The sequence below is a fragment of the Paenibacillus sp. CCS19 genome (genome assembly GCF_033239625.1).
Lineage (GTDB): Bacteria > Bacillota > Bacilli > Paenibacillales > Paenibacillaceae > Paenibacillus_T.
In genome coordinates this window covers 1-115,343 of record NZ_BTCK01000008.1, presented here as the reverse complement: position 1 = coordinate 115,343, position 115,343 = coordinate 1, and the positions used below count along the sequence as shown (strand labels likewise).

Annotated in this window: 88 protein-coding genes; 62 read left to right on the top strand and 26 right to left on the bottom strand. The window is 51.5% G+C overall.

What is annotated here, in order from left to right:
- Positions 1–39: 39 nt before the first annotated feature.
- The 3 genes from glnA to serC all read left to right on the top strand — a co-directional run bounded on the left by glnA (position 40) and on the right by serC (position 3,782).
- The gene (gene glnA, locus SBI19_RS08620; protein WP_317967044.1) at positions 40–1,464 is read left to right on the top strand and encodes a type I glutamate--ammonia ligase; all 1,425 of its coding nucleotides are present in this window, start codon (positions 40–42) and stop codon (positions 1,462–1,464) included.
- A gap of 611 nt (positions 1,465–2,075) precedes the next feature.
- A complete protein-coding gene (locus tag SBI19_RS08615; RefSeq protein WP_317967042.1) occupies positions 2,076–2,285 on the top strand; it encodes a hypothetical protein in 210 nt (69 codons plus the stop codon).
- A gap of 408 nt (positions 2,286–2,693) precedes the next feature.
- Positions 2,694–3,782: a 3-phosphoserine/phosphohydroxythreonine transaminase gene (gene serC, locus SBI19_RS08610; RefSeq protein WP_317967040.1), complete on the top strand. Its 1,089-nt coding sequence runs from the start codon at positions 2,694–2,696 to the stop codon at positions 3,780–3,782.
- 97 nt (positions 3,783–3,879) lie between these two features.
- On the opposite strand, the gene SBI19_RS08605 is transcribed toward serC, so the two are convergent.
- Positions 3,880–4,614, bottom strand: coding sequence for a response regulator transcription factor (locus tag SBI19_RS08605; RefSeq protein WP_317967038.1), 735 nt, complete (start codon positions 4,612–4,614; stop codon positions 3,880–3,882).
- Between the two features lie 180 nt (positions 4,615–4,794).
- Between SBI19_RS08605 and trmL the strand changes: the two genes are divergently transcribed.
- Positions 4,795–5,265, top strand: coding sequence for a tRNA (uridine(34)/cytosine(34)/5-carboxymethylaminomethyluridine(34)-2'-O)-methyltransferase TrmL (gene trmL, locus SBI19_RS08600; RefSeq protein WP_317967036.1), 471 nt, complete (start codon positions 4,795–4,797; stop codon positions 5,263–5,265).
- Positions 5,266–5,412: 147 nt separating this feature from the next.
- Positions 5,413–5,661, top strand: coding sequence for an AbrB/MazE/SpoVT family DNA-binding domain-containing protein (locus SBI19_RS08595; RefSeq protein WP_317967034.1), 249 nt, complete (start codon positions 5,413–5,415; stop codon positions 5,659–5,661).
- Between the two features lie 294 nt (positions 5,662–5,955).
- Here SBI19_RS08595 and SBI19_RS08590 read toward each other — a convergent pair whose 3' ends face one another.
- Positions 5,956–7,587: a helix-turn-helix domain-containing protein gene (locus SBI19_RS08590; RefSeq protein ID WP_317967032.1), complete on the bottom strand. Its 1,632-nt coding sequence runs from the start codon at positions 7,585–7,587 to the stop codon at positions 5,956–5,958.
- Entirely contained in the window at positions 7,584–9,404 is a 1,821-nt protein-coding gene (locus tag SBI19_RS08585) for a sensor histidine kinase (RefSeq protein WP_317967031.1), read from the bottom strand. The genes SBI19_RS08590 and SBI19_RS08585 overlap by 4 nt, the downstream gene beginning before the upstream one ends.
- Before the next feature lie 261 nt (positions 9,405–9,665).
- Here SBI19_RS08585 and SBI19_RS08580 point away from each other — a divergent pair, with 261 nt between their 5' ends.
- The 6 genes from SBI19_RS08580 (at position 9,666) to SBI19_RS08555 (ending at position 15,855) form a co-directional block, all read left to right on the top strand.
- Positions 9,666–10,547, top strand: a complete 882-nt coding sequence (locus tag SBI19_RS08580) for a carbohydrate ABC transporter permease (RefSeq protein ID WP_317967029.1) — start codon at positions 9,666–9,668, stop codon at positions 10,545–10,547.
- 1 nt (position 10,548) lies between these two features.
- Positions 10,549–11,388: a carbohydrate ABC transporter permease gene (locus tag SBI19_RS08575; protein ID WP_317967027.1), complete on the top strand. Its 840-nt coding sequence runs from the start codon at positions 10,549–10,551 to the stop codon at positions 11,386–11,388.
- A 188-nt stretch (positions 11,389–11,576) separates the two neighbouring features.
- Positions 11,577–12,911: an ABC transporter substrate-binding protein gene (locus SBI19_RS08570; RefSeq protein WP_317967025.1), complete on the top strand. Its 1,335-nt coding sequence runs from the start codon at positions 11,577–11,579 to the stop codon at positions 12,909–12,911.
- A 407-nt stretch (positions 12,912–13,318) separates the two neighbouring features.
- Positions 13,319–13,894 carry a matrixin family metalloprotease gene (locus SBI19_RS08565; protein WP_317967023.1) on the top strand — a complete coding sequence of 192 codons (576 nt, stop codon included), beginning with the start codon at positions 13,319–13,321 and terminating at the stop codon, positions 13,892–13,894.
- Between the two features lie 17 nt (positions 13,895–13,911).
- On the top strand, positions 13,912–14,484 hold the full coding sequence (locus SBI19_RS08560; RefSeq protein ID WP_317967021.1) for a hypothetical protein: 573 nt from the start codon (positions 13,912–13,914) through the stop codon (positions 14,482–14,484).
- A 120-nt stretch (positions 14,485–14,604) separates the two neighbouring features.
- Positions 14,605–15,855, top strand: coding sequence for an aminotransferase-like domain-containing protein (locus SBI19_RS08555; protein ID WP_317967019.1), 1,251 nt, complete (start codon positions 14,605–14,607; stop codon positions 15,853–15,855).
- Here the strand turns inward: SBI19_RS08555 and SBI19_RS08550 are convergent.
- Both SBI19_RS08550 and SBI19_RS08545 read right to left on the bottom strand, forming a co-directional pair.
- Entirely contained in the window at positions 15,833–16,003 is a 171-nt protein-coding gene (locus tag SBI19_RS08550; protein WP_317967017.1) for a hypothetical protein, read from the bottom strand. The two genes, SBI19_RS08555 and SBI19_RS08550, sit on opposite strands and share 23 nt — an antisense overlap.
- A 167-nt stretch (positions 16,004–16,170) precedes the next feature.
- Entirely contained in the window at positions 16,171–17,025 is an 855-nt protein-coding gene (locus SBI19_RS08545) for a DUF2161 domain-containing phosphodiesterase (protein WP_317967104.1), read from the bottom strand.
- A 265-nt stretch (positions 17,026–17,290) separates the two neighbouring features.
- Here SBI19_RS08545 and SBI19_RS08540 point away from each other — a divergent pair, with 265 nt between their 5' ends.
- The gene (locus SBI19_RS08540) at positions 17,291–19,186 is read left to right on the top strand and encodes a PrkA family serine protein kinase (RefSeq protein ID WP_317967015.1); all 1,896 of its coding nucleotides are present in this window, start codon (positions 17,291–17,293) and stop codon (positions 19,184–19,186) included.
- Between the two features lie 91 nt (positions 19,187–19,277).
- Here the strand turns inward: SBI19_RS08540 and SBI19_RS08535 are convergent, their stop codons facing one another.
- Entirely contained in the window at positions 19,278–19,823 is a 546-nt protein-coding gene (locus tag SBI19_RS08535) for a GNAT family N-acetyltransferase (protein ID WP_317967013.1), read from the bottom strand.
- 142 nt (positions 19,824–19,965) lie between these two features.
- Here SBI19_RS08535 and SBI19_RS08530 point away from each other — a divergent pair, with 142 nt between their 5' ends.
- The 10 genes from SBI19_RS08530 to SBI19_RS08485 all read left to right on the top strand — a co-directional run bounded on the left by SBI19_RS08530 (position 19,966) and on the right by SBI19_RS08485 (position 31,979).
- The gene (locus tag SBI19_RS08530; RefSeq protein WP_317967012.1) at positions 19,966–20,691 is read left to right on the top strand and encodes a hypothetical protein; all 726 of its coding nucleotides are present in this window, start codon (positions 19,966–19,968) and stop codon (positions 20,689–20,691) included.
- A gap of 67 nt (positions 20,692–20,758) precedes the next feature.
- Positions 20,759–23,086, top strand: a complete 2,328-nt coding sequence (locus SBI19_RS08525) for a glycoside hydrolase family 31 protein (RefSeq protein WP_317967011.1) — start codon at positions 20,759–20,761, stop codon at positions 23,084–23,086.
- Positions 23,087–23,349: 263 nt separating this feature from the next.
- Complete coding sequence (locus SBI19_RS08520) at positions 23,350–24,168, top strand: class I SAM-dependent methyltransferase (RefSeq protein WP_317967009.1); 819 nt, start codon at positions 23,350–23,352, stop codon at positions 24,166–24,168.
- 194 nt (positions 24,169–24,362) lie between these two features.
- Positions 24,363–25,706 (top strand): MATE family efflux transporter, encoded by a 1,344-nt coding sequence (locus SBI19_RS08515; RefSeq protein ID WP_317967007.1) that lies wholly within the window; start codon positions 24,363–24,365, stop codon positions 25,704–25,706.
- A 441-nt stretch (positions 25,707–26,147) separates the two neighbouring features.
- Entirely contained in the window at positions 26,148–27,605 is a 1,458-nt protein-coding gene (locus tag SBI19_RS08510; protein ID WP_317967005.1) for a circularly permuted type 2 ATP-grasp protein, read from the top strand.
- A gap of 124 nt (positions 27,606–27,729) precedes the next feature.
- Positions 27,730–28,713 (top strand): alpha-E domain-containing protein, encoded by a 984-nt coding sequence (locus tag SBI19_RS08505; RefSeq protein WP_317967003.1) that lies wholly within the window; start codon positions 27,730–27,732, stop codon positions 28,711–28,713.
- Positions 28,710–29,645, top strand: a complete 936-nt coding sequence (locus SBI19_RS08500) for a transglutaminase family protein (protein WP_317967001.1) — start codon at positions 28,710–28,712, stop codon at positions 29,643–29,645. Before SBI19_RS08505 ends, SBI19_RS08500 begins: the two co-directional genes overlap by 4 nt.
- A gap of 95 nt (positions 29,646–29,740) precedes the next feature.
- On the top strand, positions 29,741–30,097 hold the full coding sequence (locus SBI19_RS08495) for a YmaF family protein (RefSeq protein ID WP_317966999.1): 357 nt from the start codon (positions 29,741–29,743) through the stop codon (positions 30,095–30,097).
- A 134-nt stretch (positions 30,098–30,231) separates the two neighbouring features.
- Positions 30,232–31,044, top strand: coding sequence for a polysaccharide deacetylase family protein (locus SBI19_RS08490; RefSeq protein WP_317966997.1), 813 nt, complete (start codon positions 30,232–30,234; stop codon positions 31,042–31,044).
- Between the two features lie 44 nt (positions 31,045–31,088).
- Positions 31,089–31,979, top strand: a complete 891-nt coding sequence (locus tag SBI19_RS08485) for a YhcN/YlaJ family sporulation lipoprotein (protein ID WP_317966995.1) — start codon at positions 31,089–31,091, stop codon at positions 31,977–31,979.
- Positions 31,980–32,058: 79 nt separating this feature from the next.
- Here the strand turns inward: SBI19_RS08485 and SBI19_RS08480 are convergent, their stop codons facing one another.
- Positions 32,059–32,847 (bottom strand): AraC family transcriptional regulator, encoded by a 789-nt coding sequence (locus SBI19_RS08480; RefSeq protein WP_317966993.1) that lies wholly within the window; start codon positions 32,845–32,847, stop codon positions 32,059–32,061.
- Positions 32,848–32,989: 142 nt separating this feature from the next.
- On the opposite strand from SBI19_RS08480, the gene SBI19_RS08475 reads away from it, so the two are divergent.
- The 4 genes from SBI19_RS08475 to SBI19_RS08460 all read left to right on the top strand — a co-directional run bounded on the left by SBI19_RS08475 (position 32,990) and on the right by SBI19_RS08460 (position 38,377).
- Entirely contained in the window at positions 32,990–34,342 is a 1,353-nt protein-coding gene (locus SBI19_RS08475; protein ID WP_317966991.1) for a glycoside hydrolase family 30 protein, read from the top strand.
- Between the two features lie 15 nt (positions 34,343–34,357).
- Positions 34,358–36,562: a beta-glucosidase BglX gene (gene bglX, locus SBI19_RS08470; protein WP_317966989.1), complete on the top strand. Its 2,205-nt coding sequence runs from the start codon at positions 34,358–34,360 to the stop codon at positions 36,560–36,562.
- A gap of 73 nt (positions 36,563–36,635) precedes the next feature.
- Entirely contained in the window at positions 36,636–37,004 is a 369-nt protein-coding gene (locus SBI19_RS08465) for a helix-turn-helix domain-containing protein (protein ID WP_317966987.1), read from the top strand.
- Positions 37,005–37,138: 134 nt separating this feature from the next.
- Complete coding sequence (locus tag SBI19_RS08460; protein ID WP_317966985.1) at positions 37,139–38,377, top strand: MFS transporter; 1,239 nt, start codon at positions 37,139–37,141, stop codon at positions 38,375–38,377.
- Positions 38,378–38,769: 392 nt separating this feature from the next.
- Here the strand turns inward: SBI19_RS08460 and SBI19_RS08455 are convergent, their stop codons facing one another.
- Positions 38,770–40,314, bottom strand: a complete 1,545-nt coding sequence (locus SBI19_RS08455; RefSeq protein ID WP_317966983.1) for an FAD-dependent oxidoreductase — start codon at positions 40,312–40,314, stop codon at positions 38,770–38,772.
- A gap of 132 nt (positions 40,315–40,446) precedes the next feature.
- On the opposite strand from SBI19_RS08455, the gene SBI19_RS08450 reads away from it, so the two are divergent.
- Positions 40,447–41,580 carry a zinc-dependent alcohol dehydrogenase gene (locus SBI19_RS08450; protein WP_317966981.1) on the top strand — a complete coding sequence of 378 codons (1,134 nt, stop codon included), beginning with the start codon at positions 40,447–40,449 and terminating at the stop codon, positions 41,578–41,580.
- Positions 41,581–41,720: 140 nt separating this feature from the next.
- On the opposite strand, the gene SBI19_RS08445 is transcribed toward SBI19_RS08450, so the two are convergent.
- Positions 41,721–47,492 carry a carboxypeptidase regulatory-like domain-containing protein gene (locus tag SBI19_RS08445; RefSeq protein WP_317966979.1) on the bottom strand — a complete coding sequence of 1,924 codons (5,772 nt, stop codon included), beginning with the start codon at positions 47,490–47,492 and terminating at the stop codon, positions 41,721–41,723.
- Positions 47,493–47,685: 193 nt separating this feature from the next.
- Here SBI19_RS08445 and SBI19_RS08440 point away from each other — a divergent pair, with 193 nt between their 5' ends.
- The 4 genes from SBI19_RS08440 to SBI19_RS08425 all read left to right on the top strand — a co-directional run bounded on the left by SBI19_RS08440 (position 47,686) and on the right by SBI19_RS08425 (position 50,919).
- Positions 47,686–47,874: a hypothetical protein gene (locus SBI19_RS08440; protein WP_317966977.1), complete on the top strand. Its 189-nt coding sequence runs from the start codon at positions 47,686–47,688 to the stop codon at positions 47,872–47,874.
- Positions 47,875–48,021: 147 nt separating this feature from the next.
- Positions 48,022–48,936, top strand: a complete 915-nt coding sequence (locus SBI19_RS08435; RefSeq protein WP_317966975.1) for a helix-turn-helix transcriptional regulator — start codon at positions 48,022–48,024, stop codon at positions 48,934–48,936.
- A gap of 2 nt (positions 48,937–48,938) precedes the next feature.
- Positions 48,939–49,907: a cysteine peptidase family C39 domain-containing protein gene (locus SBI19_RS08430; RefSeq protein ID WP_317966973.1), complete on the top strand. Its 969-nt coding sequence runs from the start codon at positions 48,939–48,941 to the stop codon at positions 49,905–49,907.
- 22 nt (positions 49,908–49,929) lie between these two features.
- Complete coding sequence (locus SBI19_RS08425) at positions 49,930–50,919, top strand: hypothetical protein (protein ID WP_317966971.1); 990 nt, start codon at positions 49,930–49,932, stop codon at positions 50,917–50,919.
- A 17-nt stretch (positions 50,920–50,936) separates the two neighbouring features.
- On the opposite strand, the gene SBI19_RS08420 is transcribed toward SBI19_RS08425, so the two are convergent.
- Entirely contained in the window at positions 50,937–51,356 is a 420-nt protein-coding gene (locus tag SBI19_RS08420) for a hypothetical protein (protein ID WP_317966969.1), read from the bottom strand.
- 249 nt (positions 51,357–51,605) lie between these two features.
- Here SBI19_RS08420 and SBI19_RS08415 point away from each other — a divergent pair, with 249 nt between their 5' ends.
- The 5 genes from SBI19_RS08415 (at position 51,606) to SBI19_RS08395 (ending at position 55,872) form a co-directional block, all read left to right on the top strand.
- Positions 51,606–52,538 carry an ABC transporter ATP-binding protein gene (locus SBI19_RS08415; RefSeq protein WP_317966967.1) on the top strand — a complete coding sequence of 311 codons (933 nt, stop codon included), beginning with the start codon at positions 51,606–51,608 and terminating at the stop codon, positions 52,536–52,538.
- Between the two features lie 190 nt (positions 52,539–52,728).
- Positions 52,729–53,526 carry a tyrosine-protein phosphatase gene (locus tag SBI19_RS08410; protein WP_317966965.1) on the top strand — a complete coding sequence of 266 codons (798 nt, stop codon included), beginning with the start codon at positions 52,729–52,731 and terminating at the stop codon, positions 53,524–53,526.
- A gap of 207 nt (positions 53,527–53,733) precedes the next feature.
- On the top strand, positions 53,734–54,981 hold the full coding sequence (locus SBI19_RS08405; protein ID WP_317966963.1) for a TerD family protein: 1,248 nt from the start codon (positions 53,734–53,736) through the stop codon (positions 54,979–54,981).
- 40 nt (positions 54,982–55,021) lie between these two features.
- The gene (locus SBI19_RS08400) at positions 55,022–55,603 is read left to right on the top strand and encodes a hypothetical protein (RefSeq protein WP_317966961.1); all 582 of its coding nucleotides are present in this window, start codon (positions 55,022–55,024) and stop codon (positions 55,601–55,603) included.
- A 59-nt stretch (positions 55,604–55,662) separates the two neighbouring features.
- Entirely contained in the window at positions 55,663–55,872 is a 210-nt protein-coding gene (locus SBI19_RS08395; RefSeq protein WP_317966959.1) for a hypothetical protein, read from the top strand.
- A 137-nt stretch (positions 55,873–56,009) separates the two neighbouring features.
- Here the strand turns inward: SBI19_RS08395 and SBI19_RS08390 are convergent, their stop codons facing one another.
- Positions 56,010–56,870, bottom strand: a complete 861-nt coding sequence (locus tag SBI19_RS08390; RefSeq protein ID WP_317966957.1) for a helix-turn-helix transcriptional regulator — start codon at positions 56,868–56,870, stop codon at positions 56,010–56,012.
- 165 nt (positions 56,871–57,035) lie between these two features.
- On the opposite strand from SBI19_RS08390, the gene SBI19_RS08385 reads away from it, so the two are divergent.
- Positions 57,036–58,073 carry a glycoside hydrolase family 88/105 protein gene (locus tag SBI19_RS08385; protein WP_317966955.1) on the top strand — a complete coding sequence of 346 codons (1,038 nt, stop codon included), beginning with the start codon at positions 57,036–57,038 and terminating at the stop codon, positions 58,071–58,073.
- A 276-nt stretch (positions 58,074–58,349) separates the two neighbouring features.
- The gene (locus SBI19_RS08380; protein WP_317966953.1) at positions 58,350–60,914 is read left to right on the top strand and encodes an endo-1,4-beta-xylanase; all 2,565 of its coding nucleotides are present in this window, start codon (positions 58,350–58,352) and stop codon (positions 60,912–60,914) included.
- A gap of 88 nt (positions 60,915–61,002) precedes the next feature.
- Here SBI19_RS08380 and SBI19_RS08375 read toward each other — a convergent pair whose 3' ends face one another.
- The 10 genes from SBI19_RS08375 to SBI19_RS08330 all read right to left on the bottom strand — a co-directional run bounded on the left by SBI19_RS08375 (position 61,003) and on the right by SBI19_RS08330 (position 73,108).
- Entirely contained in the window at positions 61,003–61,602 is a 600-nt protein-coding gene (locus SBI19_RS08375) for a PadR family transcriptional regulator (RefSeq protein WP_317966951.1), read from the bottom strand.
- 6 nt (positions 61,603–61,608) lie between these two features.
- A complete protein-coding gene (locus SBI19_RS08370; RefSeq protein ID WP_317966949.1) occupies positions 61,609–63,210 on the bottom strand; it encodes an MDR family MFS transporter in 1,602 nt (533 codons plus the stop codon).
- A gap of 217 nt (positions 63,211–63,427) precedes the next feature.
- Positions 63,428–64,525: a peptidyl-prolyl cis-trans isomerase gene (locus tag SBI19_RS08365; protein ID WP_317966947.1), complete on the bottom strand. Its 1,098-nt coding sequence runs from the start codon at positions 64,523–64,525 to the stop codon at positions 63,428–63,430.
- A gap of 366 nt (positions 64,526–64,891) precedes the next feature.
- Positions 64,892–66,328, bottom strand: a complete 1,437-nt coding sequence (locus tag SBI19_RS08360) for a SpoVR family protein (RefSeq protein WP_317966945.1) — start codon at positions 66,326–66,328, stop codon at positions 64,892–64,894.
- Positions 66,329–66,574: 246 nt separating this feature from the next.
- Positions 66,575–68,179 carry a GMC oxidoreductase gene (locus SBI19_RS08355; RefSeq protein ID WP_317966943.1) on the bottom strand — a complete coding sequence of 535 codons (1,605 nt, stop codon included), beginning with the start codon at positions 68,177–68,179 and terminating at the stop codon, positions 66,575–66,577.
- A gap of 123 nt (positions 68,180–68,302) precedes the next feature.
- Entirely contained in the window at positions 68,303–69,409 is a 1,107-nt protein-coding gene (locus SBI19_RS08350; protein WP_317966941.1) for a GerAB/ArcD/ProY family transporter, read from the bottom strand.
- Entirely contained in the window at positions 69,406–69,651 is a 246-nt protein-coding gene (locus SBI19_RS08345) for a hypothetical protein (RefSeq protein ID WP_317966939.1), read from the bottom strand. Before SBI19_RS08345 ends, SBI19_RS08350 begins: the two co-directional genes overlap by 4 nt.
- Positions 69,652–69,666: 15 nt before the next feature.
- Positions 69,667–70,821: a Ger(x)C family spore germination protein gene (locus SBI19_RS08340; protein WP_317966937.1), complete on the bottom strand. Its 1,155-nt coding sequence runs from the start codon at positions 70,819–70,821 to the stop codon at positions 69,667–69,669.
- 34 nt (positions 70,822–70,855) lie between these two features.
- Positions 70,856–72,346 (bottom strand): spore germination protein, encoded by a 1,491-nt coding sequence (locus SBI19_RS08335; RefSeq protein WP_317966935.1) that lies wholly within the window; start codon positions 72,344–72,346, stop codon positions 70,856–70,858.
- A 99-nt stretch (positions 72,347–72,445) separates the two neighbouring features.
- Entirely contained in the window at positions 72,446–73,108 is a 663-nt protein-coding gene (locus tag SBI19_RS08330) for a ThuA domain-containing protein (protein ID WP_317966933.1), read from the bottom strand.
- Between the two features lie 216 nt (positions 73,109–73,324).
- On the opposite strand from SBI19_RS08330, the gene SBI19_RS08325 reads away from it, so the two are divergent.
- The 6 genes from SBI19_RS08325 to SBI19_RS08300 all read left to right on the top strand — a co-directional run bounded on the left by SBI19_RS08325 (position 73,325) and on the right by SBI19_RS08300 (position 86,330).
- A complete protein-coding gene (locus SBI19_RS08325; RefSeq protein ID WP_317966931.1) occupies positions 73,325–74,623 on the top strand; it encodes an NCS2 family permease in 1,299 nt (432 codons plus the stop codon).
- A gap of 434 nt (positions 74,624–75,057) precedes the next feature.
- Positions 75,058–76,098: a LacI family DNA-binding transcriptional regulator gene (locus SBI19_RS08320; protein ID WP_317966929.1), complete on the top strand. Its 1,041-nt coding sequence runs from the start codon at positions 75,058–75,060 to the stop codon at positions 76,096–76,098.
- A 111-nt stretch (positions 76,099–76,209) separates the two neighbouring features.
- The gene (locus SBI19_RS08315) at positions 76,210–78,171 is read left to right on the top strand and encodes a glycoside hydrolase family 127 protein (RefSeq protein ID WP_317966927.1); all 1,962 of its coding nucleotides are present in this window, start codon (positions 76,210–76,212) and stop codon (positions 78,169–78,171) included.
- Positions 78,172–78,542: 371 nt separating this feature from the next.
- A complete protein-coding gene (locus tag SBI19_RS08310; RefSeq protein WP_317966925.1) occupies positions 78,543–80,900 on the top strand; it encodes a CBM35 domain-containing protein in 2,358 nt (785 codons plus the stop codon).
- An 82-nt stretch (positions 80,901–80,982) separates the two neighbouring features.
- Positions 80,983–84,750, top strand: coding sequence for a DUF5695 domain-containing protein (locus SBI19_RS08305; protein WP_317967102.1), 3,768 nt, complete (start codon positions 80,983–80,985; stop codon positions 84,748–84,750).
- A gap of 293 nt (positions 84,751–85,043) precedes the next feature.
- Positions 85,044–86,330, top strand: coding sequence for an alpha-L-fucosidase (locus SBI19_RS08300; RefSeq protein ID WP_317966923.1), 1,287 nt, complete (start codon positions 85,044–85,046; stop codon positions 86,328–86,330).
- 91 nt (positions 86,331–86,421) lie between these two features.
- Here SBI19_RS08300 and SBI19_RS08295 read toward each other — a convergent pair whose 3' ends face one another.
- Complete coding sequence (locus SBI19_RS08295) at positions 86,422–86,694, bottom strand: helix-turn-helix domain-containing protein (protein WP_317966921.1); 273 nt, start codon at positions 86,692–86,694, stop codon at positions 86,422–86,424.
- Positions 86,657–87,487: an AraC family transcriptional regulator gene (locus SBI19_RS08290; protein WP_317966919.1), complete on the bottom strand. Its 831-nt coding sequence runs from the start codon at positions 87,485–87,487 to the stop codon at positions 86,657–86,659. Before SBI19_RS08290 ends, SBI19_RS08295 begins: the two co-directional genes overlap by 38 nt.
- Before the next feature lie 199 nt (positions 87,488–87,686).
- On the opposite strand from SBI19_RS08290, the gene melA reads away from it, so the two are divergent.
- On the top strand, positions 87,687–88,985 hold the full coding sequence (gene melA / locus SBI19_RS08285) for an alpha-glucosidase/alpha-galactosidase (protein ID WP_317966917.1): 1,299 nt from the start codon (positions 87,687–87,689) through the stop codon (positions 88,983–88,985).
- Between the two features lie 50 nt (positions 88,986–89,035).
- Here melA and SBI19_RS08280 read toward each other — a convergent pair whose 3' ends face one another.
- The 3 genes from SBI19_RS08280 to SBI19_RS08270 form a co-directional block, all read right to left on the bottom strand.
- On the bottom strand, positions 89,036–89,917 hold the full coding sequence (locus SBI19_RS08280; RefSeq protein ID WP_317966915.1) for an AraC family transcriptional regulator: 882 nt from the start codon (positions 89,915–89,917) through the stop codon (positions 89,036–89,038).
- A 98-nt stretch (positions 89,918–90,015) separates the two neighbouring features.
- Positions 90,016–91,473 (bottom strand): alpha-L-fucosidase, encoded by a 1,458-nt coding sequence (locus SBI19_RS08275; RefSeq protein WP_317966913.1) that lies wholly within the window; start codon positions 91,471–91,473, stop codon positions 90,016–90,018.
- A 205-nt stretch (positions 91,474–91,678) separates the two neighbouring features.
- The gene (locus SBI19_RS08270; protein ID WP_317966911.1) at positions 91,679–92,539 is read right to left on the bottom strand and encodes a helix-turn-helix domain-containing protein; all 861 of its coding nucleotides are present in this window, start codon (positions 92,537–92,539) and stop codon (positions 91,679–91,681) included.
- Between the two features lie 341 nt (positions 92,540–92,880).
- On the opposite strand from SBI19_RS08270, the gene SBI19_RS08265 reads away from it, so the two are divergent.
- From SBI19_RS08265 to SBI19_RS08185, 17 genes are all read left to right on the top strand, one after another.
- Positions 92,881–93,054 (top strand): beta-xylosidase family glycoside hydrolase, encoded by a 174-nt coding sequence (locus SBI19_RS08265; protein ID WP_317966909.1) that lies wholly within the window; start codon positions 92,881–92,883, stop codon positions 93,052–93,054.
- A gap of 31 nt (positions 93,055–93,085) precedes the next feature.
- Positions 93,086–94,474, top strand: coding sequence for an ABC transporter substrate-binding protein (locus tag SBI19_RS08260; protein ID WP_317966907.1), 1,389 nt, complete (start codon positions 93,086–93,088; stop codon positions 94,472–94,474).
- A gap of 368 nt (positions 94,475–94,842) precedes the next feature.
- Positions 94,843–96,258, top strand: coding sequence for a family 43 glycosylhydrolase (locus SBI19_RS08255; protein WP_317966905.1), 1,416 nt, complete (start codon positions 94,843–94,845; stop codon positions 96,256–96,258).
- 128 nt (positions 96,259–96,386) lie between these two features.
- A complete protein-coding gene (locus SBI19_RS08250; protein WP_317966903.1) occupies positions 96,387–97,778 on the top strand; it encodes an AraC family transcriptional regulator in 1,392 nt (463 codons plus the stop codon).
- A 162-nt stretch (positions 97,779–97,940) separates the two neighbouring features.
- Positions 97,941–99,521 (top strand): response regulator transcription factor, encoded by a 1,581-nt coding sequence (locus tag SBI19_RS08245; protein WP_317967100.1) that lies wholly within the window; start codon positions 97,941–97,943, stop codon positions 99,519–99,521.
- A 5-nt stretch (positions 99,522–99,526) separates the two neighbouring features.
- On the top strand, positions 99,527–101,323 hold the full coding sequence (locus tag SBI19_RS08240) for a sensor histidine kinase (RefSeq protein WP_317966901.1): 1,797 nt from the start codon (positions 99,527–99,529) through the stop codon (positions 101,321–101,323).
- Between the two features lie 2 nt (positions 101,324–101,325).
- Positions 101,326–102,867: a response regulator transcription factor gene (locus tag SBI19_RS08235; RefSeq protein WP_317966899.1), complete on the top strand. Its 1,542-nt coding sequence runs from the start codon at positions 101,326–101,328 to the stop codon at positions 102,865–102,867.
- A 127-nt stretch (positions 102,868–102,994) separates the two neighbouring features.
- Positions 102,995–104,722, top strand: coding sequence for an ABC transporter substrate-binding protein (locus SBI19_RS08230; protein ID WP_317966897.1), 1,728 nt, complete (start codon positions 102,995–102,997; stop codon positions 104,720–104,722).
- Positions 104,723–104,824: 102 nt separating this feature from the next.
- The gene (locus tag SBI19_RS08225; RefSeq protein ID WP_317966895.1) at positions 104,825–105,796 is read left to right on the top strand and encodes an ABC transporter permease; all 972 of its coding nucleotides are present in this window, start codon (positions 104,825–104,827) and stop codon (positions 105,794–105,796) included.
- A 13-nt stretch (positions 105,797–105,809) separates the two neighbouring features.
- Positions 105,810–106,709, top strand: coding sequence for a carbohydrate ABC transporter permease (locus tag SBI19_RS08220; RefSeq protein ID WP_317966893.1), 900 nt, complete (start codon positions 105,810–105,812; stop codon positions 106,707–106,709).
- A gap of 279 nt (positions 106,710–106,988) precedes the next feature.
- Entirely contained in the window at positions 106,989–109,265 is a 2,277-nt protein-coding gene (locus SBI19_RS08215) for a helix-turn-helix domain-containing protein (RefSeq protein WP_317966891.1), read from the top strand.
- Complete coding sequence (locus tag SBI19_RS08210) at positions 109,262–109,420, top strand: hypothetical protein (protein WP_317966889.1); 159 nt, start codon at positions 109,262–109,264, stop codon at positions 109,418–109,420. The genes SBI19_RS08215 and SBI19_RS08210 overlap by 4 nt, the downstream gene beginning before the upstream one ends.
- 41 nt (positions 109,421–109,461) lie before the next feature.
- On the top strand, positions 109,462–110,430 hold the full coding sequence (locus tag SBI19_RS08205) for an ABC transporter permease (RefSeq protein ID WP_317966887.1): 969 nt from the start codon (positions 109,462–109,464) through the stop codon (positions 110,428–110,430).
- Between the two features lie 15 nt (positions 110,431–110,445).
- Positions 110,446–111,360 (top strand): carbohydrate ABC transporter permease, encoded by a 915-nt coding sequence (locus tag SBI19_RS08200; protein WP_483312257.1) that lies wholly within the window; start codon positions 110,446–110,448, stop codon positions 111,358–111,360.
- A 93-nt stretch (positions 111,361–111,453) separates the two neighbouring features.
- Positions 111,454–113,124 carry a type 2 periplasmic-binding domain-containing protein gene (locus SBI19_RS08195; protein ID WP_317966883.1) on the top strand — a complete coding sequence of 557 codons (1,671 nt, stop codon included), beginning with the start codon at positions 111,454–111,456 and terminating at the stop codon, positions 113,122–113,124.
- A 302-nt stretch (positions 113,125–113,426) separates the two neighbouring features.
- Entirely contained in the window at positions 113,427–114,605 is a 1,179-nt protein-coding gene (locus tag SBI19_RS08190) for an exonuclease SbcCD subunit D (protein ID WP_317966881.1), read from the top strand.
- The coding region (locus SBI19_RS08185; RefSeq protein WP_317966879.1) for an AAA family ATPase at positions 114,602–115,343 on the top strand (742 nt) is incomplete at its 3' end. The genes SBI19_RS08190 and SBI19_RS08185, both read left to right, overlap by 4 nt.

Below are 115,343 nucleotides of genomic sequence, written 5' to 3'. Positions count from 1 at the left end.
TAGACCAACTTTAATGTTCGGAAATGGGAGGATTTTAACATGTCAGTTCAAAACGTATTGAACACGATTAAAGAAAACAACATCCAGTTCGTCGACTTCCGCTTCGTTGATCTCGCAGGCCGTGCGCACCACATCACGCTGCCTTCGACAGAGGTAGACGCTGATACTTTTGTAAATGGTGTAGCATTCGACGGTTCGTCGATCGTTGGTTTCCGTGGTATCGAGAATTCCGACATGGTTATGATGCCAGATCCAGAAACGACTTTCATCGATCCTTTCACTGATCACGCAACGCTGATCGTAATGAGCAACATCCACACGCCAGAAGGCGACCGTTACGACCGCGACCCACGTTCGATCGCTCAAAAAGCAGAAGAGTACCTTCAAACGACAGGAATCGGCACGACGGCATTCTTCGCTCCTGAATCCGAGTTCTTCATCTTCGACGATGTTCGCTACGAAAGCGGCATGAACAAATCGTACTTCGAAGTTGATTCGGAAGAAGCAGCTTGGAACACGGGCCGTAAAGAAGAAGGCGGCAACCTGGGCTTCAAAGTCGGCGTTAAAGGCGGCTATGTACCAGTACAGCCGGTTGACTCCCAACAAGACATCCGCAGCGAAATGGTTCGCGTTATGCAAGAAACGGGCCTTCGCGTAGAACGTCACCACCACGAAGTAGCAACGGCTGGTCAAGCAGAAATCAACTTCCGCTTCGACACGCTGACGAAAACAGCTGACAACCTGATGAAATACAAATATATCGTTCACAACGTAGCTCGCCAATACGGCAAAGTAGCAACGTTCATGCCGAAACCACTCTTCGGCGACAACGGCAGCGGCATGCACGTTCATATGTCGATCTTCAACGGCGACTCCCCGTTGTTCTACGAGAAAGGCGCTTATGCAAACCTGAGCCCTATCGCTATGAACTTCATGGGCGGCATTCTGTACCATGCACCAGCGCTGATCGCCCTGACGAACCCTTCGACGAACTCGTTCAAACGTCTGGTTCCAGGCTACGAAGCACCAGTTAACCTTGTATTCTCCAAAGGTAACCGTTCCGCAGCAGTTCGTATTCCAATCGCTGCTGTTACGCCTAAAGGCTGCCGCATCGAGTTCCGTACGCCGGACTCCACGGCTAACCCATACCTCGCATTCGCAGCAATGCTGCTCGCAGGTGTAGACGGCATCAAACGCAAAATCGATCCAGTCGCATTGGGCTATGGTCCATTCGACAAAAACATCTATGAGCTGGCGGACGAAGAGAAACGCGAAATCCGCAGCGTTCCAGGCACGCTGGACGAAGCGCTCAACGCTCTGGAAGCTGACTATGAGTTCTTGACAGAAGGCAATGTCTTCACGAAAGAATTCATCGACAACTACGTAGCGGTTAAACGCAACGAAGCTAAAGCAGTAGCAATCCGTATCCATCCACACGAGTACGGCCTCTACTTCGACTGCTAATCTCAACGCAATCATATGTTTATCCAAGCGGACCCGATCGGGTCCGCTTTTTTGTTGTACTGATACCGCCGCCAAACGGTTGACGGTTCTCGTAACTGTTGGTTCGGCTGCGACAAGGCGTAGTGTGGCGTAATGCGTAGTGCTAACCGTAGTGTAACGAACTGACGAATCACTATTCACGGAGTACTGCTCAATTTCTGAGGCTAACGAACCTAAGAGGCGCAATTGGCAGCATTTTGGAGCGGAATCAGTAAATTCGCAGCAAATAAAGTTTCTCTGGTTCGTTAAAAGTAAATCAGGTGAACCAAACACGAATAGCGATAGATGGATTCCTTATATCAGGAAGACCATACAGGGGCGCATCTCTAAGAACGCGGTAACTTATGTCCGAACAAAAGCTGTGATTCAATGGCTCAGAGCGGCTCCTTGCATGCAAAATCTAACACACATCGAAGTACCACCTAGTCCCACGCGAACAAAAGTTGTGACCCAAAGGGTCACGCGACTCCTAGCACGCCAAACCTAATATGCGCCGAAGTTCCGCTTTAGTTCCGCTCGAACAAAAGTTGTGACCCAAAGGGTCACGCGGCTCTTAGCACGCAGAACCTAACATGAGCTATCGTTTTGGCATAGGGTTTGAGTGGTTATATAACCAAATGATGCAGCATATCGATGTCCCATCAATGGGCGGTGACAGGCGCGCAGGATCGAACAAAGTAAGCAGACGTGCGAACGTAACTAGATACAGTAATCCAGAAGCTTTGCCGCTGGGCGGCAAGAGCGGGCGCACCGTCCATCCAACCAAGACACCGTCCTTGTGAGGAGTCCAGAGGTAAAGGTTTCCGCAAGGAAACCACATCGGGAGCGTACCCTTAGGACCTTTGGGGCCCTCCCTTGCAGGGAGGGTTTGGGTGGGTAGAAAAATTGGTTTTAAATGTGTTCATAAGAAATGTAAAAAGTGTTGAAATGATTATTTAATAAATGAGAAATCGGGGTCATAGGGGCAGAGCCCCTGAAAGTCCTCCCTTGAGGGAGGATTTAGACGGGTAGAAACTCAAAACACGAATATTTTTTCTGAAATAATATAGTTTGTTCGACTTTTAGACACTTGATGCGTGAGCTTAAACTTGCTATCATAACCATATCCAAACGGAAACGGACTTGCTTCATCTCGGATAGAAACAGGGAGAGGCTTTCATTTCTGAAATCGATGATCAGGGGTGTGTACGGTGACGAAACGCGCATTTAACTTTAACGCTGGACCAGCAGCATTGCCGCTTGAGGTACTGCAGCAGGCGCAGGAGCAATTCGTAGATTACCATGGAGCAGGCATGTCCATTATGGAGATGTCCCACCGCGGCGCGCTGTACGAGCAAGTGAACAATGAGGCGCAATCGCTGCTTCGCGAATTGTTCAATATTCCGAACAATTATAAAGTGCTGCTGCTTCAAGGCGGAGCAAGCACGCAATTCGCTTCCATACCAATGAACTTCCTTCGTCCAGGCACGACTGGCGCATACGTGGCGACTGGCAGCTGGGCTGAAAAAGCATATAAAGAAGCAAAACTGTTCGGTGAAACGGCAATCGTTGCATCGTCGGAAGCGGACAAGTTCAACCGTATTCCAGACGTATCCTCCATCGTACTGCCTGAGAACGCAGCATACCTGCACGTAACGTCGAACGAAACGATCGAAGGTACGCAATATCAGCAATATCCGGATTCGGGCAATGTGCCGCTGATCGCGGATATGTCGAGTGACATCCTGTGCCGTCCGGTAGACGTGTCGAAATTCGGCATGATCTATGCAGGCGCTCAGAAAAACCTCGGTCCGTCGGGCGTAACAATCGTTATCCTTCGCGAAGACCTCGCACAAGACAGCCCGAAGACGATCCCTACGATGCTGCGTTACGACACGCATGCGAAGAACGATTCGCTGTACAACACGCCGCCATCTTTCTCGGTATACATGGTGAGCCTCGTACTGAAATGGCTGAAGGAAAAAGGCGGCGTTGCTGCTATGGAGCAGTACAACCGCGACAAAACGAACCTGATCTACAACGCAATCGACAACAGCGGCGGCTTCTACCGCGGATTCGCACAACCAGAGAGCCGTTCGATCATGAACCTTACGTTCCGTCTCCAATCGGAAGAACTCGAGAAGCTGTTCGCGAAGGAATCGGAAGCAGAAGGCTTCGTTGGTCTTAAAGGACACCGCAGCGTAGGCGGTCTCCGCGCTTCGACATACAACGCGGTTCCGCTCGAAAGCTGCCAAGCGCTCGTGCAATTCATGGCTGAATTCCAGAAGCGGCACGGCTAAGCCGACAAGCTTCTCTCATAACGACAATAACCGCCCTTTTCTTCCTGTCGGGAGAAGAGGGCGGTCTTCTGTCATGCATATGCTATTGGTTTGTGTGTTATACCGTTGCTTGTGACGGGGAAGGCGGCTCGGCAGCTTGAGGTCCGGTCAGCTTATAGCCGACATTGCGGATTGTAATGATATATTCAGGACTGCGTGCGTTACGCTCGATTTTGTCCCGCAGATGGCTGACATGCACGTCGACGATACGCGTATCGCCAAGGAAATGATAATCCCATACGCCATGCAGAAGCTGTTGACGGCTCAGCACCTTGCCGCGGTGGCGGCACAGGAACAGCAGCAGCTCGAACTCCTTCGGCGTCAGCTCGATCGGTTTGCCGTCGATGCGCACTTCGCGCTGCTCCGGCAGTACAGTCAGCCGGCCGTACTCGTAGACGACAGGCTCGCCTGCGCCTGGCAGCGACTGCGTACGGCGGAAGATCGCCTGAATGCGAGAGATGAGCTCTTGCGGGCTGAACGGCTTCGTCATATAATCATCCGCGCCGTTATCAAGGCCGGCGATTTTGTCCGTAACGTCCTGCAGGGCAGTGAGCATAATGATGGGAACTGCGTTATTTTGACGACGAAGCTCCCGGCATACTTGAATGCCATCCATCTTCGGCAGCATCAGGTCAAGGACGATGAGGTCAGGGCGGAAAGGCTTAAGCAGTTCAAACACCGCTTCTCCATCGTGAACGCAACGTACATCGTAACCTGCGAGCTTCAGATTGAACTCAATAAGCATCGAGATGGATGGTTCGTCATCGACGATCAATATTTTCTTCTTGGTCATCGGCTTGGACTCCTTCACTTACAGTTATATTGGGTTTAGTAGGTCAATTGTTAATGAAAACTTCGGTTATGTTGCTTCATTATGAAGCAGTACCATACTCGCAGCATTATGATAACGTAAACCGTATGTAAAAATGTTACTCACAAATTGTAAACGAACCGTGAAAGGGGACAACTCCCAATGCCATTCCATATCGTATTAGTTGAACCAGAGATTCCGGCAAATACCGGCAATATCGCAAGAACATGCGCTGCGACGGGCACGCATCTGCATCTCGTTCGTCCGCTTGGCTTCCGCACAGACGATGCAACGCTCAAACGGGCGGGGCTCGATTATTGGTATGCGGTCAATTTGACGTACTACGACAGCTTCGACGAAGTGAAGGAGCGGTTCCAAGGCCACCGGTTCTTCATGGCAAGCACGCGTGCAACTCATCGTTATAGCGATTTCGAATATAAGGATGGCGATCTGTTCGTATTCGGCAAAGAAACGAAAGGGCTTCCGCAGCAGCTGCTCGACGATCATCCCGACACGTTGATTCGGATGCCGATGACGGATAAGGTGCGCTCGCTGAACTTGGCTAACTCTGCGGCCATCGTCGTATACGAAGCGCTCCGGCAAAATGATTTTCCGGGATTGTTCGATAAATAGGTTTCGAAAACGCTAGATTATAATAATTATTGCAGGATTTTAAGAAATAACGGATGTGGGAAGGAAAAGCTCGAAAACCATCGAAAGTTAATAAAGCATAGGTTTCTCAAAGCTGGTTGCGAATGAAGACATTAGGGGTGAGTGAACATGAAACCGGCAGGTGTTGTTCGGAAGGTTGACCAATTGGGCCGTATTGTACTGCCTAAATCGCTGCGTAAACGGTATTCGATGAACGAGGGAGATCCTGTCGAAATTTTGGTGCAGGGTGACCATATCATTTTGGAGCGTTACCGTCCAAGATGCGTATTCTGCGGCAGCATGGAAGAAGTACGTGAGTTCAAGGACCGTTATCTGTGTGCAGAGTGTACGACAGAGATGAGTCAGCTTCGCCGATAATAAAGAGAACGTTGTTACTCGGGGATAGGGAAATGCAAAATAGCGGTGCAGGAAGCCTGGGCTTCTTGCACCGCTATTTTGCGTGTAATACCTTATGAAAGCATTCGGAAGGCCGAATTACAAGCCTTTCGTTTTATCGTCATTGTAAGACGCTGTCAGGATCGCTACGACGAACAGTACCATGACAGTCATTACGATAAGGAATTTAATCGACATCACGCACACCTCCAATTATTGCTTTTATTATAACCAACCTATTGGCAAAAGAAAACGATTATAATTGTGAACAACTTGTTACGAATCCGATTTGCGATATTGCTGCGGCGATAATCCGGTATGTTTCTTGAACACTTTGCTAAAATACTTCTCATCCGTGTAACCGACGAGCTCCGCAATGTCTGCGACTTTGTAAGTGCGGTTCGCCAGCAGCTTCGTCGCATGCTCCATTCGATGCCGCTCGACATATTCGGACAATGTGACACCGGTTTCCTGACGGAACCTTCTGGAGACGTATTCCCGGCTTAAGAAAAACCGTGCCGCGAGCTGCTGCAGCGACAAATCCTCCTGCAGATGCCGCTCAATATAATCGATCATATCGGCAATGACGCTTCGTTCCTGCCGCTGCAGCCGTGCCATCGCTTCGGCATGCTCAAGCAGCCGCTCGAGCCAATGCTGCTTCGTTCGTTCCAGCGACAATGCGCCGCTGTCCTCATAGAGGAAGCGAAGCGAGAACGGCTGGGCGAGCGTATTTCCCTGCTCTTCATTCTCCCGATGCTGCCAGCGCAGCGCTGCGATGTCCAGCTGCTTCTGCCAGCGTTCTACATGGAGCGGCGTGATGACAGCAAGTTTGCTCGCTGCCATGAACCAAGGCTCCAGCGCCGCGCGAAGCGAAGGATCGTCCCTCCCAAGCAGCGCAAGGCGAATGGGCTCGGCAAGTGCCGCAAGGTCTGGCAGTGAAGAAGCGTCCTGCGGTTGCGCAAGAGCGGCTGCTTCACTCCAGACCGATTCGCTTCCTGCGGCCAATAGGTTTCGGCTGAGGCAGCCTCGACGTGCCGATTCGACAGCGTTCGCCGCTTCCTGTGGGAAGGGCATCACACGGCTTAAGCCGGCGTAGAACGGCAGATCAAACATGGTGCGAAGCGCCGAGACCAGCTGCTCGGTTCGCGACGTACAGTTTTGGTCGTCGCTGGCTTGCTGCCAGAAGAGCACAATAAGCTCTTCTGGATCCGTGGGGGAGCGGAAGGCGCAGCCGATGCGCCAGTCGTTCACAATAAAATCGTTCAATACGTTCTGCAGCGCGAAGACGGCTAGATCGCGGTCGCCGCCGAATCGACGGAGCAAGCGAGGCATGACGGCATGAAGCGGGAACAGCGCTGCACGGCATTGGTCTGCGCCTGCAATGCTCGGAAACTGCTCAGCAAGCTGCCGAATCATCGGCTCGGTCTCGCTATGCTGAGGCGCAATGAGCTGGCCGAAGAGATAGTCGCGATATACAGGCTTGTACTGATTCATCGTAATGCCTTGCTCGATCTGCTTGATACGATCCTGCTCTTCCTGCTGCCGCATCTCAATGGCGCGATGGACCGCGCTTAGCAGCTGCGCAGGATCAATCGGTTTAAGCAAATAGTCGATGCCGCCATGCTTTAGTGTATGACGGACATACTTGAAATCATTATAGCCGCTAATGACGATCAGCTTGGCTTCCGGCTCGTTGCTGTCCAGCCATTCGATCAACTGCATGCCATCCGTTAATGGCATATGCATATCCGTTACAATAATAGACGGATGTTTCCGGGTTATGATCTCCTGCGCTTCCGCGCCGTTCTCTGCCTCTAATAATTCGGTTACGCCAAGCTGCTCCCATGGGACAAGCAGCTTCGCAGCTTCGCGTGCATGCTGCTCGTCGTCAACGATCAGGACGATCATAGCTGCACCTCCTCTTCTGATTCCTGCGGAATCGGCACATGCAGCGTGACGCGCAGTCCGCCGTTCGTGCCGCCCTCGAGCGTCATGCTGGCTTCTTCTCCGCAATTAAGCCGCAGCCGAGACAGCACATTGGACAGACCGATATGCTCCTGGTCGCTTCGTTCTGATTGCTGATGAATCAGGCTGCGAAGCTCATCCAATCGGCTCTCCGAGATCGGAGGGCCGTCATTCTCGACGCTGATGAGCAGCTGCTCATCACGGCGCAATGCTTGAACGATAACGCGCATGACACCGCCTGCTGGATCGAAGGCGTGCTTAAACACATTTTCTGCGAGTGGCTGTAAAATCATGCGTGGAACGGGAAGCATCCCGGTATCCGGCGCCATATCAATCCCATACTGCAGCTTGTCGCCGAAACGCTGCTGCTGCAGCTCGAGATAGGCTGTCGTATGCTCGATCTCTTGCGCGAGCGCCACGGGCTTGTTCGAGCCGCTCATGGAATAGCGCATCAGCTTGCCGAGCAGCATAACGAGCTGGTAGACGCCGGGAGCGCCGCTCTGAAGCGCGGACGTACCGATCATCTGCAGGGCATTATATAGGAAGTGCGGCTGAACCTGCGCCTGCAGCGCCTTCAGCTCATTGGTCTTATTCGCGATTTCAAGCCGGTATTCGCGCAGGACAAGATTGTTGATCGTCTCCATCATGAGGCGGAAACGGCGCGCAAGTGCACCAATCTCGTCGGTACGATTGAGTCGTATGTCAATGTCGAGTTCACCGGATTGAATGCGGTTCGCATATTCGGTCAGCTTGCGAATAGGCGATGTAATCCAGAAGGAGATGAACACCGCAACGATAGCTACAATAATGCCGGATACGGTGAGCACAACCGTATTGACCATCGTAACTTGGCGCGTGCCTGCTTGGAGCGTCGAATTCGGAATGAGCTTGACGATCGTCCAGTCCAGTCCATTCAGCTCCAGTTGATCGTATACATAGACGCCGCGGAACGTATCGCTGTTCGAGACGGAGGACCCGCTGCCGCTGACCCTCTGCAGCAGCGCTGTGCCTTCTGTATCATGCCAGCTTAAGCCGATTTCGGCGGAGTTCGGGCCATATACAACAGTACCGTCCTTCGATAGAAGGTACAGCTGCTCCTTCGTGTTGTCATAGAGCTGCTCGCAGATGGCGTCGATGACGGATGTATTAATATCGATGGACAATGTTCCGATCTGTTCGTCGGACGGTATCGCAATGACTTTGCGATGGATCGAAACGACGCGTTTGCTGACGGAATAGGGAGGCAGCAGAATGCCGTAATCGCCGCTCTTGTGGGTTGGCTCGTAGACGGCAGCGACGCTGACATCCTTCAGAAGCTCCGCGTTGCTGGGCTGCGGCTGATCGGTTTTCTTTTTGTTGCCGCCAACGATGACATATCCACGCTCGGCTTTCGCTGCATGCAAGTAGACCTGATGCACTTCCTTCACAGCGAAGGCAATCGATTGGAGGCTTGTATAAATTTCCTGCTCAGACAAGTAGTCCTCGCGTCCCCGCTCTAGGATGCGATACAACGTATCGCCGCCGGATGTACCGTTGTACACGAGCAGCGAAGCCTGCGTCACCGTCGTCAAGTAGTGCTCGAGATTGGTCTTGCCCTGATAGAGCAGATTGGCTGCGGTTTTCACCTTGTCATCCGTTACGATGGAGGATGTTCGCATGTTCGTAATGATAATGGATGCAGTCAGCGGCAAGGTAATGGCAAGCAGCAGGAAAATGACAAGCTTGGCGCGCAGGCTGCGTCTTAAGGCGTGTAACCGCATTCAACTGACCCCTTCGTATACGTAATGATGTAGACCGATTAGGACATGAGTAGGAATATTGGCTATTATAGAGGAAGCTCAAAAAGTCCGCTCCAACCTTCTCGGTGCTGAAAACCGTACCTTTTGAACAGGGACTATTATAGAGTTTGTCCATTCAGATATCAATATGTTCCACCTTTGAAGTCATTGTCGTCGGTGTGCACGTTGTTGCACATTCCCTATACTAAGCTTACTAAGTAAGCGATAGGGGGACTCAACCTAATGACGAGAAAATGGTGGTTATCCAGTTGGCTGCAGCAGCTTGTGTTCACAGGCCCTGCGACTGCGGCTTTTGCACTTATAGTGCTGCTTCCGTTCTTCCTGGGCATGTATTATGCCTTCACGGATTGGAATGGCGTAGCCGATACCGCTTCCTTCGTCGGCTTCGATAACTTCAAGGCGGCGGTGCAGGATGAGGGCTTCCGGCATTCCTTCCTGTTTACGGCCAAGCTGACGGCGGCGGCTGTTGTATTGACGAACGTGCTTGCTTTCCTGCTGGCGCTGCTGCTGACGCAGCCGCTTCGGATGCGCGGGGCGCTTCGAACCGTATTTTTCCTGCCGAACGTAATCGGGGGACTTCTGCTCGGGTTCATCTGGCAGTTTATCTTTATCAAAGGCTTCGCGGCAATCGGCAGCGCAACGAACTGGCATCTGTTCAATCTGCCGTGGCTCGGAGATGAATCGACCTCCTTCTGGGCGATCGTCATCGTGAGCATGTGGAGCGGCGCCGGTTATCTGATGGTCATCTACATTGCGGCGATGATCAACGTGCCGAAGGAGCTGAACGAAGCGGCGTCCATCGATGGAGCGAACGCGTTGACGAGACTGCGTCACATTACGCTTCCGCTGGTCATGCCAGCCGTTACGATCGGTTTGTTCTTATCGCTCTCCTGGTCGTTCAAGGCGTTCGACGTTATTCTGTCGCTCACGAAGGGCGGACCGTTCAACTCCACGGAGTCGGTGGCGCTTAACATCTATGCAGAGGCATTCCAGAACAACCGTTATGGACTCGGCACGGCGAAGGCGCTCATCTTCTTCCTTATTGTCGCTGCAATAACGACCGTTCAAGTGCAGCTGACGAAGAAGCGGGAGGTGCAGGCTTAAGATGAAGACCGTTAATCGCGCACTGCGTGCACGTACTTGGACGTTAGAGGGAGCGGCTGTGCTGCTCGCGCTCGTATTCTTGGTTCCGTTCTATTTCCTGCTTGTCAACTCGGTCAAGCCATACGCCGATATATTGCTGGATGCGGCTGCGCTGCCGAAGGCGCTGAACTGGGATAACTATTCGAAGGCGTTCGATGTGATGAACTTCCCTCGAGCGTTCCGCAATTCATTCGTTATTACGGTTAGCAGTATTCTTGGGTTGACATTGTTCGGCTCCATGGCCGCTTACCGGATGGTTCGCAAGCCAAGCTTGTACAACCGCATTTTGTTCGCAGTATTCGTTGCGGCGATGGTTATTCCGTTCCAGTCGATCATGATTCCGCTGATGAAAGTCGGCAGCTGGTTCCACCTCGTGAACAGCATTCCAGGCATCTGGGTATGCTATATCGGCTTCGGTTCGTCCATGACGATCTTCCTCTACCACGGCTTCGTGAAATCGATCCCGCTGGAGATTGAAGAGGCAGCTGTTGTAGACGGCTGCTCGCCATACGGTGTGTTCTGGCGTATCGTGTTCCCGCTGCTGAAGCCGATGACGATGACAATTGTGATCCTCAACAGCTTATGGATCTGGAATGACTTCCTGCTTCCTCAGCTGATGCTCAGCCGTGCAGGGCTGCGGACGATTCCGCTGTCGACGTTCTCGTTCTTTGGGCAATATACGAAACAATGGGATCTTGCGCTGGCTGGACTTGTAATGGGCGTACTGCCGATCGTTCTCTTCTTCCTTTTCCTGCAGAAGCACATCATCGAGGGAATTACGGCAGGATCGGTTAAGGGATAGTCGGATCAAATATCAACAAATTCCACCTTTTTGTTCAATGTGGTCGGTGTGACCGAAGAAACCGGTTCGCTATACTGAGGATGTTCGAACAAACATAACTCGCGCACTTCATTCCGTAGAAATCCAAGCTCTTGAATAAGGTGAACACTTATACGTCTTGGATTTAAGAAAAAAGGGAGGCTCTTTCTATGAGAAAATCAATGCTTATCCTGATGTCCTGCGTACTGGCTGGTGCTTTGGCTGCATGTGGCGATTCATCCAAGAAGACGGATTCGAGCACAGATGCAAGCAACGGCGCAGCAACGAATCAAACAGAGAACCAAGAGAACAAAGAAGCAACCGGTGAACCTGTTACGATTCATATGTTCCAATTCAAGGTCGAGATCGCGGAAGCGCTTAATCGTTTGAAGGATGAATATGAGAAGTCTCACCCGAACGTCAAGCTCGAGATCGAGACGGTCGGCGGCGGTGCAGACTATGGTGCGGCGCTTAAAGCGAAGTTCGCTTCCGGCGAAGAGCCGGATATTTTCAACAACGGCGGCTTTAATGAAATGGAAACGTGGCTGAGCCATCTGGAAGACCTGTCCGATCAACCTTGGGTATCCGACGCAGTGGATGTTGCGAAAGAACCAATGACGAAGGATGGCAAAATCTACGGCATGCCGATGAATCTCGAGGGCTATGGCTTCGTCTATAACAAAGATCTGTTCAAGCAGGCGGGTATCACGACGGTTCCGAAGACGATCACGGAACTGGCTGATGCAGCTAAGAAGCTGAAAGATGCGGGCATTACGCCTTTTGCTAACGGCTATCAAGAATGGTGGATTCTTGGCATTCACAACTTCAACGTCGGGGTTGCGAACCAAGATGATCCGAAGGGCTTCGTAGATGCATTGAATGCAGGCACGGGCAAAGTTGCAGGCAACCAAGTATTCGATCAATGGACGAACCTGCTTGATCTGACGCTTGAATACAGCAACCCGAACCCGCTGACGACGGACTACAACACGCAAGTGACGCTGTTCGCTTCCGGCAAAGCGGCGATCATGCAGCAAGGCAACTGGACGCAAGTGCAAATCGACGGCATCAATCCGAACCTGAACCTGGGTCTCATGCCAATGCCGATCAACGATGATGCAGCGAAGAACGATAACCTGTATGTAGGCGTTCCGAACAACTGGGTTATCAATAACAACTCGAAGGTGAAAGCGGAAGCGAAGGAATTCCTGAACTGGCTCGCGACATCGGATATCGGCAAAAAGTATACGGTTGAAGAATTCAAGTTCATCCCTGCGTTCAAGTCGGTTGAAGTGAAAGACCCAGCCATTCTCGGCGACATTGCCAATGACGTCATTGCCTACAGCAAAGAAGGCAAAACGAAGAGCTGGAACTGGTTCCGCTACCCAGAAGGCGTGACGCAGGAGCTTGGCTCCGCGATGCAGGCGTACATTGCGAAGAAGCTGGACAAAGCGGCGTTCTTCGAAGCAGTCGATAAGAGCTGGAGCAATCTGGCGAAGAAATAAATAAGGTTTCTGATGGGGACGTTCCGTTGCCGCATATGATGCGGTGACGGGACGTTTTTTTGTTACGTTAACGGGAAAGGAGTGTGTGAGATGGAGGGGTAATTCGGATGCAAGGAGCGATCTAGGATTATGCAACAGGTGCTTGTACAGTCGCTTTGCAGCAATAGCATGAATTGATCAACGAAATCGATATATTTATATGTCTAATTTATTTTTATTGATAGTATTAAGGCCGACAACTATAATCTATAAATGGATATAGATCCTTTTTTATCCTTTTGGATTAATATTAATCTGAATCCAATCTTTTTAGGAAGCAGTGAATGTTAGATCGTATGTTTATATTTGCTGGAGATTGATACACAGATTGATTGCAAATTGAATGATGCAACTAAAAGGGTAGGGGGATGAAAATGGTTCGTCATAATCGGATTACTGTAATAATTCTAGTATTAGTCTTAGTTTTAACATTCTATCCCAAACCATCATATGCGTATGTTCTATATAGTGGTTATTGGAGCAGCACAGCCAAGCCTTCAACCAATGTAGAGTATTACGTAGATTCATCTGTAACAGGATATAACTACGATACCAGCGTCAGTTCGGGTGCAAGTGCATGGAATGGTATATCGCTAAAGTATGGAATTACGAGCACTACGGTTGCTGACAGTGCTGATATAAAAGTATTTGCTGGCGATACGCATGATACGTCATGGGCAGATACATTGAATTATAAAAACAAAACGGATGCAGGCGGCTGTTGGTCTTGCTCATGGAATTATTCTAGAATAAGAATTAACGCTCCAGTATATCAGCCGGCATCTTCAGATTTAAGAATGAAAGTCATGATACATGAATTTGGACATGCAGCGGGGATGGATCATGAAACCGTAAATAAAGCGATTATGAAGCAAGGGGATAATGGATATTACACGATGCAAACGGATGATAAAGATGGACTTAAAGCAAAATATCCAAATTGACTAATGGGGGTGCAATTATGATAAGTAAGTCTATTCGAACCTATTTGTTGCTTCTGCTGGCTCTCATCCTTTGTATAATAGCAGTCGTTTATTATCAGACCAAATCTACTTCGTCTAAAGCGTTTGCAAATGTGTACCATGTTGAATCCGATCACAAGGTGTATGGCAATTCGGGAGAGCTTGCGGCGGATGCTGACTTAATTGTTAGGGTAAAAGCAACTGCGTCATCCCGTAACGTCAATCAACAGATGGATGAGAATGGCGTACCGCTGTGGTTTTGGACAGAGACCGAGGTTGAAGTAACCAAAGTGTATAAGTCGAACGAGAAAATCGAGAAGGGACAGAAAATTACGTTGTACGAGCCCTATTCAATATTCGAAGATTCGAAGAAAAGTCGGAATCAAATCATTAAGGATCATTATAAGCCTGTGAACGCCGGCGAGAAGTATTTGCTGTTTCTGAAAAAACACGCCGATGGCGGTTATATGCCGCTAGGCGTTGATCAAGGCAAAATCAATCAGTCTGAGCCTGTCGATAAAGATAATGCTGTATTGTCCGAGGACGCGTTGAACCAATATCGTGACGAGTAGAATACCTGCAATGTGATAGGATGAAGAAATAAGCTAGTACAAGAGACGTCCCAGGCTTCGCATACGCTGCGGCCTCGGGACGTATTTTGTTATGATGGAGGAAAAAGGAGGGCGATGCGTGTGGCGGCTCGGTTCTCTATGGGAGATAGTGCGTCTGAGGGTCAGGATCGGACGGAACGTGTGGAAAGGATATCGTTCGCAGAGGATGGGATGGCAGTGGAGCTAGTGCCGCTGGAAGCGATTCGCGATGCTGAGGCGAGCGTGAAAGCGCGGTATGGTGACGGCGGTGTAAGCGATGTGCTCGCGGATGGAATGGCTGGCTCGCGTGAGGAGGATGATCTGCGGCTTGCGTCGCTGCAGGAAACGATAGCTGCGCGGATGCGGAAGCGGGGGATGGCGTCAGTACAAGCGGAGCGAATTGTACTGACCAACGGACTAGAGCACTCGCTGGAGCTAGTTGTGCGAATGTTAACGAAGCCCGGTGATCCGGTGATGGTCGAGTGTCCAAGTGGATCGCTCGGGCTCTCTGTGTTGGCTCGATTAGGGCTGCAGGCGATCGCGGTAGAGAGTGATGAGCAGGGAATAAGGATGGAAGCATTGAGACGGCTGCTAGCAGGAGATGCTGTGAAGCCGAAGCTGCTGTATGCCGCGCCGACGTACGGTGACCCGACAGGCCACGTCTGGAGCTTGAAGCGACGGCGGGAAGTACTTGTGTTATGTCGAGAACATGGCGTGCGTGTTGTGGAGGACGATTCGTGCGGCGAACTGAAGCTTCATGCGCATTCGCCGGATGTACCGACCTTGTATGCGCTGGCCGGAGAGGCCGGGGGCGTGCTGTATGCTTCTTCTTTCGAGAGCATGATCGCTCCTTCGCTGCGAGTAGGCTGGATAGCTGTAGATGAGGAATTAGTCGGGAAGCTTGCGGCAGATGATCGCTTGGGTAAAGAGGATGAGGCTCATACGCCAAGCGCGCCCGTAATCGATCAGTTGGTGCTCGCTGAGCTGCTCCTTGATTTCGATCTTGATGCGCATGTGCAGCGGCTTGCTGACACGTATCGTGAGCGAATGTATATGTTGCAGCGTCAACTGCAGGTCCATCAGGCAGCAGGTGCGAAGCTAACGTGGTCGGAGCCGGAAGGTGGCAGGTTCATCTGGCTGACCCTGCCGGACGGTTTGGATGCAGAGGCGCTGCGGCGAATAACGCTGATGATGGGCGTAGACTTCGCGCCGGGCAGTCGATATTATGCAGGGGAGCCGAAGCGTAATACTTTGCGGCTGTGCTTTACGGGATGCAGCGTTGGTCAGATTAATCAGGGAATAGACATCATTGCAGAGGCGATAGGTGATTTCACAGGGCGATGGCGTGATTGAAAGTGGCGAGATGATGCCCATTTTCCGGCGTTGGTGTCGTATTGTTCTGGAGCGATGCCAGAGATCGCCAGATCAATCGAGGGACAACAGCGATCGGCAGAATCGGCAGCATGATGCTGCACTCGGAGTGGTCCGTTGCTGCCGCCATTCACCGTCAGCAACGGACCGCGACTCTCATAGTTGGCAGAACCTAGCGGTTGCAACCGTAAGCGTCTGAACAGGGCAGTTGGATCGGAATAAGCGCTGGGGCAACCGTTAGCGCAGTGGGCTAAAGCTCAAACATAATCTTCACTGCCAGTAACCAATCCAGTCCAATCAAATCTTCTCCGGCTTCTTCTTCCTGCTCTTCTTCTTCGGCTTACTGGCATAATCACTCGCAGTTTCACTTGCACTTGCTTCAGCACTTGACCCTGTCCCGGCAACAGACACCGCATTCTCCTGCACCAGCCATCCTGCAATCACTTCCGCATGCTCTGTCAGTGCAGCAGTCCCTTGAGCGGTAAGCCGGTAAATGCCTCGTTCCGCCCGCTCGAACCAGCCGTAATAATTCGTCCGCAGCATATCTCCCGCCTTGCTATTGCTTGTCAACCTTGCCAACGTCGCGGGCGAGGCTGGGCCTTGGCGCAGCGCGTCAGCCATGCGGAGGCACTTCTCGCGGTAGGCGGTCATCAGCTTGCGCCTCGTGCTGCCGCCGACGTTGTAATCGCCTGAGCGCTCGCGGAACTCGCGAAGCAGCCGATCATGCCTCTTCGCTCGGTAGCGAGCGCGAGGCGGGTCGCCTGGTTCGCACAACATCTCTACGAGCGCTGGTTTTGTTTTGAACAGTGAAACGGTCATCAATCCTAACCCGAGCATCCGGCACAGCTCCGTAATATCGCCGAAACGTTGGTTGACGGCGCCGCTCTTCTTCCGATTGCGCTCCACGACGAGCGTGACCAGCGGGTTCATGCGCAGCCGTTCCACGCCTTGCAGCAGCAAAGCGAGATTGAAGGTTCGTTTCATTTCTACAATAATAACTTCCTCTTCAATGGCAAGTGCGTCGTCAGCCAATGCTCCGGGCTTAATGGCAACGAGATCGCAATGGAGCACTTCGCCTTTCACTTCGTAACCTTGCGCCTCGAAATACCGCTTCACCGGCTCATATAATTCCGCTTCTTCCTTTACAGCCATCCCGTCGTCTCCCCCGTTCCCCGTACAGCCGATCGTGTCCCAAGCAGGAACACCCATTCGTATCAATTGAGTTTCATTATAGGAGAACAGGTGCAGCGTGTCGAGCGTTAGCGAATAGTCGTCTAAAAAATTGGTCAATTTCCTGCTCGGCTACGCATAGGAATGTAATACTTCAAAATCAACAACTAGACGGCGGGCGGTACAGAGAAATCCCAAGGCGGAATCAGGGATAGGGCAGATCGCGAGCGATGGGAGGAGGCAAGGCATGGATATATTCAAACGGTTATCAGAGTATCGAGCAGAGAGTGATAAGCTTGCCTGGACGGGGACGTTCAAAGAGTATGTAGATCTGTTGAGAAATGATCCGACACCGGCCATGACCGCGCACGCCAGAGTGTACGATATGATTGAATCGTATGGCGTCGAGGAAGTAGGCGGGAATAAGCGATACCGCTTCTTCGAGCAGGAAATATTCGGCCTCGATCGTGCGATCGAGAAGCTGGTTGAGGAGTATTTTCATTCGGCGGCAAGACGATTGGATGTTCGCAAAAGAATCCTGCTGCTGATGGGACCGGTCAGCGGCGGCAAATCAACGATTGTTACGATGCTCAAACGCGGCTTAGAGCAGTACTCGCGCGAACAGCGCGGCGCTGTCTACGCAATCAAAGGGTGCCCGATGCATGAGGATCCGCTGCATCTTATCCCGAATGAGCTTCGCCAAGAAGTAGAGCGTGAGCTTGGTGTACGCATTGAAGGGAATCTGTGCCCATCGTGCCAGATGAGGCTGCGGACGGAATTCAACAACGACATCGAGAACGTTCAGGTCGAGAGGGTCATCGTCTCGGAGGAAAATCGCATCGGCATCGGCACGTTCAGCCCTTCGGATCCGAAATCGCAAGATATTGCGGACTTGACGGGCAGCATCGACTTCTCGACGATTACCGAATTCGGTTCGGAATCCGATCCGCGTGCTTATCGGTTCGACGGTGAGCTGAACAAAGCAAACCGCGGCCTGATGGAGTTCCAAGAGATGCTGAAGTGCGATGAGAAGTTTCTGTGGAACCTGCTCTCGCTGACGCAGGAAGGCAATTTCAAAGCCGGTCGCTTTGCCTTGATCTCGGCAGATGAACTCATCATCGCTCATACGAACGAATCCGAGTATAAAGCATTCATCGCCAATAAAAAGAATGAAGCGCTTCAATCTCGGATGATCGTCATGCCGATTCCGTACAACCTGCGCGTGACGGACGAAGAGAAGATCTATACGAAGCTCATTGCACAGAGCGACATGAAGCACATTCATATTGCGCCGCATGCTTTGCGTGCCGCGGCGATTTTCTCGATACTTACCCGTCTGAAAGAGACGAAGAAGCAGGGCATCGATATCGTGAAGAAAATGCGCATGTATGACGGCGAAGAGGTCGAAGGCTTCAAAGAAGCCGATCTGAAGGAGATGCAGAGCGAGTTCATCGAGGAAGGCATGTCCGGCATCGACCCTCGCTATGTCATCAACCGGATCTCAAGCGCCTTGATCCGTCAAGATCTGCAGTGCATTAACGCACTCGACGTGCTGCGCGCAATGAAGGAAGGCCTCGATCAGCATCCGTCGATTACGAAGGATGAGCGCGAGAAGTATCTGAACTTCATCTCTATCGCCCGCAAAGAGTACGACACGCTGGCGAAGAAAGAAATTCAGAAAGCGTTCGTCTACTCGTTCGAAGAGTCCGCTCGCACGTTGTTCGAGAACTATCTCGACAACATCGAAGCGTACTGCAACTGGACCAAAATCAAGGATCCGCTTACGGGCGAAGAACTTGATCCGGACGAAAGACTGATGCGCTCCATCGAGGAGCAAATCGGCGTCTCGGAGAATGCGAAGAAAGCGTTCCGCGAAGAGATTCTCATCCGCATCTCCTCGTACTCGCGCAAAGGCAAGAAGTTCGATTACTCGAGCCACGAGCGTCTGCGCGAAGCGGTTGAGAAGAAGCTGTTCGCCGATCTGAAGGACATCGTGAAGATCACGACGTCTACGAAGACGCCGGACGAAACGCAGCTCAAGCGGATCAACGAAGTCACGAAGCGCCTGATCGACGACCACCACTACTGCCCGGTGTGCGCGAATGAACTGCTGCGTTACGTGGGAAGTCTGCTGAATCGTTAAGCATTAGCACGAGAGTGTTATGAAAGAAGCCATTCGAATTCCATCGTTGAGATGGGTTTCGGATGGCTTTTCTTTCTCGAATAAGGATGACCTATTGATCCCTATAAGAACTACGACTTATATGAAATAGCACATGTTTATTTAAAGGACTGCTTCGCTCAACCTTCGGATGATCGAACGTTTTAATAAAGCTCATGCCGATTTTCTGCATCACGTTCTTCGAAGGGATGTTCACCTCAGCTGTAAAACTGTACACGTCATCCAATCCCAATGTGTTAAAGCCATATTGCAAGCAAGCTTCCGCGCCTTCCGTTGCATAACCTTTTCCCCAAGCCTCTTGCTTCAATCTCCATCCAATTTCTATGCACGGTGTAAACTCAGCCTCGAAAGTTGCCCGGTGAAAGCCAATAAAGCCGATAAACGCTTTATTTTCTTTGACCTCTACGGCGTATAACCCGAAGCCGCGTTCTTCAAATTCGGATACGATTGTTGCATAGAGCATATTCGTTTCTTCGGTTGATAAGGTTTTGGGAAAATGCTTCATAACCCTCTCATCTGCATTCAGTCGTCGAAATGGCTCTAAGTCCGCTTCTTCCCAGTCGCGCAATTGCAGTCTCTCTGTCTCAAAATAAATCATTCTACACCTCCAAAGAAGGTTTATTGGACAAGCTATTGTACCATAGAAAATGGCGGTTGCAGCAGCGGATCATTCGTAACTTTCCATGCTTCTACAGCGTCCATATAGGCAGTAGAATCGATGAATGATCGGAGAGTGTACGATGCATCTAAGTCGGATTACGGGCAGCGCCGTCTGCGCTGTCTTATTGACGGTGTCTCTTGCGGCATGTCAGGCTGCAGACGATTACGAAGGGGCAACGCCATCAACATTGGCAAGTTCGCAGAATGCGGAGACTGTATCTGAAGACAGCGGCCATCTGACCGACGTCACAATATCAGAAGCGGCAGTCGATTGGGATAACGATGGGAAGATGGAGAAGCTTCTCATTAAGCTGAGCGACGGGAAGCTTGTGAATTACCCAGATCCAGGCCCGATCGAAGGGGATTGTTATGTCGGGCAGTTCGCTGCCGTGCTGACGGATGATGCGGGAGATGTGCTGCAATCGCGTGACTTAGGGATGGATTTCGATGAAAGCATGACATTCCGCAAAGACCAACTGCCGTTCGAAATTCCGTTCGATGATTACAATGGGGATGGCTATATGGAATTTACGGTCGGTCAGTATGCATCAAGCAACGGAAATATTTTTAACCTCTATACGATTCAGCCGGAAGGCATCTCGCGAATCGGAGGGCCGATCTTCACGTCTGACAAAGACGGCTATTATTCAACCCGCTATGCAAAGAAGCCACCAAGCTCGTTCCTCAATCGTTATTACGATAACAGACGAGGGGAAACGTTCGAATCCACGTTCGAGTGGATCAACGATGCATTCGTTAAGCAAGGGGAAAAAGTCGTTGTGTTTCATGAGGATGCGGAATCTTAATAATCGATTATTATAGATGCGTAATATACGACGGATCTAACGTAATAACGAACATCGTCATCATGGCATGAATCTTCATTATCAACAAGGCGTGCTGGACATTGCGCTGTACGGCGATGATTTCATTCAAGTTACGCTGTTAGGAACAGGTGACTCGTTTGCAACGGCGGGGACGAATGAGGTCGAGCTGCCGATTCCGCAAGAAGCGAAGTATGTGATAGAGGGACAGAAGCTGACGCTAAGAGGCAGTAAGCAAGTCGTCGAGATCGATCTGCAGTCATCGGCGATTGCTTTTGGTACGGAGAAAGGTGCATTCGCGCGTCAATCGGGCCTTTCATGGAATGCGAAGTGGAAGGCGAGTGCTTATTGGGCTAAATCGGAGTCTTCTCGTTTCTATGGGCTTGGGGAGAAGGCTGGATTCCTGAATAAGACCGGCGAACGCTACGAAATGTGGAATACGGACGTCTATTCTCCCCATGTGCAGGATATCGATGCGCTGTATCAATCGATTCCGTTCATCATCCATGCGGATGAAGACGGGGCGTATGGGATTTTCCTCGATAATCCAGGACGTACATACGTCGATATGCGATCGTTTGCCGAATCGTTCAGCCTCGGTTGTGCAACGGGCGCTCTGCGTTATTACGTCATTGCGGGTCCTGATATCAAATCAATCGTTAGCCGCTACACGCTGTTAACGGGGAGGACGCCGATGCCGCCTAAGTGGTCGCTTGGTTATCATCAATCCCGGTACAGCTATATGGACCAGGAGGAAGTGTTGACGCTCGCGCGTACGTTCCGTGAGAAAGGCATTCCTTGCGATGCCATCTACCTTGATATTCATTATATGGAGAGCTATCGCGTCTTTACGTTCGATCCGATCCGCTTCCCAGATCCGAAGGCGATGATCGCCCAGCTGAAGGAGTTGGGTATTCGTATCGTTCCGATCGTCGATCCAGGCGTGAAGAAGACAGCATCCGATCCTGTCTACCGGGAAGGGCTTGCGGACGATTACTTCTGCCGCTTCATCGAAGGCGAGTTGTTCTCGGGCAAAGTATGGCCAGGGGAGAGCGTGTTCCCGGACTTCTCGGATCCGGCTGCGGCACAGTGGTGGGGCGATCTTCATGCCTTCTATACAGAGATGGGCGTCAGCGGCATCTGGAACGATATGAACGAGCCGTCTGTCTTCGATTCGGAATCGAAGACGATGGATGCTGAAGTGATGCATAACAACGATGGTCGGCCAAGGACGCATGGCGAGCTGCACAATCTGTATGGTCTATGGATGTCGAAGGCGACATTCCTCGGATTGGAGCGGCTTCTGGAAGGGGAGCGGCCATTCGTATTGACCCGTGCAGGTTATGCCGGTATTCAAAAGTACGCTGCCGTATGGACAGGCGATAACCGCAGCTATTGGGAGCATCTGGCGCAGTCGATTCCGATGATTCTGAATCTTGGGCTGTCGGGCGTCGCATTCACAGGAGCCGATGTCGGCGGATTCGCCTCGCACGGCGGCGGCGAATTGTTAGCGCGTTGGATGCAGGCTGGCGCGCTGCTTCCTTACTTCCGCAATCATAGCGAATTGGGCTCGATTCGGCAGGAGCCATGGGCATTCGGCGCTGCGGTCGAGCAGATCTGCCGTGCATATATTAGTCTGCGTTATCGATTCATGCCAACGATCTACAGCTTGTTCAAGGAAGCGAATGAGTCGGGCGTGCCGATTGTCCGTCCGCTAGTGCTCGAATATCCCGAGGATCCATCGGTTGCTAACATGAATGATCAATATTTGCTAGGCACGGATATTCTCGTCGCGCCAGTCTTGAAGCCTGGTGTGGCTTGCCGCTCGGTCTACCTGCCGGAAGGACAATGGTACGACTATTGGACAGGTGAACGTCTAAGCGGCGGGCAGCATGTGCTTGCGAAGGCGCCGCTTGAGACGATGCCGATCTATATTCGTGGAGGAGCCATTATTGTTCAGCAGGGAGAGAATGCTCAGCACACAGCAGATCCGGCGGCAGCATCAATCCGCCACGTGGAGCTCTATGTAACTAATGGTGCCGATACCAATGTGAAGCTTCATTATGAGGATGATGGCTTGACGGATCAACACCGCAATGGCCAGTACATCCATCGCGAGTTGATTCTGCAGGAGACGGGCCAATCCGTTTCGTTCTCGACAAGCGTCATACATGCAGGTATGGAGGAAGCAAATCATTCGGTTCGCGTAACGATCCACGGCCTGCGCAGTCAGTTGAATCAAGTACGCGCTTTGTCGGCGGACAATCAAGAAATCGAGCGGTTAGAATCGATTGCGGTCGAAGCGAATGCGGCAGGCACGAGCATGATCCTGAAGTTCGAGCAATGGCCGGCACGAATCGAGTGGACGAGAAGGTAGTTGCAACTCGATTGTTAATCACGATGGGTCCCGCACAACTAATCTTGTGAGCCCATCTCGAACTCCGATATAAGGAGCATCGGACATGTACAGCAAGCTGTTCATGTTCGATGCTTCTTTCAGTTGAACTAGGTATGTAGGTATGAGTCTGTTTATAGTCTGTTCCTATTAAGTAAATAGACATTATATATTTCAGTTATGAAATCGATCGTGATATAACCATTATAAGGGAATGAACAGTAACGGATAGGAGCGTGCGAGAGATGGTTAACGAACGAGTAAGCGTGAATCAGCCAAGTGCGAATGGAGAGAAGATGTCAGGGCAGCGGCAGACGTGGAAACCTGAAGTTTATGATCGGGAGATGGCATTCGTGTCCGCGTTCGGCGCACCGTTGATCGATCTGCTTCAAGTTAAGCCAGGTGAGACGGTAATTGATTGGGGCTGTGGTTCAGGTGACCTCGCGGCGGCGATCGCCGAGAAAGGCGCACATGTAGCGGGGATCGACTTTTCGGCTTCGATGATCGACAGCGCGCGTGCCAAATATCCTGGCATTAAATTCGAGGTAGCCGACGGACAACGTTATGTTGCGGAAGCTCCCGCAGACGCTGTGTTCAGCAACGCGGCGCTGCATTGGATGAAGGATGCGGCGGGGGTTGCTGCCAGCATGGCGGCTTCGCTCAAGCCTGGTGGAAGGTTGGTCGTTGAATTCGGAGGTCACGGGAACATTCAGGCGGTAGTGGACGGGCTTCGCGAAGCTTTCACAGCGGTAGGCGCGAGTCAGCCGTTCCGGTCGCCGTGGTATTTTCCGACGATCGGGGAGTATGGCATGGTGCTGCAGCAAGCTGGCTTCGAAGTGAACACAGCCGTGTTGTTCGATCGACCGACGAAGCAGGCGAACGGCGAGAACGGGCTTCGCGGATGGCTGGCTACGTTCGCAGATGGCATCCTGTCCGAACTGCCGGCGGAGGAAGCCGATGCCGTCGTCCGCTGGACGGAGGAGCGTCTTCGTCCAGCCTTGCTCCATGATGGAGAATGGCATGTGGATTACCGTAGGCTGCGGGTGACTGCAACTCGGAAGTAGCTTGATGTGGAATAGCGGCCCTCTGAGGGTCGCTATTTTGCTATACGCAGGCAGGCCGATATAGGGAGTGCTTGAATGTAATAGCAGAAGCGCACACTCCTCTCCGATTTACGATTTACCCACGTTAATACAGTTGACATGTCTGTGCTCCCTCCTGCACAATTAGGGCAACTTCAGCACTAGAGGAGACTAACATGTTACGAAGCTGGAAAATGATTCTTGCGTTGGCGATCCCATCGCTGGTTGCGTTCGCAGGACAAACGGTGACGGGTACGCTCAACCTTATCATCGTCGGCAAGCTGGGCTTTTTGTTTATCGCAATTGTTGGTGTCGTGAATATCATTATGTACAACGCTTTCGCCATCTTCTCCGGCATCGGCCACACGGTCAACTACCTCGTCGCGCAAAATGACGGCGCAGGCAATATGCGCAAAGGGATTGAACGCACTTATTTCGCTTTCTATTTATGTGCCTTATTCGCCGTGTTCCTCGCCGCTGTCGGTTGGCTGTTCGCGGACGATCTGCTCCGATTAACCGGCGGCTCCGATGAGTTGGTTGAAGCGGGTACGCTCTATACGGAGCTTCGCTTCTATGCAATGGCATTCGGTATTTTCAACTTCGCTTTCCACGGCTTTCTAAGAGGCATTGGGGCGACTAGGTTGTCCATGGTCGTATCGATTATTGCGAATGTGATTATGTTAGTCGGTACATACACGCTGACGTATGGTCATTGGGGGCTGCCTGAGCTTGGGCTTAAGGGAGCGGGCATTGCGATGCTGCTTGGGGAGGGCATTCAAGCGCTGGTCTGTGCATACGTTTTCTTATTCCCTCTGCATCGCAAGTATCGTACTCGTGTTCCTGCACGCATCGATTGGCGCGAGATGAAGCTGATCGCTGCAGAGAGCGGCAAGCTGGGCGTGCAGGAATTCTCGCTTAGTCTCGCGATGTACTTGTTCACTGCGTTCGTTGCAAGGCTTGGCGATCAGGCGCTGGCAGCCAATGAAGTGGCGCTAAGCATTATGTCATTCGGCTTCATGCCAGCCTTTGCTTTCGGTTCGACTGCAACGATACTCGTTGGCCGTTATGTTGGACAAGGCGAAACGAAGCTTGGACGAAGAGCAGGGACGGACGTCGCGATTCTCGGCACCTTGTTCCTTATTGCGCTTGGTACGCTTGAACTCATATTCGCGGTACCAATAGCTCACGCATATACTAACGATCCGGAAGTGTATAAACTTGCGGCGCACTTGATTAGCGTGTCAGCTTATCTGCAAATTTTCGATGGACTGCTTAACGTTTACGCGGGATGCATGCGCGGGCTAGGTGAGACAACGTTCCTTCTGCGCGTCTCGGTTATTTGCTCGTGGACACTGTTCGTACCGCTTGCGTACCTGTTCTTGTTCGTATTCGACTGGGGCAGCATGGGGGCATGGCTTGCGCTGTACCTCTACTTGACCGTATTCGGCATCTCCGTCTTGATCCGCTTCTATCGGACCGATTGGGCGTCGATCCGTCTGAAAGAGGCCGTCAGCCACTAGGCGAAGTGACGATTCGTCACCGATCGAATGGTTCCGTCAACTTTTGACAAAAAAATTGCCTGGCAGGCAAGCATATTTCCATATGGGCTCACATATACTCCAGTAAGGCGTACTTTAACCAAAACGATGCAAGCTCGGACGAACTTCTAAGCAGGAAAATGAAGGTAATTGGGCGAATCATTAGCAGATGGTGGAAGGCGCAGTTCGGAGCCCGGATAACGAGAAGACAGGATCCAATTCGTTGGGTCCTGTCTTCCTTGTACCATGAACCTTCTATATTATGTTATATAAGTTGACACAAAAGGCAAGGATGTTGTAGGATCAAACTAAATTCATTCCCAATTTGCGGCTATTGTGTAACAATTCGTGACATATACTAGCATAACAGCGAATGGCACGATTGAGAAAGGTTGCTGCAGCACCTAGGAGGAGGCGGTTGACATGTCGACGGCCAGACAGTCGCAGACACCGTATTATGATTCACAATCGTTCTACGACGAAATGTTCGACACGGACTTTACCGTTCGTCCGCACTATGATTCTGTATATCGGCTGTTCTCCCGAATGAAGCCAGCAGAGCTTGCCGCTCGGCAGCAAGCGCTGAATCAGAGAATGCTGGAAGAGGGCATTACCTTCACGCTGTACGAACCGAACCAGACGGAACCGCTGGAGCGGACGATCCCATTCGACTTTATTCCGCGCGTCATTCCGAAGCATGAATGGGAAGCGATCGAACGCGGTCTCCGTCAGCGGGTGCAAGCGTTGAATGCATTCTTGCATGATATTTACCATGATCAGCATATTGTAAAAGATGGCGTCATTCCGCGCCGGATGATCGTGTCCAATACGTATTTTCGGCCGGAAATGGTTGGGGTTGATGTTCCCGGCGGCATCTATATAACGGCATCCGGCATTGATCTCATTCGCGACGAGAGAGGCCGATATTATGTGCTGGAAGATAATTTACGTTCACCATCGGGATTCTCTTATCTATATAAGGGGCGTACGATGATGAGTGAGCTATTCCACGATTTGTACCTGTCTTCCTCGGTGCAGGACGTTGAACGAAGCTTGAACGTGTTCCTTAGCGCGCTCAAATCGCTTAGTCCAACGGGCAAAAAAGATCCTGTCATCGCACTTCTTAGCCCAGGCCCTTATAATTCCGCCTACTTCGAGCATACATTTCTAGCACAGCAAATGGGCCTTCACCTCGTTGAGGGACGCGATCTTGTCTACATGGATCATAAGATATACATCCGCAGCTTGAACGGACTGCGTCAGGTGGACGTCATCTATCGCCGCATCGATGATGATTTCCTCGATCCGCTTGCATTCAATCCAAGCTCCTTATTGGGCGTACCGGGACTTATGAACGCTTATCGGGCAGGCAATGTCGCGATTGCGAATGCGCCAGGAACAGGCGTTGCCGATGACAAAGCAGTTTACGCTTATGTGCCGGACATGATCCGTTATTACCTCGGCGAAGAGCCGATTTTGCACAACGTACCCACTTACATTCTGACACGCAAAGAGGACAGGGAATTCGCGCTTGCCCATCTGGATGAGCTTGTCGTGAAGGAAACGTCACTGTCCGGCGGTTATGGCATGCTAATAGGACCGGCCGCGTCTCCGAAAGAAATTGCCGTATTCGCGGATGCGATCCGCAAGACGCCGGAGAAATACGTCGCTCAGACAACGATGCAGTTGTCGCGTGCGCCGATTATGCTGGATGGCGCGATGGTGCCGCGGCATATCGACTTGCGCGCTTTCGTATTGAAAGGGACGGATTCCCATGTGATTCCGGGCGGCCTCACGCGAGTTGCCATGAATGAAGGATCGCTCATCGTCAACTCTTCGCAGGGCGGCGGCGTGAAGGATACGTGGGTGCTCAGTCGTTAGCAGCTTCCGATGTGATGTTGCCATTAACGCAACATTAGTAACACTTCCGATGTGATGTTGCTACATCCGCAAGCAGCTGAGCTGCATGCGTATTTACGCAACATTTGAGAATGGAGGGATTGACGTGTTGAACCGTAATGCCGAAGCGCTGTTCTGGATCGGCCGTTATATGGAACGTGCAGAGAACCATGCGAGGCTCATTGATGTGCACTATCATCTGCAGCAGGAAGAGCTTAATGTAAGCACAGATGACGAACCGGTGGAGACGATGTGCAAATGGGCGCGCATCGTTGATGCGCTTGGCAGCAGGCATGCATTCGAGCAGCAGTATGACTCCTACGATGAGCAGGAAGTGCTCATGTATGTGACGCTCGATCGCGATAACCCGAATTCACTCGTCTCCTGCGTTAATCATGCTCGGAACAATTTGCGAACGCTGCGAGAGAAGGTGCCTAGCGAGCTGTGGGATACGATCAACGGCTTCTACTTATGGCTTCGGGAGAAGCAGCCGAAAGATCTGACCCGCGAATCCCCTCATCAGTTTTTCGGCCAGACGAAGGATTGGACTGCCTTATTCCAAGGGTACAGCCAATCCGTTATGCCTCGGGAGAATGAATGGCATTTCATCGAGTGCGGCCGTTACTTAGAGCGTGCGGAGAATACGCTGCGCATTATGCAGGCGGTCGAGCATGCGGCAGAAGGCGAAGGCTGGAACAGCGCGAACGCATATCCTTATTTGAATGCGGTATTGAAATCGGTGAGCGGGTACCAGTCGTTCCGCCGTTATTATCTCGACAGTGTCGCAGTAGAGGCGATCGTGGAGTTCGTCGTGTTGAACCCGACGTTTCCGCGCTCCGTTCATTTCGCCCTGCAAGAGCTTGCCGAGCATATTCGAGCGCTTGATCTGCAGGATAAACAGCTCCGCACCGCGCATGACCGTATCCTCAGACAAGTGGGCAAAGTCATTGCCGACATCGGCTGCTTGGAGAGAGACGATCTCGTATTGGATCGTGATGGACATATTACGGCTCATTTGCTCGGTGCATGCGAATCGCTTGGCGTAGCGTTCGCCAAGACGTTCTTTCGAATGGGGGAAGTCAGCGCATGAAGCTGCAAATCTCGCACATGACGCAGTACAACTATGCCGAGCCGATCACCGACAGCGTCAATGAAATCAGGCTGACTCCGAGCACGAATGAACGGCAAGCCTGCTACAATCACTCCATCTATATAGAACCGAACGCTTCCTTGTTCACTTATGAAGACTGCTTCGGGAACCGTGTGCATGCATTCTCCGTCAATGCCCCTCATACGAGGCTGACCATTCGGACGAATCTGACCGTTGTGACGACGGAATCTTTCAATAAAGAGGAAAGCGCGCATAAGCAGCAGTTAAAGCCCGCTGAAGCTTGGGCAAGGTTGACCTCGGATGAATCGATCGACCGATTCATTGAATTTCTGCTTCCGACCGCCTATACGGAAGTTACGCCTGACATTATTGCCTTCATGGAACAGGTGCCGGTTGTCGGCGCTGTTCGCGAAACCGCGATTGCGGCCGAAGGCAATGTGACAGTAGATATAACGCCAACGGTTGGCGTTTATGAATGGTTGTCGGCGCTTAGCAAATACATTCGCACGAGCTTCATTTATGACCCGAGTGCAACGAACGTTAGGACGAAAGCTTCCGAGATGATTACGAAGCGGCGCGGGGTATGTCAGGATTTTGCTCATCTGATGCTGGCTGTATGTCGCGCGCGCGGCGTTCCTGCAAGATACGTGAGCGGCTACCACTTCGTTGGCGATCTTCAAGGCGGCAGCGCTGACTTCGAGCAGGCTTCGCATGCGTGGGTAGAAGCTTATGTGCCGAAGCTTGGCTGGTGCGGCTTCGATCCGACGAACGAGTCGCCGATCGGCGAACGGTATGTGAAGCTCGGTCACGGCCGTGACTATAAGGATATTGTTCCTGTGAAAGGCATTTATCAGGGAACCGGGGCGCAGCGTCTTCAGGTGACGGTAGACGTCAGGAAGCTAGAGGAATAACTATTATGAAGCGGATGTAGGAGAAAGCCTTCGCAGGCATGCCTCTCATTTAATATGATGCTCTATCCTTATGAACCATGGGAGGCATCCGCCTAATGAGCAAACTTAGAAAAGGCAGAAATGCGGGACGCGTCAGACGGGGACAGACGCATGTGCATGAGTTTGTCGCAAGCACGAAATTGGCAGAGGAGGGCAATGACCGCCATAACCACCGTTTCGCAGGCGTAACGGGGCAGGTCATTCCAGTCGGCGACAGCCATGTGCATGAAATCAAGCTGACGAATACCGATTTCTTCAACCATCTTCACAAGGTGCGTAAAATTCGCACAGGCCCGGCCATTCCGGTTGGCAACGGTAAGCATGTGCATTTTGTGCAAGGAATGACGACGTTCAACGACGGACACGTACATCAGTTCAAGTTCGCAACGCTGATCGATAAACCGTTGGTGTAACTAACTGCAGCGCCATCATTGCCGATAAACCGGCGTTGATGGCGTTTTTTATTTTGTTCACGGGGGATGCTGAAACAGTCCGCATAAACTTCGCCGTGGTCGGGCAACATGAAAGAAAAAAAAGGGAGACTGCCATGCCATTACATACTTGGGCTGCCACTGCGGCATGCATCGCTCTGCTTGTTCCGCAGTCTTATATTCCGTATTCCGCCCCCATCCAATCCACAGTGGCTCAGACTCATTCGGTTGCAGCGCCAGTTAAGAAGGATCGGTACTATTATGAGAAGCGCGGCGACGTGGTGTGGGAGGTCAAGACCGAGCGTCCGTTAATCGCGTTGACATTCGATGATGGCCCCGATCCGGGGCAGACGAATGCGATTCTTGATCTGCTTAAGCAGTATGAGGCGCGAAGCACCTTCTTCGTCGTTGGCAAAAGAGTGGACGCGTTCCCGGACACCGCGCAGCGTATAGTGTCCGAAGGACATGAAATCGCAAACCATACGTACAACCATACGTACTTTCAGAACAGCTCTTCCCAGCAGATCGAGGCAGAGCTGAAGAAGACAGAGGAATCGATTCTTAGAGCGACTGGACAGCATTCTGTATTATTTCGGCCGCCTGGCGGTATGTTCAATGAAAAGCTGGTCGTTACCGCCAATTCGATGGGATTGAAGCCGATCATATGGTCGTGGCATCAAGATACGAAGGACTGGGTACGGCCTGGGGTAGCGCAAATTACGAATAAGGTGCTGCGGAATGCGCATAACGGTGACATTGTGTTATTCCATGATCATATCGAGGGGAAGTCGCAAACCATTCAAGCGCTGGAGACGATATTGCCCGAGCTTGCTCGAAGGGGATTTCAATTCGTGACGGTTTCGGAGTTGATGAAGGATGCCAGCCTGCCGAAGCAAAGTAACCAGCACAGTAACCTATTACCTGAGTAACGGCCGTGTAATCCTCGCATCCTATGGTGCGGAGGTGATTGAGCGTGCGCAAAACGACAGGCGCAGTGCTGCTTCTTTCTTTGATGATAGTGACGACGACGGCTTGCGGTACGTCTAATCATGACCGTAACAATGGTGTGACCACGAACCGGTACCAGTCGCAGTCGGTACGGAACTATCACGAGGAGACGAACCGGTATCGATTGAACAATGTTACCGGCATGGATCAATTCAACAGGAACAATACGAATACCAATACGAATTCGAATGCCAAGGCGTACAACCGAGCGCTGGCAGAGAAACTGTCGAAGAAAGCTGCTGCGGTAAGAGGCGTTAGCGAAGCGACAGCTGTCGTATACGGTAACGATGCCATTATCGGGATTGACGTGAAGAACGGCATGAATGCGAACAGTGTCGCGCAGAAAGTGCACAATAGCGTGCGTGCAGATGCCAAAGGCCTGAAGGTTCATATTACGGGCGATAAGAACATTCATAGCCGCATCCGTTCGCTGCAATCGCGTTTAACGGGCCTTGGAACAGGCATTCATAATGGGTTGAACGACGGTACTTCCATCCGCTCATACGGAACGTCAGGAATCGATGGCACCTATGGATGGAACGGGGACTTCAATAACAATCGCGCTTACGGTCTGAATCGTACGGATCGATTGGGTCCGAATGGCCGATATGACAACACGCGTTCATTCGGATTAGGCGATGGCACGTTCAATCGTAACCACAATGGCACCGATGATGCCCTTGGATTGAACAATCGAATGAACAATCGTTATCAGTCGCTGGGAGCAAACGGCAGTTATAACTTATATGGCACGGACGGAACGGACTACTTGAGACATCCGGTCCGTTCGCTGGGCAACGATATTCGAGCCATTATCGACGATATTGGCGATGTTGTAACGGCGCCGCTGCGCTAACAGCTTCATCACCAATAAGGGGACGAGCCGCTGCACGGATGAGCGCGGTTCGTCCTTCTTTATTGTACCGAGCGGCCGATCACTTGTTCTTCCGATAAGCTCCCGGCGATATACCGTAACGCTCTCGGAACAATCGGTGGAAGTAGGCATAGCTGCCGAGTCCCGTCTCGGAAGCGATCTGTTCGAGCGAGAGCATGCTGTGATCCATCAGCTTGACTGCATGGGCAAGCCGCAATTGCTGGGTATAGCTAATGATCGATGTGCCAAAATGCTGCTTGAACAAATAAACGGCACGCGACACGCTCAGTCCCGTATAATGCGCGACATCCGCAAGCGTAAGTTCACCGGCAGCATGTTCTTCTATGTACTGGCGCATGCGAAGCGCATGATAGGCCGCAGGCGATTGATCTTCCGGCGCTTCCTCGATCGAACGGTCGATCAGCAGGAGGAGCGACCAGACAAGAGCGGTTACGACGGCAGGATTGCCGCCGTCCAGCCTTCTTTTCTCAAGGATAATTTGTCTCCATACGGTCTGCAGCCGAGTATCGTCGGCGATCTTCGTAAGCGTGGGCCGAAGCTTCATCTCCCACCATTCTTTCATGCCTGGGCCGTTGCTCATTACATAATAATCGCCGGATTGCATGAATGTCTTCTGACCATAGCCGATGCGCAGATCGTAGATATCGCCTGGCTGGAATAGCAGCAGGTCGCCCGGTTTAATATCGCGAATTTCGCCTTCTACCAATGCTTGGCAGATGCCTTCGATCTGGAGACGAACGATATATGTATCTAAGCCTTGTTCAAATAAATGGTGGAATGGGTATTGATGCTTCGAATATTCACTTAGTTGGACATGGATCTCCTTCATTGTTCCGCGACCCCTCTCCTGCTGCTCGTATGGATAACTTCAGTCAGATTGTTGATGTATTCAAGCATATTGTTTCTTCAAGCGGCTGACTGGCTCCTATTATAATAAATGCATCACGATTTAGGAATGGGGAGCAGGGCAGATGACGACTCGTAAAGTAAGAACGATTCAAACCGCGCAAGGCACGCAGGACAGGCTGTCGGAAGCGCTGACGATCGAACTGCGCGAAGATACGCAAGGCATCGAGAACAAAGTCATTAACGTATATGAAGATATTGAATTCCAATCGATCATCGGCTTCGGCGGTGCAATCACGGAAGCTTCCGCTGTGACGGCATCGAAGCTGAGCGCCGCGAACAGCAAGCGTATTATGGATGCTTATTACGATCCGCAAGATGGTATCGGTTACACGATCTGCCGCTCGCACATTAACAGCTGCGACTTCTCGCTTGGCAACTACACGTATGTTCAAGATGGGGATGCGGAGCTTGCTAGCTTCGATATTAGCCATGACCGTGAATTGATGATTCCATACATCCAACAAGCGAAGGCGCTGGCAGGCGATAACTTCACGTTCTACGCGTCGCCTTGGAGTCCGCCGGCTTGGATGAAGACGACTGGCGAGATGAACAACGGCGGTAAGCTCAAGCCGGAATATCGCAATGCTTGGGCGCGTTACTATGTGAAATATATTGAGGCATACGAGGCAGAGGGCATTCCGGTATGGGGCCTGACGGTTCAGAACGAAGCGAAAGCCGTTCAGATCTGGGATTCATGCATCTACACGGCAGAGGAAGAGCGCGACTTCGTTCGCGATTACCTTGGACCGGAGCTGCATCGCGCCGGTCGCCCTGACGTGAAGGTGATGATCTGGGATCATAACAAAGAGCGCGTATATGACCGCGCGAGAACGGCTTTCGAAGATGCGGAAGCGTCCAAGTACATCTGGGGCATTGGCTTCCACTGGTATTCGGGCGACCACTTCGAAGCTTTGCAGGCGGTGAAGCATCGCTATCCGACGAAGGGTCTCATCTTCACGGAAGGGTGCCATGAAGGCGGCGTACAGCTGGGCTCTTGGAAGAGCGGCGAACGTTATGCGCATGACATTATGGGCAACCTGAACAATGGCATGGAAGGCTGGACGGACTGGAACATCGTACTAGACGAGCAGGGCGGACCGAACCATGTAGCGAACTATTGCGACGCACCAATCATTGCGGATACGAAGAACGATTCGCTGACATTCCAGTCGTCGTACTACTACATCGGACATTTCAGCAAATATGTTCGTCCAGGCGCAGTGCGTATCGGCTGCACCAAATATACGGAACATCTTCAGACGACTGCATTCCGCAATCCGGATGGCGAGATCGTAGTTATTATTTTGAATCGGACGGACGAGCAGCAGCCATATGTGCTTCGCAACCGCGAGCAAGTAGCGGAAGGCAGCATACCGGCTCACGCGATTCAGACGCTGCTCTTCCCAAGTCTATAATAGGAGGTTGCCGTGATGACTGTGATGACTGGGCGTTCACCTCGTGAATGGCTGACACCTGAAATCAAACAGCGGGCGGAGCAGCTCATTGCTCGCATGTCGCTTGAAGAGAAGGTTGGTCAGATGACGCAGTACGATTGGGGCTTCAACCCGATCAATCCGGAGACAGGCGTCTCAGTGCGGGATTTGCTGCGAGAAGAAATCCGTCAAGGACGTGTTGGTTCGATCTTTAACCTTTCTGGCGCCGAGGAAGCCAATGAGCTGCAGCAGCTCATTGCCGAGCATACGGAGCATCGCATTCCGCTCATCATCGGACGAGATGTTATTCATGGTTATAAGACGGTATTCCCGATTCCGCTGGCGCAGGCTTCAGCTTGGAATCCAGCTCTTGCTCGCAGGACAGCGGAGGCAGCGTCCCGTGAATCGATGACGGACGGCGTTGCTTGGGTATTCGCGCCGATGATCGATGTAAGCCGTGATCCGCGCTGGGGACGCATTGCCGAGAGCATCGGCGAAGACCCGCTGCTCACGACGCAATACAGCAGAGCATGGGTCGAAGGTTCGCAAGTAGATGACGGACCGGGTTACGCAACGGCAAGCTGTCCGAAGCATTACGCCGGTTACGGACTTGCAGAGGCAGGACGCGATTACAACACCGTCGATCTGTCCGATCGCGAGCTGCGCGACGTCATCCTGCCGCCATTCCGCGAAGCTGTGGATGCGGGGGCGCTCAGCATCATGGCATCCTTCAACGAAATCAACGGCATCCCGGCATGTGCGAACGAGTACTTGCTGAAGACGATTTTGCGCGATGAATGGGGCTTCGAGGGAATCGTCGCAAGCGACTATAATGCGCTTCAAGAGCTGATTACGCATGGCGTGGCCGGCAGCGAGGAAGACGCGTGCGAGCGCGCCGTGCTGGCAGGCTGCGATATGGATATGCATTCGGGCTTCTATATGCGCCATCTGCCGAAGCTTGTCCGTGAAGGACGCGTACCGGAATCGGTCGTCGATACGTCGGTTCTTCGCATTCTAGCTGTCAAAATCAAGCTGGGCCTGCTCGAGCAGCCATTCGTGCAGGTGCCATCGGCTGAAGCTGCCAAGGCTGCACGAGCTTCGTTCACGGCACTGGCTCTCGAGGCTGCACAGCAGTCGATCGTGCTGCTGCGCAACGAGGCGCAGGTGCTTCCGCTGCGCAAGAGCGGTGCCATTGCTGTCATCGGACCTTTCGCAGACAATACGAAAGATCCGCTCGGCTGCTGGGCGTTCGACGGCAAGCCCGAGGACGTCGTCAGTTTGCTTGCCGGCGTTCGTGAAGCAGCGGGCGAAGACGCAGCGATCTACTACGCGGAAGGCTGTGCCGTAGGCATCGACAATATGGCGGCTAGCGGCCTGCTGGAAGCGGATATTGAACGAGCGGTTGAAGCTGTGCGTCAATCCGATGTGGTCGTACTGGCGCTTGGCGAATCGCTGGAGATGAGCGGAGAGTCGCGCTCGCGTACGTCGCTAGATCTGCCAGGCGCGCAGCGTCAGCTCGTGGAAGCTGTTGCCGCACTTGGCAAGCCGATTGTGGTTGTACTAATGAGCGGTCGTCCGCTCGCGCTTCCTTGGCTGGAGCAGTATGCTTCGGCTATCGTACAGGCATGGCATCTTGGCGTTCAGAGCGGCAATGCGATTGCCGATGTGTTGTTCGGCGACTACAATCCGAGCGGCCGTCTGCCTGTAACGGTTCCGCGGAGCGTAGGGCAAGTGCCGATTTATTACTATCGCAAGAAGACGGGCAGACCGCCAGGCGGCGTTTACTCTTCTTATTATATTGATTCGACGACGGAGCCGCTGTATCCATTCGGTCATGGTCTGAGCTATACGTCATTCCGCTACTCTGAGATTGCGGTATCCGATGCGTCGATCGCTGTGGATGGTCGATTGAATGTGTCTGTTACCGTAACGAATGAAGGGGATGTGGCTGGTTCTGAGGTCGTGCAGTGTTACATCCGTGACGAAGTCGCAAGCGTGACGCAGCCGCTTAAGAAGCTGATCGGCTTCAGCCGTGTGCAGCTGGCACCAGGCGAATCGAGCGATGTGACCTTCGAGATCGGCGAGCGGCAGCTGGCGATTCTCGACAAGGATATGAAGCGGACGGTCGAGCCTGGACGCTTCACGATCTGGGTTGGCGCGAACGCAAGCAGCGGCGAAGCCGTATCGATTGTAGTGGAGTAGAAGGCTGGAGGGCATTGACGATCGATGGGGAATCGAGTGTCAGTGCCCTTTTGCGAAAGGAGAAGATGTGAGCATGTGTGCTGTCAAAATGTCTGATCTCGCGTATCCAAGCTGCGGCGAACCGGTATGGTGGTTGTATGGGGATATCGAGCGGTATGTCAGTGAGCATCTATCGAGGGATATTACGCTCAAGGAAGTAGCTAATCGGTTTGCGTATTCGCCGAATTATTTTGGCGTGTTATTCCGAGCGCAGGTAGGGGTCAGCTTCAACGACTTTCTCGTTAACCTGCGCATGACTCGGGCCAAGGAAATGCTGCAAACGAAGCGGTTCAAAATCTATGAAGTGGCAGGTTTAGTCGGTTATAAGAGCTTGACTTACTTCACGCGTACGTTCAAGAAAGCGTATGGAATGACGCCGGGCGACTATAAGAAGCTGGGTTGATCGGAGCGCGCAGTGCAGCTATCGCACCATGGGTCACCTATTAAAAGTTACCTCTTGCCTACAGCGTATGGGATGTCAGATTAGTGGCAGTCTAAACGGAGTGTGCAGCATATTGAGGCAGAGGGTGGACCCACTTGCAAGATAAGAAAAAGCGGGATTTGGCCGCATTAGCTTCGATTCCGTTAATTATGACATTAGCCAATTCGATGCTTATTCCTGTTCTGCCGTTAATGCAGCGTAAGCTGGGCATTACGTCGCTTCAGTCAAGCCTTATCATTACTGTTTATGCTGCTGTATCGATTGTCTGCATTCCGATTGCCGGTTATTTATCCGACCGTTTCGGCAGGAAGCTTATTATTCTCGTCGGATTATCCATTGCGGCTGCGGGCGGCGTGTTGTCCGGTTGTGCGGCATGGCTAATGGACGGCAAAACCGCTTACTGGTGGATCATTGCGGGACGGTTCATTCAGGGGATTGGCGCAGCCGGCGCTTTCCCGATCGTTCTTCCGCTGGTCGGCGACATGTTCAAGGAAGAGGAACAGGTGAGCAGCGGACTGGGGATGATCGAGAGCTCGAATACGCTTGGCAAGGTAGTCAGTCCAATAGCCGGCTCTGCATTGGCGTTGATTGTATGGTTTCTGCCGCTTGTCGTTATTCCGTTCATCTGTTTGGTCTCCATCATCGCTGTAGCCGTGTTCGTGAATAAGCCGAAAGGACAGCAGCAGTCTAAGGTTTCTGTACGGGAATTCGTCAAAGGGGTAAAAGCGATCCTCAAGGAGAATGGCCGGTGGCTGTATGCAATATTTGCGATCGGCTGTCTTGGTATGTACATCATGTTCGGTTTCTTGTATGATCTGTCGTCCGTGCTGGAGAAGAAGCATCATATCGATGGAGTGATCAAAGGGCTGGTGCTCGCGATCCCGCTTGGTGCGATATGCCTTGCTTCGTTCATTGTCGGCAAGAAGATCGGAAGCAACAAGCCGGCTATGAAGTGGCTGACGGTTATTGGCACCGCGATGGCTGCGGGCTCTATGGCAGCAATTGCAATGCTTGCGCCGAAAGGTCTGTTCATGCTGATGCTGCTGATCTCGATTGCCGGTGCCGGTATCGGCCTCGTGCTGCCGAGTTTGGATGCGCTCATTACAGAGGGAATCGACAAAAAGCAGCGCGGCACGATCACATCGCTCTATAGCAGCATGCGGTTCATTGGCGTTGCGGCAGGGCCGCTAATCGCTTCGGTCATGCTCGACCGTGAGCGGCTCATGTTCTGGATCTTCGCTGGCGTCAGCATTGTTAGCTGCGCAATCGCATTGTTCGCGATACGTCCGAAGCAGATGGGCGGCGAAGCTGCTGCTGCGAAGGGCGGCAAATAAAAATATTAAAGCCCCGTTCCACACAGGAGTAGCTTATGTGGGACGGGGCTTGTTTGCGTTTGCAGCTTACGTTTGAGGAGGCAGATGTTGATGGCACAGGTGCGCGGTTCGGTATGGTGTGTTTATGCACCTTATTGGCTAAGTGCTGCTATACGACGAATAGGGTGTAGAACTGCACCTTACTGCTGGTGACATTGGCAGGAAGACAAAACGTAGGTGCAGAAATGCACCTACGTCAGTGGGTTCCGCGTATTTGTTGGAATGTAGGTGCAGAATTGCACCTACGTTTGGAGTTTTTGCGTGTTCGGTGAAACGTAGGCGCAGTACTGCACCTACGCCCGCCATAAGCAGGTGCACAGCACAATATTTTTGCATCAAATCAACCTGTCAGTTCACTCCGCATAAGACTTCAACGGTTTCTTCGCCGGACCTTCGAGCACCTCGCCCTTGTAGGAGAAACGCGAGCCGTGGCATGGGCAGTCCCAGGTTCGATCGCCTTCGTTCCACTCCACCTCGCAGCCCATGTGCGTGCACGTCGTATCGACCAGATGCAGCGTGCCATCGTCTTCGCGATAAGCGCCTGCTCGCTTGCCGTTCACTTGGACGACGCTGCCTTCGCCAGGCTCGACCGAATCGGGATGGCGGCGAATCAGCTCCAATTTGCCGGCTAGAAGATGCATGGCTACATCGGTATTCGTACTTAGGAAGTTGCGGAAAGCGGGATCGGCGTAGAAACGCGATGGCGAATACAATTCCTCGAATCGGTTATCGACGCCAATAATCATGTCCTTCAGCAGCAGCGCGGCGGCCGTGCCGGTCGTCATCCCCCATTTGCGATAACCTGTCGCGATTAAGGCATGCGGATCGTTCTGCGCGGCACGCCCGATGTACGGGATTTTGTCCAATGTCGTGAGATCCTGCGCGGACCAGCGGTAGGCGATCTCCAAGTCGCCGAACGTATCGCGTGCGAATTGCTCCAGCGCCTCGTAGTGTCTGATCGTGCAAACGCCTTGTCCCGTCTTATGCTTCTCTCCGCCTACAATAAGCAGCTTCTCTCCGTTATAAACAACCTCTCGAATCGAGCGGGGCTGATCGTCGCAGCTCAAATACATGCCGCCGGGATAGTCATCCTTCATGCGGAGCGCGAGCGCATACGAACGTTCCGCATACATGCGGGCGAAGTAGAAGCCTTGCACACTGTAGAAAGGAAAATGCGAACACGAAACAACCTTGCGGCAGGTAACGGTATGTCCATTCGCTGTCTTCAATACGTTGGTTGGATCGCCGTGATCAACGCTTAATGCGGTCGTGTTCTCATAGACGAACCCGCCATGCTCGACGAAGGATCGTACAAGATGCTGCAAGTACGCAACCGGGTGAAAACGAGCCTGGTCAGTCATCACGATCGCAGCCTTCGAGTCGATGTCGAACGGAATGCGTTCGACACGTTCGCCGGGGATGCCGAGCCGTTGGTACGCGACCCACTCCTTATCGATTTTCTCGATATTCGCTTCCGAGGTTGTATAAATGTATGCATCCTCCGATGCAAGATCGCACTCGATCCCATGCTTGCTGACCCGTTCGCGGATGAAAGCAAGCGCTTCGCTGTTCGCTTCATAATACAGGCGGGTTTTCTCCGCGCCGATATGGTGGATGAGCTCGTCGTAGATGAGATCGTGCTGCGCGGTTATTTTGGCCGTCGTATGTCCCGTCGTCCCTGTCAGGACGCGTCCCGCTTCGAGCAGTGCGACCCGCTTCCCTTCCTCCGCTAGCAAGCAAGCCAGCGTGATGCCAGTAATGCCGCCGCCGACTACTGCGACATCGACCTCGATATCTTCGCCAAGTGATTCGAACGTTTCGCGTTCCGTTGATTCCAGCCAGTAGGAGCTCGGAGCCTCAGGCAGTCCGGTATAAGAAAGTGTATGTTCATTCGTCATAGAGGGATATGCTCCTGATTCGCAGTTTTACTATATCATGCCAATCAGTCCATAAACTTATAACAAAATGAAGCATAGCGCTCCTATAAATTCCGATACTACAGATGTTAACCATCAAAGCGAGGTGTGTCGATGAAAGCGGTCACGTTCCAAGGAATCCAGCAAGTTGAGGTACAAGAAGTGCGGGATGCTGCCATCGAGGACCAAGAGGATATCGTGGTTCGCATTACGAGCACCGCCATATGCGGTTCGGATCTGCATCTGTATGAAGGCAGCATTCCGCTTCCTCCGGGTTATGTGATCGGTCACGAGCCGATGGGCATTGTGGAAGAGGTTGGACCAGGCGTTACGAAGGTATCCAAAGGGGACCGCGTCATCATTCCATTCAACGTCGCGTGCGGACATTGTCATTACTGCCAGCACAACTTGGAGAGTCAATGCGACAACAGCAATCCTCATTATGATTCGGGCGGCTATCTGGGCTACTCGGAGAAGTATGGCAACTACCCTGGCGGACAGGCGCAATATTTGCGTGTGCCATTCGGCAATTACGCTCCATTCGTCATTCCGAAGGACTGCGAGTTGGAGGACGAGTCGCTGCTCTTCTTATCGGATGTGCTCCCGACGGCATACTGGAGTGTCGATCATGCAGGGGTAAAATCCGGGGATACCGTCATTGTATTAGGCTGCGGACCCGTCGGATTGATGGCGCAGAAGTTCGCTTGGATGAAAGGCGCGAAGCGCGTCATCGCCGTCGATCACTTGGATTATCGCTTGAATCATGCCAAAGGAATGAATACGGTCGAAACGTATGATTTCACGCGGGATGCGGACATGGGGGAGTTCCTGAAAGAAATAACGCACGGCGGGGCTGACGTCGTTATTGACTGCGTTGGCATGGACGGTAAGAAATCGCCGCTCGAGTGGCTCGAGCAGAAGCTCAAGCTTCAAGGCGGTACGCTTGGCCCGATTCAGATCGCAACGAAAGCGGTTCGGAAGTGCGGCACGGTTCAAATTACTGGCGTTTACGGCGGAAACTACAATATGTTCCCGCTCGGGGCCTTCTTCGCGCGCAATATTACGCTCAAGATGGGACAAGCGCCGGCCATTCACTATATGCCTGAATTGTACCAGCGCATTGTGAAAGGAGAATTCGATCCAAAGGCGATCATCACGCATCGACTGCCGCTAGAGGAAGCGCCTTATGCTTATCGCATTTTCAACAGTCATGAGGATAACTGCGTGAAAGTTGTACTGAAACCTTAGATCGCGCGTCATCATCACCGTTATCGCAAAGCAGCGATAGATATGAATCTTGCGACTGATCATTCAAAAACCTCGATTCGATGACTCGAACCGAGGTTTTTGACATGCTGCGCCGGCAATTGACTGTGCTTACTTCATCATCATTCTTCATCCTCGTCTTCAAGCACAACATCAAGCACCGTTGTTAGTTTGGCGAGAATAACAGGCTGGCGTATGGCAGGCTTCTTATCCGGGAACGTAAAAACAGCGATAAGGGCGCCCGCCGGAAGGTTGGTCAACGTATAGCGGCCGTTCTGATCACTGATGGTCGAGCGGATAAAAATGCCGTCTACTTTAGAAGCAGGCAGTTGTTGCAGAGAGCTCGTTCGTACGCCCGCTCCGCTGCCGGCTTGTGGGTTCGATGAAGGCGTCGGATTAGGAAGGTATAGCTCAACAAGAGCTTTATAGAGCGGCCGTCCCTCCGCGTCCCTAATTGTACCCGTCAACGTTCCGAATACAGTTGGATGCCGGAATTCGATTACAGATTCCATACTGCTTGCAACGGTAACGAATTGCGCCTGCGACGCGTAAATCGGTGACGTGGCCGTGACGTAGTAGCTGCCGGGACGTAGAGTTATGAATCGAAAATTTCCTTCCTCGTCGCTCGCAATGGACTCAATCGCGACAAGCTGTTCCGTAAGTACGCTAATGACCACGCCGGATATTGGAGCTCCGCTGTCCGCATTGAACGTAACGCCGCGCAGTCGAGCTGCATTCGGCTTCATCGATACATTCAGATTCGCGTTCTGATCAGGGGGGAGGATGCTCTGCTCCAGTCCATATTGAAAGTTATCCAGTATGGATACGACGGATATCGATCCTTCTGTTCCCGTGCCAAGCGCATATACACCCGATTGATCGGTGACCCCTTGCCCGATGATCACGCCATTGTCATCAATCCCGACAACGAGCACATCTGGAAGCTTCGCGCCGGTGTCGCTGTCGGTCACGACGCCGATTACCCCTGCTCTAGTAGGACGCAGAGCGAAGTCGATGCGGGTGACGCCGCCTCTAATGACAGAGAAAGAAGACTGCTCGAGCTGGAACCCGAACAAGGTGACATTCATCGTGTAATTGCCCTCCAGCAAATCTTGGAACAGGTAAATGCCTGAACTGTCAGTAGCCGTCAGCGATAATGGCGCTGCGAAGTTGTTGAACGGGCGAAGCACGATGATGACATTAAGAATGGGCTCGCTCGTCAGCGCATTCCGCACCGTCCCCGTGATAGAGCCCGGCAGAGGCTGCAGGGCAAAGCTAAGCTTCGTTGTTGCGCCTGGCGCGATCGTGAAGCCGGATTGATTCGTCGCAAACCCGGGAGAAGAAGCGATGACGAAATAGTCGCCAACGGACAATTGATTGTATTCATAGCTCCCGTTGTTATCGGTCAATACGGTGCCTAGCTGTATCTGAGACCGAGTGAACAGCTTAATCTCAGCGCCTGCAATGATGCTGCCGTCCTGCAGATTGGTGACGAATCCAATGACGGTGCCGGGATTCGGATTCATTTCGAGCAGCAGATTGGTCGTTTGCCCAGGTATCGCATTCTCCGCAGCGGCAACGGATGCGAAGCCGGGTAACGATGCGAACAACGTGAATCGGCCGAAAGGAAGGAAGGTAATGATGAATAGTCCGTTACGGTCCGTGTATGTCGTTTCGACCGGGATAGCCGTTCTCCCGTTAATGCCGATGAGCGCGCCTTCCAGCGGTGCCTTGGTTATCGCATGACGAACAGTGCCTGTTATCGTAATCGATTGCGGACGAAGCTTGATGGTTATTGCGTTAATTTGATTGGCAATGACGTTGATGGTCTGCGAGTTCGTTTCGAATGAAGGAGATGTGATGCTCAATTGGTACGTATCGGGTACGACGCCTTCGATAATGAATCGGCCCTCATTGTTGGCGAATAAGGTGCTAATCAAGGTGCCGCTCGCTGTAAACAACTTTACCGATGTGCCGTTATTGTCGAGCGGTACGTTGTCAGTGGCCACAATCGTGCCGACAATTGTACCTCTCAAGCGTGATAACTGCACAGAGGCTCCAGTTACAGCATCTCTGCGGACAATCGCACCCACCGCGTTGGAAGCGTACCCTTCGGCGCTCATGATGACGGCATACGAACCTGGCCTCAGATCGTCGACGATATAGTTGCCGAATTGGCTTGTTGTCGCAATCGCGATAATGATGCCCGAAGCATCTGCGATGCGTATCTCGATTGAAGCTCCAGCGATGACATCTCCTGTCTCCGCATCCGTGATTTGACCGCTTATTCCACCTGAGACGGAAGAGAGAACGAAGTTTATTCCCGTCTGCATCTCGCCTGGGCCAAGCCGAATTGCACTGGATTGGTCGGCGAAACCCGGCGCGGTAATGATAAGCGTTAGAATGCCTGCCGGAAGATTGTCTATGGAGTAAGCTCCGGATTGAGCGGTCTGCCCGTTCGCGCGCAGCGTCTCGGTCTGGTCATAGAAGAGAACGACCGCGCTTGCGATCGGCTCGCCTGTATCCGCTGTAATGGCACCTGCAACTGACCCTGGGTTCGGCGTAAGTCGTATGACGGTATGGATGGTGTCACCTATTACGACGGAAGCGCCTACCGGCGGCGAGGAGAAGTTATCGGCAGCCGCCGTAAGAATATAGCTGCCGGAACGAAGCTCGATGAACCGGAACGTTCCTGTGTTATCCGTAATCGAAGAAGTGATCAACAGGTTATTGCTAAGCGCCAGCTGGACCAACACATTTGGAATCGGAGGTTCAAGCACACCTTCGATATTGCCCGTTAACTGTGAGAGTACAAAGTTTGTTTCCGTAATCGTATCTGCTACGACGGTGGCGCCAACGACGACAAAATCGTAATTATCGGCCGTTGCAAGGATCGAATAGTTGCCTGGCGGCAATCCCGTTAATCTGTAAAAACCACCGCTATCCGTGATGCCGACTTCAATGACCAACCCATGCTGCGTCGAAGCTTTAACCATCGCGCCTCCGATCGGCACATGGGTAACGCTGTCGGTTAACGTTCCTTGCACGAATCCAGGCAGAGGGAACAGAATGATATTTCCGCTGCTCGAGGCATTGGATTGGACGAGTACGGTAAGCTGATTGGATTGAAACCCATTCGCAACAAAGGTTAACAGGTACGTACCAGGAGCAAGATCGGTGGTCGTATAGCTGCCGTCTACGCTAGTGAATATGGTAGTGATGATTACGCCATTCGTATCGGAGACGACGACGGAAACGGTATTCGTAATGATGTCGCCAGAACTGTCGGTTACTTTACCCGCAATGTTGCCTGGACTTGGCAGCAGCGTCAGATCAACTGTCGTCTCCTGGCCTGGTTGAACGACAGCGATTGCCGTTCCGTTCTGGAATCCTTGTATACTTGCGACTAGAATGTATTCGCTTGGTGTTAGTCCGCTGACTGCATAGGTACCGGACAGATCCGTGATCGATTGAGAGACGAAGGTCTGTATGCCGAGAATGTTCTGCGAGACGCTGATGACTACGCCTTGAAGCGGTTTTCCTGCATCGTCCCGAATGGTTCCCGCAATACGACCGTTCTCCTCTTGCAGGACGAAAGTCAGCTGCGTCGCCTGCAGAGGTTGAATAAGCGCGCCTAACTGCTTAGCGCTGAAACCTGCGAGCCGCGCGACAACGAGATAGTTATCGGGTACGAGATTGGAGATGACGAAGCTGCCTTCCTCGTCCGTAAACTCGCGAATGATGGGCCGATTGCTTAGAAGCAGTGTAATTGCGGCATCGGGCAGCCGTCTTCCTTGTTGATCCGATACGATTCCTTGGAGCGAGCCCGTTAGCCGGGTTAATGACACTTCGATGAAAGTATCAGCTCCGCTCGTTATCGTCACGCTTAGCTGACGATTGGAGTGTGTCGTCGATTGGATTGAAATAATGTACGTGCCTGCTGCCAGGGAGTCTATTAGGAAGCGCCCTGTATCGTCAGTGGATGTCGTACCCAGCGAAACGCCATTCAGCTCTTGCAGACTCACAGCCACATTGCCTAGCGGAGTACCTGTCTGCTCTTCGACGACGATGCCGGATAGACTGCCAGGCAGCGGCTGCAATTCAACATTAATCGTTTCTGCTGCTCCTGGGGGCACACGAACATAAGCATTAGCCGCGGTAAAGTTGACCGCCGATACCCGTACGAGATACAGCACGTCAGGAACGAGAAGGTTCAGGGTGAACAAACCGTTCGCATCGGTAACGCTCTCGAACTGCAAGCCGCGCTGCTCGTTAAGGAGCCGGACCGCCGCACCTGCAATTGGTTGTCCGCCAGGCGCTGTCACCAGCCCTGTGACGGTACTGGGGTTCGGTTCCAGCACAATGTCCAGCAGCCGATCTTCCGCAGGCTGAAGCGTAATGACGTACGAAGCGAGGATAAAGTCGTCAGCGCCCGTATCCACGCGCAATTTGCCTGCCGGCAGGTTGGTTAGCTTATAGTGTCCGCTGCTATCAGTGAATGTCACAGCGATGAATACACGAGGCGGATCTTCGATTGCGATTCTCGCGTTGGCAATCGGCAGCCCGCTGCTTGCAGAGAAGACGGTGCCATGCACGGCTGCTGGCAGCGGAATGAGCACAACGTTCTGAATGAGACTCTGATTGCTCGCAATCGTAATCGGGATTTGCTGCGTCTCGTAATTTACCAATGTCAGTTCGAGCGTATAGCTTCCAGGCGGGATGCCCGTTATCCCAAATACGCCGCTTGTATCCGATACCGTCTGGAAAGCGCCTGCTTGCAGCAGCGTAATCGAGACACCGGAGAGCGGCAAACCGGTGAAATTATCGACGATAACCCCGGATATGCTTCCTGCTGCTTGGACGGTGATCTGCTGCGTAACCCGCACCTCAGGCAGCATATTGCCTGTGAATTGATCAATGCCTCTTACGACGAAGGAGTCGAGTGTGACTTGACCTGCGGTTGGGAATATGGTGGTTAGATCCACTTGATAGTTTGCATTTTGCCCATTGGGTAGATTGCCGATGTTCCAGCTAAGTGTCTGTGTACTAGCATCGAAGGCGGCATTGCCTACAGATGGCGTACTGTTATTGGCAGACACAATGACATAATTGCCGGGTGTTACCGTAACAGAGATGGAATGCGCCGGACTTGTGCCAACATTGTTGACTTGCAGCGTTCGACGGAAGGTTTCGACTGAGCCCGTGGTGATGACCGCGGGCAGCGTATTCTGACCGCTTGCTGTCAGCTGTGCTCGAACATTAGCCTGATTGAAGGTTACAGCATCCGAGAAAGGCAAGGAGTCTTTATCGAAGCTTTGATTCGTTGAAGCGGTAAAGAACAGCATCCGAACAGGTGTATTGGCGTTGAAATTGATGCCGTTGATCGTCAACTGGCTGAAGAAGGTGCCTGTATCCAGGAAGAAATCGAGAAAGTAGTTGTTCGTCCCGCCGAAGGAGGAGCCATCGTTCGTAATGCCCGCTCTCGCCAAGTCGAAGTTGTTAATGGGGCGGTGAAAGTTCGGGAAGCCTTGGCCGTCAGCGCCTTCGGGAGGATCTGTCAGCGGATTGCCGCTCGTGCTCTGGTTCCCATTCCGAACGAGTGTAATCCAGCCCCGTCCGCCATCGACTGCGATCATGAATTCATAGGAGGGAGGGGTTTGATAATCGAACAATACGCCCCAGTTGAAATTCTGGAAGCTGTTATTAGACCGAGGGTCGCCTTGGAGACGAAGACGGAAGTAGACGTTCTGGCCATCGTAGGCGTAGTATGCAGGCGGGAACTGCTCATTGCCGACGATATCTACGGCCGACGGCGACACATCCCCTGCAGGATCTGATGGCGGGATGCCATTAACTTTAATAGGAACGAACTGAATATTTGAAGGGAAAGCCATGCAATCTCCTCCTGTTTATGCGAACTGCTCATTATTCCAAGGCTATGCGCCATGCAGGTCATGCAGAATCGGCCAGATTATGGAATCGACTGAACTGATGCGACATTCTATGTCGTACCAACTCCCGTATGATGAGGTTGTACACCACGACATACAACAACGATCATCATCGAACAAGGGGTTGTCAAACACAATGGTCAAAACAAAACGAGGCCGCGTCCTCTGGAGCCTGCCTTCGCGCGGACGAGGTACCTGCCCGGTCTGCCAGGCGACGCGCATCAAGCTGCTGTATACCCGTTCCCAGACGAACGGTAAATCGGTGAAAGTATGCAAGAGATGTCAGAACGCATCGGTTGAGACAGTCGACCGGATTATGGTCTGAACGACCGCTAACCAGTAAGAGTCCTTCTTCATACCTCATAGGAGGAAGGGCTCTTTGCTCATGGCAGAAAAAGGTTGCCAAGCTTTTCTAGCTTCCGTTACGCTTAATAGTAAAATGGGAGCAGCTTATGCGATGAGGTGACGGGGATTGAGCAATACGCACCGGATTCAATGGTTCGATCAGCAATTAAGAGAAGCCCGCTATCCGAACAGCAATCATCTGGCGGAACGGTTCGAAATATCGAAGCGGCAGGCGCAGCGAGATATCGAATATATGGCGGCGACGCTGCGAGCGCCGCTCGTCTACGATGCGAAGCGGCGCGGGTACAGCTATGACGATTCGGCCTATGTGCTGCCGCATCTATATATGACGGAAGACGAGAAGCGGGTGCTGCGATATCTTGTCCACCGATACAGCCAATACAACTACGATCATGCGGATACGGCGCATCGCGTGGCCCGTTTGTTGGATCGGTTCACGGATGAATCCGAATCGGAGCTGTACGATCGATTGCCGATGTTCAATGCCGATCCGCGAATGATGCAGCTTGTGCTGCTGCTGACTGAGGCGATCAAACACTCGCGGGCGGTTCAGTTGGTTTATGAGGGCGAGCAGCTTACGATTCAGCCGACGCGGCTGTTATCCCGCTATAACGATGACTACGTTGCGGCTTCTTGCGATCATGGGCAGGAGCAGCGGCAGTTCCGATTGTCGGCAATTGCGCATGCTGCGATTGTTGGACAGTCAGCTGCCGCAACGGAAACGACAGCCGTTAATCCCACTCGCTTGGAAGATAAGAGCGGAGCGCCAGTGCGGAAGCCTTATAGGGCGAAAGTACGGCTTGTGCAACCGCTCGAGCGCGGCGGAAGTTGGAACGGATTCGCTGCATCGTGCTCAGGGGATGATCCGCTGCTGTACGAGATTGATTTTTACGATACGAATGCGTTTCTGCGGCACTTGATGTTGTCTGAATGGCAAGAGTTGCTCGCGCCTAAGTGGCTGCGGGAGAAGCTGCGCCAGCACTGCTCGGACGTGCTGACACGATTGGATAAGGAGCGTTAACGATGTCGAGCGTCTATCTGCACAAAATCCGCATGAAGCGGGAGTCCAAATCATTCGTCGATAGCTTGCACGCGATATTGACGGCTGCGAACTTGTTCGATGGACCGAAGTATAGGCTGTCGGGCTTATCGGGAATGGCCTTCAAATTCTCGGTGCATGAGCGGCTGCTGCCGTTGTCGGTGACCGCATACGGTCAATGGGGCCTTGAACACAGCGCAGCGATAGACAATCTTGGATTGTTCACGATATCGGATGGAGGGCGTACCCGCCATTTGACGTTCCGCCATTATCAGCAGGATGCAATCGGTTGGATTAAGCAAAGCCTTGATCGTGGCGTCGGCCTCATCTATTGGATCCCCGAATTCGGAGTCATTCATGGCTATGATGATGAGGACGGCGTGTTCTTCATCCAGGATGGCTGGTCGCAGGAAGATCATATTGTGCTGTATGACAATCTGGGCTTGAATTTCACGCCGTTCTGGAATGTGCACATGATTGGTGGGAAGGTTGATGTGCCGCTGGAAGAGCAAGTACTGGAATCGGTGCGCTCTGCGATCCATGACTGGCAAACCTCGTTCAAACTGCTGCCGGACCGAGAGATTGCATCGGGTAAGCTTGCGTATGACTTCTATATAGAAGCGCTGCGCAGCGGCGATTATGACAAGGGCGGCGCGAGATACATTCTGGATTCTTATCGCTATGCGCGGCGAGAGATTCGCGATTATCTGTCTGACGTTCGAACGTTGTGGCCTGAACTTGCGGAGGCTCATGCCTATTATGAGGAGTTGGGCGAGCTTATCGCGGATTTGAGCTTCGATCATAGTGGCGGCGTTTCGGGGATGATGGACAAGCTTAACGCAGCAGCGCAGCTGGAAGATCAGGCGGTTGCACAGTTCAGCAAGCTGTCGGCGCGTTATGCCGATCCGTCTAGAACGATCACGACAAGATGGATTACGCATTCGGCTAGATAGCGGATGGGGGAGCGAGAGAACGATGACATCTCTTACGGTTCATAAAATTAAAGGATTTCAGATGCAGGCCGAGTCGAGACCGTACCTGGATGCAATGCATGCGGTACTGACGCATGCAGGCTGGACGACGTTGTCCAAGCCGATGCTGGCGGGAATGACGGTTAACGGATTTCGCATGGCGGTCCATCGCAGGCTGACGGCGGAGTCCGTGACGGCGTACAACTGGCATGCGGAGCATTTTCTCGCGGCGGATTTCATTGGAATTTTAGTCAGCTCTAATGCGGAATTTACGTTCAAGCGAACATTCCCGCTGTATCGCAAGCAGGCGATCGCAGATATACGTGCTTCCATTGACCGCGGTGTTGCTGCGATCTGTTGGCATAATGGACAGTTCGTTGCGATTGTAGGCTATGAGAAGGATGAAGCCGGATCTGGTACAGGAAAGCTGATTTACGCCGATGGTCGGTCGGATGCGCTGAATTCGTTCGATGACATGGATTTCGGAATTGGCGAAGATCGGGACAATCCGTCTCCTTATTGGTACTATCAGATTTTCGAGGGATGCATCCCGATGGATGAGGCGGCTGTGATCAAGGAGTCGTTTCTGCAGGCGATTTTCAAATGGGAGATGCATGACGGCACTCTGCCCGAATCGGATTATGCTTGCGGGGAAGCGGTGTATGATGCAATGGTTGATGCGCTTCGCAGCGGGGAGTATGATCGTACGGGTGCAAGGGTGACATTCCAATGCCTGTCTGTTGCTAAGCGTGACATTGCGTTATACATGGCCGAGGTGGAGCGGCGCTGGCCGGCGGCCGCTGAAGCGGCTGCGCATTACAAGCGTGTCGCGGAATTGTTCGAGTTGGTTGAAACGATCGGTGTTCATCAGGCGGCTGAGCTGTGCGAACGAATTCGTGAAGCCAAGCAAGCCGAGACGCAGGCGATCGAGGCGCTTCGGCTGCTCGTACGTGAGACGATCGATAATCGGTTCCATGATGTGGGACTGCGATAAGTGCGGATAAGGGGGGCTTATTGCGCCGGCTTCGGCTGCACGCTCCCCAATACCGTATCCAGTACGCTGTACAGTATCCCGGCTAACCCGAACAGCAGGTATGCGCTGCTCATATTGAGATGAAACTCTCGCACGAATGATTCATTGTACAAGGTGTGAAAAATATGCCATCCGCCGTATATCCCCAAGCCGCAGTACAGCGCGTAGTGAAGCGGCCAGATGCGGCGAGCCCATCGATGCAGCACGGCTGTAATCAACAGGAATGCTGCCGAGACGATAACGGATAAGATGAAGGAGATGAACAAGAACGTTACGCCGATATTGCGCAGACCGTAGTACTCCGTTGTCGTAATTTTGTTGCCCTCCAGCAGTTCAAGTCCGATGAAGGCTCCGTTGAACAAGATAACGGAAACAAACCATAGGATCAAATATCGCATCGCATTTACTCCTTTAAGTCCACGAAGATTGTCTGCAGCTTGGTACTGCCTCTCGATTCGTATTACCCACTAGCTATAACTGTAGACACTGTTATGCGGGAAAAGGTTTCATTTTATATCAGAAAATCCCCTTCATCCCTTCACTAAAATGCCTAAAATTATGCAACCATACCTGAAATAGAATGGCTCTTGCGAATCCATAAAATTCATATAATTGGTATATGAGTTTGCCGATGATAGGGGATATGTATGGGGGAGAATGAGCGAATTCTGCTGTTGGAAGGCTTGACGATGCGATATGGCGATACATACGCGGTCAAAGGCATTCATCTTGAAATTCGAAGGGGCGAAATATTCGGTTTGCTCGGTCCTAATGGAGCGGGGAAGACGACCGTGATCGAAATGATCGTTGGCCTTAAGAAGCCGTCGGAAGGCCGAATGATTATGTACGACAGTGTCGATTTATTGAGCAACCCTCAGGTTCAGGCCAACCGGATTGGCGTTCAGCTTCAATCTTGCGAGATGCATACGGAGCTCACGGTACGTGAAACGCTGCTTATGTTTCTTTCATTCGCTAATAACATTCACTTGTATGATCATTTTGTAGGCTTGACGCAGCTATCCGAGATCGAGAACAAACGGATACGTCAGCTGTCTGGCGGGCAGAAGCAGCGTTTGTCCCTCTCGCTTACGTTAGTCAAAGATCCGGATTTGATCATACTGGATGAACCGACGAGCGGTCTTGATCCGCAATCAAGAATGAATCTATGGAATATCATCCGGTCCCTGAAGGGGCAAGGGAAGACGGTGCTCCTTGCGACGCATTATCTAGAGGAAGTTGAATCTTTATGCGATCGCGTCGCGATCATCGATCATGGACAGCTTATTGCCTTGAATAGTGTGCAAGGGCTGCTTGCAGCTCTTCCTTATCGATATCGGATTTGTGTTGAATTGATGGAGAAGCCTTCTATTGAGATCACATCCTTGTGCAAGATTATGGATGTCACCGTCACAGCAGCAGGGACAGAGCTTGAGTTTCAGACGATGGAGATGGAAGGTAAGCTTCAAGGCATTATTGCATTCTTGAACAGCCATCGACTTGGTATCCATTCAATGGAAATCAAGCAGGCAGGCCTGGAAGATGTGATACTCGAGTTAACGGGGAGGGAACTCAGAGAATAATGGCGATGTACAAGGGTGTAAGCTAGATAAGCTTCCGTAGTGAGACGAGAGTCTCTTCGCGGAAGCTTATTTTTATCCCCATGATCACTAGGGAATTGCGTTATCGAGGCAGAATGGTTTAATCTATCTGACAATATGTGTAATTGGGAGTAAGAGACTAAGACGGCAGATGAGCAGGAGGTTAGGGACAATGACCAGCGTGGCAGTCCAAGTAAACCGAAGTATACGAAAGATGGAGAGCTTGATCAACTTCCGAGACATTGGGGGCCTGCCGACTGCAGATGGGCGCTTGACGAGGACGGGGATCATGTACCGCTCGAATGAACCGCATAAGCTGAAGTTGAAGGATCTCGATAAGTTCAATGGACTGGACCTGAAGCTGATCTGCGATCTGCGTACGCCGAACGAACGGAAGGCAAGGCTTCCGCGTTTCGTTGAGAGCGGGAAGACGATGACCGTGAATGTACCGTTCTATCAGAACGATGAAGACTATACGAGGTTCCAGATCTATAGGCAAATCATGAGTCAAATTCGAACGGTAGACTTCCATCAGTTCATGAGAGATTTTTATCGGAAGGTTCTGTTCGAGAGCACCAATCAGATCCGAGATGTTATGACGCTGCTCGCTGAGCAAGGCAGCGCGCCAATGCTTATTCACTGTGCAAGCGGCAAGGATCGTACCGGGATTATCGCAGCTATCGTACAGCTCGTGACAGGCGTTCCGCGCAGAGAAGTCGTATCCGATTATTTGCTTTCGAATCCGCTCAACAAGAGCGAAACCGATCGAGCGATCAGAATGTTAAGGTTTCTAAGCGGTTTCCGGATATCCAGAGAGCGGCTGCTGCCTCTACTTGAGGTGCGGAGCGAATACTTAGAAGAAGTATTGGATGAGTTGTTCGCGCGATACGGATCGATCGACGCGTATCTCATGCAGGCTTGTCAGGTTGAGGAGCAGACGATTCGGGTGCTGCGCGAGAGGTTTGTTTAGATGTTATTAATACAGCTTCCAAGGAGACAAATAAGTCTCTCATGGAAGCTTATTTATTTAGATCATCGATGTGTCATAGAAACTATAGTGGAATAATCGTTTGACCGATATTACAATATGTGTAACCGAACAAGAGTAGTTGAAATAGCTAGAGCTGCGAAGATCTGTCTTTGCTCGATCCGGCATATAAAGAAAGGATGAACGTTGTTGTCTATTTCCGTTGTGAAGGGTCAGAAGGCTGACATTACGAAGGGCAATCCTGCGCTATCTAATCTTAAGGTTACGATAGGTTGGGCATCGTCCGCGAATATTGAACTTGATTGCTCGGCATTTCTGCTTGCCCCAGGCGGCCAAGTGACCGGAGACAGCGACTTGATCTTCTATGGCAATCCCTCCAATGCTTTTATCTCTTATACAGAGGTAGGGGCGACGGAGAGGCAGCTCATGATTGGTCTTGATCAAATCAACCCGCAAGTGGAAAAAATTGCGTTCACCCTTACGATATACGAAGGTGAGCAGCGCCGCCAGAACTTCAGCCAAGTGAATGGCGCATACATTCTATTCGCGAATGCTGCGACAGGTCAAGCGCTGCTGCGCTATGATCTCGGCCATTCGTTCACCGTCGAGACGGCTATTGTTGTCGGCGAATTATATCGATACAACGGCGAATGGAAGTTTAACTCGATCGGCGCAGGTTATTCCGGCGGTCTGCGTGCATTATGTGCTTCTTACGGAGTTGAGACTCAGGAGAAGGCTCCTGCTGCGCCGCTAGTGAATGCGCAGCCAGTGACGCCTGCTCCCGTGCCGGCTGCTGCGCCGGTCGTACCGTCACAGACTCGGCAACCGATTCAATTGAACTTGACCAAGATCGAGCTTAAGAAGAAAGGCGATAAAATCAATCTTCAGAAAAAAGCCGGCGGGCTCGGCGAAATTCTGATCAACCTGAACTGGAACCAGCAGCCGAAGAAGTCGAGCGGCTGGGGCGGGAGTCAAGGCGTAGACCTTGACCTTGCTTGCCTCTATGAGCTCAAGAATGGCCAGAAAGGGCTTATTCAAGCGCTTGGGAACTCATTCGGTTCCTTCGAGCGTGCTCCCTATATCGTACTCGATGGCGACGATCGGACAGGTTCGGTCAAGACGGGCGAGAACATTCGAATTAATGGCGCGCAAGTAGCGGCATTCAAACGGATTCTGGTGTTCACCTTTATTTACGAAGGCGTATCTCAGTGGTCGGAAGCAGATGGTGTCGTAACGCTGAAGCAGAACGGCGGACCGGATGTTATCGTAAGGCTGGATGAATACGATAACAATCTGCCGATGTGCGCGATCGCGATGATCGAGAATCAAGGCAATGAGACGTTCAGCATCGAACGGATTGTGCGTCACTTCCGCGGGCATCGCGATCTAGACGAAGCGTTCGGATGGGGGCTCAATTGGGTGCGAGCATCCAAATAACCCCCGTTGTCTCGTATTCTTATCGACTGGGGGAGAACTGATGATTCCTTTTTCATTCGAAATCGTGAATGATTCGACGATCAATATCGAATATGTATTCGGCAGCGAGAAGTTTGTTCTGAATCTGTTCCTCCGCCACGGCGCGTGGACCATCCACCCGTTTGACGGCATGCTGCTTGGCAATCGCGACCTGTGCCGAAGCGTTATCGTCGACCTGCTTCGCAACAAAGATTTTCAGATTATGTTGGCCAAGCAGGGAATCGCCATTTCGAGCCTTCGAACAACGATCGACCTGGAACAATCCTCTTCGGAATACGAGGTTCGATCGAGACGAGAGCCAGATCCGGAGTTAGAGCCGGAGCCTGGATCGACCGACGATATAAGAGAGTTCATTGAATACAATACGATTGACGATATTATTGATCTCGAGCTGACTCAGCTGGATCGGAAGATTGCGTTCTACGGCGAGATTCTGAAGTATATTTTCATGCAAAACCTTGGTCCCGGAGATCCCGAGTTCGATAAAATCCAGAGCCTGCAGCGGACGTTCAAGGAGACGAGAGAGCGGATCGCGGGGCATAAGGACTTCGATCTGGGCGGAGGAGATCGGAAGAGGTTTTAGGAGTTTCGTTCCACTGTAATTATTATGGGGCCAATTACAATAACCAAGGAGAGAGTGACTTGGATAAAGATGAAGTATTCATGAAGGGTTATTTGAATACAGACATAAAGATCACGTTTCTTGATAATTTACATGTGGTAGGTATGTATGTGAGTTATTATTATTTTAATAATGTTATAGTCATTATGCCAGAATATACACACGATGATACGCGCCTGCTGATCCCAATGAGTGCAATAAAATCCATAGAACCTTATCTAGGTGACTAAAGATGAGGTTTATTTTGATAAGTTAGGCTTAATATCGAGAACATAGTATGTTAAATAGAATCGAATCCCATAAGGAAGGGTACCCGATAAGTGGCCTTCTCTACGGGATTTTTTTTGTATTCGTTACGCAGTTTTTCCTATGCCTCCATTCCCCGATACTCCCTCGGCGACATGCCCGTCATTTTCTTGAACACTCTACCGAAGTGGGAGAAGTTCTCGAATCCACATTGTTCCGAAATGCGCGTGATGCTCCAATCCGTGGAACGCAGGAGATGTTCCGCCTCTCTGATCCGAGTGATATTGATATACTGGCTGAAGCCGAAGCCGGATACGTCCTTGAACACGCGGCACAGATGCCCTTTGCTAATGTAGAATCGCTTCGCGATATCGTCTAGCAGCAGCGGTTCCTTGTAATGCTGATTGATGTGTCGGATAATGTCCGTCACCTTCTGCTGAACAGGAGAAAGCGTATGGTCGGGCACGACTTTGCGCTTCATGATGTAGCGGGCGATATACAACAGCAATTCGATCGACTGGTTACGGATTTGCATCAGATAACCAGGTGGACGCTCATGTAACTCATGCAGCAGAGAACGAAGCAGCATTTCGACATGCATTCGTTCTTGAATATTCAGCCTAATAATCGGATGGGATACGGCGAACGAAGCGAGCAGCAGCTCCGTATCTTCCGGTGCCAGTCCTTCAAAGAACGGAAGGTCATAATGCAGCACGGCGCGTTCATGATTAGGCTCGCTCAGCTCGGATGTTCGGTGAACGATGTTGGAATCGACAAGTATAATATCGCCAGCCTGGATGTGGTAGACGGAATCTCGAATGAAAAATTTTCTAGAGCCGCTATATAGGTAAAAGACTTCGTAAGAACGATGATAGTGGGTCTCGTTCATGGAATGGCAGCCGATTCGTCGGTCGAATTCGATCCACAACGGCTCGCTCATCGAACCGAGGCGCAGCGAGTCGGGAAGCAAGGGTAGATTCATATAAGGGCTCCTCTCCCTATGAATAGGTATTGCTATTATAGCAATATTTGCAGTGTTTATTGAATATTTGACCATATGTGCGGAGAAATCGCACCTTTGTTTATGCTAATCTCGGAATCAAGAAGATTAACTTGAAAAGCAGACAAGGGAGGGGGAATGGATTTCATGCGCAAATTCAACTGTAATGAAGAGGAAGTCAAAGAACGGATCGACCGTGTCGTACGCAGAACGATGAATATGGATTTTACATGGAATTGGTCGTGCGGGGTCGCTTTCTACGGAATCAGCAAAGCATGGGAAGTGACGAAGAATCAAGATTATATCGACTTCCTGGTCAAATGGGTGGATGAGTATCTGGAGCTTGGGCTGCCGCCGATGATGGTTAATGCCTGCGCGATGGGCCACACGATGTTGACGCTGCATGAGGCGACGGGCGACGATAAGTATCTTGATCTGGCGCTGATGAAGGCTGAATACCTCCGCAAGGAAGCGATCCGATTCGGAGAAGGCGTGTTCCAGCATACCGTATCTTCGAAGAACGATTTCCCTGAACAGGCATGGGCGGATACGTTGTTCATGGCAGCGTACTTCCTGCTTCGTCTCGGGTTTAAGCTGGACAATAAGGAATACATCGACGATGCGCTCAACCAGTTCTACTGGCATGAAGAATATCTTCAGGACACGAAGACGAATTTGTTCTATCACGCTTGGGACAATGTGAGAGGCGATCATCTGTCTGGCATCTACTGGGGCAGAGCGAATGCATGGGCTGCTTATACAATGGCGCAGGCGTACAAAATGCTTAACCCGTTCATGCCAATGTGGATGCAGCTAGGCGGAGCAGTGGGCGATCAACTGAGCTCGCTCGTCCGGCTGCAGTCGCCCAAAGGTCTGTGGCGCACCGTATTGAAAGATGAAACCTCCTACGATGAAACGTCTGCATCCGCCGGTATCGCGGCAGCGATGTCGATTTATGCGCATCCGCTGCATCAGAACTACATGGCCAAGGCGTATGAAGGCATCCTTGCTAACATCGACGAAGACGGTTCGGTGCGCAATGTGTCTGCCGGCACAGCGGTTATGTACAGTGCGTATGATTATAAAGTCATCTCCAAGAAGAGATGCCAAGGCTGGGGGCAAGGCTTGACGCTCGCTTATCTGGTAGCCCTTCTTCAGAATACCAAAGTGGTAAGTGCGATATAGGCTGCAAGGAATGACACATGGGAGCCCTGCTCTCATGTGTTTTTTCAATTTGGTACCCATATTGCCATCAATAAGTCATCAAATTGTATAGGACAATGATGCATTTCGTTATACGTTCATCTAGTGAAAGCGGTAACAGTGCCCCATATCACTCGCCGCGCGCACAGGAGAGGAGGGAGCAGCGCTTCCGGACAAGCTTGGTGCATCATTGAGACCTAACGAGCACGCATGTATCGGCATACGGCAAGTATGAACGAGATGAAGGGAGTTAATCGTGTGAGAAAAATAGTAATAACCGCATTAGGCGTCGTATTGACGGCGGCGGTCGCAGTGCCGCCGGGTGGTTCGCTGCCTGTCGCCAGCGCGGATACGGTGAAGCTGACGAGTACGTTCGAGGATGGAACGCTGCAGGGCTGGGGCCCACGCCTCGGCAGTGAGAGCGTGACGCTGGCCGGAACGGCCGGCGCGCACGCAGGTACGCAAGGCATGCTCGTTGCGAACCGAACCGCAACGTATCATGGCGCGAGTAAGGATGTGTTGTCCCAATTTGTTCTCGGCACAAGCTATACGGTGCGAGGCTGGGTGAAGCTGACGTCCGGCTCGGCGAACACGAACGTGACGCTGTCGATGCAGAAGACGGTTGGAACGACGACGACTTATGAGAACTTAGCAACGATACAAGCGAATGCGAGTGGATGGGTGAAGCTTGAGGCCACCTATCGGCTGAGCAGTGCGGCGGATGCGTTGTCGATCTATTTTGAATCCGCGGGGGCGACGATTTCATTCTATGTGGACGATTTCGAGATCGTCGAGAAGAGCGCCACGCCAATCGAAGCGAACATTACGCCGCTGAAGACGGCGTTCGCTTCATACTTCCCAATCGGAACGGCTTTCACGAACGATGAATTATTCGGCGAGAGCGCGAACCTGATGAAGAAGCATTTTGCCAGCGTAACGCCGGGTAACGTGCTGAAGTGGGATGCGACGGAGCCGACGGAAGGCAATTTCAACTTCACGGGCTCGGATGCTGCCGTTCAATTCGCCGTCGATAACGGCATGAAGGTTCGCGGTCATACGCTTGTCTGGCACAGCCAGACGCCGGACTGGGTGTTCTATGACAGCAACAATCAGCTCGTAACGAAGGAAGTGCTTTACGCGCGGATGAAGGCGCATATCGATGCTGTCGTTGGGCGGTACAAAGGCAAAATCTACGCGTGGGATGTGGCCAACGAAGTCATCGATGAATCGCAATCCAACGGTATGCGGAGAAGCTTGTGGTACCAAATCGCGGGCGAGGAATATCTCGAGAAGGCATTCATCTATGCGCATGAGGCGGACCCGAATGCCAAGCTGTTCATTAACGATTACAACACGCATATTCCGGCCAAAGCGCAGTTCCTGCACGATCTCGTTCAACGTCTGAAGGCCAAGGGCGTGCCAATCGACGGCATCGGCGAGCAGACGCATATTAACCTCGACTATCCGACGCTGAGCCAGATCGAGGACTCCATTGTCAAATTCTCCGATCTTGGCGTTACGCAAGAGATTACGGAGCTCGATATGAGCATCTATGGCAACAGCAGCCAAAGCTACACGTCGCTGTCGGCAGCCCAAGCGGCGCAGCAGGCAACGCGTTATGCGGCGCTGTTCGAGGTATTCAAACGACACAGTGACCAGATCACGAACGTCACGTTCTGGGGTCAAGACGATGCGCACAGCTGGCTTCGCACATACCCGGTCACTCGTCTGGACTGGCCGCTGCTGTTCGATGACAATCTTCAATCCAAGCCTGCGTATTGGTCGCTCGTTAATGCACTTACGGTTCCTGCAGCGCCAACGAGTGTGACGGCTGCGGCGGGCAATGCGCAAGCGACACTGACGTGGACAGCATCGACGGGAGCTGCATCGTACACCATTAAGCGTTCGACGACAAGCGGAGGACCATACACGAATGTGGCAACGGGCGTAACGGCAACGAGCTATACGAACACGGGATTGACGAACGGCACGACTTACTATTATGTCGTCTCGGCTGTGAACGCCAACGGTGAAAGCACGAACTCCACACAGGTGAGCGCGACACCGGCAGGATCGACAGTCACTGTACCGTCGGCGCCAACGTATGTATCGGCAGCGGCAGGCAATGCCCAAGCGACTGTTACGTGGACAGCATCGTCAGGCGCGACATCGTATAACGTCAAACGTGCGACGACAAGCGGAGGCACGTACACGACGGTTGCGACAGGTGTGACGACGACAAGCTACACGAATACGGGACTGACGAACGGCACGACGTATTACTATGTAGTCAGCGCTGTTAACAGTGCAGGCGAGAGCGCAAACTCTGTGCAGACTAGTGTGACACCAACTGCTGGCAGCACGGGAACGTCGAGCCTTGTGCTTCAATACCGCGCAAGCAATACGAATGCAACCGACAACGCGATCCAGCCATTTTTCAATATTAAAAATACCGGCACAACCGCAGTTAACCTAAGCGATTTGAAAATCCGCTACTACTTCACGAAGGAAGGCACGGCGGATATGACTTCGTGGGTCGACTACGCGCAGATCGGCGGCAGCAATGTGCTGCGTACGTTCGGCACGTCGTCCGCTGCGAACGCTGATACGTATGTCGAGCTGAGCTTCTCGTCGTCGGCTGGCGTGCTCCAGCCAGGCGCGCAGACAGGCGATATCCAGCTGCGGATGCACAAGTCGGACTGGTCAACCTTCAACGAAGCGAACGACTATTCGTTCGATGCGACGAAGACGACATTCACGGACTGGACGAAGGTCACGTTGTATCAGAACGGCGTTAAAGTATGGGGCGTTGAGCCGTCGTAGTTTCTTAAGTTGCTAATCTTCTATTTGCACAAAAGAAGCCGTCAAGCAATCGGACTCCCACCGATGCCTGACGGCTTCTTCTATTGCGTCAAAATCCCATTTCCTTGCGGAACGCCTCGATCTGCTCGGCCGACCACTTCGGACCTTCGAACAGCTTGCCGGAGCGGGCTTCGGCAAGCGTCTCGTTCAGCCAATTCAATTCGGTCTCGCTGAACTGAATACAGCCGCGGATGAACATCGCAGAACCGGCCGGAATGTATGGCGCCTTAAGCTCGAAGATAGCGCGCAGCCTAGCCAGCCTTGTCTCGCAGCTCGCGATCTGCTTCTCGATGAGCGGAACGATCGTCTCCGGCTCAAGGTGGCGGACGAACGGCAGCGCCATGAATACCGGATGCTGCGGATAAGAGCTTTGCTCGAACTGCTGGTAGACCAGCTTGATGAAAGCTTCGCGGCCGGCGTCCGTTATGCGGAATATCGTTTTGTCCGGTCGATTCTCGCCCGGTACCGGTACGACCTCGGCTGCTTCGACCAGTCCGTCTTCACGAAGCTGGTCGACGGCATAGTAGAGCGATCCGTCGCGAAGCTTGAACGTTTCGTTCCAGTTGCGGGCTTTGATCGTTTGTCTGATCTCATAAGGGTGCTTGTTGCCTTCCATTAGCAATCCTAGAACTAGCAGCCTCATTGACATGATCGATCAACCCTTCTGGTAGGATGGGTCTGGTTTGCCTGCGCCGCCAGCGGCACCGGCACCGGATGGACCATGACCGCCTGGTGCGCCTTGCGCGCCGGGCTTCGAGAGCTCGAGACGGGCGCGGCCCATCAGCAGCACGAAGACGAACGCAACAGCCGGCAGAATAACCGTCCATTGGAACACGCCGTGAATAATGGAGTCCGACAGCTTGCCGATCAGCAGCTTAACGACGTCTGCCGGCATGCCCATCTGCTGCTGAACTTCAGGGTCAAGCAGCGCTTGGCCGCCTTTGATTTTCTCGGCGAGTTCGGGGTTCAAGTTCGGCAGGGAACCGATACCCTCTTGGAAAGTATGCTTCTGCGTTGCGCCGAACACCGCGATTGCAAGTGCGGAGCCGATCGTGCGGAAGAACATAATGAGCGACGAGGCCGAACCTTTGAATTGCGGCGGAACGGCGTTAAGCGTCGAGATGTTAAGCAGCGAGAACGATACGCCCATACCGAGACCGATAATGATCATGTACAACGAAATGACTAGACGGCTCGTTTCATCGCTGAGTGCGTAGCCGAGAAGGGATGTGCCAATGATAAGTACGCATACGGATACGAGCATAATGCTGCGGTATGCGAATTTGTGAGCGATCCGTCCGCCGATCTGCGCACTGACGACGACGCCGAGCATCATCGGAATAAGTACGGTGCTCGTTTCGGTAGCTGTTTTGTTGAATACGCCTTGGATGAAAATCGGAATGTACGTAGCGCCTGCGATCATAACGCCGCCGTACAGCAAACAGATCATCATGCTGCTCGTGAACAGCTTGTTGCCGAACAGGCTGAGCTTGATGATTGGATCCTTTGCCTTCATCTCCGCTAGAAGGAACAGACCGACGAATACGATAGCACCAATGAACAAGGAAATCGTCTTAACTGAATCCCATGCCCATCCGTCCGTACCGCCAAGTTCGAGACCGAACATCAGGAACAGAATCGCAGCCGTAAGCGTGATGGCGCCGAGCCAGTCGATACTTTGCTTGCGTGGATTCTTGTTCTCATGGTAAGCCTGTGCGATGAATAGAATCGAGAGAATGCCGATAGGAACGTTAATGTAGAAAATCCAGCGCCAGCTCCAGTTGTCCGTAATCGCGCCGCCTAAGATCGGGCCGAATACGCTGGAGATGCCGAATACGGCGCCGAACAGACCCATCATTTTGCCGCGTTTCTCGGCTGGGAACAGGTCGAAAATAATCGTGAATACGATCGGCATCAGCGCACCGCCGCCAATCCCTTGAATCGCCCGATAGATAATGAGCTGTTCCATGTTCTGAGCCGTACCGCATAGGACGGAACCCCCGATGAACAACACAAGACCTAACAGGAAAAACCGTTTGCGTCCGTACATGTCGGACAGCTTGCCGATAATCGGCGTCGAGACGACCATCGCGATCATGTACGCGGAGTACACCCATATGAAGCTCTCGAAGCCGCCAAGCTTCTTAATAATAGTGGTCATCGCAGTCGAGACGATTGTCTGGTCGAGCGATGCCATGAACAGCCCGAGGAGCAGGCCGGCGACGACCAGCTTCACGTTGCTTTTCTTTGCGTCCATTGTCTACTTCCTTTCGAAACGTACTCAAATTTGACTATCGTTGCTTATTATACTCAAATTTGAGTTGAATACAACAACAAAATTGGAGAATTGCATCCCTAACTTGCAAGAAATGGTCCTTTTACGGAATCTTCATGTATCGACGTTTAAGAAAACAGCCGCACACGGTCGGAGAAGCTCCGATGTGGCGGCTGTTTTGTGTACGTGTACAGGGTGATTACTTGCTGCTCGTAGTGCTTGGTGCCAGCAGATTTTTAATATCTGCTTTGGCGCGAAGCTCGCTCACGAAGGTTTGGGCCAGTTCGTAGATCTTCTGCGAAGTCAACGTGTCCTTGATTTGCTCTTTGACATCTTCGAATGTCTTCGTGACCGCTGATTTATGATCCGTTACAAGAATGAGATGATAGCCAAAATCGGATTGAACAGGTTGACTGATTTCACCAACCTTGAGCGAGAATGCCGCATCCTCGAACTCGGCAACCATGTCCCCACGCTGGAAGTAGTTCAGATCGCCTCCGCCTACAGCAGACCCTGTATCAATTGATTTCTCTTTCGCTACCTGTGCGAAGTCGGCGCCGTTCTTCAATTGCGTATAGATCGCGTCGGCCTCCGCCTTGGTTTCCACAAGAATATGGGAGGCGCGTACTTGCTCAGGTGTACCGAACGATGATTTATTCTCATCGTAATAAGTGCGGATTGCACTTTCTGAAATATTGATTTGTGAGGAGAGAAGCTTGCGCAATCGAGCCTGGTACAGCAAATCCGGCTGCAGGTCTTCCTCCGTCATCTGGTATTGTTCCAGCGCCAGCTCGAAGTTTTCTCGAGAGCCCATGCTTTGTATAATGAGGTTCAGTTCGCGTTGAATGTCCTCATCGGTAATGACGATGCCCTGCGAGTCAGCCGCTTGTTTCAGGAGCTCATTATTAATAAGTCCGTCGAGAGCACTATTGCCGTTGTTGCCTTTAATCAAGGCATCAAACAATTGCTGCTGCTTAATCCCGATGCCATTCACTGTCGCTATGAGGTCGCTGCCTGTGCGCTGCTTCGGAGAGGTAAAGAAGATGGACGACTTGGCGCCGTCATAACGCACGCCTTGTCCAAACGCATCCGCTGCAAAACGAAGCGGCACATACGTTGTGCCGTTGTACACGATGGTTGGCTGCTTGTTCGGCACTTTCTTCTCGACGCCGTCGAAGAACAATTTCAAGGGCTTCACGACGGCCTCGATCTTGCTCGGGTCCGCCGCGTAGCTGACGCCGCTGAAGAACAATGCGCCAGCGCAGAAGGATACAATGACATGCTTAAGCTTGTACATAATCGTAATTAACCCCATTTCGGAGAGAGTGTCTATCGCGTTCCATTATATAGGAATTGCTTGGAAGCGCATACTATTTTCATAGGGAGTTAGAAGGTATTCGCGAATCGTGCTGTGCAACGGTTGCCACAGTGGCTATTGCGGCTTCATTGGCGTGGTTCTTACGCTTACGGTTGCCATAGTCGTTATTGAACGCTGCAAGTCCACTTTCGTGTGACAAATGATGCAATAAGCCCAACAGCACCCGTTAGAGGTGGAAATGACGTATTTTCAGACAATTAGCATAGTCACAACCGTTAACCACCAGCCGCTGCTATGAAAATAAAAAATCCCGAGAGCCGTTAACCGACTCTCAGGATGCCTAATTCAAATAAACTTCCGACTCGTCTTCTTCCCGTCGCAGCTGAACACGATCTTCTTATCCTCGATCACCGTCTCGAGGTGGATCGACTTGCCCCACAGCGACACGATATGAGGGAGGGTGCGCTCGAGATACTTGAGATCGAGCTCGACGCCCTCGTAGCGGTGCTTCAGATACATTTCGCCGATGCGATTGAAATCGCCGTCCTGCACGACGATGCTCGGGAAGCCGCCGTTGACGCGGGAGGTGACGAGCTGGTCGCGGATATTGGCCCACGCTTTATCGGTAATTTTCCACTCCGGACCTTTCTTCTCGAAAACATACAAATCTAGATCCTTCACCAGCTGCTTGTCGAGGTAGTTGCGCAGGAACGAGATATCCGCATCCTCCTCGCGCACCTCGAAGATCTTCTCGCGGCCTTTGCCCGGCTTCATGCCGAACCGTTCGCGCTCCTCTTGCGTCGGATTGTCCCAACGCTTCTCGATATGCTCGAAGATCTTCAGCCCGAGGTAGTAAGGGTTCAGCGTATGCCGTGAAGGGACAACGACAGAGCTGTTCAGCTTAGCGAATTCAATCGTTTCTTCGCTCGTCAGATCCAGCTCGCGAATGATGCGCTGATGCCAGTAGGACGCCCAGCCTTCGTTCATAATCTTCGTCTCCAGCTGCGGCCAGAAGTAGAGCATCTCGTCACGGAGCATCGACATGATGTCGCGCTGCCAGTCCTCGAGGATGGAGGAGTATTCTTCGATGAACCAGACCAGATCCTTCTCGGGCTCAGGCGGGAATCGGACGCCGGCAGCTTCCTGCGCATTCTCGCGTTCTGTCTGGTCGAGAGACCAGAGATCGTCGTAAGCGCCCTCTACCTCCGGCTGCTTGCTGGATCTGGCGTTCTCACGCTCGACCATCTCGATGTAACGAGCTTTATCGAGGTTGTAGGGTCTCATAATTCTCGGATCGATGTGCTCCTGAATCGCAAGCACGGAATCGATAAACTTCTCCACCCGCTCGGAGCCATACTCCAATTCATACTGTGCTACACGCTCTGCTGTGGCGGACATGCTCTCGACCATATTGCGGTTAGTCTGGCTGAAACGGGCATTGTTCTTGAAGAAGTCGCAGTGCGCGAGCACGTGAGCGACGATCAGCTTGTTCTGTATAAGCGAGTTGCCGTCGAGCAGGAACGCATAACACGGATTGGAGTTGATGACGAGCTCATAGATTTTGCTTAGACCGAAGTCGTACTGCATTTTCATCTTATTGAACGTCTTCCCGAAGCTCCAATGACTGAACCGTGTCGGCATGCCGTACGCCCCGAACGTGTAGATAATGTCGGCGGGGCAGATTTCATAGCGCATCGGATAAAAGTCGAGGCCGAACCCTTGGGCGATCTCCGTAATCTCATCAATCGCCCGCTCGAGTTGGCGGATTTCGTCTTGTTTCATCGGCATGATCCCTCCGAGCGAGATAATACGTTTCATACCATAGGTATGTCTCAGCGAAGGAGGATATGCCTGAAGGGCATTCACGATCTCGCCGACGCCGACGGATCGTTATGCAGAGCTCGTCATCCGCGAATCGATCGGGGCGACGCTGCGAGAGACGGATGCGCTGCTGGGCGGTTTGGATCGAGGGGTGTAAGCAAGATCAAAGCGGTCGACAATTCAAGTCGGCCGCTTATTTATTCTCGTTCATAGCTTGCTTAGCAAATGATCCGCGAGCCGCGTCGAGAGCGCGACGTTCGTCAGTAGAGGATTGGCCGCCCCGAGCGTAGGGAATACGCTGGCGTCGGAGATGTACAACCCTTCCATGCCGTGAATCCGGCCGTTCCGGTCGGTTGCGGATGTGAGAGGGTCGCTGCCCATTCGACATGTTCCGTAGTCGTGGTTGTCGAATCCCGGAGGCCAGAAGCAGTAATGCCACGGGTCTTGAATGCGCATCGCAGCCGATACGTCTCCGAGCGCTTGAATCATTTGCCGCATGACTTGTTCATCAGCGGGTGAGTGAGAGAAGCGGACCTGGAGCTCGGGTACGCCAAAGTCGTCTCGACGCTGCTCGTCCAGATAGACGAAGTTGTCGAATCGGTTCTCGACTTTGCCGGCGACGTCATAGGTGACGAGATCACGGCCGCCTAATATTTTGAACTGGTAAGGACGTGTTTCAGTCTGAGGAACAATAATATTAATCGTACCCTCTCGTCCGCCGGGCACGCCGCTTGGAATCTCTGCTTTAATGTACGAATGATTCGAGAGATAATGACCGATCGCTCTCCCCGGAACACCGGAATGAAGCAGCAGGCGCGGAGTTTCGAACGTACTGCCCGAGACAACAACGGTAGAAGCTTTAAGCATATAAGAGCGCTTATTGACATCCATCACATGAACGCCTGATACTCGGTTTCCTTTCGTTCGAATTCGAACGGCCCGCGTCTGGACGGCCAAGTCGAATGCAGCAATCCGAAGCGAATCCCCGATAAATTCGATTGCGCTCATGAATCGAGGAATAGGGCCGCGCGCCACCGCTTCCGGAACGTCAGTGGAGCCGGCGTAACCAGACAGCCACAACCTTTCAAGCAGTTGATCATTAATGGGAGACTTCGCCTCGTTCACCAGCAGAATCGTCTCTGCGATCTTATAATAAGGCTTCAATTCCGCATAGGAAATGGGCCAATTCGCGAACTCGAAAGGCGGGATGCGCACGCACGTTAATCCCCAGAATATGGTGCGCCCGCCTAAGGCGAAGACAAGAATGGCACCTGGAAATTCGGGCCAGTTCCTGCCGGCGGGAACGGTAACCGTTGGATTCTGATAATAACGCTGCATGCGGTCCCAGTTCCACAGCGTCGGGACATTGAGGGCATGGGAAGGAAGCAGCAGCTTTCCTCGTTCGACAATCCCTATTTTTAACCGCCGGCTGCCCATTCGTTCACACAATCTGCGCAGCACCGCGCAGCCTCCGGCTCCGGCTCCGACGATGAGAATGTCGTATTCGGTTTGTTCCATTCGGGATAATGGGGTGAGCGGCACCCATTCGGGAAACGTGAGAGCAGGCGGAAGGAGCGTGTCTGCACAATAACCTTGTTGAGGGGGCCGTACTGCTGTGAGGGGCGATGAGGGGCTTGCATTTGCATGATCAGGTATGACTATGATTTGTCCTGCTTGGATGGGTTTGTTCGCAGCAAACTGTGGATTCATTCGGCATAACTGTTCGAGATCGACTTGCAGCAGTTGTCCGATAAGCGTCAATGAATCTCCAGGTTTGGTTACACACCAACGCATGCGCGCACCAACTTTCATGGGGACCTGCCAGCATTGCGCGATAGGGACAGTGCTTCCCAAGTGCTGCTGCCCTGCGCTTCCTGAAATGTATTCGGCCTGTATCCGGTATAGAACCGTAGACAGGCCGGTGTCATGCCGCTTTCAGGCAGGTGCCGCTCTTGCAGGTTGTCTGAAGAATGCGACAATCGTAATGAGCAGAAACGGGAGGATATAGGCAATGCCAACCCACAGCGGATGGATAACGAGAACAAGATCTTCCCACGCCTTCATCGTTGTTGGCATGGACAGTGACATGATTTGGACGAGCAGACACAGCGGATTGGAGAGGAGCCGGTGGTCCTGCAGACCAAACAACTCCGTAATGATCGTTTGAATCGCGAAGAGCGTGATCGATGCTTTCATTAGCGAACCGGCAATCATGGACATCCCGATAATGGCTTCGATTCGCTCGATAATATCGCCGATTTCGATCGTTTGCGCCAGGACGAATAACGAATATTTTTTCTCTGTCGCGATCGGTCCGAGTATCATAATCGTACTTAACGTTGTAATGGTTAACATTGCGCCATTGAGCAGGATGACTGCTAGCAAGGACCGCTTAAGCGGCTTGGACTTAATATCCTTGGTGAAGGGGAGAATGACGGCGAACAGCACAATCTCTCCATAGGGAAAGCCGGAAGTCAGATAACCGCCAAGCAGCGTCGGCTTGATGCCATCGGGGAATACCGGCTGTAGAAACTCCATGTGAAAGCTCGGTATAAGCAGGATGATGACGGTGAGCCAGCAGAAAAAAACGACGACGGTAAGGATCGTAAACATGCGAGCCATTGACTCGATACCGGTACGCAGCAATAGCGCCGACATAATGAACATTAGGCACATAAAGACATAGCCGGGGGTTTCGGGCAGCATCATACTGTTCATGAATGCGACGACATCGATGATGATGCCGGTTGCCATATGGAACGCCATCGTTAGCATCAGACAGGCTACAACGACGGTCGGCCAACGGCCGATCGCCACACGGCAAATGCCGATGAAAGACTTGTCCGGATAAAGCCGGAGCAAATAAAGGATGATCGAAAGCAGGACGAGCCCGAACGACATCGACAGCAGAAGGGACAACCACGCGGAATTAGAGGCATAGGTAATGACTGGCGCCGGTATGACAATAATCGAGGAGCCGGACAAGAAGGCAAACAACAAAATAGCCGTTTGGATGAACCCGATCGATTCCTGCTTCTTCATGCGTGCTTCGCTCCTAGCGATTCGATGATCGCTTGCGCAGGATGAAGCAGCAGTTGTCGAGCCAACCATTGCAAATCGGGCCATTGAACGTCCAGCAAATAATCGGTGCTGAAGTAAAGTGAGCAGAGAAGAAGTACCATATAGGACCGCTTTCCGTGTCGGGATGCTGCCTTCAGCTTCCGCACATCGGTAGCGGTTGCCAGGGCGTAGAATGCAGTTAGTACGGTCAATTTCTCCAGCATAACTCACAGCCTCCCTTATTGCTTGTATAATGGCTTTCCTACCGTCGTTAAGGAATTGTCGATATGAACCGTAACCTTAACATCGAACTTCGCCTCGGCATAATGCTTGTCCCAATCCGGCTTCCATTGTTTCCAGGTCCGGGTATGCTTGCGGTATAGGGTGTTTCCGATTCCGAGCAGATCCATTTCTTTGGTTTGCGTGAATTTGATCGTATCTAGTAATCGTTTCTGAAGAAGTGTTTCAATGTAATGAACGTAAGCCGTTTCGCTGATGGATGTGTTCAATCGCGTGCACTGCAGTTCGGCAATGTCTCCTTGTACCTTGATCTTGTAGGTGACGCGCAGAGAATCCGAGGCGAGGATCGGCTTCATGACGGTATGTACCGATTGCACCTCGAGCGACTCGTATTTACGTTCTTTGTCGTTCTCTTTGGTTTTGCATGGCACTTTAACGCTTCCGCTTCTGAACTGGTTCGTCAACATTAATAAATCTTGCGTCTGCCGGCTGTTCAGTGCTCCGGCGAATAGGCCATGATGAATGGCTGCCGAGCCGATCAACATCATTTCGTTTGACGAAGATTTCGATATGAGCGGAAGTATGGAGTTCCCGGCTTCGCTTTTCAAATCGCGGGCAAGCTTCAATAAAGTCATATCCGGTACTTTGCCTGCAACTCGATTAGCGATCTCCTCCATACGATTGATTTGCTGGGAGGACGTCAACTCGATCATCGGTTTTTCTTTCAACAAGTTTGCGGAATCTTCTTTGGCGATAACGACTTTAGTCGTAATGCGCGTTTCATGATCCCTATAAAATAACTCGAGCAAAGAAAGCAGGTCGTTGCGCATTGCCGTTTGCTCATCAATAATGATAATTCTCGTGTGCCCCCATTGGGCTTTGCGGCCGAGTCGAAGCGTGATATCCCTGACGGCCTCGAAAGCGGAAGCCCCGGTTGACTCAAGGTTCGTAAATGAATTGCCTGCTTCGCCTTTGCCTGCTGTTTTCTGCGATGGTTTAAATAGCTGAACCATAATTTTAACCTTGTTCGGCTCCGCTTTATTAATCGCAAGTCCCATGACGAACGCTTTCTCCGGAAGCTCCTCGCGGTTCCAGCATCCCGATAAGAGAGCAAAGCTATGTACAAGAAGGAGTATCTTGAACCATTTCCTCATCTCATCCTCATTCTTTCCGAATCGTAATCCAACCTTATGGTTTGGCCGTATAAGGATTCTTGCTGCTTTCCTTGTTGTTGGCTGCTGAGTAAGCGGGATGCAATTGAAAGAGTCGTTCCGGATTCATATACGGCTGTCCGAGCGACCGCAGCGTAATCAGATGCCATAGAATGATCAGTAACCCGAACATTAAACCGAAACCGCCGAGCACGGCCGATAACACCATTAACGGAAAGCGAAGGACGCGCAGGGCGATCGCCATATTGTATTGTGGAAGCGCGAACGAAGCGATGCCCGTCAATGCGACGACTACCACCATGATCGGGGATGCGAGTCCTGCGTTAATTGCGGCTTCTCCAATAACCAACGCACCGACGATGCTGACGGCTGAACCGACGGGTCTTGGCAGGCGGATGCCGGCTTCGCGAAGCAGCTCGAAGAAAAACTCCATAATAAAAGCCTCGAAGAAGGCGGGAAACGGTATGCCTTCACGCGAATCCAGTATGGCGAGCAGCAGTACGGTCGGGATCATTTCGGAATGAAATGTACTGAGCGCGATATAGATGCTGGGCAGCGTCAATGCGAACAAGAATGCGATAACCCGCAGCCAGCGGATCATCGTCGTATAGATGGTACGATGATAGAAATCTTCGTTCGATTGAAGCAAGTCAATGAACATGCTGGGACATATGAGCATAGACCCCGTGCCTTGCACGAGAACAACAATCCTGCCATCCAGCATGGAAGCGACGGCTACGTCGGGACGTTCGGTGAATCGGAACTGCGGAAAGGGCGAGTAGGTTGAATCTTGAATCAGCTTCTCGACATAAGAGGTTTCCAGTATCTCGGTTTGTTTGACTTTGTCGATTCGGCGTTCAAATTCTTCTAACAATTCCTTCTCGACACAATCTTCTAGATAGCCGTATACAACATGCGTACGCGTCTTGCCGCCGCCATTCAACGAGATGAGCTTAAATTGAGGGCTTCTGAGCCTTACGCGAAGCAAACCAAGGTTTTTGTTCATATTCTCGACCGTGCTCTCGCGAGGGCCTTGCACGACGCTCTCGTTCATAGGCTCTGTGATCGCTCTTGTCTCCACGTTGGCGGTTTCGAAGACGAGTGCCTTATCCCATCCGTCGATCAAGATCACAAAATATCCGTCCAGCAATTGCTGTACAAGCGCGCCGATATCGTCCGTTAACTGCGCAGCTTGGTCGGATACGCCGTTTCGTTCGAAGAACGACATAATCTTGTCGCTCGTGATTTCCGTCCCTGGCCCTACCTCGTGGGTAACCAGATCTTGCAGCACCGTCTTCATGTAGTTCGTATTATTAATTTGAACCATGGATTGGAAGTACACCGACAAAGCATCCTGCTCCATATTCGGTCCGTATTTCCAAGGGATATAGACCAAATCGCTGCATTTGCTCAATGCTTGTTCCAGCCGGGTCCGATTTGCCTCCAGCTGCTTAGAGATCGGTGTATGGGTCGGTTCATTGCTGTTGGTTTGATTAACGTCCGGCATACGTACAACACCCCTCGTACCGCTATTGTGCGATAGGGGGTGTCGAATTATTCCTGTATGTGGTAAAACAAGAGGAAGAGATTGGGCTGACCAGTTCGATTAACGTCTAGACGCCCAGACGAGCCCGCGTCGAAGCATCTCTGATACTTGGGGCATTAGGACGATATCGGGCGAATGTCCAAGCGAATTGTAATAGATGCGTCCTTTGCCATACTGCTTGTTCCAGGCTGTCGGCATGATTACCGGCCGCCAGACAAGCGGAGGTGCCGGAACGGTGAAGCAGCTATGCGCCAGCACCGCAATCGACGGATCGACCATCATATAATATTGCTCTGTCGTCACGACGAAATCTCCGATTCCGGCAACGAGCGGATGGTTCGGATGGGGAAGATGTACGCGGTACGTTACATTTTGTCCGCCGGGATGGGCAAGAAACTGCCCGCCTATCATCGCTTGATACTCGATGACGCTCCGGAACGCATCGGCGGTGGCGTGCAGTCCGGCAAGTCCGGTACCGGCTGCTATCGTTTCGGTCAGATTGAGCGTCTGTTCCGGCGTAAGCTCGCCCATCGTCCATAAGGGGATGATGAGATCGGCTTCCGCCAGCTTATCGCGGTGAGAAAAGATTGCAAGTGTGTTATAGATTTCAACTTCAAAATGCTGTTGACTCAGCATATGCGCTACGATCAGCGCAATTTCCCTCGGCTTGTGCCCTTCGTACCCGCCTTCGACGATAAGTGCCCGTTTATTTCGAGGAACCACGTTATTCCTCCATTCCTTCGCGAGTGCCGCAACGCTCCCGTGACGCACTGTTTCTAACGATCGTATTAACGCCGAACGTCAATTATGACATGGCGGGAGGACGTTGACTGGCAAGGTGACTTCTTTTCGGAGTGACTATATTTTCCTCCCTTGGGACATTGTAAAGAGAACATTAACTTACATGAGAAATGATCGCAATGACGGAGGCGATGATAGATGGAACGCTGGTTCAAGCTGCAGGAGCGCGGCACGACGGTATCGACTGAACTGCTCGCGGGTGTAACGACATTCTTAACGATGGTCTATATCGTCATTGTCAATCCCGGCATTCTAAGCGAGTCGGGCATGGATTTTCACGGCGTATTCGTTGCAACCGTGCTTGCGAGCATTCTCGCAACGATCATTATGGGTATTGCAGCGAACTATCCGATAGCGATTGCACCGGGGATGGGGCTTAACGCTTATTTTGCTTACTCCGTCGTTGGCGGAGGGGAAGTCTCGTGGCAGACGGCGCTTGGTGCGGTGTTCATAGCCGGCGTGCTTTTCATCGCGCTCTCGCTCACTTCGTTCCGATACATGCTGCTCGATGCGATTCCAACCGGATTGAAACATGCGATTACGGCCGGCATTGGCTTGTTCATTACATTCATCGGTTTGCAAAAAGCAAGCATCGTCGTCGCTTCGCCTGCAACGCTTCTTACACTCGGGTCGTTATCGGAGCCGATGACTTATCTAACGCTGATCGGCGTGACGATCGCGTTGATCTTAATGTCCTATCGCGTCCGAGGCTTTCTGTTCATCGGCATGCTGATTACCGCCGTACTGGCATGGATGATGGGTCTCATTGAGATGCCGGATAAGCTGGTGTCACTGCCTTCGGGCATGTCCTCGACTGCCTTCCAGCTCGATATTGGAACGGTATTCTCGGAAGGGATGTACGGGGTCATCTTTACATTTCTGCTGATTACCTTGTTCGACACGACGGGTACCATGTTAGGCGTAGCCGAGCAGGCAGGACTGATGAAGGATAACAAATTCCCGCGTTCACGGGGCGCTCTGCTTGCAGATGCGGTCGGTACAACAGGCGGCGCGCTGCTTGGCACAAGCCCGACATCGGCCTATATTGAATCGAGTGCAGGCGTCGCAGTTGGTGGTCGAACAGGGCTTACAGCTGTATTCGTCAGCCTTCTGCTCGCGCTTACGTTGTTCTTCTCGCCAGTCGTCGCTGTACTGGCGAACATTCCGGCTATTACGGCTCCGGCGTTGATCATCGTTGGTTTTCTCATGATTAACGTGCTGCGCCAGATCGAGTGGACCGACATCGAAGAGGCGTTCCCAGCGTTTCTAATCGTTGTTCTGATGCCGCTGACCTACAGCATCGCAACGGGCATTGGCATAGGTTTCATTGCCTATCCCATCATCAAGCTGCTGCGCGGCAAGTACAAGGAAGTTCATCCCATCCTGTATTTGTTCGCTGTATTGTTTGTGATTCAAATCGTATTCCTAGAGCACTAGTTGACTCACTGGATCGTCAACGCCAGCCAAGCCCAGCAGCGCACAAGAGTCACATGTGCCGTTGGGCTTTTTCTGCTTTCCACCAAGTAAAGTCATCTTTCCAAAAAAAGCGCTTGCATATATAAATCCGGATATGGTATAACCTAATCGAGAAATCTAAACGATTACGTATATTGTTAATGCAAACGTCCAGTGGTGTTGGGATTCGGGACGCTTCGACCATCCATTGTTAGGCGTTCAAGGACTAGAATAAGACGGCTCTTTTTTATTGCGTATTTATCTAATCGTTTAGATTCGGGGGTGGTAACTTTCATGGTCTATTTTGTTCCGAAAGAAATCCGCCAAGGAAGTTATGCGCTTTCACTTGTATAGGCTCGGGGGGAAATGATATAACAGAGTGAGATGGATTAAACGATTAAAAGGGGTTGGCGGTGGTGACCAAAGTAGGAATCAAAGAAATCGCGGCCAAAGCTAACGTATCCACGGCCACCGTGTCCTATGTGCTCAATGGTACTCGAAATGTTCGACCGAAGACGAGAGAACGGGTTATTAAAGTTATCGAAGAGCTTAACTATAGGCCTAACGATATTGCCAAGAGCTTGAAGAGCAAACGCACGAACACGATTGGCGTAATTGCGGAGGACGTGACCGTATTCAACGTGCCCGAGATCATCGACGGTATTAACGAATATGCAGACGAACATGACCTTCATATCATCCTGACGAATTTGCGGCTTCACCGACGGGTAGGTCATAACTATTCGGATGTGGATGCGTATCGCAAATATGCAGAGAGCGCTGTGAACGATTTGCTATCCAAGCAAGTAGAGGGAATCGTCTACATCGGCGTACATCCGCGTGACGTGACGGGCTTGATTAATACGTATGGCAAACCAATTGTATATACGTATTGCTATACTGACAACAACGTATCCATTCAATATAACGACGAGCAGGCGTCTTTCGATGCGATGAAATATTTGGTCAGCCAAGGCCACAAGCGTATTGCAATCATTAGCGGTCTGATGGATTCAACGCCTTCGCGGCTGCGTTTCAATGGCTACTACAAAGCGGTCACGGAATTTCAATTGCCATTTAACCCTCAATATATTAAAATCGGTGACTGGGGACTCGATTCCGGCTACCAACTGACGCGAGAATTGTTGACCCTGCCAGTGCCGCCAACCGCCGTTCTGATCATGAACGATGTTATGGCTGTAGGTACGATGCGTGCAGCAGCCGAGTGCGGCTTTCAAATTCCACGCGATTTGTCCGTCGTAGGCTTCGATAATCGTGAATTCAGCGACTACCTTACTCCCCGCATTACTACGATGGATCTGCCTCTGCATGAGATGGGGTATTCTTCGATGAACATTCTTACCGGCATTATCAATGAGACTGAAGTGAAGCAAGGCGAACAGCCGCTGTGCAAGCTGCTGGAACGTGAATCTGTCGCTCCTCCTAGACCGGAGTAGCACTTTTTCTCCCGATTCAACTTAAACGTTTAGATTATGAAAACAGTGCACTCATTACGCTCATTATCACGTTTACTGGCATCGCATCTCGTATCGCGAAGGAGTTTGATCATGCCGATAAGTCCAACGAAGTTTATACCGCTGCGCAATATTCGGATTGAGGATCGATTCTGGTCAGAGTATGTTCGACTTGTACGAGAGGTTGTCGTGCCCTATCAATGGCGGGCATTGAACGATGAAGTGCCCGAAGCAGAGCCAAGCCACGCGGTACATAATTTCAAGATTGCCGCCGGTCAAATATCCGGTCATTTCGAAGGCATGGTATTCCAAGACAGCGATGTGGCCAAATGGCTGGAAGCCGCTGCTTATTTGCTGGAGACGAAACCCGATGCCGAGCTGGAGAATCTGGCTGACGGCATGATCGACATTATCGCCTTAGCCCAGCAGCCGGACGGTTACTTGAACACCTACTTCACGATCAAAGAACCTGGGCAGCGCTGGACGAATCTAGCAGAATGCCACGAGCTGTATTGCGCAGGACACATGATAGAGGCCGCTGTCGCTTATCATCGGGCAACTGGCAAACGCAAGCTGCTCGATATCGTCTGCCGTTTCGCCGATCATATCGATTCGGTGTTCGGACCCGAGCCCGAGAAGCTTAAAGGCTACGATGGCCATCAAGAGATCGAATTGGCGCTTGTGAAGCTCTATCAGGCTACTGGGGAAGAACGGTATTTGAAGCTTAGCGAATTCTTTGTGAATCAGCGTGGCGCTCAGCCGCACTTCTACCAGACAGAATGGGAGAAACGCGGAGGGGCGGTTCATTTCAACGAGCTGCGCATGTCGCACGACTATCCATACAGCCAAGCGCATCTTCCGGTGCGCGAGCAGCAGACGGCAGAAGGACACTCGGTAAGGGCGGTTTACATGCTGACCGGCATGGCGGATGTGGCTGCATGGACTGGCGACACGAAGCTGTTGGAAGCGTGCAAGACGCTGTGGTCCAACATCGTTCGTCGCCGGATGTATATTACGGGCGGGATCGGCTCCCAATCTTACGGAGAATCGTTCACTTCGGATTATGATCTGCCAGGGGATACCGTGTATGCAGAGACTTGCGCTTCTATTGGACTTATCTTCTTCGCTCATCGAATGCTGAGCCTGGAGCCGAAGAGCGAATATGCTGACGTCATGGAGCGGGCGCTCTATAACACGGTTGTAAGCGGCATGTCGCAGGACGGCAAGCATTTCTTCTATGTCAACCCGCTCGAAGTTAATCCGGCTGCAACCGGTAAGAATGCGAATTACAATCATATCCGAACGGTGCGCCAAGGCTGGTTCGGCTGCGCCTGCTGCCCGCCGAACATTGCTCGTTTGCTTGCATCGCTTGGCAGCTATATTTATACGTTCAAGGGCCGTACGGTCTACACGCAGTTATATATCGGCGGCTATGCCGATTGGGAACTGGACGGAAGCAAGATTACACTCGAGCAGCAGTCCGAATACGCGTGGGAAGGCAAAGTTCAGTTCGACATTACGGCCGACAACCCGACGGCGTTCACGATGGCGCTTCGAGTACCTGATTGGACGGACGGCGTATCGGTCACGCTTAACGGGATGCCTTATCCAGCTTTTGCGGGGGAAGATGGATACATCGAGATTGATCGCGTATGGTCTACGAATGATCGGCTCGAGCTTGAATTCGGAATGCCGATCCATCGGATGAAAGGTCATCCGCTTGTACGACACACGGCTGGTCGAATTGCGCTCCAGCGAGGTCCATTCGTCTACTGCTTGGAAGAAGCGGATAACGGAGCCAATCTGCATCAGCTTTATATCCCGAGAGACGGACAACTGAGAGCAACGTCCAGCAAAGAAATGCTTGGCGGGATCTACGTCATTACTGCGGATGCTGTTCGAGGAGACACGCCTGAAGCATGGCAGGATGGCGCTCTGTATCGCAAAGATGCAGAGTGGCTGCCAACGCCAGTAACCGCAACCTTCATTCCTTATTATGCTTGGGCAAATCGCGGCGAAGGCGAGATGACCGTCTGGGTTAAGGAGTTGAATTAACGCTGTTGCTGCAGCTATAACGAGTCCCATACCTTCATGCAACGCATAATTATGCTTGAGGTATAGGACTTTTTTCTGATCATTAATTTACATTATAAGTAAAAGTGCCTATATTATGTTCTGAATTAATTCTATCTCACCACGTTACTTCACATACTTCTCATGAATCCGCGATTAAATAATCCGCTCAGTCACGTCTGATACGTTATGTTAGCATCGATTGAAACCGCTTACCTAATGAAAGGGGTGATGCTCATCGAGCAGCGATAAAATCGATCCATTGTCGGTTGTCAGCGTGCGCTCGAATCGAAACGGGTTGGTTTTCGCTTCTGCAAGCAATGCCACGTACAACAGAAGAGGAGAGTGAAGTAATGAACAAATGGGCAAGTGCAGCGCTCAGCTTCATCTTGCTAACCGGGGCGAGCGTCGCCGGACTGCCAGGCGGCAGCTCCGAAGTGCATGCTGCCGCAGCGACGGAAGCGTCCGTGATTGATATTTTCGGACGGGAATTGAACAGCTATGGCATTGAGCTCGTCGATTGGCAGGGTTATCTTGCGAATCCATACGTCAAGCTGACGGTCAAACCGCCAGCGACAGCCGTTTTTCCAGTGACGATCACGCTGCAGGCCCAGGGCTCGTCAAGGCTGATGATGGATTTGCCAAGTACGCTGTCGTCCACAGGTGCAACGAAGGTACTTACGTTCAACAATGCTTCAGAGCAGAAGAACTTTCTGTTAGAAATTGCACCCGATCGGATTGGCGGTCCTGGATCGATCGAGAATTATACGCTGTCCATGCAAATTCGGGAAAATAACGGATCGACCCGAACGCAGTCCATGCCGATTCGGGTACTCGATCAAGATGACAACCAAGAAACGACCTTCCCGCTCGTGTTCGACTATCGCTATGATACGGTCAATCATTATTTTGACGATCCAGCTATTAAGACTGCGTCCGAACGGGCCATCAAGGATTGGTTCTACTTCCTCGACGTTCAGCCGTTCGATACCGTTCCGGCAGGAGACGAGACGAATATTGTGCCCAACGATAATTTCAACGGCAACACGAACGTAAGCAACAATGCGCCGTTTAATGGCGAGTGGATTTTTCTGAGGGGACTGAACGATCCGTACTCTACGGGCTGGTCATCCAATAACGGCAAGTACCATAAGATCAACGGCGTCAACGCGCCAGGAAATCTGCATCGCTCGCTTGGTGCGGCCCTCGATTTCTACGCGAATGCAACGGTATTTACTTCGATTAATGATGACGATTGGTACAAGACCGATCTGAGTCAAGTGACGGATGTATACGGACTCATCATGCATGAATTCGGGCATGGCTTCGCGTACAGCGATTCATGGCCGGGCATGGCAAGCTACGTTGGAAGCGCAGGAACGAATGATCCGGAGGTTATTGCTTATCAGGGCCGAACTGTCCCCCTTGATACGAGTTACCATATCCCGGGCGACCAGCCATATTGGGATCGGATCAGCGGTCAGAGCGGCGGATGGACCAGTTTGTTCCCGACACGCCGATGGATGCTGACGAAGCTGTCGCTGCTTATCGCAGAGAATGCAGGCTGGAAGCTGAATAAGAACTTGACACCATTCCTGACGCCATCAATTGTTACAACAACTCTCGCTAACGGAACGAAAGGTGCTTCCTACAATCAGCAGTTGAAAGCAAACGGCGGCGTACCGTTCTATGATTGGACGCTGTCGAGCGGGTCGCTCCCGCCAGGACTGACGTTGGATCGGTTCACGGGCGCAATCGGCGGCACAATATCCTCCACGGCGCCGCAGACAAGCTACACGTTCACTGTAAAGTTGCGAGATTACGATGAGTCAAGCGCTCCTGTACAGAAATCGTTCACGATCAATTTGGGCGGCGGCGGGGGAACGACGACGCCATCCATGTACGAAGCGGAGAGCGGCCTCATTAACCATGCGAATGTGAGCGCGGGCACGCGTGCATCCGGTGGTCAGTATGTAGGTCAGATCGATTATGCCGACAGCTATGTGCAGTTCTCGGTACAAGCGCCAACAGCCGGTGCATACAGCCTTGAAGTCCGTTATGCCAACGGTAATGGCTCCACTTCCACGCATAGTCTATCGGTCAACAGCGGAACGGCACAAACGGTCAGTTATCCGGCAACTGCAGGATGGGGGCAGTTTGCCAGCGTCAACGTACCGATCACCCTGAATGCTGGTACGAACACGATCAGACTGACCAAAGGCGCAACCGGGTATGCCGAACTGGACTATATCTCCTTGAATCCGGCAACGGTGACGATCATGAATCTAGCGCCGCAAGCAACGGCATCCGCTTCATTCGTGTCATCGTGGGAGAGCTTGACGGGTTTGAATGACAACTATAATCCGACCAGCTCAAGCGATCGCGGACATTCGATATATGGCAACTGGGATAATCCGGGCACGACCCAATGGGTGCAGTATGACTGGACTACCAGCCATACGATATCAGGCGCATCCGTCTATTGGTTCGACGACAATCAAGGTATCGATCTGCCGGCCTCTTACAGCTTCCAGTATTGGAACGGCAGCAGTTGGGTGAACGTCGCAAGCGCATCGGGTCTAGGCGTGCTTGGAGATCGGTACAACGACACAACGTTCACGCCAGTAACGACAACGAAGATCCGAATGAACATCACAGCACGAGCAGGCTTCTCGACAGGTATTGAGCAATGGAAGGTGCTTGGCAGCTAACGATCGATCAATTGAGAACAATTGAGGAGGAAGATCAATGGTCCATTCGAATGAACGAAGTTTTCGAAATCCTCTGTACTGCATGGGAGCAGCATTATTCGTCGCAGCTTGTTTCTGGCTGTTCCCAAGCTCCGCCTTCGCGTACAATCTGTCAGACAGCAACTTCACGGTGACAACGGGAACGAACGGCGAGATTTCTTCGTTGAAACTTACCGGCGACACGTATCCGACCGACTACGTCATGAACGCCGTCAACGCACCGAATCAGAATACGGCGGATCATCAATGGCTGGGTGAGTTAATGTTCACCTATCGTCTTGGCACAGGCGCATGGAACACGGCTTGGACGAGCAAATCGGCTGATGCCCGTACCCAGAGCCAATCCGGCAATACGGTGACGGTCACCTACCAGAATTCAACGAATGCGAGCGGTATTCGCAACTTCAAGGTCGACGAGACTTATTCCCTGACAGGCGGCGCCCTGCAGTGGAGCATCAAAGTAACGAACACGAGCACGCAGTCGCTGGAGATTGGCGACTTCGGTCTCCCGCTGCCTTTCAATGAGTTCTGGAGCGGCGGCAACAACGAGGAAATCTATGAGACGCGCGTACTCAATCATTCCTTCGTCGGCAACAACAGCTCCTACCTGACGATTCAACGTCCTAGCGGCATCGGCCCGTTTCTGTTAATGGTGCCGGACGCCACGACAGGCGCAGGGTTCGAGTATCAAGACCGCTGGAGAATCGAAGAGCATCCAGGCAGCAATTGGGCGATGGATCAAGGCGGCTGGGTGGAAGGACTTAACGTTTACTACATCCACTCCAATGTGATCAAGAGCACGAACCGCGGCTACCTGCCGAATACGAGCCTTACGCTGGCGGCTGGCGCTAGCAAGACGTATTCGTTCAAATTCTTCAAAGTGGCAAGCGACGCAGCTGTGAAGGATGTGCTCTACAATGAAGGACTGATCGACGTCAGCGTCATTCCGGGCATGATCGTGCCGACGAATCAGACGGCGAAGTTCGATCTGCATACGTCGAAGACGATCAATTCGATCACGGCGCAATATCCATCCGAGACGACTATCACATCCTTGGGCACGACTGGCACGAATCACCGAATCTATCAACTCAACATGAGCCGCCTCGGGCCGAATAACATTACGGTCAACTACGGCAACGGGGAGAAGACGGTTCTCCAATTCTATGCGATCGAACCGATCGATGCGGCGCTGCAGCGGCACTCGACCTTCATGGTCAACAGCACGCAGTGGAACGTGCCGGGCGATATTCGCGACAAAGCGTTCGACGATTGGATGATGGACACGAAAGCGAAGCGCAACGTGTTCAACGGCTACTGGGGCTGGGGAGATGACTGGGGACTGACGCACGGCCAATTCCTCGCGGAGAAAAACGTTCAGACGCCGGTCGCTTCCGAGATTACGGCTGTCGACGCATACTTGGAGACGACGATCTGGACGAATCTGATGAGCGGCCATCATACCGATTATCTGGTTCCGGACTTCTTGATGCCGTCGCCGAATACGACGCCGACTTATCGGGGATATGCATATCCGCATATCTATAACACGTACTTCAGCATGTACAAAATCGCGAATCTGTACCCGAATCTCGTCACGTACAAGAATACGAAGCAGACGTACTTGCTGCGAGCTTATAACATCTTCAAAGCGCTGTACGACGGTCCGGTCGCTTACAACTGGAATACAGGCCTCATGGGCGAGTTGACGACGCCGGATCTCATCAAGGCGCTTCAGGATGAGGGTTATACCTCGCAGGCGCAGGATGTCATCAGCAAGATGGCGACGAAGTACAACAATTTTGCCAATACGAAGTATCCGTACGGCTCCGAGTATAACTACGATAATACCGGCGAAGAAGCGGTCTACACATTGGCGAAGATGAACAACAATACGAGCATTAAGAGTAAAATCAACACAAAAACGCGCGCGGCGAGAGGTCAGATGCCAGTCTGGTACTATTACGCGGATCCGGTTACGATTACGGGCGAGAACTGGTGGAACTTCCAGTACACGGTGTCGCTGGCTGGCTATGCGATGGACGATTGGACGCGGAATCACTCGGCAACGCCAGAGTTGGATCAACGGTTATCCTATGCTGCGAAGATCGCCAACATCAGCGCGATCAACTCCGGCCAGATCAGCTCCGATCCAGCCAATATCGGCGCGGTTGCTTGGACGTACCAAGCGGAGAAGGGCAACTATGGCGCGCTTGGCGTAGGCGGCGGTCCGCTGCAGAACGGCTGGCGCGGCATGAGCGGCGAGGCGGATCTCGGTCTGTTCGGCGCCATCAAAATCCTCAGTTCCGACGTTGCAGTCGATCCGATCTTCGGTCTGTACTGCTACGGCTGCGATGCTGCAGCCAGCGGTTCGAGTTATGTGGTCGTACCGAAGGACGGCGTGAATCAGCGAATTAATCTCATTACGCAGAAGCTGGGGCTTGAAATCAATCGTGACAAGTTCGTATCGGCAACGTTGGCGCTGGCGAAGAACAACGTCGCCTTCACGCTTAAGAATGTCACGCCGGGAACGGCACATACGACGAAGCTGACGTTGTCGGGCCTGACGGCTGGCAGCTATGACGTACTTGTAGGCGGTACAGTCGTCGGACAATTGAATGCAACAGGAACGAGTGCAACGGTGAACCTGTCGATTGGCACAGCTGCAACTTACGATGTAGTGCTGCAGCCAGGAACGGGTACGCCTCCGACACAGACAGGTGAAGTCGTAGCGTACTACAAGTTCGACGAGACGAGCGGCACTTCGGCTGCTGATGCATCCGGCAACAACAGAACGGCAACGGTGACGAGCGGTACGTGGGCAGCCGGCAAGTCCAGCAACGCGCTGTCGTTGAACGGCACGAGCGGCTATGCGAGTCTGCCGGCGGGGCTGCTGAGCTCGGTTAACGACTTTACGATCTCGACTTGGGTGAAGGTGAACACGAACAGTGATTGGGCGCGTATTTTTGATTTTGGCACGGGTACGACCTCGTACATGTTCTTAGCGCCGCAGACGGGCAGCGGCGGCAATCTTCGCTTCGCTATCACCAACTCCGGCAACGGTTCGGAGCAGCAGATCACCGCTTCGTCGCCGCTTGCGACAGGGGTATGGAAGCACGTCGCTGTTACGCTGTCGGGAACGACAGGCATTCTGTACGTGGATGGGATAGAAGTGGCGCGCAACTCGAACATGACATTGAAGCCATCGAGCCTTGGTTCGACGACGCTGAACTACATCGGCCGGTCGAACTGGAGCGACCCGTATTTGAACGGCATGATCGACGATTTCAAGATTTATAACCGAGCACTCAGCGCATCCGAGATAGCCACTGCTTCCAGCGGCAGCGGCGGCGGCGGCGGCGGAAATACGACTCCGCAGGACATCTCGAGCCTTGGCACCGCATCGACGTCGTTCGTCTCCTCGTGGGAGAGTCTGACGGGTCTTAATGACGGCTACGCACCTACAAGTTCTAGCGACCGCGGGCACTCTGTCTACGGCAACTGGGACAATCCGAACACGACGCAGTGGGTACAGTACGATTTTGCGCAAAATGTAACGCTCTCCAGCACCGATATCTATTGGTTCGATGACGATCAAGGCATCGATCTGCCGGCTTCCTATACGATTCAGTATTGGAACGGCAGCGCTTGGGTCAACGTCGCCAATCCAGTCGGTCTTGGCGTCCTGGCTAACCAATACAACAAGACGACGTTCACAGCTGTGACGACGACGAAGATTCGAATCAACATCGTTGCGAAGGCAACGACGTCGACGGGGATCGAGTCTTGGAAGGTGTTTGGGACGGTGTAATGGATAGGCAATAAATCAATTTATAACGGAAGAACGCTTCGCTTCATTCTATCGAATGGAGTCGGGGCGTTCTTTCATTTCGAATGTGCCTAAGCCTGTACCAACAGCAGTCTGCCTGCCTCACGTCAGTATAAAATCGTAATTTAGTTATATCTATAGTGATTATTTATTATTTATCTCCGTAATATGGAGCAGTTATAATCAAGCTGAATCCGAATTTAGTTTTATCATGAACAACGTCGATGATGATAGATGACGAATGGCAAGTCATGCATGCGTGAGGAGAGATGAATATGTCAGCGAATGAGATGAAGGGCGCCGAATTGGCCTCCATGCTGAAGAGCAAGATGCAATTGACAAAAACGAACAGTGTAGAGGCACCGTGGTTGAATCTATCTGAAGAAGATATGGAGTGGTGGCGCGATGCCAAGCTCGGTTTCTTCTTCCACTGGGGGCTGTACTCCTTGCTCGGACGCGGGGAATGGGCGATGTTCAACGAACAAATAACCGTGGAGGAGTACGCGAAGCTGGCGGATCAATTCCAGCCGACCCAATTCAACGCATCGGAGTGGGCAGAACTGGCAGCGGATGCGGGCATGCGTTATGCGGTCATGGTGACGCGCCATCACGACGGCTTCGCGATGTGGGACAGTCCTGGCAGCTATGGTCAATTTCATAGCGGGAATAGCGCTGCGAGGCGCGACTTCGTGAAGGAATACACGGATGCGTTTCGCCAAGCCGGTCTTCGGACAGGCCTCTACTACTCCCCGATGGATTGGCGGTTCCCCGGTTACTTCAAGCCGAAGGAACTGGCAGACAATGCGGCGCTGTTGAAACGTCAAGGCTATGAGCAGGTGGAGGAGCTGATTACGCGGTACGGTCAGATCGATATACTCTGGTACGACGGAGGCTGGCTGGCGCATTCCGGTACGGATGCCGATGCGGCGTGGTTCTGGGAACCGATTCGACTGAATGAGATGGTAAGAAGCCATCAGCCGCAATGCGTCATTAGTCCGCGCTCCGGATGGGTGGGGGATTTCCAATGCGACGAAGGGACGCACGAGACCAGGGGCGAGATTATTCCGTTCGATTGGGAGAAATGTTTCTCGATCGCACCCTTCTGGTCCTACGATGCCGAGGAGCGCGTCCTGCCGATCGAGCAAATCATTCGGCTCATGATCGACTGTTTCATCCGCGGAGGCAATGTGCTGCTTAATGTTGCGCCTAGTCCGGAAGGTATCATACCGGTCAGTCAGCAGGAGCAGCTTAAACTTATCGGTCAGTTCATGAAGAAGAATGGAGAAGCCATCTACGGGACGCGTCCAGGGCCTCTTCAGCCAGTCGATCGCGTGTATGGCATGACGAACAAGGACAATTATTATTACCTTCACATCCTGGATGCCGAAGCGTTCGAAGGCATTCGGCTGCCCGCACTGCCCGGCACAATCATCCGATGCGAGCTGCTGGACGGCAGTCCGGTTCCATTCGAGCAAAGTCGGGAAGGCGTTGTCATTACAGTTTCCAGCGACAGAATCGAGCCGTACGACACCGTTGTTCGATTAACCATGTCATTTGACTAAGCGTCCTAATAGTCCATGAACTAGCCATAGAAGCGGCGATGCAGCAATTGTCTGCATCGCCGCATGTCGTTAATAACGTGTCAGCTTCTATTCACATTTGGTTGCGACGAAATTGGTAGGGCGTTACCCCGTACTTTTCCTTGAAAAGTTTAATGAAATATTGCGGCTTCTTGTAGCCTACCATGAGCGAAATATCTACGATGTGCAGCGTAGATTCACGAAGCAGCTGCGTCGCTCTCTCCAGCCGTTTGGCGAGCAGGAAATCGGATAGATTCTCTCCGGTTTCCTGCTTATAGTATTTGGAGCTCTTTTGTTTACTCCATCCATTATGAGTTCTCGCGCCACTGACTCGGCGAAACGCCATTCACTTTCTTGAACATCTTCGAGAAGAGGAACGGATCGGTATACCCGACGGAACGGGAGACGTCGCTAATGGATAGGCTGCGGTTTCTAAGAAGAGCGGCGGCCCGTTTCATGCGGAAGTGCAGCAAGTACATTTGCAGAGAAAGCCCGTACTGCTCCTGGAATAGGCTCGATAAATAAGTGCGGTTTAGCCCAATGTAATCGGCAATTTGCCTTACGGTGATTTTCTGGCTGTAGTTGTGCTCGATCCATTCCGTCGCTTTGCGTACGTAGGCCTCTTTAGAAGGTGAAGAAGAGACGATTGCGGGCGCGTCGGCGCATTCCATTAATTCGGCGAGGAAGCGGTAGAGCAAGCTTTGAAACATCAGCTCATAGCTTTTGCGGCTTTTTGCTGCGATCAACTCGGCATGCAGGGTCTCGAAGAAGATGGAGTCGTCGCGCACGCGGAATACGGGACTGGCCTCATCCAGACCGGCCGATTCCATGAATGATCGGGCCTGGATGCCTCTGAAACCAAGCCAAGTATAAATCCAAGGATCTTCCTTATTGGCTTCATATTGAACGATGACGCCCGGAGGAATGAGAAAGCCTTGCTTGGCCGACAACGAATACGACTCCCCGTTGATTCTGAACGTACCTTTCCCGCTATGAATGTAGTGAATGATATAGGAATCGCGCACCCCGGGCCCCCATGCATGGAGCGGTTCGCATTCTTCGCGCCCATGGAACAGAAGGTTCAAGTCGAGCTGCCGATTAAGTGCTTGATCAAGCAGCATGATTTCAATTTTGCCCATTCGAATTACGCTCCTGATGAAGGATTTGTTTGAAGCTTTGCTCGTATTATAACAAGCGATATGTCTATTTCGGAAGATGAATGCGCTAACAATCTGGCATTATGACAGGTACAGGCGGGGTTATTCTATGTTGATTTCGTTGCAATGCCGCTATAGTGAATATAGTCCATTACACGAATGAAGGAGGCATTTTCCCAATATGTCCAAAATTACGTTTATCGGTGCGGGCAGTACGGTTTTCGCTAAAAATGTGCTGGGCGATGTGATGCTGACGCCAGCGCTGGCAGGCTTCGAGCTGGCGCTATTCGATATCGATGCCGAGCGGCTGCGCGACTCGGAGCAGCTGCTGAACAATATTCGTCAGACGTCCGGCAGCAGCTGCACGATCAGAGCTTATTCCGACCGCAAGGAAGCGCTTCGCGGCGCCAAGTATGTCATTAACGCCATTCAAGTTGGCGGTTATGATCCGTGCACGATTACCGATTTCGAAATTCCTAAGAAGTACGGTCTGCGACAGACGATTGCGGACACGATCGGAATCGGCGGTATTTTTCGCAATTTGCGCACGATTCCTGTCATGCTGGATTTTGCGATGGACATCCAAGAGGTTTGTCCCGATGCATGGTTCCTGAACTACACCAACCCGATGGCGGTGCTTACCAATGTGATGACCAGCGTCGGCGGCGTGAAGACGGTCGGCCTGTGCCATAGCGTGCAAGTGTGCGTGCCGCACCTGTTCGATTCGCTTGGTCTATCGTTCGAAGGCGTAGAAGCGAAGATCGCCGGCATCAATCATATGGCTTGGCTGCTGGAAGCCAAGAAGGATGGTGTCGATCTGTATCCGGAGATTAAACGTCGTGCGATCGAGAAACAGAAGGAGAAGCATCATGATATGGTGCGCTTCGAGCTGATGCTGCGTTTCGGCTACTATGTGACCGAGTCCTCCGAGCATAATGCCGAATATCATCCGTATTTCATCAAACGGAATTATCCGGAGCTGATCGACCGCTTCAATATCCCGCTGGACGAGTACCCGCGTCGCTGCATTGAGCAAATAAAAGGCTGGCAGAGCATGCGGGAATCGCTGCTCGCGAGCCATAACCTGGAGCATCACCGCAGCCATGAATATGCTTCTTATATTATGGAGGCGATGGAGACGAACAAGCCTTTCAAGATCGGCGGCAACGTCCTCAACACCGGACTTATTACGAATCTGCCGAAAGAAGCCTGTGTCGAGGTACCGTGTCTCGTGGACGCTTCGGGCGTAACGCCAACCTATGTTGGCGATCTGCCTCCGCAGCTTGCGGCGCTCAATCGGACAAACATCAATACGCAGCTGTTGACGATTGAAGCGGCGGTAACCGGTAAGCGTGAGCATATTTACCATGCAGCGCTGCTTGATCCGCATACCTCCGCAGAGCTGTCGATCGATGATATCGTAGCCATGTGCGACGATCTGATCGAAGCGCATGGCAGCTGGCTGCCGGCGTACAAGTAACGATTTCCATGAATAGCAACGAGGCTCCCCGCATGATCTGGGAGCCTCGTTTATTCTGCTACGGAAGTGTTATTATCCTCCAGAAGCTTGGGGGCTTGGGGGTAGGTGTAATTCCTCCGGAATTCCCCCGGCGTCGTTCCCTCCATCTCGATGAACAGCTTATTGAAATAGCTGGCGCTCGGGTACCCGGATGCGAACGCGACCTGGTGGATCGGCATGAGCGGATCGCTGAGCAGCAGCTGCTTGCTCATCTGGATACGATACTTCGTCATATAGGCAAGCGGAGTCATCTTGGTCACTTTCTTAAACAAGCTGCAGAAGTAGTTGGGCGTAAGCCCCGATTTCTCGGCCCAATCCGACAGAACGAACGGAAGATGGGCCTCCTGCTGCATCCTCGGGAGAAGCGAAACAATGCTCTCCACATTCGAGACGCTTCTTCGGCCGGAGAAAGGAATCGCATGGGTCGTAAACTGCGCCAAGATGGAGTACGTCAACGTAGACAGCAGCGCCGGATTTGCAATGTCGTTCGCCTCGATCTCCTCTAATAGCAATAGAAACGCTCGCTCCAGAGACTCCGACTGGTGCAAGGTCCAGATCGAGGTTTCGTATATGCCTCTCTCCAACAGAAACTCCGCCAGCTTGCTGCCGTTGAACTGAAGCCAATAGATGATCCATGGATCTTCCTCCGACGTATAGTAACGCATTCGTTCATGCGGCACATGAACGAATGCATCCCCTTGCTTCAGCGTATAGGTTTTGCCATTGACCTCGATGAAGCCTTTGCCCTCGATGACGAAGTGCAAACTGAAATCCTTTAACCCGGCTTCGCGGGTGACATTATGGTTGTCTGGGCGCGTGTATTTGCCAATGGAGTGAGGAAAACAGAAAAATTGAAGTTCGTTGAACGGCGGCAGGAAGTAATGGCGAAACATGGCTTATTCATCTCCACAAATCGTAATATCGTTATATAGGACATCGAATATTGCTATTTTGTAATATACTACAAAGGTTGATTTCCGGGCCTGAATAATTATTCCAATTCGATCCTGAAGACTACAGGAACAGGGCTTTGTACCGTTGTTGTTCGAATCGATAACGCATCGCGATCTCGCTCCCAAGTCGGCTTTTCATCGAAACCAAGGATATGAATATCTCGGATAAGGCCATGGTAGTGTTTAGAGTGTTCTTTGAGCGCATGGATGCGCACGAGGCCGTCATCCGGGTATGCCATGACTGCTGCATAAAGATATTGCCCCTTTGTCGTGAAACGGATATCTGAACTTGTAAAAGCAGTGGTCGAACCGTCGGTGAATTGGCCTTCTCGAACCTCTGTCGGTCCCTCGCCGAACGTTTTCCAACACGCGGTTCCGTATATCGCATCCCCGTTGATCCGCAGCCAGTCTCCGACTGCAAGCAAGATCTCGCGATCCTCATCCGGTATCGTACCGTCCGCTTTGGGCCCGATATTGAGCAGCAGGCTGCCGTTCTTACTGACGATGTCGATTAAACTCTGAATGACTTCCAGCGAGGATTTATAATGATTGTCAGGCGTATAGCACCAGGAGTTTCTGGCGACGGCTGTATCGGTTTGCCAGAAGTACGATTTCAGCTCCGCAAACTGACCTCTCTCCACGTCCGGGACCGCAGTGCCAAACATATAAGCATCGTGTTTATAATTGATGGCAACCGGATATCCCCACTCAACGCCTCTATTATAGTAATAAGCCGCGAATTTCTTAAGGTAAGGTTTGAAAGCGGTCGTTTGAATCCACCAATCGAAGTAAAAAATTTTGGGCCGATATCGATCCACAAGCTCGCAGCAGCGAAGCAGCCAGTCATCTAAGAACGCTTGATTCGGCGGAGAACCGGCCAAGTCCTGGTGATCGGGTTCGGGCATCGCCGGCCAATAGAAATCTCCGCATGCCAGCGGTTCGACGATGTCCGAATCAAATTGCTTGCCGTGAGACATAAAGAACCAATGTTCCGCACGGTGGGATGAAACGCAAAACTCCAGACCTTTGTGCTCGAAGGCGGTTTTCATCTCCGCGAGAAGATCTTTGCCCGGGCCCATATCGTAAGCGTTAAACGGGGAAAGAGCGCTCTTATACATTTGAAAGCCATCGTGATGCTCAGCAACGGGCATGACGTACTTGGCTCCGCTGCGTATGAACAATTCAGCCCATTCTTCCGCGTCGAACCGCTCCGCTTTAAACATGGGGATGAAATCTTTGTATCCGAACTGTTTGTGTTCTCCGTAGGTGCGTATGTGGTGCTTGTACTCCTCTGAATCTTTTATATACATGTTGCGCGGATACCATTCGCCTCTGAACGCGGGTACCGAATAAACGCCCCAGTGAATAAAGATGCCGAATTTGGCTTTTCTATACCATGCGGGAACTTCAAACGCTGCGAGTGAGTCCCAATCGTCTCTGAATGGCCCATTCGAGATGGTATCTTCAATGGTTTGCAACTTCTTTGCTCTATCCATTCCGTATGTATTCCCCTCTCGGTTTTTTCTCTCTCATAATAATGAAATAGTATGACGGATAGAATGGATATTCCTCATACGATTTTGTAGATTACTAACTTTCTCTGAGGTTTGCTCAATTTATAACAAAGACCCCTACGATTAACAGGCCATCAAGTGCCAATTATTCGTAGGGGGCTTTGCCATTCATCTTGCAGCATCCTATCTAGCTTTCTCTTCTATACGCTTTAGGAGAATTGCCAAAAGTTTTCGTGAATTGACGCGTAAAATAATTGCTATCATTGAAGCCGCAATCGGATGCGATGTCGGCTATGCTAAGTTTGGTTTGCTTCAGCATGGTGCAAGCTCGCTCGAAGCGGAGTTTATGAAGATAAGCAATAGGGGTCGTTCGATAATAGGATTTAAAAATTCGGTTTAAGTGTCTGACCGAAATATCGGATTGGCTTGCGATTTCTTCGAGCGTGATGGGCTGGAGATAATGATCTTCAATATAAGAGATGGCATTCGCCAAATGCATAAGATTACTGTTCATGCCCTTGTCTTGATGATCGTATTGCCTTGACAGGTAAACGACAAGCTCCATGAATCGGGATTTCAACATCGTCTGATGTCCCTGATATTTGTTGATGTATTCATCACTCATTGCGGAGATTAGCGAAGAGACATATTCCAAGTTCGGAATCGATAAGCTCAGCTTGCTTTTATAAGAATGAATGCTGCGGTAGAACGGCTCCAAAATAAAGAGCGCCTGGTAGCCGTTTAACGTCCTTAGATCCGGACCCGCTGTATGAAGAAAATCGGATCGAAACATAATGTTGCAAATTTTAAAATCATGCGGATCTTTGTAAGCATGGAAGGTCTCTTCATTGATGACAAAAACATCGCCCTTCTTAATGAAGGAGCTCTCGCTGTTCACGATATGAGTAGCGTTGCCGTTCAATACGATCACGAGCTCGGAGAAGTCCAAATGCTTATGCAAGCCCAAGTCTTCGTCATGTTCTCCGTATTGAATAAAGAAGGGGAACTGCTCGTCCTTGGTAAACCACCCCAAAGAAGCGTTGAACATAGAATCAGCCCTTTGTCGGAAAAATATAGTCGGGATGTCTATATTATGCTATTCCATGACTCGAATATCAAGGATATTAGCCTGGGCCTATTATATAATGCAAACAGCAGCAGGAATTAAAGGGGAGTGATGTTGGTTTGTCTGCAATATCGCCTGCTGTTCCACGATGACCCGTTCTCTTTGCGATCATCTTGAACGAGGTGAGGCTCGCGTTCTTCAAGAGATTCGTGCAAGCGGTTTCATAGTGATCGCATTCCGCCGAACGGTAGGCTCGATGCGAACGGAGCTTGAGCAGGAATGCTTGCCGGGGCCAGTCGTCCTCAAAGTTGTTTGTTTTCTCGATGAAGCAGGAACAAGAAGAAATCGTTATAGGTTCGGGAGAATCCCATTTGCTTTCAACTGAAGTAGCAGGCGGTTTCACAGGCATATTCGTTGCCATGCATGCCGTAACGCCATTAGGGGAGAGCTCGCCGGCATTGTTTGATTGGTTCGATTATAGTCCGGCGGAGAAGTAATCGTATTGTCAAATAACGGAGGTGCAATCGGATGAGTAGAAAATGGTCTATCGTTCTAGCAGCCTTGTTGTCCTGCATGTTAGTGGTTACCGCATGCAGCGAGTCGGACAAAAACGAGAAGCAGATCGCGGAATCGGATTCCGCTGCAGAGACGGATTCTGCTGCAAGCTCGGATACAGCAAAGTCAGATCCAGTGAAGAAGGAACTGTCCGGAGAGTTGACGTTCTGGACCTTCGGAGCGGGAGATGCAATTGAAAAATTCTACGCATCGTTCTCCAAAGCGTATCCAAACGTGAAAGTGAATACACAGATACTCGCATGGGACGAAATGCAGAAGAACTTAAAGAATGCAATTGCGACAGGGACAGGCGGACCGGACGTCGTCATGACGGGTGCAGATTGGCTGGCGTCTTCCAATATGTATGCAGGTGTAGAAAATCTGCTGGAGCCTCCCTATAACGCTGGAGACATGAAAGACTTATGGACGGACTCCAACTGGAATCACTGGCTGTCGCTGGACGGCAAACGATTGATCGGTTTGCCGTGGGACACTGGGGCGACATTGTCTTGGTATCGAGCAGATCTGCTCGAAGAGAACGGCTACCCAAGCGATCCGAAGGAGCTTGCTTCCTACATGTCCAATCCGGAGCAATTTCTGGAGATGGCGAAAGCGCTTAGAGCGAAGGACATTTATCTGCTCGAATCAAACACGACAATCATGGACATCTATACCCCAGGTGAAGGTTTCTTTGATAGAAACCTGAACTTTATCCGAAACACCGACAAATATGTCGAAGGTCTGAAGCTTGCCCAGCAGGTGAAGCAGCTGGGACTTGCCTTTAACGACAGCGCTTTCTGGAGCGAACCGGGCAAACAAGCGATCGCAACCGGCAAAATCGCGATGGTTTATTACGCCAATTGGATCAGCGATACGATTAAATCTACGGCGCCGGATTTGGTCGGCAAATGGAGAGAGACTCATCTGCCGTTCGGCAATTCGGTTGCTGGCAGCGGATCGACGTTAGCCATCCTATCGCAAAGCAAGAATAAGGAGCTGGCTTGGGAATTCATCAAGTTCCTGCTTGCAACGGACGAGGGTCAGAAGGCTTGGATTGAAAGCGGCGGAGCGCCGGGCTACAAGCCGGCATGGTCATTCCCAGCATACAAGGAATTCACGACTCCTCTGACAGGCGACCAGAAAATAAATGAAATCAATGCGGAAGCGATGGAAAATGCCGTAAATACGTATATCTCGACTCCGTTGGACGCCACGGCGCAGGAAATCTGGAATAAAGGCATCGCCGAAGCGATCGAGAAGAACCAGGCTCCGAAAGCGGCCATTCAACAAATCGCCGATGACATCGAGAGAGCCGTCAAAGTCGACAAGGACAAGTTGAAAGCTGAACTAGGCATCCAGTAAATCGGTTTGCGGATCGGAAAGAATAATCAACGACGGATAGCGCCAATGATTTTGCACTTCGGCACGATCCGTTTTGATTCCCGGCAAGACGGTTCGAGCATCACAGGCACGACCGCGTAAGCGCAAATCTATTGCAGCGTTTCCGATTAGCCCGTCACCCGGCAGTCAAGAGGGACGGGTTTTCTTTTATTGCTGGCACGACGAATGTTTTGGATTACAGTGTAGGTTTGTTCAAGAAATAATAGATCCCTCTTGTTTTCTTCTCTGGAATGCCAACGTTATTATTATCTGTAGGTTCATCTAATGCTGTTTCTACAAGAAGAAATACACTCAACTATATGGGGTCGGCAAGGAGTGGAATACTTATAATGGGTAAGCAAGGGTTTAATCCATATCTTCCTTCATGGGAATACATCCCTGACGGGGAACCGCATGTGTTTAACGACAGAGTTTATGTATATGGCTCTCATGATCAGTTTAACGGACATGTTTTCTGTATGAACGATTATGTATGCTATTCGGCGCCCGTCGATGATCTGGCGGATTGGCGGTATGAAGGTGTCATTTACAATAAAACAGACGATCCACTCAATACGGAGGGCAATATGTGTCTGTATGCGCCGGACGTCACCGTTGGACCGGACGGACGATATTATCTGTACTACGTTCTCGACAAGGTTTCCATTGTGTCGGTAGCGGTATGCGATACTCCGGCCGGCAAATACGAATTTTACGGCTATGTGCATTATTCCGACGGAACTCGCCTTGGGGAAAGAGAAGGCGATCAGCCTCAATTCGATCCAGGCGTCATGACCGAAGGGGAGAGAACCTATCTGTACACCGGTTTCTGTGGATTTGGCGACAAGTCAAGAATAGGAGCCATGGCTGCTGTAATCGGTCCGGATATGCTCACGATTGTGGAAGAACCTGTGTTAATTGCACCTAGTCAGCCTTACAGCGAAGGCAGCGGATACGAAGGACATGAGTTTTTTGAGGCGCCGTCTATTCGAAAAAAAGGCGATACGTATTATTTCATCTATTCCTCGATCGTCATGCATGAACTGTGCTATGCAACCAGCAAGCATCCGACGCAAGGATTCGTCTATCAAGGCGTCATCATAAGCAATAATGATCTCCATATCGATTCTTACAAACCTGCGAACAAGCCGATGTATTATGGCGGTAACAACCATGGCAGCATTGTTGAAATTGGAGGAAAATGGTACATTTTCTATCACAGACATACGAATGGAACGAGCTTCAGCCGGCAGGGCTGCATCGAGCCAATTTCATTCCGGGATGACGGGACGATCCCTCAAGTCGAGATGACTTCATGCGGGGCCAATGGAGGCGCGCTTGACGGACGAGGAGAATATCCGGCGTATCTGGCATGCAATCTATTCTGCAATGACGAGGAAACCTATTCCGGCACATTCGGTGCATGGATGGATGGCCGATTCCCCAAAATCACGCAGGATGGCAAAGACGGCGATGAAGAAGTCGGATACATTGCCAATATGCGGGACTCCGCTACGGCGGGATTCAAATACTTTCAATGCAATGGCGTTAAGAGAGTCACAATCAAGGTCCGCGGGTATTGCCGCGGCGCCTTTGATGTAAAGACGTCGTGGGACGGACCTGCCCTCGGCAAGATACCGGTTGACTTTACGAATGTATGGACAGCATATACGGCTGATATCGTCATTCCGGACGGCGTACAGGCCTTGTATTTCACTTATACGGGCATTGGCAATGCCAGCCTGGCATCCTTTATACTGGAATAATCAGAATACTCCTTTCCGACAAAATCTCATCCATGAGATACGGAAGGAGTATTTTTTCATGGGTGGATATTTTCATACAAGATGTTAAAGTGAAATCAGACAATCATATTTTATTTAGGAGAATGAATATGGCAGAAAAGTTTGATCCCGGTAGCGATCTTTGTGTGGAGCTGCATGCAATGTCCAATCTCCATTTCTCTTTTCAGATTTACGGTATCCATTGGCGAAGAGTCCGACAAGGCTGGTCTTATCAGGAACACGAGCATCCGCTGCTGGAACTTAATTTGGTACTGGAAGGTACCCAAGTGACGAGGGTTGGAGACAAGGAATATGTGCAGGGTCCGGGAGACTTACTGCTTATACCGCCAGGGTGGTCGCATGCCAGCAGGGCTGAAGGGACCGGTGACATGACCTTCTTCTGCCTTCACTTGAACATTGACGATCACTTCATGACAGAGCCCCTTTATCATTTAACAGATATTCTTCACCTTAAAGACTCTGACTTTACGATGCGGCTCAGACCAATGCTTGACATATTTATAGAAGAAGCTTCCCGTCCGTCGGGAATCCCCACATCGTATCATCGAGTCAAGATCCAAGCGAATTCTCTTAACCTGATCGCCGCTCTAAGCGAGATGCTAATGAATGATGAGAGCGGGTTGGCAAATAAGGAGTTTAATGATGCGGAACGGAGAACGATGCTGGGAGCGGTCATGATGAGAGAGCAGACGATGATGGAGAAACGCGTGCAGGATCTGTTCTATGGAACGCTTGGCGCGGACGCGTCGAATACCTATGAAGCGCTGCTCCCATCCTATCGCTGGATCAGCGTCTGTTCGCTTTCCAGGCGGGACACCTTTTATTGGGATAACAAAGATCGGGCTTACGCAAGGTCTTTGTTGGAGGAGGCATTGTCCCCCTTGGGCTCGGTCGTCATAATCGATGATTTAGTAATGACAGCCGTCGTATTCTCCAATCAAATATCGGTCCCGCCCGTCGAGCAGAAAATGCTGGAAGCGGAGAAGAGCCTCCAGACCAATGTGGACCCAAATCTTAATTTGGGCTTCGGAGGCATAGCCTCGGATTTGCGAGAAGTCGGCTCCATGTACGAGCAGAGTCTTAGAGCATTCACGGCTGATTCCCTGGATACTGCATCAGGAGGCAGAACGGTCGAATTCGTGAATCGGATCATCCGGCTCGCGATGAATCGGCTAGAGACGGAATACGCGAACGAGGACTTCTCGCTTGGCGAACTGGCGGAGTCTCTCAGCATCACGCCAAATTATTTAAGCGCGTTGTTCACATCCGAGACAGGCATTGCATTTACCCAGCATTTGACTCGCATACGGATGGAGCACGCGAAACGGCTTTTAAACGAAACGAAATTAAAGATTTATCAAATCTGCCAAGAGGTAGGTTATTCGGATCAGTCCTATTTCAGCCGCCTCTTCAAATCGTTGGAAGGAATGAGTCCTTACGATTATCGAGCGCAATTGAAAATTCAAGGCCCAAAAAACTAAGCGTAGATAAGTTCAAGAAATGATAGATCGCTCGCATTCTCTCCCACCAAACAGAGGTGATATAACTATAAGAAATAGAAGGCTTCTCTTTCGCATGGGAGAGAGGCCTTTGGTTTTATAGTGGAAGAATTAATCGCAAGAAGAGGTGATCGCTTGTATAAGGTGCTCGTTGTGGATGACGAACCGTTGATGCTGGAAGGCTGGGAAACAATGGTGGACTGGGAAGGCCACGGCTACGAACTGTGCGGAACATCGACCAACGGAGAGGATGCGCTCGCATTGATTCAAGCCTATGATCCGGATCTGGTTGTTACCGATATTCGAATGCCTGTTCTCGATGGGCTGCAACTCATTCGCGCGATGAAGGAAGAACTGGGACACAACGCCATAGCCGTTATTATGAGCGGTTATTCTGAATTCAGTTACGCGCAGCAGGCGCTCCGATATCAGGTGGAACATTATCTGTTGAAACCTCTCGTTACAGAAGAAATTCACAAGCTGTTGCTTGACCTTGCAGGTCCCTTGGAAGAAAGGCGATTGGCTCATGCGTCTGCGATCCAGGATCAAGCAGCTGCGATCTCCTCCGCCATTGTTAGTTTAATTCATGATAGGACGCCGGTTGCGGTGGATGAGGCCGCACGGCTGCTCGACGCGAGCGAACGAACGCGCTGCCGCTTGGTTATAGTCGAGCCGACAGCAGATCATCCAAGCGTAGGCGGAATAGAAGATTCCGGGGTTCATAGCAGCCTGCTTCAAGAGCTGCTGTGCGCATTCGCACAAGATTGTTTCGGGGGCAGCACGAAGACATGGTTGTTCGAGGATGCACCGGGCCGTATCGGCTTGCTTGTATGCGATGACGTAGTGAGCGAGAATCAGCTCGATGCGCAGTTGGCAAAGACTAGACAAAAGCTCGGATGGCCGACTCAAAAGCTGGCGCTCTACTGCAGTGGAAGCGCTTACGGAATTGCTGGCGTACGCGATTTATATCGGCAGACGATGGAGATTCGCTGCCGTGTTTCAATGAAGGCCCATGCGGGCATACATGCATACCGTGAACGAGAGGCTTCCGGCGAATGGCGTTTGGATGACATTATGTCATATGCAAGGGCGCTCCTTCAGTCCATCGAAACGAGGGATAAGGAAAGCATCGAACGCACAATGAATGATTTGGTACATTTTTTCGAGAAGATCGGGGCCGAGGAGCACTGGATGAATACGACCATTCGGCATATCCATGGCGAGCTGCTTCGCAGGTATGCAGAATCGGAAGGCAACCCGGGAGAGGCGGCTGATTGGCTGCGTCAACTTCTGAGCGGAAGCGATTGTTCACATCAATTGATATGGACGGGGGATTCATTGAAGAAAGTGTGCATGCAAGCGGTTGATCGATTGTCGATGAGCGAGTTGCCGGCTCGCACTGCCGGCACCCCGATTTCAAAGGCGGTTGATTACTTAAAGGACCGCTTCCGTGAGAAAATTCGTCTTCAAGAGGTGGCGGACCGATTTCATTTGAGCGCAGCCTATTTCGGTCAGCAGTTCAAGCGAGAAACCGGATATGGCTTTCACGACTATATTCTCCGACTTAGGATCGAGGAAGCCCGCAGACTGCTTCGTCGGACCGATATGCTGGTGTCCGATATCGCTGCATCTCTTGGTTACCATGATACCGATTATTTCTCGGAAAAATTTAAAGCGGTTACTGGCGAGCTGCCTTCCTCCTATAAAAACAAGCGGCAAGGGTGATCTTGATGCGAATCCGACCGGCGATCCTTCATATCGTTAACGACATTCCCCTCAAATACAAATTTCTTCTAATTTATTTGCTCTGTGTGCTTCTTCCGATTATGACCATCAATATTCTCTTCTATCAGCGAAACTCGGCGGATATTCAAATTCGAGAGGAGGACAATCTGCGTAAGTCCATTGATCGGGCTTCCGGCGAGCTGCTCGGCATGATCGACGAGGGCGTCGCATTAAGTCGCTCTCTGGCAGGCGATGACTCGCTCTATGAAGCGCTTGATCGCACGTACGAGTCGCCAATCGATTACTACGGCGAATACTACGACTTGCTAAGGGATCGATTGACGCGTTATATGTCCCCCAAAATCGTAGAGGTCAGCATATTTACCGATAACGAATCGATTCAGAACGGCACGAGCTACCATGTATTCTCCAAAAGCTCGGATAATCTTCCTTGGCTCGATCGATTAATTCAAGCGAACGGGAACATTCAGGTTGTCGCTTATTATGAATCCGGAGGGCTTTACCCTGGTAAGCGTATTAGCATCGTCAGCAAAATGAACAACTACGTACAGTATTCGAAGTATGCCAAATATTTGCGAATTGACTTAAATATCGACAAGATGGACGACATACTCAATCGCGAGCTTGACAGCCTGCAGCTTCGCCTTGTCGATGACCAGAACCAGGTCGTGGCGGCAAGCGCTGGTATCGCGGAGCCGAATGCACCGATCACGAACAATCCTGCACTTTCTTCCCTCGACGTCAGATCGGGGTATGCAATGGAACGTGCGATCGGGGATTACAGCTACGTGAAAGGCTGGAAGCTGGTCGGAATCGCGGACACAAGGCGCATCGATAAATTGTTGAATGACTCTCAACACTTCATCATATGGCTGGCGGTCATTAGCACAGTGGTTCCTTCTCTGCTTATATTCATCATTCTGCTTTCCTACCACTATCGTGTGAAAAAGCTGTCCAGACACATGGAGAAGGTCCGGACCGAGCGGTTCGATATGATTGACATCAAAGAGGGGAGAGACGAGATTGGCGGGTTGATCCGTACGTTCAACGTCATGATCTCCAAGATTACCTCGCTCATCAACGATGTCTACAAATTGGAGATCAGGCAGAAAAGTCTGGAGTTGGAGCGGGTAAGCACCGAGCTCTCCATGCTGCAAAGCCAGGTGAACCCGCATTTTCTGTTCAATACGCTGAATGCGCTGCTGGTCGTCTGCACGAAGAAGGGATACTCCGACGTCACCGATATTATTAAGAACTTGTCGCTTCTTATGCGGCAGCTGCTTAGTCGTGTCGATGATCTCGTGCCTCTTCGGGAAGAGCTGGAATTGACATCGATGTACTTGCAGATCGAGAAATTTCGCTTCGGACATTTGTTTAATTACACGTTCGATATTGATCCGCAGGCGCTTTCGCTGCGAATTCCGCGAATGAGCATTCAACCGCTTGTCGAGAATGCATGCAAGCACGGACTGCAGGCCAGGAAGGACAATCGGACGATACATGTGACGGCGAGACTGACGGAGAGGGACTTGGTAGTGAACGTCATCGATAACGGCGTTGGCATGGAGAGGAGCAAGCTTCAGCAGTTAATGGAGAATATGCGATCCGAAGCGCGAAGAGACGACCATATCGGCCTTCGCAATGTTTATCGTCGATTAGAGCTGTTCTATAAAGGGATAGTCAGGTTTCACATCAGCAGCGATCCGGATAAGGGAACGGAGGCGGGGTTTCATATTCCGCTTCTTCAACTGAAGGCTGACGAATGGAAGAAGGAGGCGTGATCATGTATAAAGTGCTATTGGCTGACGACGAACCGTTTGCTCTTGAAGGGATGGAGCTGTTAGTCGATTGGGAAAAATGGGGGTTTCGAATTGATGGCGTTTATCTCAACGGGGAAGAAGCGATCGAACATATTCGGCATGATCCGCCTGACCTTGTAATTACCGATATTCGCATGCCCGTATTGGATGGTTTCGAGCTGATCGAGGAAACGCGACGGCTGGGGAATCATTCTACCATGTTCGTTATTTCCAGCGGCTATGACGATTTCGATTATGCGAAGCGAGCGATGCGTTTAGGTGTCAAAGAGTATTTGACCAAGCCTGTCATCGGATTGGATATCGATGAAGTGCTGGAGCGGGTGCACAAAGAGCTGCACGAACGGGAACGGCGCGAGCTCATTCGCGAAAGCGCAGATCGTTATACGATCAGACAAGCGCTGTCGACGCTGCTCTTCGTCGGCGAAGAGGAAGAAAAACAGGCTGCAATACGGAAACTGGCACAAATGAACGTCCAAGAAGCCTATTGGACCTATATACACATAGGAACGGATGCAGAGAGTGCAAGAAATGCTCGCGAAGCAGCGCTGGGATTGGCTGGAATGACTAGTCGTTATTATCTGATCGATAGCTCTAGGGGTTCGTTCGGTATCGTATTAGGCTTGGAGAAGCCTGAAGATATTACAGTAAGGTTGTTCGCAGAGCGGCTTCTTGCAGCTACGCAGGCGGTAGTCTCCGGACGAATCGAAATAGCTGTAGGCTGCATCGTTGACAATCTGAAGGGGTTATCCCAATGCTACGCCTGCGCAGTAGAGGCAGAACGGTTTCTTTTTTTCGGCGACTCCGCCATCGTTCATTATGAGGATATCAGGGGTAAAACGCTGTCCTTCGATCTCGGGGTGCTGAAGATGGTGGATACCATTGTCGATGTCATGGAGAACGGCAGTCCGGATGATCTTACTTGTGAGATTCGGGAAGCTTTCATCCATTTCGAACAGTTAATGACGCTGCCTGAATTGGTTGGCATCTTTGTAACGCAGGTTGTCTTGCAATGTGTTTCGGTCTGCAAGGTGTTGGGCGGCGACCAAGATCAACTGCTCAAACAAACCGGTCTGCTGGCCGCAGGAGAGCTTAGCGGCAATCGACAGGAATTAGCCGCCGCTTTAATCCGGTTCTGCTTGAAATGCCAGTCCGCCGTTGTCGATTTGCGGAGAAAACAGACCAGCGGCACAGTGGCCAAGGTGTTCGATTTTCTAAGTATGAATTTTAAGACAACCTTCACGATTAAAGAGCTCTCGGAACGTTTCTACCTTAACCCTGCTTATCTAGGTCAGTCGTTCTCGCGCAAATATGGCAAAGGCATTCTCGAATTCATTCACGATCTGCGCATTGAAGAAGCGAAGCGGCTGCTCCAAGAGACGGAAGACGCCGTGTTCGTAATCGCCGAAGTACTCGGTTATTGCGGTTATCAGCATTTCTTGAAGCAGTTCGAGAAACGACTTGGCATGAAGCCTTCTGATTACAGACTTATTTGTAAAGGACATTAAGAATGTATATTCTTAAACACCATAAACGATAGGGGATAGACCTTAAATCTGAATATTTTGCAAGCGCATACATTAACTCATAATTGGAAATGTAAAAACGAAATGTATTCATGAGGAGGAGTAGTAAATGGGGGTTGTCACAAGAAAGAAGCTGTGGGGCTCGCTGTCTCTCGGGCTTGCGCTTAGTCTCGCGCTCGCGGGCTGCAGCGGCGGCAGCGGCGATAACAATTCTTCCGACAGCAAGGAAACGACGACGAATGAGGCATCTAGTTCTTCAAACGACAGCGATACGTCAACCGCTCCCGCAGCTGACGATTTGAAACCGATTACGATTTCGGCGTTCATCGGTTCGCCGAATCAGGCGCCGACGGCAGATAATCGGATTTACAAGAAGATTAAGGACGAGCTTGGCGTGACGCTGAATATGGAATTCCTGGTCGGCGACCTGCAGCAGAAGCTGGGCGTTATGATCGCAGGCGGGGAGTATCCGGACCTCATTACCGCTGATCCGAAGCTTGTAACGGCGAAAGCGGTCATTCCGCTGGAAGATCTGATCGAGAAGTACGCTCCGAACCTGAAAGAGCATTATGCGGCGTACTGGAACCGGATGAAGGATTCCAGCGACGGTCATATTTATTGGCTCCCGAACTATGGCGCTTACACCGGAGAGACGCATAGCAACGTTTATCAAGGCCCGGCCTTCTGGGTTCAGAAGAAAGTACTTAAGGAAGCCGGCTTCCCGACGCCGAAGACGCTGGAGGATTACTTCAAGCTCATCAGCGACTATGAGGCGAAGCATCCAACGACGGAAGATGGCCAGCCAACGATCGGTTTCACGACGCTCGCGTATGATTGGCGCACGTTCCCGCTGACCAACGCGCCGGAGCACCTGAGCGGTCATGCGAACGACGGCGGCGTTGTGGTGGATAATGGAGTTGCCAAAGTATTCGCGACTGAGGATATGTCCAAGACTTATTATAAGAAGCTCAACGAAATCTATAATCAAGGCTTGATGGACAAAGAAGCCTTCGTACAGAACTATGACCAATACTTGGCGAAGATCGCTACGGGCCGCGTACTCGGCATGTTCGACCAGCACTGGAACTTCCAGCAGGGCGAGAACGAGCTGATCACTCAGAACAAGATCGGTGATACGTATGTAGCTTTCCCGCTGACTTACGACGGCGTTACGGATCACTACTACGATCGCGGCGTCATCAACTTGAATAACGGCTTCGGCATCAGCAAGGACGCGAAGGATCCAGAGCGTATCATCAAGTTCCTCAACGATATCATGACTGAAGACTGGCAGAAGACATTGCAATGGGGCGAAGAAGGCGTCGACTACCAGAAGGATGCCAGCGGCAAGTTCTCCCGCACGCCGGAACAGCGCAAGCAGCAGGAAGATACGACGTGGAAGCTTGCCAACAAAGCTGAGGCGCTCTTGGGCTACTTGCCGAAGATGGAAGGCACATACAGCGACGGCAATGCGACGGATGCGGGCAGCCAGCCAGAGGAGTTCTATGCAAATCTTAAGCCTGAAGATCGAGAGATTCTCGACGCTTACAAGCATACGACTTGGACGGACTTCTTCACTCCGGCTCCGGAGAACCCTGTTTATTATCCGGCATGGCAGATCGACTTGGTCGACGGCTCTGACGCGTCGGTCGCTAACAAGCAAATGACGGACGCTACGCTGAAGTTTTTGCCGAAAGCGATCATGTCAAGCGGCGACAAATTTGACTCTGTCTGGGATGAGTACGTCAATGCTTACAGCAAGATCAACGTAAAGGCGTACGAAGACCGGATTAATGAGCAAATCCAGTGGCGTATCCAGAACTGGACCAGCAAATAACAGAAGAAACGATAGGTTGCAGAAAGCGCCGGCAGCTCGCCGATGCTTTCTGCAACTGACGTTGTAAATACTTGCTTGGAAGATAGACAGGAGGAGAGAACGATGGCGAGCGCCCCGAAAGCCATTACATCCAAGACGGCTGCGAAGACTGCCGCACCAAGATCATCCCTATTCAAACGGATGCGCGGCCAGAAGCAGCTGATGCTGATGTCGCTGCCCATACTGTTATATGTTTTGTTATTTGCTTATTACCCTATCTGGGGTTGGACGATGGCGTTTCAGAAATGGCGGCCCGGGACACCTTTCTCCCAGCAGGAATGGGTCGGGTTCAAACATTTCAAATTCCTATTCAGAGACGATACGTTTCTATTGGTGCTGCGCAATACGCTCGGTATGAGTCTCATCAATATGGTGCTCGGCTTTGTCACCGCGATCGTATTCGCCATTTTGCTTAATGAAATCAAGAACAAGCTGTTCAAACGTTCGATACAGACCATCTCCTACCTTCCGCACTTTCTTTCGATGATTATCGTAACAGGCATCGTTGCGAATGCGCTGTCTGTAGACGGCGGTATTGTTAACGTAGTTCTCATGAAGCTTGGGTTCATTAACGAGCCGATCATGTGGCTCAGTAAACCGCACTACTTCTGGGGGATCGTAGGCGTTTCCCACGTATGGAAGGAAGTGGGCTGGAATGCGATTATTTATTTGGCGGCTATCACGTCCATTGATCCTTCGCTCTACGAAGCGGCTGAGATCGACGGGGCGAACCGATATAAGAAGATGCTTCACATCACCATGCCGGGAATCAAGTCGATCGTCATTATTTTGCTGATCATGAACCTCGGTTGGGTTATGGACGCTGGCGGCTTTGAAATGCAGTACCTGCTCGGCAACGGCGTCGTCGTCGACTGGTCGCAGACGATTGACATTTTCGTACTGAAATACGGCCTGCAGATTGGCAACTACTCGCTCGCAACCGCCGCCGGCATCTTTAAGACAGTTGTCAGCATTACGCTGATATTCGCTGCCAACACGATAGCCAAACGCTTTGGCGAAGATCGATTGATTTGAGGAGGACAAACCGATGAGAACGAGAACGCTTCGGCTGGAACCGGTTGTCTTCAACACGTTCAACGCCGTCATCATGATCGCGCTTGCGGTCGTTACGCTTTATCCTTTTCTGAATACGCTGGCCGTATCGTTTAACGCCGGCAACGATACGGTTCGCGGAGGCATCTATCTATGGCCTCGCATATGGACGTCTCAGAATTACAAGGCGGTATTCGCGGGCGGAACGCTCTATCACGCCTTCTGGGTATCGGTGGCAAGAACGGTTATCGCTACCGTGCTCAGCTTATTTCTGACTTCCATGCTGTCTTATGCGGTCAGCCGCAGGGAGTATGTATTCCGCAAGCCGGTTACGGTCCTCATTGTATTGACGATGTATTTCAATGCGGGACTCATCCCAAGCTATTTCCTGATGAAGGATCTCCATCTTCTGAATAGCTTCTGGGTCTATGTAATTCCCGGTTTGATCAGCGCTTTCAATATGATTGTCATTCGAACCTATATGCAGACGCTGCCGGAAGGACTGATCGAATCGGCCAGGGTGGACGGCGCGGGAGATTTCCGGACATTCTTCTCGATCATTCTGCCGCTTTGTCAGCCGGTTCTCGCTACCGTGGCGCTGTTCGTCGCGGTCGGGCAGTGGAATTCTTGGTTCGATACGTTCATCTATGCATCTTCCAAGCAAAGCTTGAGTACGCTGCAGTATGAGCTCATGAAGCTGCTGTCCTCTGCATCGATCTCGATCAGCAACCCATCCGTAGCAAATAGCAACAATCCGGGCGTTCACAACATGGTCACGCCGATGTCGATTCGTGCGTCCATAACGATCGTCGCATCCGTGCCGATTCTTATCGTGTATCCGTTCTTGCAGAAGTATTTCGTGCATGGCATGCAGCTCGGCAGCGTGAAGGAGTAGTAGTTCGATTGGAATCAAATGGAAGAACAAGCAAGGAGGAGGCTGTACAGCCCCTTCCTTGCTTTTTTTCGTTTGGTGAAAGAATAGATATCTCTGTAACCAATAGTGACTAACCGATAGGGGAGAGCAACCAACGAACTATAGTAAAATCCTTGCATGTCTCGTAGAATCGGATTATATTCATTCTCCCGTTTAGGGAATATAATTTATAGTCTAACAACCCACCGATTCTCTTAGGCGGCTGTCCCGTTAATGCTGTTCTGAAAAGGAGCTGGGCATATGAATGAGAAGTTCCGTCTGAATATTTTTAGAAAGTTTTTGTCCTCTTACATTCTCTTCCTTGTGATTACTCTTGTCAGCGGCATTATCAGCTATCGGTTCTCCGAAGAGGTCATTACCGACAGCTCGAAGACCACCAGCCTCATGATGCTCAATCAGAGCAAAGAATTCGTAGATCAACTGATGATGAATATCCAAAGCTTGTCCAAAGAGATTTCCACTAACGAGGACATTGCCAATTATGTGAATGGCGGCAGCGACGAGCAGGATGTTTATAACACCTGGAAGGCATGGAGAAGTCTTGCCCCCTATCATATCTCGAATAACATCATTCAAAACTTTTACCTCTACACCAACAGAAATGACGTAATCTTAACCCCTCAAGGAGCTTATGTGCGGCCTGATGATTTTTATAGCAGTTATCACTACACAGAAATGAATGCGCTTGCATGGCGTGATAACGTGCTGAACGCCTTCCACCAGGATGAGATTATGCCGTCAATGCCGTATGTGAGTACAGCCCAGCAGTCGAAGCTGAATGTTATCACTTATATGGATACGATCACCTACAGCCATAATACGGCTACCTTGGTCGTCATCATCGATGAGCGAGAGGTTCAAAAGCTGCTTAGCCGTAATATGGTCGAATACGGCGGGTGGGTTGAGCTAAGCGATGGCAGCGAGCATTCGATCGCTTCATACGGCGATAAGGAGGAGCTTGGCAGCCGCATTGATAGGGCCGACGACCAAGACATGATCATTATTCGAACCAAATCCGAGTTCAATGGCTGGACGTATACAGCCGGCTTGTCCAAAGCGAAGGTCATGAGCAAGGCGAATTATATACGGAACGTTATGCTTGTGCTTCTGCTGTGCACCACCTTCGTCGGGTTGATCATTGCTTTCTTATTCTCCCACCGCAACAGTGCGCCGCTGAATGAAATTGCGAGGCTGCTGAAGGATAACTTTGATTCGAGCGGCTATGCAGGCAAGAATGGGTTCGATTTCCTTAGGGGGAATGTAACGAAGCTGGTTCGGAACTATCACTCCTTGGAAGAGGAGATGTCGAAGCAGATTCCTGTTCTTCGAGAAGCTTATATTGGCAGGTTATTGTCCGGTAAGCTTAATGACCAAGAAATCGAATATGCGCATGAGCAATTAGGCATTCAGCTGAACGGACACGCTGGCCATGTCATGCTTGTGCATATTCTACGATCCAAGACCATTAATCAGTTGGAATACATTCCGCAGATGAATCTGTCCGGGGTCATCGTACGCAAAGTATTGGAAGAGATTCTAGATGAAGATATAATCGCAAGCGAAGAACGATCCGATCAATATTCGATCATTTGGACAACGGAGGCGCTTCCTCAAGGAACCGATCATCATCCTTTGAATGAAGTGCTGGAGAGGCTGGTAACGGTATTGTCCAGCCAATATGACCTTTCCATCCTTATTTATGTCGGAGGAGTTTTTCAGTCGTTAAGCGATATTTACCGTTCTCACTATGAGGCGAAGCAGGCCATGGAACAAGCCTCTTCATCGACATCCCCCATTATATGGTATGAACAGCTTCCGACTGAGTTGGGAAGCTTGTACTATCCGATCGATGTCGAGATGCGGTTAATGAGCGCTGTGAAGAATGGGGAACTCGCCGAGACGGAAGCGATCCTTCATCGTATCTTCGAGGAGAATCTGAAGGTGCGGCAGGTAAACGGTGAAATGTTCAAGCAGCTTATTTTCGAAATGAAAGGGACGATCTACAAGATCGTCTCGCAGTCGCCTCGAACAGCGCAATGCGCGAAGCTTCGCGAGGAGGTTCAAGCGATTAATCCTTGCGATCCCCCTGCTAATGTCAAAAATGAGCTCGATCGATCTTTCTTGCAGCTGTGCGGGCTGACGGACGCTGTCAACCATCATGATCAATACGTCATCGATCAGATTGTACATTTTCTGCAGAGCAATTATGCTTCTCCTCAACTCAGCCTGACGATGGCCTCCGACCATGTGCAGTTTCCGGAGAAGCAGGTGTCTCAGCTGTTCAAGAAGCATCTTGGCGAGACGTTCTCCGGTTATCTGGAGAGGCTGCGGATTGATCAGGCGACAGCTCTTCTGAAGGAAGGCGAACTGACGATCGAAGAGATAGCAGAGAGAACAGGTTATAATAGCGGACACGCTTTCCGGCGAGCCTTCAAACGGGTAACAGGCGCATCGCCAAGCATGTATCGTACGATCAGCAGCAGCGAAGAAGAGAAACACGAAGAGAAGGTAATATGAAAAGCACGTTACGAGAACCGCTCATTTGGAGCGGTTTTTTTCTATTCATAGCGCAAGTGTACGGTCAAGAGAACTGTACGGTGGCCGATTCGAAGCGATTGTACGGTGTTGGAGAAGTGTCCCTAGCGAAGGTCAGGGGACGGCGATACGATTAGGACGCCAAAGCACACAGCAAACGAAAAGAGGGTGGATCAAAATGAATGCGCTTCCGCTAGAGGCAGAGGGGAAACCGGCGGCTACGCACAAGGTTATCCGATCTAACAAATCGGCGTGGCAGAAGATTAAGCGCCATTGGCAGTTTTATTTGTTAGTTCTTATTCCTGTCGCTAATCTGATTATCTTCAAATACATTCCGATGTTTGGGGTTGTCATGGCGTTCAAGGAGTACAACGTGCTGAAGGGGATTTGGGGCAGTCCGTGGGTAGGGATGAAATACTTCGATCTGTTCTTCCACAATCCGTATTTCACGCAATTGCTTAAGAACACATTGGGTCTGAGCATCTATCATTTGATTATCGGGTTTCCGGGGCCGATTCTATTAGCCTTAGCCTTGAACGAAATTAAGAACGGGCTGTTCAAGAGAACGGTGCAGCTCGTTACGTATGCTCCTTACTTCATATCGACAGTCATTATGGTCTCGATCATCATGATGGTGCTTTCGCCAACGACAGGCATTCTCAAGTCGCTTATGGGTGAGCTCGGTTATCAGATTCCCAATATGCTAGGGATGCCGGCTTATTTTAAATCGATCTACGTATGGTCGGATTTGTGGCAGAACATCGGGTATGGCGCAATCATTTATTTGGCTGCGTTAGCCGGCGTTGATCCGCACCTGTATGAAGCCGCTCGAGTGGACGGCGCCTCCAGATTGCAGAAAATTCTCAACATCGATATACCGGGGATCCTCCCGACGGCAACGATTCTGTTGATCTTGAATGTTGGCGGCATTATGCAGGTCGGCTTCGAGAAGGTTTACTTGCTGCAGAACCCGCTGAATACAAGCTCGTCGGAAGTGATCTCGACCTATGTGTACAAGATCGGCTTACTGGATGCGAACTTCAGCTTCGGCGCCGCAGTCGGGTTGTTCAACTCGGTCGTTAATTTGATTCTGCTCGTGGCCGTCAATTTCATCGCCAAACGAATCTCGCAGAACAGCTTATGGTAAGGGGAGGAGATGAAGGTGATTCAATCTTCGAATATACGAACGAACAATGCCATTAGAGAATCATTCGGCGATCGCGTGTTTCTTGCAGGCATCTATGCCTTTCTAGGTTTGATTCTCGTTATTATTCTGCTGCCGCTGCTGCATATTGTAAGCGCTTCGTTCAGCAGCCCGATGGATGTCACATCGGGCAAAGTATGGATTTGGCCTGTGCATCCAACTTTAGCCGGTTATTCAGCGGTATTCCATAACAGCCAAATATGGCTGGGCTACTGGAACTCGATTATCTATACCGTGCTCGGTACGCTGATCAGCGTCATTATGACGATTATGATTGCATACCCCCTGTCTAGAAAATCATTCTATGGCCGTAACGTGCTCATGCTGTTGATCGTGTTCACGATGCTGTTCTCAGGAGGGATGATCCCTCTCTATCTGGTCATTAAACAGCTGCATATGATCGATACCCGCTGGGCGTTGGTCATACCGCAAGCACTCGCCGTATGGCAGGTTATTGTTGCAAGAACGTTCTTTCAGAGCACGATTCCGGATGAATTGGCGGAGGCAGCGGACTTGGATGGCTGCGGCGATATTAACTTTCTAATCCGGATCGTCATTCCTTTATCCAAACCGATTATCGCGGTCATGGTGCTCATGTTTGCCGTCGGGCAATGGAATGCGTATTTCGATGCTCTTATTTATCAGAAATCCCAATCGTTGTTCCCCTTGCAGCTTGTACTTCGCAATATTCTGATCCTTAACTCTGATGCGGGGAATACGACGGATCTGCAGCAGATGCTGGCCCGCCAGGGGATGAAGGATTTAATGAAATACTCGCTCATTGTTGTAGCAAGCCTGCCTGTGCTCATTATTTATCCTTTTGTCCAGAAGCACTTTGTGAAGGGCATGATGATCGGATCAATTAAGGGCTAATGATATTCACTCCCGTCTTGAGAGGGGGAATGCTTATCGAATCTAGAACTGGATCCATGGTTTAAGTAAAATCAATTCAGGGAGGTCAACAAATTGAAAAAACTTTCGATCGTATTGGCGATTTGCATGCTATCCGTCATGATGCTCAGCGCATGCTCCGGCAAAGACAGCAGCAATGGAAGCGAGGATAACTCTGCAGCCGATCAGACGTCTGATCAAGGAACAGATACAAGCGCCAGCGGACCGGTTGAGATTTCTCTCCAGGTACCTCAAGGGCCTGATACCGATTATGCTACCAATAAGTTCACGAAGCTGGTAGAAGACAAGCTGAACATTAAGATCGACTGGGTCATTGCGCCGATGGATGCGGCAACGGAGAAGCGGCAGCTCGCGCTTTCCAGCGGCGACTATCCGACTGCCTTCATCTCGCAGACGTGGATCGACCAATTCACGCCATCCGATCTGATGAAGCTCGGCAAGCAGGGCGTACTCGTTCCGCTGAACGATCTGATCGATCAGTATGCGCCGAACATTAAGAAAAATCTTACGGATAAGCCTGAAGTCAAGGCGGCATTGACGGCGCCGGACGGCAATATTTATGGACTCTCAGCCATCAACGAATGTTATCACTGCTCCTTCGGCAGCAAAATGTGGATCAATCAAGTTTGGCTTGACAAGCTGAACCTCGAGATGCCGAAGACAACGGAAGATTTCAAGAAGGTGCTGGAAGCCTTTAAGAACGATGACCCGAACGGCAACGGCAAGAAAGACGAGGTTCCGCTCAGCGGAGCGAACGGCAGCGCGGGAATGCGCGTCACAACGTTCTTGATGAATGCCTTTATTTATAACGATGATGCGAATTATCTAGAGATGAACAACGGCAAGGTTGATCTGGCTGCGATGCAGCCGCAATGGAAGGAAGGCTTGAAGTATATCGCTTCCTTATATAAAGAAGGCTTGATTGACCCTGGCGCCTTCACGCAAAATGGGGATGCCTACTATCAGCTGGGCAATCATGCCGATGTTTCCATGATCGGCGCAGCAGCAGCGATGCATCCGGCAATTTTCATCAATCTGGGAGCCAACCCGCTGCAGAAGGATTACCAGCCGGTTCCTCCTCTGACGGGGCCGCAAGGCGTGTCATTGGCGACATATGGACAGTCGATCAGCGGCTTTAACTTTGTCGTAACGAGCAAAGCGAACAAGGAACAGCAGATCGCGTTGATCAAGCTTGCCGATTATCTGGCTACCGAGGAAGGCACGACGCTCGAGACGATGGGCGAAGAAGGCGTGAACTGGAAGAAGGCGGACGCAACCGATATTGGTCTGGACGGCAATCCAGCCGCTTATGCAACGATTCAGCGCGAGTCAAAGCCAGACGATAAACCGCTTAACAACGCTTGGGGCGAGATCGGACCGTTCGTGAAGACGAAGGAGTACCGAGCGTCGTGGGGATCTCCGATGGATACGTTGACGCCTGCCGGCTATGAGAGAAGACTGTTTAACGCGACTCAGCTATACGACGGTCACCAGCCGAAGGAAGTGTTCCCGAGCGTAGTCTATATGGATGAAACAACGAACACGGAAGCTTCACTGCTTCAGACGAATATTAAAAAATACGTGGAAGAGAATATGCTCCAATTCATCACAGGCGCTAAGGATATCGACAGCAGCTGGGATTCATACATCTCCGGCTTCAAGAACCTTAAGGTTGACCGCTTGATGGAGCTTTATCAGCAGGCGCTGGATAACATGAAGAAGTAGCGGGTCTGTAGAGAGGCACGCTCAATGATGGGGTGAAGCCGCTTTACACAAGCAATATCAGAAACAAGCAGAAAGCTTCTCAGTCATCCTTACGGATGGCTGGGAGGCTTTTATCGGTATGTATAGAGAGATTTATCAACAGTCGCGAGACGATATTTTCGTAAGAAACATTTGTTCGCATACTGCCATCTGCCAGAAAGTTGGGCTACAATAGGAAGCAGAGATGTTGATAGAATAGTTTGATTGGCTATAGAACAATAGATTCACTACCATACCACTATTAAATGGAGCGTGACGAACGAATGAAGCTGTTTCATACGGCCGATTGGCATCTCGGCAAGCTCGTGCAAGGCGTCTATATGACGGACGACCAGCGTCATGCGCTGGAGCAATTCGTCCTAGCGGTCGCAGAAGAGAAGCCCGACGCGGTCATTATCGCGGGCGATCTGTACGATCGCGCGATTCCGCCGACGGAGGCGGTGGAGCTGCTCGACGAGCTGCTTCATAAGCTCGTGATCGTATGCGAGACGCCAGTGCTCGCGATCTCGGGCAACCACGACAGCCCGGACCGACTCGACTTCGGTACGCGGCTGATGGAGAGCCGGGGGCTGCATCTCGCAGGACGACTGCGTTCGGATTTGAAACCCGTCATCTTGAATGACGAGCATGGTCCCGTTCATGTTTATCTGATTCCGTATGCCGATCCGGCGCAGGTGCGGATTACGCTCGAGGACGAGACGATTCGCTCGCACGATGATGCGATGCGGGCAATTGCTGCGCGAATCGAAGCGGAGGCAGATCCGAATGCGAGGCGTATCCTCGTCGGACATCTCTTCGTGACGCCAGGCGGCGAACCGCAGCCGAATACGAGCGAGTCGGAACGACCGCTTGCGATCGGCGGAGCCGAGCATGTGAGCGCAGCTCACTTCAAGAGCTTCCATTATACGGCGCTTGGTCATCTTCATCAGGCGCATCACGTTGGCGATGAACGCATCCGTTATGCAGGGTCACCGCTCAAGTACTCGATTTCGGAGGAAAATCACCGCAAAGGCTGGCTGGTTGTCGAGCTCGACGAAGCGGGTAATACGACCGTTGAGAAGCGTGAAATCAAGCCGCTGCGCGACATGCGCCGCGTGTCGGCGTCGATTGAGGAAATTGAGACAGCGCATAAGCCAAGCGACGACTATGTGTTTGTCACTTTGTTAAACGACAATCCGGTGCTGTTCCCGATGGAGAAGGTTCGTGCGGTGTATCCGAATGCCCTGCATGTGGAGCGCCGTGTTCGGTCACTGTCGACGGATGATGCGGACGGCAGTGCAGAGACAGGGGACAATGCCGCAAGCCGACGAGACGCGGATCCGATTGATCTGTTCGCAAGCTTTTACCGCGAAGTGAAGGGCATGCCGTTGGAGGAAGACAAGCGCAAGCTGTTCGCCGAGACGTTCATGGACGTCATGAAGAAGGAGGGAGGCGCCGTATGAGACCGATTAAGCTTACGCTGAGTGCGTTCGGCCCGTACCGGGACGGCGAGACGATCGATTTCACGGAGCTTGGCGATCGCCGGTTGTTCGTCATTTCGGGCAATACAGGCGCCGGCAAAACGACGATCTTTGACGCGATCTGCTTCGCTCTCTATGGGGCGGCGAGCGGCGAAGATCGCGCGGAGACGCGGATGCTGCGAAGCCATTTTGCAGGCGATGATTCGTTTACGTCCGTGGAGTTTGATTTCGCCGTTGGGAAGCGGTCATACCGGGTGCTGCGCCAGCTGCCGCACCGTAAGGCGGGCAACAAGAGCGAGACGCCGGGTAAGGCCGAGCTGTACGAGACGACTTCAGGCGAAGCGGTGCCTTGTGTGGACCGATTCATGATTACGGATGTGAACAACAAGCTGGAGACGATCATCGGACTGACGAAGGATCAGTTCAGCCAGATCGTCATGCTGCCGCAGGGCGAATTCCGCAAGCTGCTCACATCCGATACGGATAATAAGGAAGACATTCTGCGGCGCATCTTCCGCACGGACCTGTATCGGAAGCTGGAAGAGCGGTTCCAGCAGCAGCATCGCGAGCTGAAGGACGAAGCGACGAAGGCGCGGACGCGCCTCGACGTTGTGATCGGGCAGGCGGGCGATACGCTTCCGCAGCGCGAGGAGAGCGCGCTCGCCGACGTGCTCGCGCAGCAATATCGCAGCGCGGCGCAGATGGTAGACGCGCTCGCGC

Excerpts from the sequence above, each read along its gene's own strand:
- glnA (WP_317967044.1), top strand. The coding sequence starts at position 40 with ATGTCAGTTCAAAACGTATTGAACACGATTAAAGAAAACAACATCCAG.
- SBI19_RS08615 (WP_317967042.1), top strand. The coding sequence starts at position 2,076 with ATGAGCTATCGTTTTGGCATAGGGTTTGAGTGGTTATATAACCAAATG.
- SBI19_RS08605 (WP_317967038.1), bottom strand. The coding sequence starts at position 4,614 with ATGACCAAGAAGAAAATATTGATCGTCGATGACGAACCATCCATCTCG.
- trmL (WP_317967036.1), top strand. The coding sequence starts at position 4,795 with ATGCCATTCCATATCGTATTAGTTGAACCAGAGATTCCGGCAAATACC.
- SBI19_RS08595 (WP_317967034.1), top strand. The coding sequence starts at position 5,413 with ATGAAACCGGCAGGTGTTGTTCGGAAGGTTGACCAATTGGGCCGTATT.
- SBI19_RS08590 (WP_317967032.1), bottom strand. The coding sequence starts at position 7,587 with ATGATCGTCCTGATCGTTGACGACGAGCAGCATGCACGCGAAGCTGCG.
- SBI19_RS08585 (WP_317967031.1), bottom strand. The coding sequence starts at position 9,404 with ATGCGGTTACACGCCTTAAGACGCAGCCTGCGCGCCAAGCTTGTCATT.
- SBI19_RS08580 (WP_317967029.1), top strand. The coding sequence starts at position 9,666 with ATGACGAGAAAATGGTGGTTATCCAGTTGGCTGCAGCAGCTTGTGTTC.
- SBI19_RS08575 (WP_317967027.1), top strand. The coding sequence starts at position 10,549 with ATGAAGACCGTTAATCGCGCACTGCGTGCACGTACTTGGACGTTAGAG.
- SBI19_RS08570 (WP_317967025.1), top strand. The coding sequence starts at position 11,577 with ATGAGAAAATCAATGCTTATCCTGATGTCCTGCGTACTGGCTGGTGCT.
- SBI19_RS08565 (WP_317967023.1), top strand. The coding sequence starts at position 13,319 with ATGAAAATGGTTCGTCATAATCGGATTACTGTAATAATTCTAGTATTA.
- SBI19_RS08560 (WP_317967021.1), top strand. The coding sequence starts at position 13,912 with ATGATAAGTAAGTCTATTCGAACCTATTTGTTGCTTCTGCTGGCTCTC.
- SBI19_RS08550 (WP_317967017.1), bottom strand. The coding sequence starts at position 16,003 with ATGGCGGCAGCAACGGACCACTCCGAGTGCAGCATCATGCTGCCGATT.
- SBI19_RS08545 (WP_317967104.1), bottom strand. The coding sequence starts at position 17,025 with ATGGCTGTAAAGGAAGAAGCGGAATTATATGAGCCGGTGAAGCGGTAT.
- SBI19_RS08540 (WP_317967015.1), top strand. The coding sequence starts at position 17,291 with ATGGATATATTCAAACGGTTATCAGAGTATCGAGCAGAGAGTGATAAG.
- SBI19_RS08535 (WP_317967013.1), bottom strand. The coding sequence starts at position 19,823 with ATGATTTATTTTGAGACAGAGAGACTGCAATTGCGCGACTGGGAAGAA.
- SBI19_RS08530 (WP_317967012.1), top strand. The coding sequence starts at position 19,966 with ATGCATCTAAGTCGGATTACGGGCAGCGCCGTCTGCGCTGTCTTATTG.
- SBI19_RS08525 (WP_317967011.1), top strand. The coding sequence starts at position 20,759 with ATGAATCTTCATTATCAACAAGGCGTGCTGGACATTGCGCTGTACGGC.
- SBI19_RS08520 (WP_317967009.1), top strand. The coding sequence starts at position 23,350 with ATGGTTAACGAACGAGTAAGCGTGAATCAGCCAAGTGCGAATGGAGAG.
- SBI19_RS08515 (WP_317967007.1), top strand. The coding sequence starts at position 24,363 with ATGTTACGAAGCTGGAAAATGATTCTTGCGTTGGCGATCCCATCGCTG.
- SBI19_RS08510 (WP_317967005.1), top strand. The coding sequence starts at position 26,148 with ATGTCGACGGCCAGACAGTCGCAGACACCGTATTATGATTCACAATCG.
- SBI19_RS08500 (WP_317967001.1), top strand. The coding sequence starts at position 28,710 with ATGAAGCTGCAAATCTCGCACATGACGCAGTACAACTATGCCGAGCCG.
- SBI19_RS08495 (WP_317966999.1), top strand. The coding sequence starts at position 29,741 with ATGAGCAAACTTAGAAAAGGCAGAAATGCGGGACGCGTCAGACGGGGA.
- SBI19_RS08490 (WP_317966997.1), top strand. The coding sequence starts at position 30,232 with ATGCCATTACATACTTGGGCTGCCACTGCGGCATGCATCGCTCTGCTT.
- SBI19_RS08480 (WP_317966993.1), bottom strand. The coding sequence starts at position 32,847 with ATGAAGGAGATCCATGTCCAACTAAGTGAATATTCGAAGCATCAATAC.
- SBI19_RS08475 (WP_317966991.1), top strand. The coding sequence starts at position 32,990 with ATGACGACTCGTAAAGTAAGAACGATTCAAACCGCGCAAGGCACGCAG.
- bglX (WP_317966989.1), top strand. The coding sequence starts at position 34,358 with ATGACTGTGATGACTGGGCGTTCACCTCGTGAATGGCTGACACCTGAA.
- SBI19_RS08465 (WP_317966987.1), top strand. The coding sequence starts at position 36,636 with ATGTGTGCTGTCAAAATGTCTGATCTCGCGTATCCAAGCTGCGGCGAA.
- SBI19_RS08455 (WP_317966983.1), bottom strand. The coding sequence starts at position 40,314 with ATGACGAATGAACATACACTTTCTTATACCGGACTGCCTGAGGCTCCG.
- SBI19_RS08450 (WP_317966981.1), top strand. The coding sequence starts at position 40,447 with ATGAAAGCGGTCACGTTCCAAGGAATCCAGCAAGTTGAGGTACAAGAA.
- SBI19_RS08445 (WP_317966979.1), bottom strand. The coding sequence starts at position 47,492 with ATGGCTTTCCCTTCAAATATTCAGTTCGTTCCTATTAAAGTTAATGGC.
- SBI19_RS08440 (WP_317966977.1), top strand. The coding sequence starts at position 47,686 with ATGGTCAAAACAAAACGAGGCCGCGTCCTCTGGAGCCTGCCTTCGCGC.
- SBI19_RS08430 (WP_317966973.1), top strand. The coding sequence starts at position 48,939 with ATGTCGAGCGTCTATCTGCACAAAATCCGCATGAAGCGGGAGTCCAAA.
- SBI19_RS08425 (WP_317966971.1), top strand. The coding sequence starts at position 49,930 with ATGACATCTCTTACGGTTCATAAAATTAAAGGATTTCAGATGCAGGCC.
- SBI19_RS08420 (WP_317966969.1), bottom strand. The coding sequence starts at position 51,356 with ATGCGATATTTGATCCTATGGTTTGTTTCCGTTATCTTGTTCAACGGA.
- SBI19_RS08415 (WP_317966967.1), top strand. The coding sequence starts at position 51,606 with ATGGGGGAGAATGAGCGAATTCTGCTGTTGGAAGGCTTGACGATGCGA.
- SBI19_RS08410 (WP_317966965.1), top strand. The coding sequence starts at position 52,729 with ATGACCAGCGTGGCAGTCCAAGTAAACCGAAGTATACGAAAGATGGAG.
- SBI19_RS08400 (WP_317966961.1), top strand. The coding sequence starts at position 55,022 with ATGATTCCTTTTTCATTCGAAATCGTGAATGATTCGACGATCAATATC.
- SBI19_RS08390 (WP_317966957.1), bottom strand. The coding sequence starts at position 56,870 with ATGAATCTACCCTTGCTTCCCGACTCGCTGCGCCTCGGTTCGATGAGC.
- SBI19_RS08385 (WP_317966955.1), top strand. The coding sequence starts at position 57,036 with ATGCGCAAATTCAACTGTAATGAAGAGGAAGTCAAAGAACGGATCGAC.
- SBI19_RS08375 (WP_317966951.1), bottom strand. The coding sequence starts at position 61,602 with ATGTCAATGAGGCTGCTAGTTCTAGGATTGCTAATGGAAGGCAACAAG.
- SBI19_RS08370 (WP_317966949.1), bottom strand. The coding sequence starts at position 63,210 with ATGGACGCAAAGAAAAGCAACGTGAAGCTGGTCGTCGCCGGCCTGCTC.
- SBI19_RS08365 (WP_317966947.1), bottom strand. The coding sequence starts at position 64,525 with ATGTACAAGCTTAAGCATGTCATTGTATCCTTCTGCGCTGGCGCATTG.
- SBI19_RS08360 (WP_317966945.1), bottom strand. The coding sequence starts at position 66,328 with ATGAAACAAGACGAAATCCGCCAACTCGAGCGGGCGATTGATGAGATT.
- SBI19_RS08355 (WP_317966943.1), bottom strand. The coding sequence starts at position 68,179 with ATGAAAGTTGGTGCGCGCATGCGTTGGTGTGTAACCAAACCTGGAGAT.
- SBI19_RS08350 (WP_317966941.1), bottom strand. The coding sequence starts at position 69,409 with ATGAAGAAGCAGGAATCGATCGGGTTCATCCAAACGGCTATTTTGTTG.
- SBI19_RS08345 (WP_317966939.1), bottom strand. The coding sequence starts at position 69,651 with ATGCTGGAGAAATTGACCGTACTAACTGCATTCTACGCCCTGGCAACC.
- SBI19_RS08340 (WP_317966937.1), bottom strand. The coding sequence starts at position 70,821 with ATGAGGAAATGGTTCAAGATACTCCTTCTTGTACATAGCTTTGCTCTC.
- SBI19_RS08335 (WP_317966935.1), bottom strand. The coding sequence starts at position 72,346 with ATGCCGGACGTTAATCAAACCAACAGCAATGAACCGACCCATACACCG.
- SBI19_RS08325 (WP_317966931.1), top strand. The coding sequence starts at position 73,325 with ATGGAACGCTGGTTCAAGCTGCAGGAGCGCGGCACGACGGTATCGACT.
- SBI19_RS08315 (WP_317966927.1), top strand. The coding sequence starts at position 76,210 with ATGCCGATAAGTCCAACGAAGTTTATACCGCTGCGCAATATTCGGATT.
- SBI19_RS08310 (WP_317966925.1), top strand. The coding sequence starts at position 78,543 with ATGAACAAATGGGCAAGTGCAGCGCTCAGCTTCATCTTGCTAACCGGG.
- SBI19_RS08305 (WP_317967102.1), top strand. The coding sequence starts at position 80,983 with ATGGGAGCAGCATTATTCGTCGCAGCTTGTTTCTGGCTGTTCCCAAGC.
- SBI19_RS08300 (WP_317966923.1), top strand. The coding sequence starts at position 85,044 with ATGTCAGCGAATGAGATGAAGGGCGCCGAATTGGCCTCCATGCTGAAG.
- SBI19_RS08295 (WP_317966921.1), bottom strand. The coding sequence starts at position 86,694 with ATGGCGTTTCGCCGAGTCAGTGGCGCGAGAACTCATAATGGATGGAGT.
- SBI19_RS08290 (WP_317966919.1), bottom strand. The coding sequence starts at position 87,487 with ATGGGCAAAATTGAAATCATGCTGCTTGATCAAGCACTTAATCGGCAG.
- melA (WP_317966917.1), top strand. The coding sequence starts at position 87,687 with ATGTCCAAAATTACGTTTATCGGTGCGGGCAGTACGGTTTTCGCTAAA.
- SBI19_RS08280 (WP_317966915.1), bottom strand. The coding sequence starts at position 89,917 with ATGTTTCGCCATTACTTCCTGCCGCCGTTCAACGAACTTCAATTTTTC.
- SBI19_RS08275 (WP_317966913.1), bottom strand. The coding sequence starts at position 91,473 with ATGGATAGAGCAAAGAAGTTGCAAACCATTGAAGATACCATCTCGAAT.
- SBI19_RS08270 (WP_317966911.1), bottom strand. The coding sequence starts at position 92,539 with ATGTTCAACGCTTCTTTGGGGTGGTTTACCAAGGACGAGCAGTTCCCC.
- SBI19_RS08265 (WP_317966909.1), top strand. The coding sequence starts at position 92,881 with ATGAAGCAGGAACAAGAAGAAATCGTTATAGGTTCGGGAGAATCCCAT.
- SBI19_RS08260 (WP_317966907.1), top strand. The coding sequence starts at position 93,086 with ATGAGTAGAAAATGGTCTATCGTTCTAGCAGCCTTGTTGTCCTGCATG.
- SBI19_RS08255 (WP_317966905.1), top strand. The coding sequence starts at position 94,843 with ATGGGTAAGCAAGGGTTTAATCCATATCTTCCTTCATGGGAATACATC.
- SBI19_RS08250 (WP_317966903.1), top strand. The coding sequence starts at position 96,387 with ATGGCAGAAAAGTTTGATCCCGGTAGCGATCTTTGTGTGGAGCTGCAT.
- SBI19_RS08240 (WP_317966901.1), top strand. The coding sequence starts at position 99,527 with ATGCGAATCCGACCGGCGATCCTTCATATCGTTAACGACATTCCCCTC.
- SBI19_RS08235 (WP_317966899.1), top strand. The coding sequence starts at position 101,326 with ATGTATAAAGTGCTATTGGCTGACGACGAACCGTTTGCTCTTGAAGGG.
- SBI19_RS08230 (WP_317966897.1), top strand. The coding sequence starts at position 102,995 with ATGGGGGTTGTCACAAGAAAGAAGCTGTGGGGCTCGCTGTCTCTCGGG.
- SBI19_RS08225 (WP_317966895.1), top strand. The coding sequence starts at position 104,825 with ATGGCGAGCGCCCCGAAAGCCATTACATCCAAGACGGCTGCGAAGACT.
- SBI19_RS08220 (WP_317966893.1), top strand. The coding sequence starts at position 105,810 with ATGAGAACGAGAACGCTTCGGCTGGAACCGGTTGTCTTCAACACGTTC.
- SBI19_RS08215 (WP_317966891.1), top strand. The coding sequence starts at position 106,989 with ATGAATGAGAAGTTCCGTCTGAATATTTTTAGAAAGTTTTTGTCCTCT.
- SBI19_RS08210 (WP_317966889.1), top strand. The coding sequence starts at position 109,262 with ATGAAAAGCACGTTACGAGAACCGCTCATTTGGAGCGGTTTTTTTCTA.
- SBI19_RS08205 (WP_317966887.1), top strand. The coding sequence starts at position 109,462 with ATGAATGCGCTTCCGCTAGAGGCAGAGGGGAAACCGGCGGCTACGCAC.
- SBI19_RS08190 (WP_317966881.1), top strand. The coding sequence starts at position 113,427 with ATGAAGCTGTTTCATACGGCCGATTGGCATCTCGGCAAGCTCGTGCAA.